Source organism: Pseudomonas putida (genome assembly GCF_028682475.1).
GTDB classification, from domain to species: Bacteria; Pseudomonadota; Gammaproteobacteria; order Pseudomonadales; family Pseudomonadaceae; genus Aquipseudomonas; species Aquipseudomonas putida_AG.
Genome location: NZ_JANHLE010000018.1, coordinates 1 through 115,343, shown reverse-complemented (window position 1 = coordinate 115,343; position 115,343 = coordinate 1). Strand labels below are relative to the sequence as shown.

Annotated in this window: 101 protein-coding genes, 1 other RNA gene and 2 pseudogenes (1 of these 104 running past the window's edge); 51 read left to right on the top strand and 53 right to left on the bottom strand. The window is 61.7% G+C overall.

The features are described from left to right. The 10 genes from murD to rsmI form a co-directional block, all read right to left on the bottom strand. Positions 1-877 carry the 5' portion of a UDP-N-acetylmuramoyl-L-alanine--D-glutamate ligase gene (murD, locus tag NPS47_RS16470; RefSeq protein WP_274295895.1) on the bottom strand. The gene continues 470 nt to the left of window position 1, outside the view, so only the first 877 of its 1,347 coding nucleotides appear in the window; the start codon lies at positions 875-877; the stop codon falls past the left edge of the window. 6 nt (positions 878-883) lie between these two features. After that, positions 884-1,966: a phospho-N-acetylmuramoyl-pentapeptide-transferase gene (mraY, locus tag NPS47_RS16465; protein WP_274295894.1), complete on the bottom strand. Its 1,083-nt coding sequence runs from the start codon at positions 1,964-1,966 to the stop codon at positions 884-886. Further along, positions 1,966-3,333 carry a UDP-N-acetylmuramoyl-tripeptide--D-alanyl-D-alanine ligase gene (locus NPS47_RS16460; protein ID WP_274295893.1) on the bottom strand — a complete coding sequence of 456 codons (1,368 nt, stop codon included), beginning with the start codon at positions 3,331-3,333 and terminating at the stop codon, positions 1,966-1,968. The genes mraY and NPS47_RS16460 overlap by 1 nt, the downstream gene beginning before the upstream one ends. Then, a complete protein-coding gene (locus tag NPS47_RS16455; RefSeq protein WP_274295892.1) occupies positions 3,326-4,789 on the bottom strand; it encodes a UDP-N-acetylmuramoyl-L-alanyl-D-glutamate--2,6-diaminopimelate ligase in 1,464 nt (487 codons plus the stop codon). The genes NPS47_RS16460 and NPS47_RS16455 overlap by 8 nt, the downstream gene beginning before the upstream one ends. Continuing rightward, positions 4,789-6,522 carry a peptidoglycan D,D-transpeptidase FtsI family protein gene (locus NPS47_RS16450; RefSeq protein WP_274295907.1) on the bottom strand — a complete coding sequence of 578 codons (1,734 nt, stop codon included), beginning with the start codon at positions 6,520-6,522 and terminating at the stop codon, positions 4,789-4,791. The genes NPS47_RS16455 and NPS47_RS16450 overlap by 1 nt, the downstream gene beginning before the upstream one ends. Then, positions 6,522-6,815, bottom strand: coding sequence for a cell division protein FtsL (gene ftsL, locus NPS47_RS16445; protein WP_028943284.1), 294 nt, complete (start codon positions 6,813-6,815; stop codon positions 6,522-6,524). The genes NPS47_RS16450 and ftsL overlap by 1 nt, the downstream gene beginning before the upstream one ends. Continuing rightward, positions 6,812-7,759, bottom strand: a complete 948-nt coding sequence (rsmH, locus tag NPS47_RS16440) for a 16S rRNA (cytosine(1402)-N(4))-methyltransferase RsmH (protein WP_425313516.1) — start codon at positions 7,757-7,759, stop codon at positions 6,812-6,814. The genes ftsL and rsmH overlap by 4 nt, the downstream gene beginning before the upstream one ends. Beyond that, a complete protein-coding gene (gene mraZ, locus NPS47_RS16435) occupies positions 7,756-8,211 on the bottom strand; it encodes a division/cell wall cluster transcriptional repressor MraZ (protein ID WP_010220775.1) in 456 nt (151 codons plus the stop codon). Before mraZ ends, rsmH begins: the two co-directional genes overlap by 4 nt. A 309-nt stretch (positions 8,212-8,520) precedes the next feature. Beyond that, positions 8,521-8,880, bottom strand: an RNA gene (gene rnpB / locus NPS47_RS16430) — RNase P RNA component class A. 67 nt (positions 8,881-8,947) lie between these two features. After that, entirely contained in the window at positions 8,948-9,823 is an 876-nt protein-coding gene (gene rsmI, locus NPS47_RS16425) for a 16S rRNA (cytidine(1402)-2'-O)-methyltransferase (RefSeq protein WP_274295891.1), read from the bottom strand. A 186-nt stretch (positions 9,824-10,009) separates the two neighbouring features. Here rsmI and NPS47_RS16420 point away from each other — a divergent pair, with 186 nt between their 5' ends. From NPS47_RS16420 to NPS47_RS16400, 5 genes are all read left to right on the top strand, one after another. Then, complete coding sequence (locus tag NPS47_RS16420; RefSeq protein WP_274295890.1) at positions 10,010-11,830, top strand: penicillin-binding protein activator; 1,821 nt, start codon at positions 10,010-10,012, stop codon at positions 11,828-11,830. Then, on the top strand, positions 11,830-12,201 hold the full coding sequence (locus NPS47_RS16415) for a YraN family protein (protein WP_038607209.1): 372 nt from the start codon (positions 11,830-11,832) through the stop codon (positions 12,199-12,201). The genes NPS47_RS16420 and NPS47_RS16415 overlap by 1 nt, the downstream gene beginning before the upstream one ends. A 134-nt stretch (positions 12,202-12,335) precedes the next feature. Beyond that, positions 12,336-12,929, top strand: coding sequence for a phosphoheptose isomerase (locus tag NPS47_RS16410; protein WP_026001179.1), 594 nt, complete (start codon positions 12,336-12,338; stop codon positions 12,927-12,929). Continuing rightward, on the top strand, positions 12,926-13,504 hold the full coding sequence (locus NPS47_RS16405; RefSeq protein WP_157191228.1) for a BON domain-containing protein: 579 nt from the start codon (positions 12,926-12,928) through the stop codon (positions 13,502-13,504). The genes NPS47_RS16410 and NPS47_RS16405 overlap by 4 nt, the downstream gene beginning before the upstream one ends. Before the next feature lie 88 nt (positions 13,505-13,592). After that, positions 13,593-13,811: a YgdI/YgdR family lipoprotein gene (locus NPS47_RS16400; RefSeq protein ID WP_274295889.1), complete on the top strand. Its 219-nt coding sequence runs from the start codon at positions 13,593-13,595 to the stop codon at positions 13,809-13,811. 49 nt (positions 13,812-13,860) lie between these two features. On the opposite strand, the gene NPS47_RS16395 is transcribed toward NPS47_RS16400, so the two are convergent. The 7 genes from NPS47_RS16395 to rplM all read right to left on the bottom strand — a co-directional run bounded on the left by NPS47_RS16395 (position 13,861) and on the right by rplM (position 18,726). Continuing rightward, entirely contained in the window at positions 13,861-14,292 is a 432-nt protein-coding gene (locus tag NPS47_RS16395) for a ClpXP protease specificity-enhancing factor (RefSeq protein ID WP_274295888.1), read from the bottom strand. Positions 14,293-14,309: 17 nt separating this feature from the next. After that, on the bottom strand, positions 14,310-14,927 hold the full coding sequence (locus NPS47_RS16390) for a glutathione S-transferase N-terminal domain-containing protein (RefSeq protein WP_038607195.1): 618 nt from the start codon (positions 14,925-14,927) through the stop codon (positions 14,310-14,312). Positions 14,928-15,044: 117 nt separating this feature from the next. Continuing rightward, a complete protein-coding gene (locus NPS47_RS16385) occupies positions 15,045-15,824 on the bottom strand; it encodes a cytochrome c1 (RefSeq protein ID WP_274295887.1) in 780 nt (259 codons plus the stop codon). Continuing rightward, positions 15,824-17,035 (bottom strand): cytochrome b, encoded by a 1,212-nt coding sequence (locus NPS47_RS16380; protein ID WP_274295886.1) that lies wholly within the window; start codon positions 17,033-17,035, stop codon positions 15,824-15,826. Before NPS47_RS16380 ends, NPS47_RS16385 begins: the two co-directional genes overlap by 1 nt. Next, positions 17,035-17,628: a ubiquinol-cytochrome c reductase iron-sulfur subunit gene (gene petA / locus NPS47_RS16375; RefSeq protein ID WP_107025092.1), complete on the bottom strand. Its 594-nt coding sequence runs from the start codon at positions 17,626-17,628 to the stop codon at positions 17,035-17,037. Before petA ends, NPS47_RS16380 begins: the two co-directional genes overlap by 1 nt. Before the next feature lie 262 nt (positions 17,629-17,890). Beyond that, entirely contained in the window at positions 17,891-18,283 is a 393-nt protein-coding gene (gene rpsI, locus NPS47_RS16370) for a 30S ribosomal protein S9 (RefSeq protein WP_038607185.1), read from the bottom strand. Between the two features lie 14 nt (positions 18,284-18,297). Further along, the gene (gene rplM / locus NPS47_RS16365; protein ID WP_038607182.1) at positions 18,298-18,726 is read right to left on the bottom strand and encodes a 50S ribosomal protein L13; all 429 of its coding nucleotides are present in this window, start codon (positions 18,724-18,726) and stop codon (positions 18,298-18,300) included. A gap of 250 nt (positions 18,727-18,976) precedes the next feature. Between rplM and NPS47_RS16360 the strand changes: the two genes are divergently transcribed. Both NPS47_RS16360 and NPS47_RS16355 read left to right on the top strand, forming a co-directional pair. Next, positions 18,977-20,017, top strand: a complete 1,041-nt coding sequence (locus NPS47_RS16360) for an NADP(H)-dependent aldo-keto reductase (RefSeq protein WP_274295885.1) — start codon at positions 18,977-18,979, stop codon at positions 20,015-20,017. Positions 20,018-20,296: 279 nt separating this feature from the next. Continuing rightward, the gene (locus NPS47_RS16355; RefSeq protein ID WP_167335136.1) at positions 20,297-21,193 is read left to right on the top strand and encodes a GlxA family transcriptional regulator; all 897 of its coding nucleotides are present in this window, start codon (positions 20,297-20,299) and stop codon (positions 21,191-21,193) included. A gap of 93 nt (positions 21,194-21,286) precedes the next feature. Here the strand turns inward: NPS47_RS16355 and zapE are convergent, their stop codons facing one another. The 3 genes from zapE to NPS47_RS16340 all read right to left on the bottom strand — a co-directional run bounded on the left by zapE (position 21,287) and on the right by NPS47_RS16340 (position 24,473). Further along, on the bottom strand, positions 21,287-22,381 hold the full coding sequence (zapE, locus tag NPS47_RS16350) for a cell division protein ZapE (protein WP_274295884.1): 1,095 nt from the start codon (positions 22,379-22,381) through the stop codon (positions 21,287-21,289). Positions 22,382-22,463: 82 nt separating this feature from the next. After that, positions 22,464-23,813, bottom strand: coding sequence for a tryptophan--tRNA ligase (locus NPS47_RS16345; protein WP_274295883.1), 1,350 nt, complete (start codon positions 23,811-23,813; stop codon positions 22,464-22,466). Positions 23,814-23,837: 24 nt separating this feature from the next. Next, a complete protein-coding gene (locus NPS47_RS16340) occupies positions 23,838-24,473 on the bottom strand; it encodes an alpha/beta hydrolase (protein WP_274295882.1) in 636 nt (211 codons plus the stop codon). A 138-nt stretch (positions 24,474-24,611) separates the two neighbouring features. Here NPS47_RS16340 and NPS47_RS16335 point away from each other — a divergent pair, with 138 nt between their 5' ends. Continuing rightward, positions 24,612-25,049: a YhcB family protein gene (locus NPS47_RS16335; RefSeq protein ID WP_038607167.1), complete on the top strand. Its 438-nt coding sequence runs from the start codon at positions 24,612-24,614 to the stop codon at positions 25,047-25,049. An 816-nt stretch (positions 25,050-25,865) separates the two neighbouring features. On the opposite strand, the gene mdeB is transcribed toward NPS47_RS16335, so the two are convergent. Together mdeB and NPS47_RS16325 are read right to left on the bottom strand one after the other, a co-directional pair. After that, positions 25,866-28,565 (bottom strand): alpha-ketoglutarate dehydrogenase, encoded by a 2,700-nt coding sequence (gene mdeB, locus NPS47_RS16330; RefSeq protein ID WP_274295881.1) that lies wholly within the window; start codon positions 28,563-28,565, stop codon positions 25,866-25,868. A 37-nt stretch (positions 28,566-28,602) separates the two neighbouring features. Then, positions 28,603-29,799, bottom strand: a complete 1,197-nt coding sequence (locus NPS47_RS16325; RefSeq protein ID WP_274295880.1) for a methionine gamma-lyase — start codon at positions 29,797-29,799, stop codon at positions 28,603-28,605. Positions 29,800-29,926: 127 nt separating this feature from the next. Here NPS47_RS16325 and NPS47_RS16320 point away from each other — a divergent pair, with 127 nt between their 5' ends. Further along, positions 29,927-30,406: an Lrp/AsnC family transcriptional regulator gene (locus tag NPS47_RS16320; protein ID WP_274295879.1), complete on the top strand. Its 480-nt coding sequence runs from the start codon at positions 29,927-29,929 to the stop codon at positions 30,404-30,406. A 375-nt stretch (positions 30,407-30,781) separates the two neighbouring features. On the opposite strand, the gene cysN is transcribed toward NPS47_RS16320, so the two are convergent. The 3 genes from cysN to NPS47_RS16305 all read right to left on the bottom strand — a co-directional run bounded on the left by cysN (position 30,782) and on the right by NPS47_RS16305 (position 34,509). After that, entirely contained in the window at positions 30,782-32,683 is a 1,902-nt protein-coding gene (gene cysN / locus NPS47_RS16315) for a sulfate adenylyltransferase subunit CysN (protein WP_274295878.1), read from the bottom strand. A gap of 14 nt (positions 32,684-32,697) precedes the next feature. After that, positions 32,698-33,615, bottom strand: coding sequence for a sulfate adenylyltransferase subunit CysD (gene cysD, locus NPS47_RS16310; protein WP_274295877.1), 918 nt, complete (start codon positions 33,613-33,615; stop codon positions 32,698-32,700). Positions 33,616-33,750: 135 nt separating this feature from the next. Next, positions 33,751-34,509: a Nif3-like dinuclear metal center hexameric protein gene (locus tag NPS47_RS16305; protein ID WP_274295876.1), complete on the bottom strand. Its 759-nt coding sequence runs from the start codon at positions 34,507-34,509 to the stop codon at positions 33,751-33,753. A gap of 235 nt (positions 34,510-34,744) precedes the next feature. On the opposite strand from NPS47_RS16305, the gene algW reads away from it, so the two are divergent. After that, positions 34,745-35,902, top strand: coding sequence for a Do family serine endopeptidase AlgW (gene algW, locus NPS47_RS16300; protein WP_038607151.1), 1,158 nt, complete (start codon positions 34,745-34,747; stop codon positions 35,900-35,902). 82 nt (positions 35,903-35,984) lie between these two features. Here the strand turns inward: algW and NPS47_RS16295 are convergent, their stop codons facing one another. The 4 genes from NPS47_RS16295 to NPS47_RS16280 all read right to left on the bottom strand — a co-directional run bounded on the left by NPS47_RS16295 (position 35,985) and on the right by NPS47_RS16280 (position 40,142). Further along, on the bottom strand, positions 35,985-36,749 hold the full coding sequence (locus NPS47_RS16295; RefSeq protein ID WP_274295875.1) for an amino acid ABC transporter ATP-binding protein: 765 nt from the start codon (positions 36,747-36,749) through the stop codon (positions 35,985-35,987). 10 nt (positions 36,750-36,759) lie between these two features. Further along, complete coding sequence (locus tag NPS47_RS16290; RefSeq protein ID WP_274295874.1) at positions 36,760-37,857, bottom strand: amino acid ABC transporter permease; 1,098 nt, start codon at positions 37,855-37,857, stop codon at positions 36,760-36,762. Between the two features lie 10 nt (positions 37,858-37,867). Further along, positions 37,868-39,046: an amino acid ABC transporter permease gene (locus tag NPS47_RS16285; RefSeq protein ID WP_274295873.1), complete on the bottom strand. Its 1,179-nt coding sequence runs from the start codon at positions 39,044-39,046 to the stop codon at positions 37,868-37,870. 67 nt (positions 39,047-39,113) lie between these two features. Further along, positions 39,114-40,142 carry an amino acid ABC transporter substrate-binding protein gene (locus NPS47_RS16280; RefSeq protein WP_274295872.1) on the bottom strand — a complete coding sequence of 343 codons (1,029 nt, stop codon included), beginning with the start codon at positions 40,140-40,142 and terminating at the stop codon, positions 39,114-39,116. Positions 40,143-40,478: 336 nt separating this feature from the next. Here NPS47_RS16280 and NPS47_RS16275 point away from each other — a divergent pair, with 336 nt between their 5' ends. The 5 genes from NPS47_RS16275 (at position 40,479) to NPS47_RS16255 (ending at position 45,619) form a co-directional block, all read left to right on the top strand. Continuing rightward, positions 40,479-41,135, top strand: coding sequence for an alpha/beta hydrolase (locus NPS47_RS16275; RefSeq protein WP_274295871.1), 657 nt, complete (start codon positions 40,479-40,481; stop codon positions 41,133-41,135). A 103-nt stretch (positions 41,136-41,238) separates the two neighbouring features. Beyond that, positions 41,239-42,672 (top strand): ATP-dependent RNA helicase RhlB, encoded by a 1,434-nt coding sequence (gene rhlB, locus NPS47_RS16270; protein ID WP_274295870.1) that lies wholly within the window; start codon positions 41,239-41,241, stop codon positions 42,670-42,672. A 154-nt stretch (positions 42,673-42,826) separates the two neighbouring features. Continuing rightward, positions 42,827-43,777 carry an ornithine cyclodeaminase family protein gene (locus NPS47_RS16265; protein WP_274295869.1) on the top strand — a complete coding sequence of 317 codons (951 nt, stop codon included), beginning with the start codon at positions 42,827-42,829 and terminating at the stop codon, positions 43,775-43,777. 10 nt (positions 43,778-43,787) lie between these two features. Next, the gene (locus tag NPS47_RS16260; RefSeq protein WP_274295868.1) at positions 43,788-44,918 is read left to right on the top strand and encodes an NAD(P)/FAD-dependent oxidoreductase; all 1,131 of its coding nucleotides are present in this window, start codon (positions 43,788-43,790) and stop codon (positions 44,916-44,918) included. Positions 44,919-44,992: 74 nt separating this feature from the next. Next, a complete protein-coding gene (locus NPS47_RS16255) occupies positions 44,993-45,619 on the top strand; it encodes a helix-turn-helix transcriptional regulator (protein ID WP_274295867.1) in 627 nt (208 codons plus the stop codon). A 26-nt stretch (positions 45,620-45,645) separates the two neighbouring features. Here the strand turns inward: NPS47_RS16255 and NPS47_RS16250 are convergent, their stop codons facing one another. The 6 genes from NPS47_RS16250 to NPS47_RS16225 form a co-directional block, all read right to left on the bottom strand. After that, entirely contained in the window at positions 45,646-46,419 is a 774-nt protein-coding gene (locus tag NPS47_RS16250; protein ID WP_274295866.1) for an ABC transporter substrate-binding protein, read from the bottom strand. 212 nt (positions 46,420-46,631) lie between these two features. After that, a complete protein-coding gene (moaE, locus tag NPS47_RS16245) occupies positions 46,632-47,078 on the bottom strand; it encodes a molybdopterin synthase catalytic subunit MoaE (RefSeq protein WP_274295865.1) in 447 nt (148 codons plus the stop codon). A gap of 1 nt (position 47,079) precedes the next feature. Beyond that, positions 47,080-47,325: a molybdopterin converting factor subunit 1 gene (gene moaD, locus NPS47_RS16240; RefSeq protein WP_274295864.1), complete on the bottom strand. Its 246-nt coding sequence runs from the start codon at positions 47,323-47,325 to the stop codon at positions 47,080-47,082. Next, positions 47,322-47,798 carry a cyclic pyranopterin monophosphate synthase MoaC gene (gene moaC / locus NPS47_RS16235; RefSeq protein ID WP_038607116.1) on the bottom strand — a complete coding sequence of 159 codons (477 nt, stop codon included), beginning with the start codon at positions 47,796-47,798 and terminating at the stop codon, positions 47,322-47,324. The genes moaD and moaC overlap by 4 nt, the downstream gene beginning before the upstream one ends. A gap of 97 nt (positions 47,799-47,895) precedes the next feature. Then, positions 47,896-49,290, bottom strand: coding sequence for a PhoH family protein (locus NPS47_RS16230; RefSeq protein ID WP_274295863.1), 1,395 nt, complete (start codon positions 49,288-49,290; stop codon positions 47,896-47,898). A 343-nt stretch (positions 49,291-49,633) separates the two neighbouring features. Further along, positions 49,634-50,761 (bottom strand): polysaccharide deacetylase family protein, encoded by a 1,128-nt coding sequence (locus tag NPS47_RS16225; protein ID WP_274295862.1) that lies wholly within the window; start codon positions 50,759-50,761, stop codon positions 49,634-49,636. 133 nt (positions 50,762-50,894) lie between these two features. Between NPS47_RS16225 and yaaA the strand changes: the two genes are divergently transcribed. The 17 genes from yaaA (at position 50,895) to NPS47_RS16140 (ending at position 73,351) form a co-directional block, all read left to right on the top strand. After that, positions 50,895-51,674 (top strand): peroxide stress protein YaaA, encoded by a 780-nt coding sequence (yaaA, locus tag NPS47_RS16220; RefSeq protein WP_274295861.1) that lies wholly within the window; start codon positions 50,895-50,897, stop codon positions 51,672-51,674. 669 nt (positions 51,675-52,343) lie between these two features. Further along, entirely contained in the window at positions 52,344-53,660 is a 1,317-nt protein-coding gene (gene algD / locus NPS47_RS16215; protein ID WP_274295860.1) for a GDP-mannose 6-dehydrogenase, read from the top strand. Positions 53,661-53,723: 63 nt separating this feature from the next. Further along, positions 53,724-55,214: a mannuronan synthase gene (gene alg8 / locus NPS47_RS16210; protein WP_274295859.1), complete on the top strand. Its 1,491-nt coding sequence runs from the start codon at positions 53,724-53,726 to the stop codon at positions 55,212-55,214. A 37-nt stretch (positions 55,215-55,251) separates the two neighbouring features. Next, positions 55,252-56,418: an alginate biosynthesis protein Alg44 gene (locus tag NPS47_RS16205; protein WP_274295858.1), complete on the top strand. Its 1,167-nt coding sequence runs from the start codon at positions 55,252-55,254 to the stop codon at positions 56,416-56,418. A gap of 12 nt (positions 56,419-56,430) precedes the next feature. Continuing rightward, positions 56,431-57,915 (top strand): alginate biosynthesis TPR repeat lipoprotein AlgK, encoded by a 1,485-nt coding sequence (gene algK / locus NPS47_RS16200; RefSeq protein ID WP_274295857.1) that lies wholly within the window; start codon positions 56,431-56,433, stop codon positions 57,913-57,915. Continuing rightward, a complete protein-coding gene (locus NPS47_RS16195) occupies positions 57,912-59,393 on the top strand; it encodes an alginate export family protein (protein WP_274295856.1) in 1,482 nt (493 codons plus the stop codon). The genes algK and NPS47_RS16195 overlap by 4 nt, the downstream gene beginning before the upstream one ends. Before the next feature lie 18 nt (positions 59,394-59,411). Further along, complete coding sequence (gene algG, locus NPS47_RS16190) at positions 59,412-60,977, top strand: mannuronan 5-epimerase AlgG (protein WP_274295855.1); 1,566 nt, start codon at positions 59,412-59,414, stop codon at positions 60,975-60,977. Positions 60,978-60,989: 12 nt separating this feature from the next. After that, positions 60,990-62,390, top strand: coding sequence for an alginate O-acetyltransferase (locus NPS47_RS16185; protein WP_274295854.1), 1,401 nt, complete (start codon positions 60,990-60,992; stop codon positions 62,388-62,390). A gap of 64 nt (positions 62,391-62,454) precedes the next feature. Continuing rightward, a complete protein-coding gene (locus tag NPS47_RS16180; protein WP_274295905.1) occupies positions 62,455-63,579 on the top strand; it encodes a mannuronate-specific alginate lyase in 1,125 nt (374 codons plus the stop codon). A 164-nt stretch (positions 63,580-63,743) separates the two neighbouring features. Beyond that, the gene (locus tag NPS47_RS16175) at positions 63,744-65,201 is read left to right on the top strand and encodes an MBOAT family O-acyltransferase (RefSeq protein WP_274295853.1); all 1,458 of its coding nucleotides are present in this window, start codon (positions 63,744-63,746) and stop codon (positions 65,199-65,201) included. Between the two features lie 11 nt (positions 65,202-65,212). Continuing rightward, positions 65,213-66,370 carry an alginate O-acetyltransferase gene (locus NPS47_RS16170; protein ID WP_274295852.1) on the top strand — a complete coding sequence of 386 codons (1,158 nt, stop codon included), beginning with the start codon at positions 65,213-65,215 and terminating at the stop codon, positions 66,368-66,370. Between the two features lie 12 nt (positions 66,371-66,382). Further along, a complete protein-coding gene (locus tag NPS47_RS16165) occupies positions 66,383-67,030 on the top strand; it encodes an alginate O-acetyltransferase AlgF (protein ID WP_274295851.1) in 648 nt (215 codons plus the stop codon). Positions 67,031-67,063: 33 nt separating this feature from the next. Further along, entirely contained in the window at positions 67,064-68,515 is a 1,452-nt protein-coding gene (locus NPS47_RS16160; protein ID WP_274295850.1) for a mannose-1-phosphate guanylyltransferase/mannose-6-phosphate isomerase, read from the top strand. 135 nt (positions 68,516-68,650) lie between these two features. Beyond that, complete coding sequence (locus NPS47_RS16155; protein WP_274295849.1) at positions 68,651-69,115, top strand: multidrug transporter; 465 nt, start codon at positions 68,651-68,653, stop codon at positions 69,113-69,115. 83 nt (positions 69,116-69,198) lie between these two features. Continuing rightward, on the top strand, positions 69,199-69,573 hold the full coding sequence (locus tag NPS47_RS16150; protein WP_274295848.1) for a hypothetical protein: 375 nt from the start codon (positions 69,199-69,201) through the stop codon (positions 69,571-69,573). A 13-nt stretch (positions 69,574-69,586) separates the two neighbouring features. Beyond that, entirely contained in the window at positions 69,587-70,411 is an 825-nt protein-coding gene (locus tag NPS47_RS16145) for an SDR family oxidoreductase (RefSeq protein WP_274295847.1), read from the top strand. 108 nt (positions 70,412-70,519) lie between these two features. Further along, the gene (locus NPS47_RS16140; protein WP_274295846.1) at positions 70,520-73,351 is read left to right on the top strand and encodes an RHS repeat-associated core domain-containing protein; all 2,832 of its coding nucleotides are present in this window, start codon (positions 70,520-70,522) and stop codon (positions 73,349-73,351) included. On the opposite strand, the gene NPS47_RS16135 is transcribed toward NPS47_RS16140, so the two are convergent. From NPS47_RS16135 to NPS47_RS16120, 4 genes are all read right to left on the bottom strand, one after another. Then, positions 73,322-74,785 carry an efflux transporter outer membrane subunit gene (locus NPS47_RS16135; RefSeq protein WP_274295845.1) on the bottom strand — a complete coding sequence of 488 codons (1,464 nt, stop codon included), beginning with the start codon at positions 74,783-74,785 and terminating at the stop codon, positions 73,322-73,324. The two genes, NPS47_RS16140 and NPS47_RS16135, sit on opposite strands and share 30 nt — an antisense overlap. After that, positions 74,782-75,843: an HlyD family secretion protein gene (locus NPS47_RS16130; RefSeq protein WP_274295904.1), complete on the bottom strand. Its 1,062-nt coding sequence runs from the start codon at positions 75,841-75,843 to the stop codon at positions 74,782-74,784. Before NPS47_RS16130 ends, NPS47_RS16135 begins: the two co-directional genes overlap by 4 nt. A 31-nt stretch (positions 75,844-75,874) precedes the next feature. After that, positions 75,875-77,413 (bottom strand): MFS transporter, encoded by a 1,539-nt coding sequence (locus NPS47_RS16125; protein ID WP_274295844.1) that lies wholly within the window; start codon positions 77,411-77,413, stop codon positions 75,875-75,877. A 111-nt stretch (positions 77,414-77,524) separates the two neighbouring features. Continuing rightward, the gene (locus NPS47_RS16120) at positions 77,525-78,430 is read right to left on the bottom strand and encodes a LysR family transcriptional regulator (RefSeq protein ID WP_274295843.1); all 906 of its coding nucleotides are present in this window, start codon (positions 78,428-78,430) and stop codon (positions 77,525-77,527) included. Between the two features lie 156 nt (positions 78,431-78,586). Here NPS47_RS16120 and NPS47_RS16115 point away from each other — a divergent pair, with 156 nt between their 5' ends. Further along, positions 78,587-79,027, top strand: a complete 441-nt coding sequence (locus NPS47_RS16115) for a universal stress protein (protein ID WP_274295842.1) — start codon at positions 78,587-78,589, stop codon at positions 79,025-79,027. Here the strand turns inward: NPS47_RS16115 and NPS47_RS16110 are convergent. The 4 genes from NPS47_RS16110 to NPS47_RS16095 are packed head-to-tail and all read right to left on the bottom strand — an operon-like array spanning position 79,024 to position 83,846. After that, the gene (locus NPS47_RS16110; protein ID WP_274295841.1) at positions 79,024-79,935 is read right to left on the bottom strand and encodes an efflux RND transporter periplasmic adaptor subunit; all 912 of its coding nucleotides are present in this window, start codon (positions 79,933-79,935) and stop codon (positions 79,024-79,026) included. The genes NPS47_RS16115 and NPS47_RS16110 overlap by 4 nt on opposite strands. A gap of 11 nt (positions 79,936-79,946) precedes the next feature. After that, positions 79,947-80,147 (bottom strand): DUF1656 domain-containing protein, encoded by a 201-nt coding sequence (locus NPS47_RS16105; RefSeq protein WP_274295840.1) that lies wholly within the window; start codon positions 80,145-80,147, stop codon positions 79,947-79,949. Next, positions 80,137-82,323, bottom strand: a complete 2,187-nt coding sequence (locus NPS47_RS16100; protein WP_274295839.1) for an FUSC family protein — start codon at positions 82,321-82,323, stop codon at positions 80,137-80,139. The genes NPS47_RS16105 and NPS47_RS16100 overlap by 11 nt, the downstream gene beginning before the upstream one ends. Then, positions 82,320-83,846 (bottom strand): efflux transporter outer membrane subunit, encoded by a 1,527-nt coding sequence (locus NPS47_RS16095; RefSeq protein ID WP_274295838.1) that lies wholly within the window; start codon positions 83,844-83,846, stop codon positions 82,320-82,322. Before NPS47_RS16095 ends, NPS47_RS16100 begins: the two co-directional genes overlap by 4 nt. Before the next feature lie 186 nt (positions 83,847-84,032). On the opposite strand from NPS47_RS16095, the gene NPS47_RS16090 reads away from it, so the two are divergent. Next, positions 84,033-84,980, top strand: coding sequence for a LysR family transcriptional regulator (locus NPS47_RS16090; protein ID WP_157191190.1), 948 nt, complete (start codon positions 84,033-84,035; stop codon positions 84,978-84,980). Positions 84,981-85,150: 170 nt separating this feature from the next. Next, positions 85,151-86,122: a 2-hydroxyacid dehydrogenase gene (locus NPS47_RS16085; protein WP_274295837.1), complete on the top strand. Its 972-nt coding sequence runs from the start codon at positions 85,151-85,153 to the stop codon at positions 86,120-86,122. A gap of 116 nt (positions 86,123-86,238) precedes the next feature. Here NPS47_RS16085 and NPS47_RS16080 read toward each other — a convergent pair whose 3' ends face one another. After that, positions 86,239-87,141: a DMT family transporter gene (locus NPS47_RS16080; protein ID WP_274295836.1), complete on the bottom strand. Its 903-nt coding sequence runs from the start codon at positions 87,139-87,141 to the stop codon at positions 86,239-86,241. Positions 87,142-87,278: 137 nt separating this feature from the next. On the opposite strand from NPS47_RS16080, the gene NPS47_RS16075 reads away from it, so the two are divergent. Further along, entirely contained in the window at positions 87,279-88,154 is an 876-nt protein-coding gene (locus tag NPS47_RS16075) for a helix-turn-helix domain-containing protein (RefSeq protein ID WP_274295835.1), read from the top strand. A gap of 1 nt (position 88,155) precedes the next feature. Here NPS47_RS16075 and NPS47_RS16070 read toward each other — a convergent pair whose 3' ends face one another. The 4 genes from NPS47_RS16070 to NPS47_RS16055 all read right to left on the bottom strand — a co-directional run bounded on the left by NPS47_RS16070 (position 88,156) and on the right by NPS47_RS16055 (position 92,412). Further along, on the bottom strand, positions 88,156-88,482 hold the full coding sequence (locus NPS47_RS16070) for a DUF3325 domain-containing protein (RefSeq protein WP_274295834.1): 327 nt from the start codon (positions 88,480-88,482) through the stop codon (positions 88,156-88,158). Continuing rightward, positions 88,482-90,065, bottom strand: a complete 1,584-nt coding sequence (locus NPS47_RS16065) for a PepSY-associated TM helix domain-containing protein (RefSeq protein ID WP_274295833.1) — start codon at positions 90,063-90,065, stop codon at positions 88,482-88,484. The genes NPS47_RS16070 and NPS47_RS16065 overlap by 1 nt, the downstream gene beginning before the upstream one ends. Further along, positions 90,065-90,367, bottom strand: coding sequence for a DUF3649 domain-containing protein (locus tag NPS47_RS16060; protein ID WP_274295832.1), 303 nt, complete (start codon positions 90,365-90,367; stop codon positions 90,065-90,067). The genes NPS47_RS16065 and NPS47_RS16060 overlap by 1 nt, the downstream gene beginning before the upstream one ends. A 74-nt stretch (positions 90,368-90,441) precedes the next feature. Beyond that, positions 90,442-92,412 (bottom strand): ligand-gated channel protein, encoded by a 1,971-nt coding sequence (locus NPS47_RS16055; protein WP_274295831.1) that lies wholly within the window; start codon positions 92,410-92,412, stop codon positions 90,442-90,444. 216 nt (positions 92,413-92,628) lie between these two features. Between NPS47_RS16055 and NPS47_RS16050 the strand changes: the two genes are divergently transcribed. From NPS47_RS16050 to NPS47_RS16035, 4 genes are all read left to right on the top strand, one after another. Beyond that, on the top strand, positions 92,629-93,123 hold the full coding sequence (locus NPS47_RS16050; protein WP_274295830.1) for a sigma-70 family RNA polymerase sigma factor: 495 nt from the start codon (positions 92,629-92,631) through the stop codon (positions 93,121-93,123). Continuing rightward, positions 93,120-94,055, top strand: coding sequence for a DUF4880 domain-containing protein (locus tag NPS47_RS16045; RefSeq protein ID WP_274295829.1), 936 nt, complete (start codon positions 93,120-93,122; stop codon positions 94,053-94,055). The genes NPS47_RS16050 and NPS47_RS16045 overlap by 4 nt, the downstream gene beginning before the upstream one ends. 89 nt (positions 94,056-94,144) lie before the next feature. Continuing rightward, positions 94,145-96,484: a TonB-dependent Fe(3+) dicitrate receptor FecA gene (fecA, locus tag NPS47_RS16040; RefSeq protein ID WP_274295828.1), complete on the top strand. Its 2,340-nt coding sequence runs from the start codon at positions 94,145-94,147 to the stop codon at positions 96,482-96,484. 178 nt (positions 96,485-96,662) lie between these two features. Then, positions 96,663-97,070 (top strand): HPF/RaiA family ribosome-associated protein, encoded by a 408-nt coding sequence (locus tag NPS47_RS16035; protein ID WP_274295827.1) that lies wholly within the window; start codon positions 96,663-96,665, stop codon positions 97,068-97,070. Positions 97,071-97,233: 163 nt separating this feature from the next. On the opposite strand, the gene NPS47_RS16030 is transcribed toward NPS47_RS16035, so the two are convergent. Both NPS47_RS16030 and hmpA read right to left on the bottom strand, forming a co-directional pair. Next, a complete protein-coding gene (locus NPS47_RS16030) occupies positions 97,234-97,704 on the bottom strand; it encodes a phosphate-starvation-inducible protein PsiE (RefSeq protein ID WP_157191180.1) in 471 nt (156 codons plus the stop codon). A gap of 171 nt (positions 97,705-97,875) precedes the next feature. Continuing rightward, positions 97,876-99,057, bottom strand: a complete 1,182-nt coding sequence (gene hmpA / locus NPS47_RS16025) for an NO-inducible flavohemoprotein (RefSeq protein WP_274295826.1) — start codon at positions 99,055-99,057, stop codon at positions 97,876-97,878. Positions 99,058-99,210: 153 nt separating this feature from the next. On the opposite strand from hmpA, the gene norR reads away from it, so the two are divergent. From norR to NPS47_RS16010, 3 genes are all read left to right on the top strand, one after another. After that, positions 99,211-100,764 carry a nitric oxide reductase transcriptional regulator NorR gene (norR, locus tag NPS47_RS16020; RefSeq protein WP_274295825.1) on the top strand — a complete coding sequence of 518 codons (1,554 nt, stop codon included), beginning with the start codon at positions 99,211-99,213 and terminating at the stop codon, positions 100,762-100,764. A gap of 80 nt (positions 100,765-100,844) precedes the next feature. Continuing rightward, positions 100,845-101,744 carry a chemotaxis protein gene (locus tag NPS47_RS16015; RefSeq protein ID WP_274295824.1) on the top strand — a complete coding sequence of 300 codons (900 nt, stop codon included), beginning with the start codon at positions 100,845-100,847 and terminating at the stop codon, positions 101,742-101,744. Between the two features lie 10 nt (positions 101,745-101,754). After that, positions 101,755-102,504 (top strand): YkgJ family cysteine cluster protein, encoded by a 750-nt coding sequence (locus NPS47_RS16010; protein WP_425313515.1) that lies wholly within the window; start codon positions 101,755-101,757, stop codon positions 102,502-102,504. Between the two features lie 6 nt (positions 102,505-102,510). On the opposite strand, the pseudogene NPS47_RS25770 reads toward NPS47_RS16010, so the two are convergent. Continuing rightward, positions 102,511-103,506 (bottom strand): annotated as a pseudogene (locus NPS47_RS25770) (methyl-accepting chemotaxis protein); the annotation flags it as partial. Positions 103,507-103,812: 306 nt separating this feature from the next. After that, a pseudogene (locus NPS47_RS25765) lies at positions 103,813-104,082 on the bottom strand (PAS domain-containing protein); the annotation flags it as partial. 212 nt (positions 104,083-104,294) lie between these two features. Between NPS47_RS25765 and NPS47_RS16000 the strand changes: the two are divergent. The 7 genes from NPS47_RS16000 to NPS47_RS15970 all read left to right on the top strand — a co-directional run bounded on the left by NPS47_RS16000 (position 104,295) and on the right by NPS47_RS15970 (position 114,204). Further along, positions 104,295-105,461, top strand: a complete 1,167-nt coding sequence (locus tag NPS47_RS16000) for an efflux RND transporter periplasmic adaptor subunit (RefSeq protein ID WP_274295822.1) — start codon at positions 104,295-104,297, stop codon at positions 105,459-105,461. After that, positions 105,458-108,559: a multidrug efflux RND transporter permease subunit gene (locus NPS47_RS15995; RefSeq protein ID WP_274295821.1), complete on the top strand. Its 3,102-nt coding sequence runs from the start codon at positions 105,458-105,460 to the stop codon at positions 108,557-108,559. Before NPS47_RS16000 ends, NPS47_RS15995 begins: the two co-directional genes overlap by 4 nt. Before the next feature lie 9 nt (positions 108,560-108,568). Next, a complete protein-coding gene (locus NPS47_RS15990; protein WP_274295820.1) occupies positions 108,569-109,243 on the top strand; it encodes a heavy metal response regulator transcription factor in 675 nt (224 codons plus the stop codon). After that, entirely contained in the window at positions 109,218-110,597 is a 1,380-nt protein-coding gene (locus NPS47_RS15985; RefSeq protein ID WP_274295819.1) for a heavy metal sensor histidine kinase, read from the top strand. The genes NPS47_RS15990 and NPS47_RS15985 overlap by 26 nt, the downstream gene beginning before the upstream one ends. Before the next feature lie 188 nt (positions 110,598-110,785). Next, positions 110,786-111,010: a hypothetical protein gene (locus NPS47_RS15980; RefSeq protein WP_274295818.1), complete on the top strand. Its 225-nt coding sequence runs from the start codon at positions 110,786-110,788 to the stop codon at positions 111,008-111,010. 206 nt (positions 111,011-111,216) lie between these two features. Beyond that, positions 111,217-112,554 (top strand): OprD family porin, encoded by a 1,338-nt coding sequence (locus NPS47_RS15975; protein WP_274295817.1) that lies wholly within the window; start codon positions 111,217-111,219, stop codon positions 112,552-112,554. Positions 112,555-112,710: 156 nt separating this feature from the next. Continuing rightward, complete coding sequence (locus tag NPS47_RS15970; RefSeq protein WP_274295902.1) at positions 112,711-114,204, top strand: sensor domain-containing diguanylate cyclase; 1,494 nt, start codon at positions 112,711-112,713, stop codon at positions 114,202-114,204. Here the strand turns inward: NPS47_RS15970 and NPS47_RS15965 are convergent. Further along, positions 114,201-114,677 carry a PA2169 family four-helix-bundle protein gene (locus tag NPS47_RS15965; protein ID WP_274295816.1) on the bottom strand — a complete coding sequence of 159 codons (477 nt, stop codon included), beginning with the start codon at positions 114,675-114,677 and terminating at the stop codon, positions 114,201-114,203. The two genes, NPS47_RS15970 and NPS47_RS15965, sit on opposite strands and share 4 nt — an antisense overlap. A 202-nt stretch (positions 114,678-114,879) precedes the next feature. On the opposite strand from NPS47_RS15965, the gene NPS47_RS15960 reads away from it, so the two are divergent. Next, positions 114,880-115,104, top strand: coding sequence for a DUF3820 family protein (locus tag NPS47_RS15960; RefSeq protein ID WP_274295815.1), 225 nt, complete (start codon positions 114,880-114,882; stop codon positions 115,102-115,104). Positions 115,105-115,343: the final 239 nt, after the last annotated feature.

The window sequence follows — 115,343 nt, the reverse complement described above, 5'->3', positions numbered from 1 at the left end:
TCGGCAGGCCCACCGCATGGCCCAGAGCCAAAGCCGCCAGGGCGTTGGACTGGTTGTGCGAACCACGGATTTTCAGCTCGCGTACTGGCATCAGGTTCTGGAACTCGAACGCCAGGTACTTTTCACCATTCTCTTCGCGCAAGCCAAAGGCCTTGAAGTCAGGCGTGTTCAGACCGAAGGTCCACACCGGCTGGTTCTCGGCCAGCAACGGGCGGCTCAGGGCGTCCTGACGGTTGACCACCACTTGCCGCGCGCCACGGAAAATCCGGTGCTTGGCCAGGTGATAGGCCGGCAGGCCACTGTAGCGGTCCATATGGTCTTCGCTGACATTGAGCACGGTGGCCACTTCAGCGTTGAGCTGGTCGGTGGTTTCCAGCTGGAAACTCGACAGTTCCATCACGTACAGCTCGACGTCGTCACTGAGCAGGTCCAGCGCCGGGGTACCGAGGTTGCCGCCGACAGCCACACGCTTGCCAGCGGCAGCCGCCATTTCGCCGACCAGGGTAGTCACGGTGCTTTTCGCGTTGGAACCGCTGATGGCGATGATCGGCGCCTTGGCGTTACGGGCAAACAGTTCGATATCGCCGGACAGCTTCACGCCACGGGCAGCGGCTTGCTGCAGCGCCGGTGTGGCCAGGGCCAGCCCGGGGCTGACATACAGCTCGTCGGCGCGGCAGAGAAACTCGACGTCCAGCTCGCCACAGCGCACTTCCACCTGCGGGTAATCGCGGCGCAGGGTTTCCAGTTCCGGCGGTTGTTCACGGGTGTCGGCGACCGCAAAGGCAACGCCCCGATTCGCCAGGAAGCGAACCAGGGACATGCCGCTCTTGCCGAGGCCGACAACGATGCGGAAGTGGTCAGAAGCGATCAGTGACACGCGTTTCTACCTCAGTTTCAGGGTGGCAAGGCCGATCAGCACCAGAATCACGGTGATAATCCAGAAACGGACGATCACCCGCGGCTCGGGCCAACCCTTGAGTTCAAAGTGGTGATGAATCGGAGCCATACGGAACACTCGCTTGCCGGTCAGCTTGAACGAGGCCACCTGGATCACTACCGACAGGGTCTCCATGACGAACACGCCGCCCATGATGAACAGGACGATTTCCTGGCGCACGATGACCGCGATGGTGCCCAGCGCCGCACCCAGTGCCAGGGCACCGACGTCGCCCATGAACACCTGGGCCGGATAGGTGTTGAACCACAGGAAGCCCAGACCGGCACCGATCAGCGCGCCGCAGAATACGATCAGCTCACCGGCGCCCGGCACGTACGGAATCAGCAGGTACTCAGCGAATTTCACGTTGCCCGACAGGTAGCAGAAGATCCCCAGGGCGCCGCCGACCATCACGGTTGGCATGATCGCCAGGCCATCGAGGCCGTCGGTCAGGTTCACCGCGTTGCTCGAACCGACGATGACGAAGTAGGTCAGCACCACGAATCCGATACCCAGCGGGATGGTGACATCCTTGAGCATCGGCACGATCAGCGAGGTTTCGACGCTGGTTGGTGCAGTCATGTACAGGAAGATCGCCGCCCCCAGGCCGAACACCGACTGCCAGAAATACTTCCAGCGGCTTGGCAGGCCACGCGAGTTCTTCTCGATCACCTTGCGGTAGTCATCGACCCAGCCGATGGCGCCGAACAGCAAGGTAACGATCAGGACTACCCAGACATAACGGTTGGTCAGGTCGGCCCAGAGCAAGGTGCTGATACCGATAGCCGAAAGAATCAGGGCACCACCCATGGTCGGCGTGCCGGATTTTGACAGGTGCGATTGCGGGCCGTCGTTACGAACCGCTTGACCGATCTGGCGAATCTGCAGGGTACGAATCATCCAGGGGCCCAACCACAGGGCCAGCGACAACGCGGTCAGTACACCCAGAATCCCGCGCAGGGACAGGTACTGAAAGACCGCGAAGCCTTTGTAGAACTGTTGCAGATACTCAGCCAGCAGCAGCAGCATTAATGTTTCTCCCCGCTGGAACCGCACAAAGCCGCCACGACGTTTTCCATCGCAGCGCTGCGCGAACCCTTGATCAAAATAGTGGTATTGGTGGCCTGCTCGCCGCGAACGGCATCGATCAGGTCAGCTTGATTAGCGAAATGTCGGGCATTGGCGCCAAACGCTGCCACTGCGTGAGCCATGTTCGGCCCCACCGCATACAGCGCCGATACTTTATCTTTGGCGTATTCGCCTACCTGCCGATGCCCTTCCTCAGCCCACTGGCCCAATTCGCCGATATCCCCGAGCACCAGGACGGTGCGTCCGGAAAAGCCGGCGAGTATATCAACGGCAGCGCACATGGAGGTGGGGTTTGCATTGTAAGTGTCGTCAATCACCCGTACGCCGTTCGGCGCCATCTGTACGACAGTGCGGCCTTTGACGGGTTGCACGGCATTCAAGCCCTGGACGATTCCGTCCAGCGTCAGACCAAAGGCATGCGCGGCGGCGGCGGCGGCCAGTGCGTTGGCAACGTTGTGGGTGCCGAGCAGGTTGAGCTGGACGCGCCCCACGCCCAACGGGCTGTGCAGGTCGAACGCTGGGCAACCGCGCGGGTCATGAGCGATGTTGCCAGCATGGAAATCCGCGCCAGTATTGTTCAAGGCGAAGGTCAGCAGCGGACGATGACCGGCGCGGTGCTTCCAGGGGCCGAAGGCTTTGTCATCAAGGTTCAATACAGCTACGCCATCCTGACCCAGACCTTCGAGGATCTCGCCCTTGGCTTCGACAATCTTCTCCGGACCACCGAACTCGCCGACATGCGCGGTACCGGCATTATTGATCAGCGCCACTTGTGGCTTGGTCAGGCCAACGGTGTAGGCAATCTCGCCGATGCGCGAAGCGCCCAGCTCGATGACCGCCGCGGTGTGTTCCGGAGCGATATCGAGCAGGGTCAGCGGTGCACCGAGGTCATTGTTCAGGTTGCCACGCGTGGCCAGGACCGGACCGCGGGTACGCAGAATGCTGGCAAGCATTTCCTTGACCGTGGTCTTGCCGCTGGAACCGGTGATGGCGGCAACAGGCTTGTCGAAGGCAGCACGGTTCAGCGCCCCCAACTGACCAAGGGCCAGGCGGCAATCGGCAACCAGCAACTGCGGCAAGCTGCTGCCTGGCACTTCGCGCTCGACCAGAGCAGCAACAGCACCCTTGGCCTGCACGTCGTCAAGGTAGTCGTGACCATCAAAACGTGGCCCGGCCAAGGCGACAAACAGTTGCCCGGCAACGATTGCGCGGCTGTCGATGCTGACGCCGTCGAAGGTTGCATCTGCACCCAGCAGGCGGCCTTGCAGCGGTGCGGTCAACTGGCTGAGGGTCAATGGCTTAAGCATGAGGGGCCTCCCAGACGGCGAGGGCTTTTTCGGCTTCCACCAGGTCGGAAAAGTCGTGACGCTGACCGTTGATTTCCTGATAGTCCTCGTGGCCTTTGCCAGCCAGGACGATGACATCGTCAACAGCGGCGCTGGCGATCAGCTGGGCGATGGCCGTGCCGCGCCCGGCGACGAACTCGACCGCATCGGCCTTGATAAAACCTGGACGGATATCAGCAAAGATCTGCTGCGGGTCTTCTGTACGCGGGTTGTCGTCGGTGACCAGCACACGGTCAGCCAGACGCTCGGCCACTTCGGCCATCAATGGACGCTTGCCGCGATCACGATCCCCGCCGCAGCCGAACAGGCACAGCAACCGGCCTTTGGCGTGCGGACGCAGGGCCTGAAGGACTTGCTCAAGCGCATCGGGGGTGTGGGCGTAATCGACTACCACCAAGGGTTTGCTGCCGCCACCCAGGCGCTGCATACGGCCGATCGGCCCTTCCAGCATCGGAGTGACCTTGAGAATTTCATCCAGCGCGTAGTCCAGCGCCAGCAGGGTGCCGACCGCAGCCAGCATGTTGCTCAGGTTGAAGCGGCCAAGCAGGCGGCTGCGCAGGGAATGCTCACCCTGGGCCGTGACAATCACGGCGCGCACGCCGTCGTCGTCAAAATGTGCTTCGCGGCAGTACAGCGAAGCGGCAGGATCCTTGAGGCTGTAGCTGATCAGACGTGACTCGCCCTTCTCGGCCGCCAGGCGACGACCGAAGTCATCATCGAGGTTGACCACCCGGCAACGCAGGTTTGGCCAGGCGAACAGACGCGCCTTGGCGTCTTCGTAAGCCTGCATGCTGCCGTGGTAATCCAGGTGATCGCGTGACAGGTTGGTCATCACTGCAATGTCGAACGCCAGCGCCGCAACCCGGCCCTGATCGAGGGCGTGGGAAGAAACCTCCATCGCCACGGCCTTGGCCCCGCCCTTCTTCAGGTCGTTCAAGGTCGCTTGCACGGCAATCGGATCCGGCGTGGTCAAGCGGCCGCTTTGCAGCTCGCCATAGAAACCCGTGCCCAGGGTGCCAATCAGGCCGCAGCGCTGACCTAGTTTGTCCAAGGCTTGGGCCACCAGTTGAGTGACGCTGGTCTTGCCGTTGGTGCCAGTGACGCCAACCAGATTCAGCTGACGGCTCGGCTCGCCATAAAAGCGCCCGGCAATATCCGACAACTGGGCAATCAGGCCCTTGACCGGAATCAGCGGTTTATCGGTGATCGGCAGCACCGTGGCGCCTTGCGCTTCATAGGCCACAGCTGCCGCGCCGCGTTTGAGCGCATCGGCAATGTGCTCGCGACCGTCAACCTGCGCACCAGGGACCGCCAGAAACAGGTCGCCCGGACGCACATTGCGGCTGTCCAGGGTCAACTCGCGGATCGACGGATCGCTGCTGGCCTGGGTGAAAAGCTTACTCAATGGCATTGTCATCAACCGCGCCCTCCTTTGGCGGGCGCAGCATCAACCTGCTGCTGTGGAGTCGCCGGCGGCAGGTTGTCCGGCGGAATGTTCATCAGGCGCAACGTGCCGGACATGACTTTGCTGAATACCGGTGCCGAGACCAGACCACCGAAGTAGCCACCTTTGCTCGGCTCGTCGATGACCACTACCACGGCATAACGCGGGTCGCTCATCGGGCCGAAGCCGGCGAACAGCGAGCGGTAGGAATTTTCGGTGTAACCCTTGGAACCGATCGTCGCCTTACGCGCCGTACCACTCTTGCCACCGACGTGATAGAACGGCACCTGGGCACGGAACACGCCGCGCGGCGCTTCGATAACCTGCTGGACCATGCCCTGGATGGTCTTGGCGACTTCGACCGGCACCACCTGGGTGGACTCTGGCGTCTTGTCGACTTTAAGGATGCTCAACGGCACCATCTTACCGTCGTTGGCCAGCGCAGCGTAGGCATGCACCAGCTGCAGCGCGGTCACCGACAGGCCGTAGCCGTAGGACAGGGTCGCGGTTTCGGCCTTGCGCCACTCACGGTGGTTCGGCAGGTTACCGACCCGCTCACCCGGGAAGCCCAGGCCGGTGTACTGCCCCAGACCGAGCTGGGACATGACGCGATAGATCGACTCACCACCGATATCGAAGGCGATCTTGCTCATGCCGACGTTACTGGAGTTGATCAGGATGCCGGTCAGGTCAAGGATCGGGCCTTCACTCTTGGATACGTCACGAATGGTGTAACGGCCCAGCTGCAAGGTACCCGGGTAGACTTCGACCTTGTCGGTCGGCTTCCAGCGCCCGCTCTGCAGCGCAGCACTCATCGACAGCGGTTTGACCGTGGAACCGGGCTCGAACACGTCGATGATCGCGCGGTTACGCATGGCCGCCGGGAACATGCTGCGACGGTTGTTGGGGTTGTAGGTGGGCTGGTTGACCATGGCCAGCACTTCACCGGTCTTCACATCGAGAATCACCAGGCTACCGGCCTTGGCTTCCTGCTCGGCAATCGCGTTGCGCAGCTCGCGGGTCGCCAGGTATTGCAGGCGCAGGTCGATGGACAACGCCAAGGTCTTTCCGGCCTTGGCGTTTTTGGTTACCTGGATGTCTTTGATCAGCCGGCCACGCCGGTCCTTGATGACCTGGCGCTTGCCGGGCACGCCGGCCAGCCACTCATCGTAGGCCAGCTCCACCCCTTCGCGACCGTGATCATCGAGGTCGGTAAAGCCGACCATGTGCGCGGCAACATCGCCGGCCGGGTAGAAACGCCGAAATTCCTCGATGCCGTAGACACCAGGAACCTTCAGATCAAGCACCACCTGCCCCTGCTCCGGGGTCAGGCCACGCACCAGATAAATGAATTCTTTGTTGGCCTGTTGTTCCAGGCGCTGGGTCAGCTGCTGCGGGCTTTGCTTGAGCGCGGCGGCCAGTGCCGGCCAGCGCTCCTTGTAAGCCTGCATTTCCTTGGGGTTGGCCCACAGGGTGGTGACCGGGGTACTGACGGCCAGTGGTTCACCATTACGGTCGGTGATAAGTCCGCGGTGTGCAGGAATCGGGATATGGCGCAAGCTGCGGGCATCGCCCTGACCTTTGAGGAAGTCACGGTCGACCACCTGCAGGTCGATGATGCGCCAGGCAATCGCACCGACCATGACGGCCAGCAAGGCGATGACCACGCGGAAGCGCCATGGGTAGAGTGCGCCTTCGAGTTTCATCATGGCGCCACCATCCGTACTTCGTCGGCGGCCGGAATACGCATCTTCAGTTGTTCACTGGCCAGGTTCTCGATCCGGCTGTGTGCTGTCCAGGTGCTCTGCTCAAGGATCAACCGGCCCCATTCGGCCTGCGCCTTGTCACGCTCGCTGAGCTCGCCGTAAAGGGTGTTGAGCAGCTGACGGTTCCAGTGCGCGCTGTACGACACCGCCACCGAAGAAACGAGCACGGCAATGAACAGCAGAAGCATCAGGAAGCTTCCGCCTGGCAAAGGCTTGGCGAACAAGCGGCTCACCGCAGTTTCTCGGCGACGCGCATAACGGCACTGCGCGAACGTGGGTTGGCCTTGAGCTCAGCTTCAGAGGCGAATTGCGCCTTGCCGATCAGCTTGATCTTCGGCTCGAAATGCTTGTGCTGCACCGGCAGGTTGCGCGGCAGGTTGTCGGCTTCGCCCTTGACCAGTTTGCGCATGAACAGTTTGACGATGCGGTCTTCCAGGGAATGGAAGCTGATCACCACCAGACGGCCGCCGACCTCCAGGGCCTCGAGCGCGGCGTCCAGACCGGCTTCCAGGTCACCCAGTTCGTTATTGACGTGAATACGCAGCCCCTGGAAGGCACGGGTCGCCGGGTTCTTGCCCTTTTCCCAGGCAGGGTTGGCCACCTTGAGCACTTCAGCCAGATCGGCCGTGCGTTCAAAAGGCTGGATTTCGCGACGCGCCACGACCGCATTGGCCATACGCTTGGCAAAACGCTCTTCGCCATATTCCTTGAATACCCGGGCGATCTCTTCGGCCGGGGCGGTGGCAATGAACTCGGCTGCGCTGATGCCGCGCGACGGGTCCATGCGCATATCCAGCGGACCGTCGTTGAGAAAGCTGAAGCCGCGTTCCGGGTCATCGAGCTGTGGCGAAGAAACGCCCAGATCCATCAGAATGCCGCTGACCTTGCCGGCCAGGCCGCGCTGCGCGACTTCATCACCCAGCTCGGCAAAACTGCGCTGTACAATGACAAAGCGGCCGTCTTCGGCCGCCAGCGCTTGCCCGGTGGCAATCGCTTGAGGATCTTTGTCAAAACCCAGCAACCGTCCTTGCGGCCCGAGCTTGCTGAGAATCAGACGACTGTGCCCGCCACGCCCGAAGGTGCCATCCAGATAGCAGCCATCGGCGCGTACGGCGAGAGCCTCGACGGCTTCGTCAAGCAGTACGGTGATGTGGTTAAAGCCGCTATCTATAGTCACAGGATCAAATCACGCAGTTCATCAGGCATGGCGCCCGGTTGTTGGATAGCTGCAAGGTCGGCTGCCGAAACTGCGTTCCAGGCGTCCTCGTCCCACAGCTGAAATTTGTTCAGTTGCCCCACCAGCATCGCCTTCTTGTCGAGCTTGGCGTATTCGCGCAAACGCGGAGGCACCAGGAAACGCCCACTGCCATCAAGCTCCAGATCCACCGCGTTGCCGATCAGCAAACGCTGCAGGCGACGGTTCTCTTCACGCAATGACGGCAAGGCGCGTAACTTGGCTTCAATCAGTTCCCACTCATCGAGCGGGTATACACACAAGCAAGGGTCTACTGCGTCGATAGTCACGATCAACTGCCCGGAACTACGCGAATCGAGCTCGTCACGGTACCGGCTCGGCATTGCGAGACGGCCCTTTGCGTCGAGGTTGATAGCGTTGGCTCCGCGGAACACGGCTGCGATTCCCCACTTGTTAGCTTTTTTGTGATCAGAAAACCCACTTCATGCCACTTTCTGCCACTTGCGCACACTATAGGAATCCGCCTACCACACCGTCAAGGCACGCTTATAAGGAAATCCCTTACAGATCGGAGATTTAGCGCATGGAGAGAAGAAGAAAGGACAAATCGGAGAGGTTTTTGACAAAAAAAATCAAACTCACTCAGGCAAATAGAGCCCAAAGTTAAAGTGATTTATTAAGAGTAAGATTTTTTTGGTATTACCAAGACACATCTGCTATCGAATCAAGCAGGAGGGGAAGAGGTGGAGAGTCGATCTGTAAGCCGGGTTTTGTCGAGGACAGTCATTCCTCTACGACGGCCATCACTGGACGCCTCTAGCAACCTACCCGGTTCCAACGCGGGCCGCGCCATATGGAACCCTATTTGGTCTTGCTCCGAGTGGGGTTTACCTAGCCACGAACTGTTGCCAGTCGTGCGGTGCGCTCTTACCGCACCTTTTCACCCTTACCGGCACCGAAGTGCTTAGGCGGTTGTTTTCTGTGGCACTTTCCGTAGGCTCGCGCCTCCCAGGCGTTACCTGGCACTCTGCCCTATGGAGCCCGGACTTTCCTCCCCCCTCTTTTGCGGAACAAAAGAAGGCAGCGACTGTCCGATCGACTCTCCGCCGCAAAGGTTAACGGCAGAGACGCTCAAGAACAAGCGATAAAACAAACCGTAGCACAAAGCCACTAGTTGTCTTTCTGTTTTTCCAGAGCCGCCTGATACAACAAATTCTTGCGCACGCCGGTAATTTCCGCCGCCAGCGCCGCAGCGCGCTTGAGCGGCATCTCTGCCAGCAGCAGGTCGAGCACGCGCATGGCTTCGCTGCTGACCGCCTGCTCATCTTCCGGCGCAGTCCAGCCGGCCACCAATACCACGCATTCGCCACGCTGCTGATTGCTGTCAGCCTCGACAAACGCACGCAACTCAGCCAACGGCAGGCCTTTGAGGGTTTCGAAGGTTTTGGTCAGCTCGCGCGCCAGCAAAGCGGGACGCTCGGGACCAAACACGGCCTCCATATCTTGCAGGCACTCGAGAATCCGGTGCGGCGCCTCATAGAAGATCAGGGTACGCGGCTCTTCCTTGACCTGGCTCAGACGCGCTTTGCGACCGACCGCCTTGGCCGGCAGAAAACCCTCAAAGATGAAGCGATCAGACGGTAGCCCGGCAGCCGACAGCGCGGCGATCAAGGCACAAGCACCAGGCACCGGCACCACTGCAACCCCAGCGGCACGCGCCTGACGTACCAGGTGGTAGCCGGGGTCCGAGATCAATGGCGTACCGGCATCGGAGATCAGCGCGACGTTATCGCCAGCCAGCAGACGCGTGAGAAAGCGACTGCCCTCTTCCCGCTCATTGTGCTCGTGACAAGCCGCCAAGGGGGTATTGATGCCGAAGTGTTGCAACAATCGAATGGAATGACGCGTGTCTTCCGCGGCGATCAGGGCCACATCGCTGAGTACCTTCAGCGCCCGCGCACTCATGTCATCCAGGTTGCCGATGGGCGTGGCCACCACGTAAAGCGTGCCAGCAGTGGAATGGGAAGCCCCTGGAACATCAGTCACAGCACACACCTGTCGTGTTGAACAAAGCGCCATTGTAGCCCGACTGACGGCAACAATGCGTAACCTGCACAGCCTGCACGCTGCGTTCCAGCACCTATATTGAAGGATTAACGCCAGCAACATCGCGCCCTGGCCAGTGCTTGGGTACAATTGCCAGTTAATTTGATCGAGTAACAGGACCTTTACATGATCGCTTGCCTGCGGCTGTTCACAGCCCTTTGCCTCGCCGCCCTGCTGGCAGCCTGCGCCAGCTCGCCTTCGTCGAGCCTCGGCGAACTGCCGCGCACCCCGGACGCCAGCATCGAGCAACTGCTTGAACAGGCCACCACCAGCAAGACAGCCGAAGACGCCGCCCTGCTGCGCTTGAGCGCTGCCGACCTGGCTCACAAGCAAAAGGATAATGTGCGCGCCGCGCGAATCCTCGAGCAGGTGCCGATGGATCAACTCAAACCGGCCCAACAGATCTTCGCCAGCACGCTGAGCGCCGAGCTGGCCATGAGCCGCAACCAGCCCAAAGCCGCACTGACCGCCCTGAGCCACCCGAGCCTGGCGCGCCTGGGTGAACTGCCGGACGAACAACAACGGCGCACCCGCAGCGTGCAGGCCAGCGTACTGGAAGCCAATGGCCAGACCCTGGCCGCCGCGCAAGCGCGTGTCGACCTGGCTCCCCTGCTCAGCGGCAACGCCGCCAGCGACAACCAGAACGCCATCTGGAACCTGGTTGCAGCCCTGCCCAGCGATCAACTGCAAAGCGCCAGCACCGGCAGCGACCCGCTCGCCGGCTGGGCCAGCCTGGCCCTGGCCGTCAAAAGCGCCGGCACCCTGGAACAGCAACAGGTAGCCATCGAGACCTGGCGCAGCCAGCACCCCGAGCACCCGGCTGCCCTGCAATTGCCACTGGCGCTGGTCAAGCTCAAGGAAATGGCCAGCCAGCCGCTGACCAAGATTGCCCTGCTGCTGCCACAGGAAGGTCAACTGGCCGGTGTTGCCCGCGCTCTGCGCGACGGCTTCATGGCTGCACACTTCCAGGCCCAGCAAGCCGGACAGAAGCCACCGGCAGTCGAAGTGTTCGACAGCTCGCGCATCACCTCGCTGGATGACTTCTACCGTCAGGCGCAGGCCGCTGGCGTGCAACTGGTCGTTGGCCCGCTGGAAAAGCCGCTGGTCAAACAACTGGCCGCGCGCCCGCAATTGCCAATCACCACCCTGGCCCTGAACTACAGCGATGCCGGCCAGACCGGCCCGGCTCAGTTGTTCCAGTTCGGCCTGGCCGCCGAAGACGAAGCCCGCGAAGTCTCGCGCCGCGCCCACGCCGATGGCATGGTTCGCGCCGTGGCCCTGGTTCCTCGCGGCGAATGGGGCGACCGCGTGCTCAAGGCCTTCCGCCAGGACTGGGAAGCCAAGGGCGGCACTCTGCTTGCCGCCGAGCACGTTGACCAGCCGGTAGCACTGGCCCAGCAGATCGCCGATCTGTTCCAGCTGCGCCAGAGTGAAGGCCGCGCCAAGAGCCTGCAGAATACCGTTGGCGGCAACGTCTCGGCGCAGCCGTCGCGTCGTCAGGACATCGACTTCATCTTCCTCGCCGCCACCCCGCAGCAAGGCCAGCAGATCAAACCGACCCTGAACTTCCAGTACGCCGGTGACGTCCCGGTCTATGCCACTTCGCACCTGTACAGCGCCAGCGGTGACGTCAACCAGTACAACGACATGAACGGCATCCGCTTCTGCGAAACACCGTGGTTGCTCGACACCAACAACGCCCTGCGCCAGCAAGTCGTCAGCCAGTGGCCACAAGCCAACGGCAGCCTCGGCCGCCTGTACGCCATGGGTATCGACGCCTACAGCCTGGCGCCACGCCTGGGCCAGCTCAAGGCTCTGCCGGATAGCCGTATCGAAGGCTTCTCCGGCAGCCTGAGCATGAACCCGAACCAGCGCATCGAGCGTCAGCTGCCATGGGCCGAGTTCTCTGGCGGCCAGATCGTACGCCTGCCCGACACCCCACGCTGATGCCCGACAGTTCACGCCAACACGCAGGCCAGGCCGCCGAGCGGCATGCCCTTGAGTACCTTCAAGGGCAAGGCCTGCGCCTGTTGGCGCAGAACTGGCGATGCAAAGGTGGCGAGCTTGATCTGGTCATGCTCGACAGCGATACAGTAGTATTCGTCGAAGTTCGCTATCGCTTGCATGCGGACTTTGGCGGCGCGCTCGGCAGTATCGACGGGCGCAAGCAGGACAAACTGGTGCTAGCCGCCGAGTCTTTTCTGCACAAGGAAACACGCTGGGCCAACCATCCCTGCCGTTTCGATGTGATCGCCGTGCAAGGCAGAGGCCACTCGGGCCAAGCGCTGCAATGGCTGAAAAACGCCTTTGGATGCTGAGCCCGCCCTGACCCTGCACGTTTACCCTTACAACTTTTTCGCTCTTTGCTTCGCGGGCTGCACAGTCATGTGCCGGGACCTTTTCTGTACACTCCCGACACGCCCGGCCAGCCGCCCTACTTAAGGTCTCACTGATGGACATGCAATCCCGAATTCGCCAGCTATTCCAGGCCAGCATCAACACCAAGCAACAGGCGATGGAAGTCCTTGCACCGCACATCGAGCAAGCCAGTCAGGTCATGGTCAACGCGCTGCTCAACGAGGGCAAGATGCTCGCCTGCGGCAACGGTGGCTCGGCCGGCGATGCCCAGCACTTCTCCTCCGAACTGCTCAACCGCTTCGAGCGTGAGCGCCCGAGCCTGCCAGCCATCGCCCTGACCACCGACAGCTCGACCATTACCTCGATTGCCAACGACTACAGCTACAACGAAATCTTCTCCAAGCAGATCCGCGCCCTGGGTCAACCCGGGGACGTTCTGCTGGCAATTTCGACCAGCGGTAACTCGGCAAACATAATTCAGGCGATCCAGGCCGCACATGATCGCGAAATGATTGTCGTAGCTCTGACCGGACGCGATGGCGGCGGCATGGCCTCGCTGCTGCTGCCCGAAGACGTCGAGATTCGCGTTCCGGCCAACGTCACCGCACGTATCCAGGAAGTCCACCTGCTGGCGATCCACTGCCTCTGCGACCTGATCGACAGCCAATTGTTCGGGAGTGAAGAATGACCCCTAAACGCATCGGCCTGATGGCCCTGACCCTGTGCCTGAGCCTTAGCGGCTGCAGCTCGGTTCTCACCGCCACCCGCGACAAGCCGATCGAAGACGACCGCGGCACCCGCACCTTCGGCAGCAAGATCGATGACTCGCTGATCGAGACCAAGGTAGCGGTCAACGTAGCCAAGGCCAGCCCTGATCTGGACAAGAATTCGCACATCGTTGTCAGCAGCTTCAACGGCATCGTCCTGCTCGCCGGGCAAACCCCGCGCGCCGACCTCAAGAGCATGGCCGAACAGGCTGCTGGACAGGTGCAGCGGGTGAAAAAGGTGCATAACGAGCTGCAGGTACTGCCGCCCTCCTCGATCCTGGCGCGCAACAACGACGCCTGGCTGACCACCAAGATCAAGGCGCAGATGCTCACCGACAGCAACATTCCCGGTTCACGCATCAAGGTGATCACCGAGAACGGTATCGTCTACATGCTCGGCCTGCTGACCCAACAGGAAGCCACCCGCGCCACCAATCTGGTGCAGGGCGTGTCGGGCGTACAGAAGATCGTCAAGCTGTTCGAATATATCGACTGATTTACAATCCATCGCGGGGCAAGCCCGCTCCCACAGAGAAATACAGTGGGAGCGGGCTTGCCCCGCGATAATTCCCAAGGAAATCCCCATGAAAAACGGCCTGCTGTCGACTCTTCTGATCGGCGCCTTCGCCACCCTGGCTGGCTGCTCCAGCCCTAGCCTGATCACCCTCAACGACGGCCGCGAATTCCAGGCAATCGACGCCCCTCGCTACGAGCGCAGCTCCGGCTTCTACGAATTCGAACAGCTGGATGGCAAAGTGACCCGCGTCAACAAGGACCAGGTCCGCACCATCACCGAGCTGTAACGCGAATCACGCTTACAAAAAAGGCGATCCACCAGGATCGCCTTTTTTGTTACTTAACGACCTTCAGGCTCGGACGCCCGCTTGGCCGCGGCGGCTGCCCGCCGGCTGGCGGACCGTCATCATCCGGCTCGACGCCCTCGTCGTCTTCATACTCATCGTCGTCGAGCAGCGGCGGCTCGAGTTCGAAGACCATGCCCTGACCATTTTCCCGGGCATAAATACCGAGAATCGCACCAGCAGGCACGAACAGGGTATGGGCAACCCCACCAAAGCGCCCCTCGAAGCTCACAGCGTCGTTATCCATGTGCAGATGACGTACGGCATTGGGTGAGATGTTCAAGACGATCTGGCCATCGCTGGCGAAGCCCTGGGGCACCTGCACCTTCGGGTACTCGGCGTTGACCAGCATATGCGGGGTGCAGTCGTTATCCACGATCCACTCATAGAGTGCACGTACCAGATAGGGGCGACTGGAGTTCATCGACAGCTCCTTAAAACCTAGCGCATTTCACGTTCAGCAGCGGACAGGCTTGCCTGGAAAGCTTCGCGGGCAAACTGTCGCTCCATGTAATCGAGCAACGGCTTGGCCGGCCGCGGCAGTTCAATACCCAACACCGGCAAGCGCCAGAGTATGGGCAGTAGACAACAATCAACCAGACTTTGCTCCTCACTGAGGAAACACGGCTTGTCGGCAAACAACGGCGACACGCCGGTCAGGCTTTCACGCAATTCCTTACGGGCCTGGACGCGGGCGGCTTCCTTGCTGCGCGGATCAAGAATCAGATCAACCAGGGCACACCAGTCACGCTGGATACGGTGAATCAACAGCCGGCTGTTGGCCCGCGCCACCGGATAAACCGGCAGCAATGGCGGGTGCGGGTAGCGTTCGTCGAGGTATTCCATCACCACCGTCGACTCGTACAGCGCCAGGTCACGATCGACCAGGGTCGGTACGCCGCCATAAGGGTTCACTTCGACCAGCTTGGGCGGCAGGCGTCCGGGATCGACATTGATGATCTCGACACTGACACCCTTCTCGGCGAGAACGATGCGCACCCGATGAGAATAATGGTCAGCGGGGTCGGAGTAGCAGGCTAACCGGTTGGTCACGCCCATAGTGGTCCTCCTCGCAGATGAAATTATAGAAGCTGCAAATGCAAACGCGCCCTGCGGGAACCTCCGTTATCCAGAGGCCCCCCAGGGCGCGCTCAACTACCAGAAACTACTGCGTGATCAGTGCACGTCCTTCCAGTATTCGCGCTTGAGCAGATAGGCGAATATGAAGAAGAAGGCCAGGTACAGCAGCACGTAGGTGCCGATGCGCTGGCTTTCCAGTTTGACCGGGTTAGCCGAGTAAGCCAGGAAGGTCACCAGGTTCTTGACCTTCTCGTCGAACTGCTCTGCGGTCAGGGTACCGGATTTCGGCTCCACGGTCAGCTGGTCACATGCTTCATGGGTCAACGGCGAGCCGGTCAGCGGGTCGAATTGCTTCTTGCCGTCGACGACAGTCTGCACCTGCTTGCAACCGATGACCTGGTTGCCTTGCAGGCCAACCAGCACGTTAGGCATGCCGACGTTCGGGAAAACCTTGTTGTTCACCCCGTACGGACGCGACTTGTCTTCGTAGAAGCTGCGCAGATAGCTGTACAGCCAGTCGGTGCCACGCACCCGGGCAACCAGGGTCAGGTCAGGCGGCGCAGCACCGAACCAGGTCTTGGCATCTTCAGGCTTCATGCCGATCTTCATGTGGTCGCCGATCTTGGCGCCAGTGAACACCAGCTTCTCGAGCATCAGCTCGTGAGGAATGCCCAGGTCGTCAGCCACCCGCTCATAACGCTGGAACTTGGCGCTGTGGCAACCCATGCAATAGTTGGCAAAGGTACGCGCGCCGTCCTGCATGGCGGCCTTGTCGGTCAGATCGATATCAACCTTGTCCAGTACCAGGCCAGTTTCGGCCGCAAAGGTCAACGAGGGCATCACTGCCAGAATCAATACTGCAAATAGCTTTTTCATCAGCCAGTCACCCTTTCCGGAACCGGTTTGGTCTTCTCGAGCCGGGTGTAGAACGGCATCAGAAGGAAGTAGGCGAAATACAGGAAGGTGCATACCTGCGACAGCAGCGTGCGGCCCGGGGTCGGTGCCAGTACGCCGAGCACACCGAGGATCACGAACGAGATGCAGAACACCAGCAGCCAGATCTTGCTCATCCAGCCCTTGTAGCGCATGGATTTGACCGGACTGCGGTCGAGCCAAGGCAGGACGAACAGCACGGCAATCGCAGCACCCATGGCGATAACGCCGAGGAGCTTGTCCGGAACCGCCCGCAAGATCGCGTAGAACGGCGTGAAGTACCAGACCGGGGCAATGTGCTCAGGGGTCTTGAAGGCGTTAGCCTGCTCGAAGTTCGGTTTTTCCAGGAAGTAACCACCCATTTCCGGGAAGAAGAACACCACGGCACAGAACACGAAGAGGAACACGACGACGCCGACGATATCCTTCACGGTGTAGTAAGGGTGGAAGGCGATACCATCGAGCGGCACACCGTTCTCGTCCTTGTGCTTCTTGATATCGACGCCATCCGGGTTGTTCGAACCGACTTCGTGCAGCGCCAGGATGTGCAGCACCACCAGACCGAGGATGACGATCGGCAGGGCCACCACGTGCAGGGCGAAGAAGCGGTTCAGGGTGATGCCGGAGATCAGGTAGTCACCACGGATCCACTGGGTCAGGTCATCGCCGATCACCGGAATCGCACCGAACAGCGAGATGATCACCTGGGCCCCCCAGTAGGACATCTGGCCCCAAGGCAGCAGGTAACCCATGAAGGCTTCGGCCATCAGCGCCAGGTAGATCAGCATGCCGAACACCCAGACCAGTTCGCGCGGCTTCTGGTACGAGCCGTACAGCAGACCGCGGAACATGTGCAGGTAGACGACAATGAAGAACGCCGACGCACCGGTGGAGTGCAGGTAGCGCAGGATCCAGCCGTACTCGACGTCACGCATGATGTACTCGACCGAGGCAAATGCCTCTTCGGCCGACGGCGTGAAGCTCATGGTCAGCCAGACACCAGTGACGATCTGGTTGACCAGCACCAGCAGTGCCAGGGAGCCGAAAAAGTAGAAGAAGTTGAAGTTCTTCGGTGCGTAATACTTGCTGAGATGGTCTTCCCACATCTTGGTCGCGGGGAAGCGGGCGTCAACCCAATCCATGAACTTACTCATCACGCGTTCTCCTGATCGACGCCGACGACAATGATGTCGTCCGACTCATAAGAGTGCGGCGGCACTGGCAGATTGAGCGGCGCCGGCTGGGACTTGTAGACGCGGCCAGCGAGATCGTAGTGGGAACCGTGGCACGGGCAGAAATAACCGCCGACCCACTTCGGCCCCAGGTCGACCGGGGCGACTTCAGGACGGAATGTTGGCGAGCAGCCCAGGTGGGTGCACAGACCGACCAGCACCAGGATTTCCGGCTTGATCGCACGGTTTTCCGGGTTGACGTAGGTGGGTTGAACCGATGCCTTGGATTCAGGGTCGGAGAGGTCGCCGGCGATCTTCTTGAGGTTGCCAAGAATCTCTTCGGTGCGGCGGACGATGAAGACCGGCTGGCCACGCCATTCAGCAATCATCTGCTGACCTGGCTCTACCTTGGCGATATTGACCTTCACCGGTGCACCTGCGGCTTTCGCCTTGGCACTGGGGAACCATGACCCCACGAACGGGACCGCAGCCCCCACCGCTCCTGCAGCACCCACCACGGATGTGGCTGCTACCAGGAAGCGACGCCGGCCTGCATTGACGCCGTCATTGCTCATTCAGTCCTCTCCCATCAGCTTTATGGCCTGTTACAACAGGCATCTACTAAGTAATTTCTGAACTGCTAAAAATTTGCCGCATGTTAATGAAAAGACCCTTCTCTGACAAGGTGATTAGCCCGCAAGCAAGGCGCAATCCCTTGTAGCTCTTGACTTGCGTCTATGCGGCAAGTTGTCACAGTAAACAACAGCATAGTTATTCAAGACATAAAAAAAGCCCGGTTCCACCAGGAACCGGGCTTTTTTTGACGCCGAAGCGAAATTAACGCTTGGAGTACTGAGGACGCTTACGTGCTTTACGCAGACCCACTTTCTTACGCTCAACTTCACGAGCGTCGCGGGTAACGAAGCCAGCTTTGCGCAGAGCGCTACGCAGGGTTTCGTCGTAGTCCATCAGTGCACGGGTGATACCGTGACGGATTGCACCGGCCTGGCCGCTGACACCACCACCGATAACGGTGACGTAGATGTCGAACTTCTCGGTGGTTTCGGTCAGTTCCAGCGGCTGGCGTACTACCATGCGCGCGGTTTCACGACCGAAGAACACGTCCAGAGAACGGTTGTTGATGGAGATGTTACCGGTACCTGGACGCAGGAAAACGCGAGCGGTTGCGGTCTTGCGACGGCCAGTGCCGTAATTTTGAGTCGCCGACATAATGAACTATTCCGTTAAATCTTCAGTTCTTGGGGCTGCTGAGCAGTATGAGGGTGAGTAGCGCCCGCATAGACTTTCAGCTTACGGTACATGTCGCGACCCAGCGGGTTCTTAGGCAGCATGCCTTTAACCGCGGTCTCGATCACGCGCTCTGGGGCCTTGGCGATCAACTTCTCGAAGTTGATTTCCTTGATACCGCCCGGGAAGCCGGAGTGGGAGTAGTACATTTTGTCCGAAGTCTTGGCACCAGTGACACGGATCTGCTCGGCATTGATAACGACGATGTAGTCGCCGGTGTCAACGTGAGGAGTGTATTCTGGTTTGTGCTTGCCACGCAGACGGCTAGCGATTTCGGTAGCCAGACGACCCAGGGTCTGACCAGCGGCGTCAACTACGAACCAGTCGCGCTTTACTGTTTCCGGTTTAGCAGTAAAAGTTTTCATTCTTTATAGCCTCAGGGGCCGCCCAAGCGAAAATAAGACGGCGGATCTTACTGGATAGTGCGCACCTTGACAAGTCAAGGACACAGCCGCACACGGACGCTATCGGGGGCTCGGGTCAGCGCGTCCAATATTCGGCAGGGTTCTTCTGTGAGCGGGGCATCACTCCCACCACACCGAGAGGGGCTGAATTATCCAGATTGCGAAAAAAAATTCAACCTGCTTTTATGCTTCTTTTGCCAGGGAGAAGCCGATGGACTATCGCCAGCTGGGCCGCACCGACCTCAATGTCAGCACGCTATGCCTGGGGACCATGACCTGGGGCGAGCAGAATGACCAGGCCGAGGCGTTCACCCAGATCGAACGCGCCAAGGCTGCCGGGATCAATTTCATCGATACCGCCGAGATGTATCCGGTGCCGCCACGCCCGGAAACCTACGCCGCTACCGAACGCATTATCGGCAACTGGTTCAAGGCCCGCGGTGATCGCGCCGAGTGGATCCTGGCCAGCAAGGTGGCCGGCCCGGGCAACGGCATCAGCCACATCCGCGACGGCCAGCTCAAGCACAACCGCCAGCACATCGTCGCCGCCCTGGACGCCAGCCTCAAGCGCCTGCAAACCGACTGGATCGACCTCTACCAGTTGCACTGGCCGGAACGCAGCACCAACTTCTTCGGCAAGCTGGGTTACCAGCACCTGCCCCAGGATCACTTCACGCCGCTGGAAGAAACCCTGGAAGTACTCGACGCGCAGGTCAAGGCTGGCAAGATCCGCCATATCGGCCTGTCCAACGAAACGCCGTGGGGCACCATGAAGTTCCTGCAACTGGCGGAAAGCCGGGGCTGGAGCCGCGCCGTGTCGATCCAGAACCCTTACAACCTGCTCAACCGCAGCTTCGAAGTCGGCCTGGCGGAAATTGCCATCCGTGAGCAATGCGGCTTGCTGGCCTACTCGCCACTGGCCTTCGGCATGCTCTCGGGCAAGTACGAGAACGGTGCGCGCCCGGCCAAGGGCCGCCTGAGCCTGTTTAGCCGTTTCTCGCGCTATTCCAATCCGCAGACCGTCGCCGCCTGCAGCCGCTATGTAAAACTGGCCCGCGAACACGGCCTGGACCCGGCGCAGATGGCCCTGGCGTTTGTCACCCGCCAGCCATTCGTGACCAGCAACATCATCGGCGCAACCACGCTGGAGCAGCTCGACAGCAACCTCGCCAGCCTCGATCTCAAGCTCTCTGACGAGCTGCTGGCTGCTATCGAAGCCATCCACCAGGACCAGCCCAACCCGGCGCCATAAGCCTTGTGGGAGGGTTTGTGGGAGCGGGCTTGCCCCGCGATTGCGGTGTGTCAGTCATATCGTATCGCGGGGCAAGCCCGCTCCCACTGCCCAGAAAATCCGAGGGTAGACACAACGGCCAAAAAATAAGACGATCCAGCCGGTGATTGACCACTCTACCCTATAAGAATAACGAAAATGATGTTTACCCAACCCACCGCGTCCTTGCGGCGCGTCAGCATCCTGGCCATCGATAACGTGTTCGCTTCGACGGTAATGCAGGCCAAGGATTTCTTCCACCTGGCCAGCCTGCGCTATGGCAAGCAGCTGGGCCTGGGCTTGCAACCGATGTTCGAGACCCGCCTGGTCAGCCCTGACGGGCAGCCTGTGCGCACCTTCAGCGATGTTCTGCTACCCGTGGACAGTGGCCTGGAACAGGCCGATGTGATCATCCTGCCGGCCTTCTGGGACGACTTCGACGCACTCTGCCAGCGCTACCCCCAGGTCCTGCCCTGGCTGCGTGAACAGCACGCGCGCGGTGCCGTACTTTGTGGTGAGGCCAGTGGTGTGTTCTGGCTGGCCGAGTCCGGCTTGCTCGATGGCAAGGAGGCGACTACCTACTGGCGCTTCTTCAACCAGTTCGCCGAACGCTTCCCCAAGGTCAGCCTGAATCAGGACAAGCACCTGACCGACGCCGACAACCTCTACTGCGCGGGCGGCACCACTTCGGCCTGCGACCTGTACATCTATCTGATCGAACGCTTCTGCGGCGCCAACGTCGCCCAGGCGGTTGCCCGCGACATCCTCTACGAGGTGCAGCGCAACTACACCCCTGGGCGCATGGGCTTTGGCGGGCAGAAGCTGCACCAGGACCTGATCATCCTGCAGATCCAGCAATGGCTCGAAGAGCACTTTGCCGACAAGTTCCGCTTCGAAGACGTGGCGCGCAACCACGGCATGAGCATCCGCAATTTCATGCGCCGCTTTCAGACGGCGACCGGGGACAAACCGCTGCACTACTTGCAACGGTTGCGGATCGAGACGGCCAAGGGTCTGTTGTCAGGCACGCGCAAGAGCATCAAGACCATCAGTTATGAGGTCGGTTATGACGATGCGAGTTTCTTTGCGCGGCTGTTCAGGCAGCACACGGAGTTGTCGCCGAACCAGTATCGGCAGCAGTTTATGCAGGAAGCCTGAAGGCCCCATCGCCGGCAATGCCGGCTCCCACAAGGGTATACACCCTGCAATCATTGTGGGAGCTGGCCTTGCCAGCGATGGCAGCGACGCGCTTTAAGGCTTGTGTGCGCGCGCGAGGAATTCGTGGGACTGCATTTCCAGCAAGCGGCTTAGCGTACGCTGGAATTCGAAGGTCAGACGACCACCGGTGTACAGGTCCTTGAGCTCAACCTCGGCCGAGATGATCAGCTTGACGTTGCGGTCATAGAACTCGTCGACCATGTTGATGAAGCGCCGGGCGATGTCATCGGTGGCCACACTCATCTGCTCGACGTCGCTGAGCAGCACGGCATGGAAAATCTTGCCCAGTTCGATGTAATCGTTCTGGCTGCGCGGGCCGTCGCACAATTCGCGGAAGTCGAACCAGGCCACGTCGTCACAGGTGCGCAAGGCACGAATCTCGCGGTTCTCGACGATCAACACGTCGTTCTCCACCGCCTGGGTGCACTCCGGCGTCAGCGCGCGGAAGCTCTTGCGCAGGCTTTCGTGCGCCGCCTCGTCCAGCGGGAAGTGGAACAGCTCGGCTTGTTCCAGATGACGCAAGCGATAGTCGACGCCGCTGTCGACGTTGACGATCTCGGTGTTCTGCTTGATCAGGGCGATGGCCGGCAGGAAACGCGCACGCTGCAGGCCGTCCTTGTACAAGCCGTCCGGGACGATGTTGGAAGTGGCCACCAGGGTTACGCCGTTCTTGAACAGCTCCTCCATCAGGGTGCCAAGAATCATCGCGTCGGTAATATCGGAGACGAAGAATTCGTCGAAGCAGATCACCCGCGCTTCTTCGGAAAAACGCTTGGCGATGAGGGTCAGCGGGTTCTTCTCGCCCTTGAGGGTTTTCATTTCCTCGTGCACGCGCTTCATGAAGCGGTGGAAGTGCGTACGCACCTTCTGCTTGAACGGCAGTGCCTCGAAGAACGTATCGACCAGGTAGGTCTTGCCGCGCCCTACCCCACCCCAGAAGTACAAGCCCTTGACCGGTGCCTGCTCCTTCTTGCCGAACAGCTTGCCGAACACACCCGGCTTGTTGTTCTGCGCCGCGATCAGATCGTCGTACAGGCGCTGCAGATGACGCACCGCAGTTTCCTGCGCCGCATCATGGAAGAATTCGGGACGTTTCAGATCTGCTTGATATCGTTCTAGGGGCGTCATAATTCGTTAGCAAGGTAACAAAAACGGGCCGTCACTGTAGCGACGGCCCTGGATAATGGCAATCAGACTTGCGTCAGACCGTTCAGTCCTGCTGCGGTTGCAAGGCAGCGCGCAGACTCTCGATAGCAGCATCGCGCGCCGCTTCGTCGGCCAGTTGCGGCCCGTCGGCAACGCACTCGCCTTCCAGCCACAGGCTGAAGCCCAGGCCTTCAGTGCGTACGTCCAATTCGCCGCCCTGCTGCAGTTGCTTGCTCACCGCGCCGGCGGTCTTGCCATCGGCGAAGTTGCGCGACAGCAGCAGTTGCTCACCGTCGGCCGCCAGCAGGCGGAAACGGAAGCTGCCGTCGTCTTCACGGAAGCTGACAAAGCGCGCGGCCTTCGCGGCCTTCTTTTTGACCTGGGCAGTGCCCTGCTCGATGCTGCGGAACGAGCGCAGACCAACTGCCTCACGCAGTTGCTCAAGGAATGGCGTGGCCACTTTGCGGGCTTTCTCGGCACCGGCCAGGAGGATGTCTTCCAGGTCGGCCGGGCGGCTGATCAGCTGGTGATAACGCTCGCGTGGCTCGCTCAACTGGCCGTCGAGCAGCTGGAACAGACGCTGCTTGGCTTCACCCCAACCCAGCCCCTGCAGCAGCTCGCTGCGGAACTCGTCGGCCTGTGCCGGGGTGGCGAAGGCCTGGAACAGGGTGAACAGGTGCGAATTGTCCGGGTCCTTGGCTTCGCCCGGGGCGCGCGAGTCGGTGACGATGCGCGAAATCGCATCCTTCATGTCCTTGGCGCTGGTGAACAACGGAATGGTGTTGTCATAGCTCTTGGACATCTTGCGGCCATCCAGGCCCGGCAAGGTGGCCACGCTTTCTTCGATCAGCGCTTCAGGCATGGCAAAGAATTCCTTGCCCTGACCGAACAGGTGGTTGAAACGCTGGCCGATATCACGGGCCATTTCCACGTGCTGGATCTGGTCGCGACCGACCGGCACCTTGTTGGCGTTGAACATCAGGATGTCGGCGGCCATCAGTACCGGGTAGCTGTACAGGCCCATGCTGATGCCGGCATCCGGGTCTTCACCGTTCTCCAGGTTCTTGTCCACCGAGGCCTTGTAGGCGTGCGCACGGTTGAGCAGGCCCTTGGCCGCCACGCAGGTCAGCAGCCAGGTCAACTCGGGGATTTCCGGAATATCGGACTGGCGGTAGAAGGTCACGCGCTCTGGGTCCAGGCCACCGGCCAGCCAGGTCGCGGCGATTTCCAGACGCGAGCGCTGGATGCGCTGCGGGTCATCGCATTTGATCAGGGCGTGGTAGTCGGCGAGGAAGTAGAACGAGTCGACACCTGGCTCACGGCTGGCGAGGATCGCCGGGCGGATGGCACCGGCATAGTTGCCCAGGTGAGGCGTGCCCGTGGTGGTGATACCGGTAAGGATGCGCGTAGTCATGGGTAATCGCTTATCAGGCTTGGATCAATTCGAAAGGCGCGGCAGCACCCGTTCCTTGAGGTCGGTGAGCTTGCCGTGGAAAAAGTGTCCGCATTCTGCCACTTTCAGCAGCTCATGGGGGCGTGCGAGTGTGTCGGACCAGTCGTAGACCAGCTGCGGATCGATCACTTCGTCGGTTTCCGGCTGGATCACGCTCAGTGCGCAGCCTTGTGGCAAGGTGTCGTGATCCTGCAGGCGCATCACCGCGGGTGCAACCATGAACAGGTGCTTCAGTTCGATACCCTTTGCTTCCAGGCGCCCGCCGAGGCTGGCCGCAACGAAGCCGCCGAATGAAAAGCCCATCAGGGTCAGAGGCAACTGTGGATGTTTTTCCAGCAGCCAGGTCGCTGCCGCCTGGGCATCGTCCACTTCGCCGCTGCCCATGTCATGGCTGCCGGCACTGGCGCCGACACCACGGTAGTTGAAACGCAAGGTAATGTAACCGGCATCGCGGGCGGTGCGCTGCAGCATCGACACCACCTTGTTGGTCATGGTCCCGCCCTGCACCGGGTTAGGGTGACACAGCAATACCACGCCACGGGCGTCGGCAACATCAAGGTACAAGGCTTCCAGTTGGCCGACCGGGCCATCGATGAATACGGGGGTTTCGCGGATAAGCAAGGATAAACTCCGTGACCTCGGAAAGGGTCGACTCGTCTAGCTGAATGATTCTGTCTGAGATATTTGCGATCGTTCGCGGTATACAGCGCAGGTCCGAGCCGTTAACGTAAAGCAAAGCCGTTTATAGAGGAAGGACTCGTGGAACTCTCGCTCTTAGTTTGGTTGTTGCCGACCCTGGCCCTCGTCGTGGGTGTCGTCGTTGGTTTCCTGGTCGCCCGCCTGCTGCCCAATGCCGCCCCGAGCAGCACTCAGCGCCAGCTGGATGATATCCAGGAACGTTTCGACAGCTACCAGAACGAGGTGGTTACTCACTTCAACAGTACGGCTGCGCTGGTCAAGAAACTGACCCAAAGTTACCAGGAAGTTCAGGACCACCTGGCCGATGGCGCCAACCGCCTGGCCCTGGACGAACTGACCCGCCAGCGCCTGCTGGCCTCCCTGCACTCGGAAGCCGTACAGGCCCCGCGTGATCGCCTGACACCACCGAAGGATACTGAAGTACCGCGTGACTACGCGCCGAAAGCGCCGAACGCACCGGGCATGCTCGATGAGCATTACGGGCTCAAGCGTAACTGACAAATAGCCCCGCCGATTGGCGGGGCTTTTTTTTGGCTCTTCACGGAATCCCGGGGGAGCTATGATTCTTGGGTTGGGTTGGGTTGCTGAGGCGCGAGCTTATCCATTCCATGTGGCGACGCTGCCGGCCCCTTCCGCCCTTACGGCGGCCTACTTTCCTCTTGGGGAAAGTAGGCAAAGCCGCTGGCTCCTGCATCCGGCCCTACGCTGCGCTCCGGGTCCCTTCGCTACGGCACCTTCTGGGGCCACGCGGCCTACGACTTGCTACGCCAAGTCGTAGGCTCGCGCTCTTCGGCTACGCCGAAGGTGCTACGCACTGGCCCCTACAGGTACCTCCGCTCAGCCTCCTGAAGTCGCAATCTGTGGCGCCTGAACTCCCGCACACGAAGGTCAAGATCAAAAGCGAGAGCGAGAGCGAGAGCGAGAGCGAGAGCGAGAGCGAGTCGATGCTTGCTTTGCAAGCGGGCTTGTCCCGCGTGAAATCAGCTTGGCTGCGCCAGTATCTGATTTCGAAGATGCGTAAGCGCAAGCGCCGCCCGTAACTTTGCGACTTCAGGAGGCACCGGAGCGAGGGGACCCGGAGCGCAGCGTAGGGCCGGATGCAGGAGCAGGCGGCTTTGCCTACTTTCCCCAAGAGGAAAGTAGGCCGCCGTAAAGGCGGAAGGGGCCGGCAGCGGCGCCACATCGAATGGATAAGCTCGCATTCGAAGCCCAGCCCAGCCCAGCCCAGCCCAGCCCAGCCCAGCCCAGCCCAGCCCAGCCCCAAGATCATGCTCCCCGGGATTCCGTAAAGAACCTATTTCCGCCCTGCTATTTTCAGCAATACCAGGGCGCAGTCTCCGCGCCGTGCCCATAGCGCTCAAGCGCCTGATCCAGCACCTGCCGCTCGACACACCCCTGCCTCACCAGGCTGTGCAAACTGGCCAGCACGATACTGAAGCGATCAACTTCGAAAAAGCGCCTCAGCTGCTGCCGTGTATCGCTGCGGCCAAAACCATCAGTCCCCAAGGTCACGTAGGGCGCCTGCACATACTCGGCAATCAGTTGCGGCCAGGCACGCACGTAGTCGCTGGCAGCGATCACCGGCTCACTGCCTTGCAGGCAACGCTGCAGGTGACTCACACCCGCGCCGTCCTGCCCCAGGCGACAGGCGCGATCCACATCCCGCGCCTCGCGCGCCAGCTCGCTAAAACTGGTGACACTGAACACTTCACTCTCAATCTGCCAATCGCGGGCCAGCAGTTCGCTGGCAGCGATGGCTTCACGCAGAATCGCCCCGGAACCCAGCAAGCGCACACGCCCCTGAGCCGCAGCTACGCGCTGTTCGACATAGCGGTACATGCCGCGCAAAACCTCTTCATGCACCTGCGCTGGCAGGGAAGGTTGTGGATAATTTTCGTTCATCACCGCCACGTAATGAAACTCGTCGTGTTGCTCGCTGAGCATGCGCCGCGCCGCATATTCGAGAATCACCGCCAGCTCACCGGCAAAGCAGGGCTCCCAGGCCCGGCAGTTGGGCACCATCGAGGCCATGACCAGACTCGAACCGTCCTGATGTTGCAAGCCTTCTCCCCCCAGGGTCGTACGTCCGGCAGTAGCCCCCAACAGCAGACCACGGGCACGTTGATCGGCGGCAGCCCAGATCAGATCGCCGACGCGCTGGAAACCGAACATCGAGTAGTAGATGTACACCGGCAGCATCGGCTCGCCATGCACCGCGTAAGACGTTGCCGCCGCCACCCAGGAGGAAATCGCCCCGGCTTCGGTGATCCCCTCCTCCAGCAATTGACCGTCACGAGCTTCCTTGTAAGACAGCAGTGACCCGGCATCCTCGGGCTCATAACACTGCCCTTGAGGTGAATAAATACCGATCTGGCGGAACAGACTTGCCATGCCGAAGGTTCGTGCCTCATCAGCGACGATCGGCACCACGCGCGGCCCCAGCTCCGGGGACTTGAGCCAGGCACTGAGCATGCGCACCGCCGCCATCGTGGTGGACATTTCCTTGCCATCGGCCTGCAAGGCAAAACCACCCATGGCCTCCAGCGCCGGCACCGGTACCGGGCGCACGTCACTGCGCCGAGCGGGTAATGGCCCGCCGAGCACGGCGCGGCGCTCACGCAGGTAGCGCATTTCAGCGCTGTCGTCGGCCGGGCGATAGAACTGCAACTGCTCGACCTGACTGTCGCTGAGCGGCAAATGAAAGCGATCGCGAAAAGCCAGCAAGGCCTGGACATCGAGTTTCTTCGCTTGATGCGCAGTCATGCGTGACTCGCCGGCCGCGCTCATCCCGTAGCCTTTCTTGGTTTTCGCCAGGATCACGCTTGGCCGCCCTTTGCAGGCCTTGGCCGAGGCAAAGGCGGCGTACAACTTGCGAAAATCGTGGCCGCCACGCTTGAGCGCGTTGATATCCTCGGAGCTCATGTGCTCGACCAGTTTCTGCAGGGCCGGCTGCTGGTTGAAGAAGTGTTCAAGGTTGTAGGTGCCGTCTTTGGCACCCAGGTTCTGGAACTGGCCATCCGGGGTTGCCGCCAGCTGGCGCAGCAAAACGTGCTCGCTGTCGCGCGCAAACAGCGCGTCCCACTCCGAACCCCAGAGCACCTTGATCACATTCCAGCCAGCGCCGTGGAACAGCGCCTCCAGCTCCTGAATGATCTGACCATTACCGCGTACCGGGCCGTCCAGACGCTGCAGGTTGCAGTTGACCACAAAAGTGAGGTTATCCAGCTGCTCGCGCGCGGCCAGGGTCAGGCCGGCGATGGATTCCGGCTCGTCCATCTCGCCATCGCCGAACACACCCCAGACGTGCCGGGCACTGGTGTCGAGCAACTGGCGGTTGTGCAGGTAGCGCATGAACCGTGCCTGGTAGACCGCATTGAGCGGGCCGATACCCATGGAGCCGGTAGGAAACTGCCAGAAGTCAGGCATCAGCCAGGGATGTGGATAAGAGCACAAACCATGGCCAGCGACTTCCTGACGGTAACTGGCCAGCTGCTCTTCACTCAACCGCCCTTCGAGAAAGGCTCGGGCATAAATGCCCGGCGCCGAATGCGGCTGGAAAAACACCAGGTCGGCGCTGCGTTGTTCAGCGCCGGCCTCGCCCCGAAAGAAGTGCTGGAAGCCCACTTCGAAGATTTCCGCTGCCGAAGCGTAACTGGCGATGTGTCCGCCCAGGTCGCCATAGGCATGGTTGGCCCGCATCACCATGGCCAGGGCGTTCCAGCGCAGCAGGCTGGTGATCCGCTCTTCCAGCTCCAGATCACCCGGATAGGCGCCCTGCTGCTCTACCGACAAGGTATTGCGGTAGGCCGAGAAGGCCTGGACACCTTGCTCCAGGCCCAGCTCACGTGCATGCGCCTGCAGTTGCTCAAGGAGAAACCGCGCACGCTCCGGCCCACAGTGCTGCAAGGTCGAATCCAGCGCGTCGAGCCACTCGGCGGTTTCGCCCGGATCGCTGTCGGCGTGTGGATCATCACCCAATCGGCGCGGCACACCTTCACCGGGCACAAGGCTCATCATTGCCACCATTGCATTGGCCTCATCCTTGATGGTTTCAGACGCAGGCCTGCATTGCCTGCTCGATATCGGCCAGCAGGTCGTCGATATCTTCAAGCCCGACCGACAGCCGCACCAATCCCTCAGAGATGCCGTACTGGGCACGCTCTTCAGGGGTATAGCTGGAATGGGTCATGCTTGCCGGGTGCTGGGCCAGGGACTCGGCATCGCCCAGACTGACGGCGCGGCAGAACAGTTGCAGGGCGTTCATGAAGCGTCGCCCGGCACTGATCCCGCCTTTGAGTTCAAAGGCGATCATGCCGCCGGGCAGGCGCATCTGCCGCTGGGCCAGTTCGTATTGCGCGAACCCGGGCAGGCCCGGATAGTTGATCAACTCCACGGCCGGATGCTGCTCGAGGTACTCGGCGATGGTCTGGGCGCTGCTGCAATGACGCTCCATGCGCAGGTTCAGGGTCTTTATACCGCGCATCAGCAAGGCGGCATCCTGGGGCGACATCACTGCACCGGTCATGTCCTTGAGGCCCTCGAGGCGAATCCGGTCCACCAGTGCCTTGCACCCGACCACCAGGCCGGCGGTGATATCACCATGGCCACTCAGGTACTTGGTCGCCGAATGCACCACCAGGTCCGCACCCAGCTCCAGCGGCCGTTGCAGGTAGGGTGTGCAGTAGGTGTTATCGACCACCACAGTGATGGCGTGCTTGTGCGCAAGTGCCGCCACGGCGGCGATATCGGCCATCTGCATGTTCGGGTTGGCCGGTGTTTCGAAGTAGATCACCTTGGTTTGCCCGGTGATCGCCGCTTCCAGCGCCTGCAGATCGGTCATGTCGACATGACGCACCTTGACCCCGAACTCACCGATACCATGGTGCAGAAAGGCAAAGGTGCAGCCGTACAAGGTTCGCCCTACCAATACTTCATCACCCGGCCGCAGCAGGGTCCACAAGGTCGCGGTGATCGCGCCCATCCCCGAAGCCAGGGCCAACCCGGCCTCACCGCCTTCAAGCGAAGCCATGCGCTCTTCCAGTAGCGCCAGGGTCGGGTTGGATATACGCGTGTAGAAATGTCCGCTCTGTTCCCCGGCAAAGCAGGCTGCGCCGTACTCAACCGTGGGAAAGGCAAAGGTGGCAGTCTGGTAGACCGGCGGCACCAGTGAGCCCTGGTGGCTCATTGGGTCGTAGCCGTGGTGGATGGCACGGGTAGCAAAACCTGAATCCTTGGTGGAGCCGCTCATGACAACAGCCTCTTGTGGTTTGTTATAAGCTTATGCCACTGAGGTGCTGATTTTTTTCCAAATATGACCACTACCAACGGTGGTTATTAACAAAAAAACTATGAATTCAGGCCACGGAGGGCAAATCATGCCTACCGCCATCGACCGAACCGACCGCGCTTTGTTGGCTGCCCTGCAGGACAACGCGCGACTGACCATTTCCGAACTTGCCGACAGTGTCGCGCTGACCACCTCGCCGTGCTGGCGGCGGGTCAAACTACTGGAAGAGAACGGCTACATCACCGGCTACCAGGCCGTCCTGTCACCCAAGGCCCTGGGCTTTGGCGTCACTGCTTTTGTCAGCATCATGATGGACTCGCACTCCAAGGAAATGGCCCGGGCCTTTGAGCAGCGGCTGATGGAGATTCCCGAGATCGTTGCCTGTCACAACATCTCCGGGCGCTATGACTTCCTGCTGGAGATTCTGGCGCGGGACCTGGAGTCGTTCGGCGAGTTCGCCCGGGAGGTGCTGCAACGTTTGCCGGGGGTGAAGGAGATTTACTCGAGCTTTTCGTTCAAGGCGGTGAAGGAGAAGCGAGTGATTCCGGTTTCGGAGAAGCATATTTGAGTAGTGTTCCTACTCACAGGGAGAGCTAAATCCTACCGCCGAACAGTTTTTGACCTACTGGACAATGGGAAGCGTTGGTATGTTCTCACCACCCGTGCGGGAAGATTATTGGATCATCCCGATACGAGGCAGTGGCGTCCCATGAAATTCATATTAATCCTTTGCGCAATGACGTTATCCGCTTGCGGCAATGGGGCGTTCACGCTAACGCAGCCACTTTATGAACGACAGTTCAAATGCGACATGGATCCTAATATGCAAATGTGCAACAGAAGGGCCAACTAAAAATAAACTGGCCGATTGCACTATGAAAAAGCTGTTCTGCGGACAACAAAAAACCCCACCGAAGTGGGGTTTCTTGTTCACAGGTAACGCTTAGATCGCACCACGCTTACGCAACAGCTCCAGCACCTGCTTGACGCCGTCTTCCAGGCTGACGTTCTGGGTATCGATCACCAGATCGGCATCCAGCGGCACGTCGTACGGGAAGCTTTCGCCCGGGATGTTGTCGCCACCGGCAGCGTACAGGCCTTGCGGGTCACGCTCGCGGCAGGCCATTGGCGAGGCCTGGACGTAAACGGTGAGCAAGCGCTCGTTGCCGATCAGTGCCTTGGCCTGTTCACGGCCTTCGGCATCCGGGGCAACGAAAGCGGCCAGGGTCAGCAGGCCAGCTTCGTTGAACTGACGCGCTACATGCGCAGCACGACGCCAGTTCTCGGTGCGCCCGGCGCGGTCCTGTGGCAGGCCTTTGTTCAGGTCGTGACGCAGGTTCTGGCCATCGAGCACATAGACCGCACGGCCCATGTCGAACAATTTACGCTCAACGGCGTAGGCCAGGGTGCTCTTGCCAGCGCCCGACAGGCCGCTGAACAACACCGTGGCTGGCTGCTGGCCAAAACGCAGGGCACGCTCTGCGGTATCGACGTGAGCCAGTTTGCCGTGCTGACCGATGGTGCCGTGCGGCACGACCGGCGGTGCGATGATCATGCCGGCGCCAACGGTGCCGTTGGTCAAACGGTCAATGACGATAAAGGCACCGGTGGTGCGGTTGCTGTCATAGCCGTCCAGCGCGATCGGGGCGTCGAGGCTGACCTTGACCTTGCCGATTTCATTGAGCTGCAACGCACTGGCTGCGCCCTGCTCCAGGGTGTTCACATCGACTTTGTGGGCGATGCTGGCAATCGAGCCCGGCACGTAGCTGGTGGCGCGCTTGATGTCGTATTTCTTGCCCGGCAGCATCGGCTCTTCGGCCATCCACACGAGCATGGCGTCGAACTGGTCGGTCACTGGCGGGACGTTGTCGGCATGCACCAGCAGGTCGCCACGGGAGATGTCGATCTCGTCTTCCATGGTCAGGGTCACGGCCTGGCCGGGGCCGGCGTTTTCCAGCTCACCTTCGAAGGTGACGATGGACTTGACCCGGCTGCTCTTGCCCGACGGCAGCACGACGATTTCATCGCCCTTGTGCACCACGCCGCTGGCCAGGGTGCCGGCAAAGCCACGGAAGTTCAGGTTCGGCCGGTTGACGTACTGCACCGGGAAACGCAGGTCGGTGAAGTTGCGGTCGGCCGCCACTTCCACGGTTTCAAGGATTTCCATCAACGCCGGGCCGGTGTACCACGGCGAACGCTCGCTGCGGTTGACCACGTTGTCGCCCTTGAGCGCCGACATCGGCACGAAATGCAGGCTGCTCGGGCTCATGTTGATGGCTTCGGCAAACTGCAGGTAGTCAGCCTTGATGCTTTCGAACACGCCCTGGTCGAAGCCTTTGAGGTCCATCTTGTTCACGGCAACGACGATGTGCTTGATGCCCAGCAAGGAGGCGATGTAGCTGTGGCGGCGGGTCTGGGTCTGCACGCCGTAACGGGCATCGACGAGGATGATCGCCAGGTCGCAGGTGGACGCACCGGTGGCCATGTTGCGGGTGTACTGCTCGTGGCCCGGGGTGTCGGCGATGATGAACTTGCGCTTGGCGGTGGAGAAGTAGCGGTAGGCGACATCGATGGTGATGCCCTGCTCGCGCTCGGCCTGCAGGCCGTCGACCAGCAACGCCAGGTCGATGTCGTCACCGGTGGTGCCGACTTTCTTCGAATCGCGGGTGATGGCTTCCAGATGGTCTTCGTAGATCATCTTCGAGTCGTGCAGCAGGCGCCCGATCAGGGTGCTCTTGCCGTCGTCGACGTTACCGCAGGTCAAAAAGCGCAGCAGTTCTTTACGTTCGTGCTGGGCCAGGTAAGCGAGGATGTCCTCGCTGATCAATTCGGATTGGTGCGACATGGTCTGACCCTAACTTAGAAATAGCCTTGACGTTTCTTGTCTTCCATCGAGCCTGCACCATCGTGGTCGATGACGCGGCCCTGGCGCTCGGAAGTGCGCGTCAGGAGCATTTCCTGAATGATGTCGGTCAGGGTTTCGGCCTCAGACTCGACAGCGCCCGTCAGCGGGTAGCAGCCAAGGGTACGGAAGCGCACTTTCTTTTTGACGATGCGGGCTTTCTCTTCATCCGAGAGGTGCTCGAGGATGCGCTCGTCATCGATCATGATCAGGGTGCCGTTCTTCTCGATCACATCGCGTTCGGCGGCGAAATACAGCGGCACGATCGGGATGCCTTCGAGGTAGATGTACTGCCAGATGTCCAGCTCGGTCCAGTTCGACAGCGGGAACACGCGAATCGATTCGCCTTTGTTGACCTTGCCGTTGTAGACGTTCCACAGCTCCGGACGCTGGTTCTTCGGATCCCAGCGGTGCTTGCTGTCACGGAACGAGTAGACGCGTTCCTTGGCCCGCGACTTCTCTTCGTCGCGGCGCGCACCACCGAAGGCGGCATCGAAGCCATGCTTGTCGAGTGCCTGCTTGAGGCCCTCGGTCTTCATGATGTCGGTGTGCTTGGCACTGCCGTGGGTGAACGGATTGATGCCCTGGGCGACGCCGTCCGGGTTCACGTGAGTGATCAGCTTCAGGCCCATTTCCTCGACCATCTTGTCGCGGAAACTGTACATCTCCTGGAATTTCCACTGGGTGTCGACATGCATCACCGGGAACGGCAATTTGCCCGGGAAAAAGGCTTTGCGCGCCAGATGCAGCATCACGGCCGAATCCTTGCCGATCGAGTACAGCATCACCGGGTTATCGAACTCGGCGGCCACCTCACGAATGATGTGGATGCTCTCCGCCTCCAACTGTTTCAAATGCGTCAGTTTGTCGACCATGGCTACTCACGGAAATACGATCTTATGGACGGCCAGCGGGCCGTGTTCGAGCGGGCCACTTTATCACAGCACTCGATTCTATTTAGGCGCCCTACTAGATCGAAACAGTATAAGAATATGCCCAGCCGTTTTACCCTAGATCGGGTTCGGGCAGTCGATGAACAGGTGCTCCAGGGCGAAGCGCCGCGCCAGATAATCACCCAGTGCCTGCACGCCGTAACGCTCGGTGGCATGGTGGCCGGCGGCAATGAAACTGATGCCGTTCTCGCGCGCGCTGTGGAAGGTCTGCTCCGACGCCTCGCCGCTGAGGAACAGGTCGACACCGGCGGCAATCGCCTGGTCGATGTAACCCTGGCCACCACCGGTACACCAGCCGACCCGGCGAATGATCTGCTCGCCTTCGATCAGCAGCGGCTCGCGGCCCATGACCTCTTGCACCTTGCGGGCAAAGTCGCGCGCCGACAGAGGCTCGGCCAACGACCCGACCAGACCGACCACTCGCGGGTTATCCGGGTCCAGCGGACCTTCGACGGTAATGTCGAGCTGACGGGCCAGTTGCACGTTGTTGCCAACCTCCGGGTGCAGGTCCAGCGGCAGGTGATAGGCCAGCAAGCTCAGGTCATGCTTCAGCAAGGTTTTCAGCCGGCGCTGCTTCATCCCGGTGATACACGGGTTCTCGCCTTTCCAGAAGTAACCGTGGTGCACCAGCACCAGGTCGGCGTCGGCCTCGACCGCCGCATCCAGCAACGCCTGGCTGGCGGTGACACCGCTGACGATGCGGGTCACCTGCGGGCGCCCTTCAACCTGCAGGCCGTTGGGGCAGTAATCGTGGATTTTTGCGCTGCCAAGGTAGCGTTCGGCTTCCTCGACCAGGGTGCTCAGGGCAACAGCCATGAAAAGACTCCTAAATTCAGCAGTTCAGCGCGGCGCAAGGCCCCGTATAATGACCGTCATTATGGGCCGTCGCCGGGTTTGGGGAAACCGACGGCGGTTGCCTGGGGGCCTGCACGCTGCATCCACGGCTCGGCTGCGATTTAACAGTTCCTGCACCGCTTCGGTGGCAGTATGATCGCGCGCGCTCGCTCCCATGCAGTCAAGCGGCCCTCTGCCCACTCCCAGGATTCGTTCAATGTTCAAGGCTTTGCGTTACTTTGCCTGGCCGCTGCTGGTCGGCGTGCTGATCGCCCTGCTGATCATCCAGCGTTTTCCACAATGGGTCGGCCTGCCCAGCCAGGACGTCAACCTGCAGCAGGCACCGCAAACCACGCGGATCATGCAGGGACCGGTGTCCTATGCCGACGCCGTGAGCATTGCCGCGCCTGCGGTGGCCAACCTGTACACCACCAAAGTGGTCAACAAGACCGCGCACCCGCTGTTCGAAGACCCGCAGTTCCGCCGTTTCTTCGGCGACAACCTGCCCAAACAGCGGCGCTGGGAGTCGAGCCTGGGCTCGGCGGTGATCATGAGCCCGGAAGGTTACCTGCTGACCAACAACCACGTGACCTCCGGTGCCGACCAGATCGTGGTGGCGCTCAAGGACGGCCGCGAAACCCTGGCACGGGTCATCGGCAGCGACCCGGAAACCGATCTGGCGGTGCTCAAGATCGACCTGAAGAACCTGCCGTCGATCACCATCGGCCGCTCCGACAGCATTCACATCGGCGACGTCGCCCTGGCCATCGGCAACCCCTTCGGTGTCGGCCAGACCGTCACCATGGGTATCATCAGTGCCACCGGCCGCAACCAGCTGGGCCTGAACAACTACGAAGACTTCATCCAGACTGACGCGGCAATCAACCCGGGCAACTCCGGTGGTGCGCTGGTCGACGCCAACGGCAACCTGACCGGCATCAACACGGCGATCTTCTCCAAATCCGGTGGTTCTCAAGGCATCGGCTTCGCCATCCCGACCAAGCTGGCGCTGGAGGTGATGAAGGCGATCATCGAGCACGGTCAGGTGATTCGTGGCTGGCTGGGTATCGAAGTGCAGCCGCTGAGCCAGGAGCTGGCGGAGTCGTTCGGCATGCAGGGGCGTCCGGGGATCGTGGTGGCGGGGATCTTCCGCGACGGTCCGGCGCAGAAGGCCGGCCTGCAACTGGGTGACGTGATTCTCAGCATCAACGGCGAACCGGCAGGTGACGGGCGGCGCTCGATGAACCAGGTGGCGCGGATCAAGCCCAACGACAAGGTGGCAATCCAGGTGATGCGTAACGGCAAGGAACTGAAGCTGACTGCTGAAATCGGCTTGCGTCCACCGCCAGCACCGGCAGCCAAAGAAGAAAACTGATGGGTTAACAGCATCGCGGGGCAAGCCCGCTCCCACAGGTCTTGTGGTTTACCTGTGGGAGCGGGCTTGCCCCGCGATGGGGTCAGTGCAGAATCTGGCTCAGGAACAGCTTGGTCCGCTCATTCTGCGGCCGGTCGAAAAAGTCGTCCGGTGCCGCCTGCTCGACGATCTCTCCCTTGTCCATGAAGATCACCCGGTTCGCCACCGTGCGCGCAAAGCCCATCTCGTGGGTCACGCAGAGCATGGTCATGCCGTCTTCCGCCAGGCTGACCATGGTGTCGAGCACTTCCTTGACCATCTCCGGATCGAGCGCCGAGGTCGGTTCGTCGAACAACATGATCTTCGGCTTCATGCACAGCGCACGGGCAATCGCCACCCGCTGCTGCTGACCACCGGACAATTGCCCTGGATACTTGTTGGCCTGTTCCGGAATCCGCACCCGCTCCAGATAGTGCATGGCGATTTCCTCGGCCTTGCGCTTGGGCATCTTGCGCACCCACATCGGCGCCAGGGTGCAGTTCTGCAGGATGGTCAGGTGCGGGAACAGGTTGAAATGCTGGAACACCATGCCGACTTCACGGCGGATCGCTTCGATCTGCTTGAGGTCGTTGGTCAGTTCCACGCCATCGACCACGATACGGCCCTGCTGGTGCTCTTCCAGGCGGTTGAGGCAGCGGATGGTGGTCGACTTGCCCGAGCCCGACGGCCCGCACAGGACGATACGCTCGCCCTGGCGCACATTCAGGTTGATGTCCTTGAGCACGTGGAACTGGCCGTACCACTTGTTCACGCCCTGCATCTGAATAATGCCTTCAGGGCTCACAGGCTGTTTGATCGCTTCACTCATGGGAACACTCCTAACGCTTGTGGCCTGTGTCCAGCTTGCGCTCCAGGTGCATGGAGTAGCGGGACATACCGAAACAGAAAATCCAGAAAACCAGGGCGGCGAACACATAGCCCTCGGTCGCCATGCCCAGCCAGGTCGGGTCGGCAGCGGCCTGCTTGACGCTGTTGAGCAGGTCGAACAGGCCAATGATGATCACAAGGCTGGTGTCCTTGAACAGGGCAATGAAGGTGTTGACGATGCCGGGAATCACCAGCTTCAGGGCTTGCGGCAGGATCACCAGGCCCATCGAGCGCCAGTAGCCCAGGCCCATCGCCGCAGCGGCTTCGTACTGGCCTTTGGGAATGGCCTGCAGGCCACCGCGCACCACTTCGGCGATATACGCCGACTGGAACAGGATGACCCCGATCATCGCCCGCAGCAGCTTGTCGAAGCTCATGCCCTCGGGCAGGAACAACGGCAGCATCACCGACGACATGAACAGCACGGTGATCAACGGCACGCCGCGCCAGAACTCGATGAAGGTCACGCACACCACCTTCACCGCCGGCATGTTCGAACGCCGCCCCAGTGCCAGCAGGATGCCCAGCGGCAAGGCGCCGACGATACCGACAGTGGCGATCACCAGGGTCAGCATCAGGCCGCCCCACTGGCTGGTCGGTACTGTGCTCAGACCAAGATAGCCACCGTGCAGCAAGGTGTAGGCAATGATCGGGTACAGCACCAAAAAGCTCAGACCGTAGATCACTTTGCGCGGGAAGCGTGCGATGAACAGCGGCGCTGCGCCGATCACCGCCAGCCACACGGTCAGGTCGACACGCCAGCGCAGTTCAGTCGGGTAATAACCGTACATGAACTGGCCAAAACGTTGCTGGATGAACACCCAGCAGGCGCCGTCCTTGGTGCAGTCGGCGCGCGTGGTGCCGACCCAGTTGGCGTCGAAGATCGACCACTGCAGCAGCGGCGGCACGATCAGCCACACCAGGTACAGGGCAAACAGCGTGAGCAGAGTGTTGAGCCAGCTGGAGAACAGGTTGGCGCGCATCCAGGCCAGCACGCCGACGGTTTTCACCGGTGGCGGCATATCGGGTTTGAAAACATGGGTAGTCATGCGCGTGTCCTCACCGTTCGATCAGCGCAATGCGCTTGTTGTACCAGTTCATCAGCAGGGAAATGCTGATGCTGATGGCCAGGTAGACGCTCATGGTGATGGCGATCACCTCGATGGCCTGGCCGGTCTGGTTGAGCACGGTGCCGGCGAACAACGAAACCATTTCCGGATAGCCGATACCGGCCGCCAGCGAAGAGTTCTTCGCCAGGTTCAGGTACTGGCTGGTCAGCGGTGGAATGATCACCCGCAGCGCCTGAGGAATGATCACCTTGCGCAGCGTCGGGCCTTCACGCAGGCCCAGCGAGCGGGCCGCTTCGGTCTGGCCATAGCTGACCGAACGAATGCCCGAACGCACGATCTCGGCGATGAACGCCGCGGTGTAGATGGTCAGCGCCAGGGTCAGGGCCAGCAGTTCGGGAATCAGCACCCAGCCGCCAACGAAGTTGAAACCCTTGAGCTGCGGCATTTCCCAGTGCAGCGGGCTGCCTGCCAGCATCACGCTGAGCGCCGGAATACCGAAGAACAGGAACAATCCGACCCAGAACTTGTGAAACGGCTCGCCAGTGGCTTCGAAGCGCCGGTTGGCCAGGCGCACCATCACCACAATGGCAACAATGGCCAGCACCAGGCTGACGACGAATGGCCAGAATCCTTCGGCCATGGAAGCACCGGGCATGTTCAGGCCCCGGTTGCTGATAAAGAAGGCGTCGCTGATATTGATACTGCCCCGCGGTCCCGGCAGGGTCAGGAACACCGCGAAGTACCAGAACAGGATCTGCAACAGCGGTGGAATGTTACGGAAAGTCTCGACATACACCGTGGCCAGCTTGTTGATCATCCAGTTCGGTGACAACCGCGCCACGCCGACGATGAACCCCAGCAGGGTCGCCAGGATGATGCCGATAAAGGTCACCAGCAGGGTGTTGAGCAAGCCGATGACGAATACCCGGGCATAACTGTCCTGCTCGGTGTAGGGGATCAGGTGCTGGGCGATGCCGAAACCGGCACTGCGTTCAAGAAAGTCGAAGCCTGAGGTGATTCCGCGGTGTTGCAGGTTGGTCTGGGTGTTGTGAAACAGGTACCAGCCCAGAGCCACCACCGCGACCACGGTGATGATCTGGAACAGCCACGCACGCACACGTGGATCGTTAAGGGACAGGCCCTTAGGTGCGCCGATTTGATTTTGCATGTAATGCCCCGCAAGGAAGGGATGCGAACAGCCTGCGGCGGCCATGTGCCGCCGCAGGCCGCAACCGTCAGCGCACTGGTGGCGCGTACTGGATGCCGCCGTTGTTCCACAGGGCGTTCAGGCCGCGGTCGATTTGCAGCGGGGTTTCCTTGCCCAGGTTCTTCTCGAACACTTCACCGTAGTTGCCGACCTGTTTGACGATCTGCACCACCCAGTCCTTCGGCAGTTTCAGGTCTTTGCCGTATTCGCCGTCGGCGCCGAGCATACGGGCCACGTCAGGGTTCTTGGTGGCTTTGGCTTCAGCTTCGACGTTCTTCGAGCTGATGCCCATTTCTTCGGCATTGAGCATGGCGAACAGGGTCCATTTGACGATGCTGAACCACTCTTCATCGCCTTTGCGTACCACTGGGCCCAGCGGTTCCTTGGAAATGGTTTCCGGCAGTACTACGTAATCGGCCGGGGCGGCCAGCTTGGAGCGCTGTGCGTAGAGCTGCGACTTGTCCGAGGTCAGCACGTCGCAACGGCCGGATTCCAGCGACTTGGCGCTTTCGTCGGAGGTGTCGAAGGTGATCGGGGTGTACTTCAGGCCATTGGCGCGGAAGTAGTCGGAGACGTTGAGTTCGGTGGTGGTACCGGCCTGGATGCAGATGGTTGCACCGTCCAGCTCCTTGGCACTGGAAACGCCGAGCTTCTTGTTGACCAGGAAACCGATGCCGTCGTAATAGGTAACACCGGCGAACACCAGGCCCATGCCGGCATCACGCGAGCTGGTCCAGGTGGTGTTGCGCGACAGCACGTCGACTTCGCCGGACTGCAGCGCGGTGAAGCGCTCCTTGGCGTTGAGCTGGCTGAACTTGACCTTGTTGGCATCGCCGAACACCGCTGCGGCCACTGCGCGGCAGACGTCTGCGTCGATACCGACGATGTTGCCCTTGGCATCCGGGACCGAGAAACCCGGCAAGCCGTCACTGACGCCACACTGAACGAAGCCCTTCTTCTGTACCGCGTCCAGGGTCGCACCTGCCTGTGCGATACCACTGATACCGAGTACGGTAGCAGCGGTAACCACTGCCAGGGTGGATTTCAGCATCTTCATTCAAACCTCCGGTTTTGCTCTTATTGTGTTGAGCCGGAATTGCACCGCACCCTTATGAGGCGCATCCGACCCGTGTTGGCTTGTTTTTGGGTCAATTGGCGCAATGCGCTGTTCTGTGACAGCCTTGGGGACCGCTAACGGGTGTTACCGTCCAAAACGTGTAACCTCGCATCAGGAGTTTCATAGCAAAGCGCGTACCACACTGAGCGGCTAAAGCGTTTCAGTTAACGTCAATAGGAAAACTTGCAACGTTGCGACAGGTTTTTCCCGGATTTACCCGACGCGCCTTCATTTCATGCACGCAAACAAGAGCGCGCGCACACTTTCGGAGCAGTCATGAGCCACCCGTTGATTCTCGAGCCACAAAAAACCGCAGACGCCTGTGTGATCTGGTTGCACGGCCTGGGGGCCGATCGTTACGACTTCATGCCGGTGGCCGAGGCCTTGCAGGAGGTTCTGCTGACCACCCGTTTCGTCATGCCCCAGGCGCCCACACGTGCGGTGACCATCAACGGTGGTTACGAAATGCCCAGCTGGTACGACATCAAGGCCATGACCCCGGCACGGGCCATCGATGAAGACCAACTGAAGGCCTCGGCCGAACAGGTGATCGCGCTGATCAAGGCCGAACAGGCCAAAGGCATCGACCTGGCCCGTATCGTTCTCGCCGGCTTCTCCCAGGGCGGCGCAGTGGTACTACACACTGCTTATATAAAGTGGCAAGAAGCCCTGGGCGGGGTAATCGCCCTGTCGACCTATGCACCGACCTTTACCCAGGAGCGCGAGCTGAGCGCCTGCCAGCAACGTACCCCGGCCCTGTGCCTGCACGGTGGCTACGATCCGGTGGTGCTCCCGGCCATGGGCCGCGCTGCGTATGAGCACCTCAAGCACTGGGGCATCAACGTTGAGTGGAAGGAATACCCCATGGAGCACGAAGTGCTGCCCGAGGAAATTCGCGATATCGGTGAATGGCTGATCAAGCGCCTGCGCTAAAAAGAACACTTCCCTGTAGTTGTCAGTGCAATCCACTACGCCGCGCCCGATTCTTGCATTACACTGGCCGGCGTATATTCCTTAACCAATTGATGAGATGACCGTGCTCAAAGCACTCAAGAAGATGTTCGGCAAGAGCGAGGTTGAGCAACTCGCCACCGAAAGCGCTGCCCCCGTGATGCAGCCGCCCGCAGCACCCCAGGCCCCTGCCCCGGCCGCCCCGCTCAAAACCGAAGCCGAGGCCGCCAAACCGGCACGTGCCGAAAAACCGGCCGAGCCCAAACCGCGCCGTGAGCGCAAGCCAAAACCTGCAGCCTCCACCTGGAAGCTGGAAGATTTCGTGGTCGAGCCGCAAGAAGGCAAGACCCGTTTCCATGATTTCAAGCTCTCGCCCGAGCTGATGCATGCGATCCACGACCTGGGCTTTCCTTATTGCACGCCGATCCAGGCACAAGTGCTGGGGCATACCCTGCGCGGCAAGGACGCCATTGGCCGCGCCCAGACCGGCACCGGCAAGACTGCAGCCTTCCTGATTTCGATCATTTCCCAGCTGCAGCAGACCCCGCCGCCGAAAGAGCGCTACATGGGCGAGCCACGGGCACTGATCATCGCCCCGACCCGCGAACTGGTGGTGCAGATCGCCAAAGACGCCGCCGCACTGACCAAGTACACCGGTCTGAACGTGATGACCTTCGTTGGCGGCATGGACTTCGACAAGCAGCTCAAGGCCCTCGAAGCGCGCCATTGCGACATTCTCGTGGCTACCCCCGGCCGTCTGCTGGACTTCAACCAGCGCGGTGAAGCCCACCTGGACATGGTCGAAGTGCTGGTCCTGGACGAAGCCGACCGCATGCTCGACATGGGCTTTATCCCGCAGGTACGGCAGATCATCCGCCAGACCCCGCCGAAGAGCGAACGCCAGACCCTGCTGTTCTCCGCGACCTTCACCGAAGACGTGATGAACCTGGCCAAGCAATGGACCACCGACCCGTCCATCGTCGAGATCGAGCCGGAGAACGTTGCCAGCGAAACCGTCGAGCAGCACGTGTATGCCGTGGCCGGTAGCGACAAGTACAAACTGCTGTACAACCTGGTGACCGAGAACAAGTGGGAACGGGTGATGGTCTTCGCCAACCGCAAGGATGAAGTGCGGCGCATCGAAGAACGTCTGGTGCGCGATGGCGTCAACGCCGCCCAGCTGTCGGGTGACGTGCCCCAGCACAAGCGCATCAAGACCTTGGAGAACTTCCGCGAAGGCCGCATTACCGTGCTGGTGGCGACCGACGTCGCCGGTCGTGGCATCCACATCGACGGTATCAGCCATGTGATCAACTTCACCCTGCCGGAAGATCCGGACGATTACGTGCACCGTATCGGTCGTACCGGTCGTGCCGGTACCAGCGGTGTGTCGATCAGCTTCGCCGGTGAAGATGACTCCTACCAGCTGCCGGCCATCGAAGAGCTGCTGGGTCGCAAGATCAGCTGCGAAATGCCGCCGACCGAACTGCTCAAGCCGGTGCCGCGCAAGCATCACTGATCAAGCTGTAATTTATCGCGGGGCAAGCCCGCTCCCACAGGGTGTGTTCAACCGGTGGGAGCGGGCTTGCCCCGCGATGCATTTTCAGACCAACGATATTGCCCAAATAAACAAAGAGTCCATAATAGACAAAATAGTTTATCTGGAGTCTCGTATGTCCGCGCCTCTCGTCATCGATCAACAGCTCGCTCGCCAACTGCTCAAGCAGGTGGATGTTCCGCAGATCCTGCGCAACCTGTTCCGTGACCTGGCGGCAGGGCAAGCCGTGCAGCCGCCGCAACAGCTGGTGGAGTTCCCTGCTGGCCAGGGTGACTTCATCAACTACGGTGGGGTACTGGCGCAAGAGCGCGTCTACGGGGTGAAAACCTCGCCTTACATCGTCCGCGAGCAAGGCCCGCTGGTCACCGCCTGGACCCTGCTGATGTCCATGGACAGCGGCCAGCCGCTACTGCTGTGCGATGCCGGCGAATTGACTACTGCGCGCACGGCTGCCACTACGGCCGTGGCAGTCGACGCCCTGGCGGCGGCCAGTGCCCGGCGCCTGACGGTGATCGGCAGCGGTCCGATCGCCCGCGCCCACCTGCACTATGTTCGCGGCCTGCGTCAGTGGCAGGACATTCGCCTGTACTCGCCAAGCCTGGCCGAACAAAGCGTGGAGCAGCGTCAGGCGCTGCTTGACCTCGATCCACGCCTGACGCTCAGCGACAGCCTCGGCCAGGCGCTGGAGGATGCCGATGTGATCATGCTGTGCACCTCCTCGGCCAGCCCGGTTATCGACCCGAGCACCTTGAGCAAACCGGCGCTGATCACCTCGATCAGCACCAATGCCGTGCGCGCCCATGAAGTGCCGCCCGCCAGCCTGGGCGCCATGGATGTGTATTGCGACTACCGGGTAACCACGCCTGGCAGCGCCGGCGAAATGCGTATCGCGGCGGAGCAACATGGTTGGCAACCGGAAGCCATCGTCGGCGATCTGGCACAGCTGTTGAGCAACCAGGCCCCTGCCCCGACTTACCAGCGCCACGCCTTCTTCCGTTCCATCGGTCTGGGCCTGGAAGACATCGCCCTGGCCAACGCCTTGTACCGCCTGCAGCGCGCCGGCTGAGGAGACTTCCATGCAACAGGCTGACTTCATCATCATTGGCGCCGGTATTGCCGGCGCCTCCACCGGCTTCTGGCTGGCCGCTCACGGCAAGGTGCTGCTGCTCGAACGCGAGTCGCAGCCGGGCTATCACTCCACCGGGCGCTCGGCTGCGCTGTATACCGCTGCTTATGGAACGCCGCAGGTGCGTGCCCTGACCCTGGCCAGTCGCGAGTTTTTCGATCATCCGCCGGCAGGCTTTGCCGAGCACCCGCTGCTCAGCCCGCGCGGGGAAATGACCGTCGACCTCAACGGCGACCCAGAAGAACTGCAGCGCCAGTATCAAAGTGCCAAGGCCTGCGTGCCGGAAGTCGAACTGCTCAGCGCCGACCAGGCTTGCGCCCGCCTGCCGGTGCTGCGCCGCGACAAAGTCCATGGCGCCCTCTACGACCCGAGCGCCAGCGATATCGACACCGATGCCCTGCACCAGGGCTATCTGCGCGGCATCCGCCGCCAACAGGGTGAAGTGCACAGCGATTGCGAGGTCCAGCAACTGAGCCGCGATGCCAAGGGTTTCTGGCAGGTGCAAACCAGCCGTGGCAGCTTCAGCGCGCCGGTGCTGATCAACGCCGCTGGCGCCTGGGCCGATCAGATCGGCGTACTGGCCGGCGCGCAGCCACTGGGCCTGCAGCCAAAACGCCGCGCCGCGTTCATCTTCGCCGCCCCCGAAGGCGTCGACAGCCACGCCTGGCCGATGCTGGTCAGCCTCGACGAATCGTTCTACATGAAGCCCGACGCCGGCATGCTGCTCGGCTCGCCGGCCAATGCCGACCCGGTCCAAGCGCATGACGTGCAGGCCGAAGAGCTGGACATCGCCATGGGCATCTACCAGATCGAAGAAGCCACCACCCTGAGCATTCGCCGCCCTACCCGCACCTGGGCCGGCCTGCGCAGCTTCGTTGCCGACGGTGATCTGGTCGCCGGTTTCGACCCGCAGGTGCCCGGCCTGTTCTGGGTAGCGGCACAAGGTGGTTATGGCATCCAGACCTCGCCCGCCATGGGCCAGGCCAGTGCCGCCCTGGTGCGCGGCGAAGACCTGCCCGAGGCGCTCAAGGGCTTTGGCCTGAACGCCGCGATGCTGTCCCCGCGCCGCCTGCAGGGATGACGCGCCGCCGCGATTGCGGCACACTCGCAGCGCCCTTGTGCCAAGGGCGCTGACACCGCCTGGAGCCTGCCTGAATGTCGACACCTCGCCCCGACCCTGTCCTGGACAACTACCGGGCCATCGCCGATGCCATTGCCACCCTGTTCTTCCCCCACGCCGAGGTGGTGCTGCACGACCTGCGCAGCCAGAAGATCGACTACATCGCCAACAACCTGTCGAAACGCGAAATTGGTGATGATGCCGCGCTCGAAGACATGCTCGAAACCGGCACAGAAGAAACCAACATCGGTCCCTACGAGAAGCTCAACTGGGACGGGCAGAAGATCCGCTCGCTGAGCACTGTACTGCGCAATGAAGACGGCACGCCGCTGGCGGTGCTGTGCATCAACCTGAACATTTCCCTGTTCGAAAGCGCCAGGGCGGCGCTGGACCTGTTCCTGTCGCCGAGCAAGCTGATTCCGCAGCCCGATGCGCTGTTTCGCGACGACTGGCAGGAGCGCATCAATACCTTCCTCAACAGCTGGCTGCGCCAGCGCCAGTTGAGCCTGAACCTGCTGACCCGCGAACATAAGCGCGAGCTGGTCCTGGCCCTGCACGCCGAAGGCGCATTCAAGGGCAAGAGTGCTGCCAACTACGTGGCCAATGTGCTGGGGATGGGACGGGCGACGGTGTACAAGCACCTGAAGGAACTCAAGGCCTGAAAGGCTTCAGGCCTTGAGCGCGGCGATCAATCGCCGTAGATGTCCGACTTGAAGTACTTCGACTGGATCTTTTGGTATTCGCCATTGGCGCGGATGTCGTCGATGGCTTTGTTGAGCTTGCTTACCAGCGCCTCATTGCCCTTGCGTACCGCGATCCCGGCGCCTTCACCGACGTATTTCGGGTCTTTCAGCTCAGGACCGACGAAGGCATAGTCAGCCCCGCGCGGCATCGACAGGAAGTCATCCAGGGGGATGGTATCGGCGAAAATCGCATCGACACGCCCGGACGCCAGGTCCATGTAGATTTCTTCGTTGTTGCTGTAGCGCTTGATGACGATGCCCTTGGGCTCCAGCACTTCGGTAGCGTAGCGATCGGTGGTGGTAGCACGCTGTACACCCACGGTCTTGCCTTTGAGGCTGGCGTACTGGTCATCGACCGTGGCGCCCTTCTTCATCACCAGGCGCGATGAGGTGAAGTAGTACTTGTGGGTAAAGTCGACCGACTTCTTGCGCTCGTCGGTGATGGTCATCGAAGACAGCGCGGCGTCGATCTTCTTCACTTTCAGCGAAGGAATCAGGCCGTCGAACTCCACCTCGTTCCACACGCATTTGACCTGCATCTGCGCGCACAAGGCATTGCCGATGTCGTAGTCGAAGCCGACGATCTCGCCTTTGTCGTTTTTCGAGGCAAAGGGTGGGTAAGCGGCTTCGATGCCGATGCGCAGGGTGTCTTCGGCGGCGAACAGGCTGCTGGCCATCAGGCTCAGGGCCAGACCACTGATCAGGGTGAAGTTCTTCATGCGGGGTCTCTCTCGCTCGTTATTGGAAGTGTGTTGCAAGACAGAGGGAAAGGGGGCAGGCACGCGACGGCCTGGAATTATTTTGTACTTATAATTCCATACTGGACTTTATTGTATGAAAACTCAACAGGCAAAAGCATCGCGGGGCAAGCCCGCTCCCACAGGATATTCACCATCCTTGTGGGAGCGGGCTTGCCCCGCGAAAAGATCAACTACCAACGCCCCGCCGCGTCTTCGTCACTCTGCTTGCCCTCGACCCAACGCGGGCCGTCACCGGTCTGTTCTTTCTTCCAGAACGGTGCACGGGTCTTGAGGTAGTCCATGATGAAGTTGCAGGCATCGAAGGCGGCCTGGCGATGAGCACTGGCCACGCCAACAAAGACAATCGGCTCACCCGGATCGAGCGCGCCAATGCGGTGCAGCACCTCGACCTTGAGCAGCGGCCAGCGCTGCTCGGCCTCAACCACGATCTTGGCCAGGGCCTTTTCGGTCATGCCCGGGTAGTGTTCCAGGAACATGCCCGCCACCTCCTGGCCGTCATTGAAGTCGCGCACGTAGCCCACAAAGCCGACCACCGCGCCAACACCGACATTGGCGGCATGCATGGCGTTGACTTCGACGCCCGGATCAAAGGCTTCGGTTTGGACACGAATGCTCATCTCAGCCTCCGGTCACGGGCGGGAAAAACGCTACTTCGTCGCCGTCTGTAACCGGCTCGTCGAGCTTGCACAGCTCTTCGTTACGCGCGCACATCAGGTTCTGTTCGCTCAGCACTTCATGCTTACCACCCTTGGCCACCAACGCCTGGCGCACGTCGTCCAGGGTTGCAAACGCACCTTCGAGTTTCTCGCTATCGACGCCCAGCGCTTCGCGGTAACGGGCGAAATACATCACCTTGATGCTCATTTCACGTCATCCGCCTGGTAATGGCCGCTTTTGCCGCCAAGCTTCTCCAGCACCCGCACACCGTCGATGATCATGCCGCGGTCAACCGCTTTGCACATGTCGTAGATGGTCAGTGCGGCGACGCTGGCGGCAGTCAGGGCTTCCATTTCCACGCCGGTCTGCCCGGCCAGTTTGCAGCGCGCGACGATATAGACCGTGTCGTTGCCTTCGGCGCTGAGTTCGACCTTGACGCTGGTCAGCATCAGCGGGTGACACAACGGGATCAGGTCGCTGGTCTTCTTCGCCGCCTGGATACCGGCAATGCGCGCCACGGCGAAGACATCACCCTTGGGGTGCTCGCCATCGACAATCATTTGCAGGGTTTGCGGGAGCATGCGCACCCGCGCTTCGGCCACAGCCTCACGCGAGGTCACGGCTTTATCGGTCACGTCGACCATAGTGGCCCGACCTTGGGAATCGAGATGAGTCAGCACAGCCTTCCTCCTGTTCAGGAGTCAAGAGTGTAAACCCTGGGGTGTGGATATCGCAGCGAAAAAAACCGGGCGGCAAGGCCGCCCGGCGGTTGCGAGGTTACAGGTGCGATTCGGCGTATTCGGCCAGAATCGAGCGCGGCACGCCCTGCAGGGTGATGTGCACGCCGTTGGGGAAGTCCTTGAAACGCTCGGTCAGGTAGGTCAGGCCCGAGCTGGTAGCGGACAGGTAAGGGGTGTCGATCTGCGCCAGGTTACCCAGGCAGATCACCTTGGAACCGGTACCGGCACGGGTGATGATGGTTTTCATCTGGTGCGGCGTAAGGTTCTGGCATTCGTCGATCAGGATCAGGCTCTGCTGGAAGCTGCGCCCGCGAATGTAGTTCAGCGATTTGAACTGCAGGGGCACCCGTTCAAGGATGTAGTCGACACTGCCATGGGTGTTTTCATCATCCATGTGCAGCGCTTCGAGGTTGTCGGTGATTGCCCCGAGCCAGGGCTCCATTTTCTCGGCTTCGGTACCCGGCAGAAAGCCGATCTCCTGATCCAGCCCCTGCACGCTGCGGGTGGCGATGATGCGCCGGTAACGCTTGCTGACCATGGTCTGCTCGATGGCGGCAGCCAGGGCCAGGATGGTCTTGCCGGAACCGGCAGCGCCGGTCAGGTTGACCAGGTGAATGTCCGGATCGAGCAGCGCGAACAACGCCAGGCTCTGATGGATGTCGCGCGGCTTCAGGCCCCAGGCTTCCTGGTGCAGCAGCGGTTCCTGGTGCAGGTCGAGCAACAGCAGCTCATCGTCCTTGATGCCTTTGATCCAGCCAACGAAGCCCTGCTCATCGATGATGAACTCGTTGATGTGCACCGCCGGCAGGTTGTCGATCATTTGCACCCGGTGCCAGGTACGGCCACGCTCCTGGCGGGTCTCGACCTTGCTGACCCGGTCCCAGAACGAGCCGGTGACACTGTGATAGCCCTTGGACAACAGGGACACGTCGTCAACCAGCTGGTCGGTGCTGTAGTCCTCGGCCGCGATCCCACAGGCGCGGGCCTTGAGGCGCATGTTGATGTCTTTGGTCACCAGCACCACATCCATGTCCTTGCGCCGGCTACGCAGCTCAAGCAACTGGTTGATGATGATGTTGTCGTTGAGGGTTTCCGGCAGCAGGCGATTAGGCTCGTTGCGCGGGCTCATCAGGATGGACAGGAAGCCCTTGGGCCCGCTCTTGCCACGCTGGATCGGCACGCCCTGTTCAACATCAGCTGGCGTGGCATCGCCCAGGGTCTGGTCGATCAGGCGGATGGCCTGGCGACATTCGGCGGCAATGGTGTGCTTTCCGGTCTTGAGTTTGTCGAGCTCCTCCAGCACCGTCATCGGTATGGCGACGTGGTGCTCCTCGAAATTGAGCAATGCGTTTGGATCGTGGATCAGTACATTGGTATCGAGCACATAAAGGATTGGCTGGTTGGAGGAAGTGGTGCGTCCTTGATCATCCATACTCGGTCACCTTTGTGGAAGCCATACAACGCAATACCTTGACGGTGCTGCGCCGTGAAGTGGCCGCCGGTGCTTCCCTGGTCCGCGTCGTTACGGGTGGGAAGCTGCCCTCACAGAAAATGGTGCCCAATGACGCCACCTGTGATGCAGGGTTCGGCGGTCTGTCTTCTTGATACCGCAAAACCCATGACCGGAAAAAGCATTTTTACGTATTTTTGAAGTTTATTTTTCGCGATGACACTTAGCCCTTGGCGCGCGGTCAAAGCACCGCTACAGTCATAAATCAGGCCCAGTGAATTGCGTGTCACATTTTATTGCTGGCCGTACTGTTCGCGCCCTGATTTCAGCTTTTTCCGGCAAAATGCCGGCAATCTTCCCAACCAATACCACTTCGCGCCGTCTGCTTGAGCAGCCAGGCCACGGCCTCCTGCGCCTTGGGCTGGACGTCGTGAAACTGGATCACGCCGCGGCGCCAGAGCAGCATCAGGGTCAGCACCCGTTGCGCCGACTGCTCGCCACTCAAGGCGCTCTGGTCCTGGGCATCGATGTTCCACAACAGCACCTGTAACCCCTGGCTGGCGAAGAAGTCATGGCTGTCAGCCCGGCGTTGACCGTAAGGCGGCCTGAACAGCGCTACATACTGATCGGGCAGGTCGGCCTGGACCCTGGCCTGACTGCGCAGCACCGATTGTTGCCAGTCCTGCCATTGCCCATGGGAGCGGTACTGCCAGCCTTGAATCCCCACGCACTGGCCCTGGTAGAGGGTGCGCAGATCCGTCAGCGAAGTCTTGTCACGGCGCGTCTGCAGGCTGTTGCCGAGCACAAAGAAGGTCGCGCCGAGTTTCTGCCGGCGCAGGTAGTCGGTCAGGCTATCGGTGCCACCGCCGACTGCGCCGGGGCCTGAGTCGAAGGTCAGCAGGAACAACCGGTCATTGAGTTCATCGCCGTTGCGCTCAAGGTCCGAATAACGCTCGATTTCGCTGGCGTTGTGCGGGAACAGCGCGGCTTTGCGCAACAACTCGTCCAGGTAGCGCTGATGGAACTCGCGGCTCGGCTCAGCCCAGCCGGCATAGAAGGAATCGCTGGCCACTGCGAACTTCGCCGCTTGCTGGCGCAGCTCGGCCTGTCCGTCGATGGCATAACAGAACGAGGCATCCTGTTCGCAGCTTTGCTGGGCCAGGTCGTAGTTGCGCCACAACTGCTGCCACAGGCGCGCGCGCACCTGGTTGATCGACAACAGATTGATCTGCTTGAGGCCCAGGCGTGCGGCCAACGCCGGTTCGTCGAGCGCTTCGCTGGCCGCAAGGGCCTGGGAAAAGCCAAGAATCTCGGCCCGCGAGGCGACATCGAACAGCGCCGGGCTGTCGAGCTGCTCTGGCCAGTGAGCGCGCTCGAAAGTAGTCGGCGGTACAGGCGCAGCGTGCACCGCGACACTCAACAGCCCGCTCAGTAGTAGAAAAGCAATGCGCACGATCGAACTCTCCGGTTTCCTCGCGCGCACTATAGCGTCAAGCGTCGGGATGGTCTGTGGCTATCAGCGTCATAGCTGGAGATCAGTGCCCCCGCCCCGTAGAATCGGCGCCACGATTTCAGGAGCCCGACCGATGCTGACGGTGATTTCCCCCGCCAAGACCCTCGATTACGACACCCCGCCGGTAACCCAGCGCTACACCCAGCCGCAATACCTGGACGACTCCCAGGAACTGATCGTGCAGCTGCGCGAGCTGTCGCCGGCGCAGATCAGCGAGCTGATGCACCTCTCCGACAAGCTTGCCGGCCTCAATGCCGCGCGCTTCGGTAGCTGGACCCCGGCCTTCACGCCGGAGAACGCCAAGCAGGCACTGCTGGCGTTCAAGGGTGACGTATACACCGGGCTGGATGCGCAAAGCCTGAGCGAAGACGACTTCAGCTACGCCCAGGAACACCTGCGCATGCTTTCGGGGCTGTACGGGCTGTTGCGCCCGCTCGACCTGATGCAGCCTTACCGCCTGGAAATGGGCACCAAGCTGGCCAACGCCCGCGGCAAGGACCTGTATGCCTTCTGGGGCACGCGCATCAGCGAATGGCTGAACCAGTCCCTGGCCGAGCAAGGGGACGACCTGCTGCTCAACCTGGCCAGCAACGAGTACTTCAGCGCGGTCAAACGCAATGCTCTCAAGGCGCGGATCATCAACACCGAGTTTCGCGACTTCAAGAACGGCCAGTACAAGATCATCAGCTTCTATGCCAAGAAAGCCCGCGGGATGATGAGCCGCTTTGTGATCCAGGAACGCATCAACGATCCCGAGCAGCTCAAGCAGTTCGATGTGCAGGGTTACTACTACAGTGCCGAGCAGTCGAAGCCGGACAATCTGGTGTTTCTGCGCGATCATCCAGACGAGTAAACAGCATCGCGGGGCAAGCCCGCTCCCACAGTGGCAATTTAATTGCAGTGGGAGCGGACTTGCCCCGCAATGACGCCAACATTGCAAAACGCCATTAAGGCCATCGGTAATTTTTTGCAAAATTTCAAAAAATAATTTCCGATACTGGCAATAAAACATCCCTCCTCGAGTTCGCCCTTTATATACAGGGACGAAACTGCCGAGTGCTATCAAAGTGAAAGTACTGGCACTTCAATAATTATTTAAAAATCTTTCACCTTCGCAGAACCTCTCCCGGAACTTATCCCCTCGCCCATCGCTCATACCACCGGTAACGATTCTCGAGAGTTGTGTAAGAGATGACCTACAGCGAACCCAGGAGATCCGCGCCCGATAAAATCGTCCTAGTGGTTGATTTCAAAGGACTTTATCCATTTGAAAGAGCAAGCACTGCAGTCTCTTAAAACAGAACTGCAATAAAGACGGCTGCATTTCAGGGCACGTCCATAACTATTGGCCATTGGCTGCCAACTTTGAGTGCAGATTAATTTGCACTCCATATTTATATGCCTGCGCACGGTGAAGTGACATCTTTTTGCCACAACTCCGTTCGCCCCGACATTGCTGGTTAATCAATCCGGTCTGGCTCTGCAAGTTGAGCCGGCATGATAAACACATGAGGTGATAGCGATGCGTATCAGCATCTTTGGTTTGGGTTATGTAGGTGCAGTCTGTGCAGGCTGCCTGTCCGCACGGGGTCATGAAGTGATTGGCGTGGATGTTTCCAGGACCAAGATCGACCTGATCAACCAGGGCAAATCGCCCATCGTCGAACCCGGGCTTGAAGCACTCTTGCAACAGGGTATCGACACCGGCCGCCTGCGTGGCACCACCGACTTTGCCGCGGCGATCCGCGACAGCGACCTGTCGATGATCTGCGTCGGTACGCCGAGCAAGAAGAACGGCGATCTGGGCCTGGAGTACATCGAGTCGGTGTGCCGCGAAATCGGTTTTGTGCTGCGCGAAAAAGCCAGCCGCCACACCATCGTGGTACGCAGTACCGTGCTGCCAGGCACGGTGAAGAACGTGGTGATCCCAATTCTCGAAGACTGCTCGGGGAAGAAAGCCGGCGTCGATTTCGGCGTGGCGGTCAACCCGGAGTTCCTGCGTGAAAGCACCGCGATCAAGGATTACGACCAGCCTCCGATGACCGTCATCGGCGAACTGGACAAGGCCAGCGGCGATGTCCTGCAGTCACTGTACGAGGAACTCGACGCACCGGTGATCCGCAAGGACATCGAAGTCGCCGAGATGATCAAGTACACCTGCAACGTCTGGCACGCGGCGAAAGTGACCTTCGCCAACGAGATCGGCAACATCGCCAAAGCGGTCGGGGTCGATGGCCGCGAAGTGATGGACGTGGTCTGCCAGGACAAAGCCCTGAACCTCTCGCAGTACTATATGCGCCCGGGCTTTGCCTTCGGCGGTTCGTGCCTGCCCAAGGACGTGCGTGCCCTGACCTACCGGGCCAGCAGCCTGGACGTGCGGGCGCCGCTGCTCAACTCGCTGATGACCAGCAACGAATCGCAGGTGCAGAACGCCTTCGACATCATCGAAAGCCACGACAAGCGCAAGGTCGCCCTGCTCGGTCTGAGCTTCAAGGCCGGCACCGACGACCTGCGTGAAAGCCCGCTGGTGGAACTGGCCGAGCGTCTGATCGGCAAGGGCTATGAGCTGAACATCTACGACAGCAACGTCGAGTACGCCCGTGTTCACGGCGCGAACAAGGACTACATCGAGTCGAAGATCCCCCACGTCTCCTCCTTGCTCAACGCCGACTTCGACCAGGTCATCCACCACGCCGACGTGATCGTGCTGGGTAACCGCGACGAGAAGTTCCGCGCCCTCGCCCAGCAAGCGCCGGAAGGCAAGCAGGTCATCGACCTGGTCGGGTTCATGAACAAAGCCAGCTCGCCGGCCACCCGCACCGAAGGTATCTGCTGGTAACCCGGCAGGCTGCGCAGGGCCTGCGGGCCCTGTGCAGCACCCTATTCCCCTCTCTGGATACGGATGCAGAACATGCAAAGGCTCAAGCACGGCCTGCTACAGGTCGCCGGTTGGCTGTTCTACGTGAGCCTGCTCATGTTGATCGCCCTGGCCTTGCCCAACTCCATTTTCGACCCCGACTCGAAGGATTTCATTTTCCTCGTCGGCGCCGTCGGTATCTGGCGCTATTCCATGGGTGCCACGCACTTTGTGCGCGGCATGCTGTTTCTCTATGTGGTCTACCCGCTGCTGCGGCGCAAAGTGCGCAAGCTGGGCAGCGCCGCTGATCCGTCGCATGTCTACCTGATGGTCACCAGCTTTCGCATCGACGCCCTGACCACCGCCCAGGTCTACAGCTCGGTGATCCGCGAAGCGATCGACTGCGGCTACCCGACCACGGTGGTCTGCTCGCTGGTGGAAATGTCCGACGAACTGCTGGTGAAAAGCCTCTGGGAAAAATTCAATCCACCAGACCGCGTCACCCTGGATTTCGTGCGCATCGCCGGGACCGGTAAACGTGACGGCCTGGCCTACGGCTTTCGCGCCATCTCCCGCCACCTGCCAGACGACAATGCCGTGGTCGCGGTGATCGACGGCGACACCGTGCTCGGTGAAGGCGTGGTGCGCAAGACCGTGCCGTGGTTCAAGTTGTTCGCCAATGTCGGCGGCCTGACCACCAACGAATTCTGCGAAGTGCGTGGCGGCTACATCATGAGCGAGTGGCACAAGCTGCGCTTCGCCCAACGCCACATCAACATGTGTTCGATGGCCCTGTCCAAGCGCGTGCTGACCATGACCGGGCGCATGTCGGTGTTCCGCGCTGCAGTGGTGACCAACCCCGAATTCATCGCCGACGTCGAGAACGACTCGCTGCAGCACTGGCGCCTGGGCCGCTTCAAGTTCCTCACCGGTGACGACAAGTCCAGCTGGTTCAGCCTCATGCGCCTGGGCTACGACACCTTCTACGTGCCGGACGCGGCGATCAACACGGTCGAGCACCCGCCGGAGAAGAGCTTCATCAAGGCCAGCCGCAAACTGATGTACCGCTGGTACGGCAACAACCTACGGCAGAACTCGCGGGCCCTGGGCCTGGGTATCCGCCGTCTGGGCCTGTTCACCAGTGTGGTGCTGTTCGATCAGCGCGTGTCGATGTGGACCAGCCTCCTGGGCCTCACCGTCGCCGTGATTGCCAGCCTGAAATTCGGCCCGGCATTCCTCCTGGTGTACCTGCTGTGGATCGGCATCACCCGCCTGATCCTGACCTTCATGCTGCTGTGCTCGGGCCACAAAATCGGTCCGGCCTACCCGCTGATCCTTTATTACAACCAGATCGTCGGCGCGATCATGAAGATCTACGTGTTCTTCCGCCTCGACAAACAGTCCTGGACGCGCCAGCCCACTGCCCTCAAACGCGATCTCGCCAGCTTTCAACAATGGTTCAACACCTGGTCCTCCCGGACCATGACCTTCTCGGCGGCCAGCATCTTCATCGCTGTGCTGTTCATGGTCGTGTGAGCCGGAAACCGATTGGATTAAACAGGAACAAATCGCCATGAATACCGCCGTGAACGTCAATGTCGTGCATGAGTCCGAAGCCCAGCGCCAGCACGCCCGGGTGCGCATCCCGGCCAAATTGCGTTACCTGGGGGCCGGCCGCGAAACCCTGGAAGTGAAGGTCGACGACCTGTCTGCCGGGGGCTTGAGCTTCCATGCCAAGCAGCCGTTGAAAGCCGGCGATGTGCTGCGCGGACGCTTGCAGTTCACCGTCGACAAGCTTGGCCTGGCCATGGACATCGAGTTCCAGGTGCGCTCCTTCGAGCCGTCCAGCGGCCGTACCGGCGTGCAGTTCCAGAACCTTGAACCGCGCGATATCGCCACCCTGCGGCACATCATCACCTCGCACCTGTCGGGCGAGCTGATCACCATGGGCGATGTGCTCAGCACCCTGCAGCGCGACAACTTCACCAAGGCGCGCAAACAGAAAGACGCCAACGGCGGCATGAGTGCCCTCGGCCGCCTGCGGGCGGTGACCTTCAGCCTCGGTGTATTCGTGGTCGGTGTGGCGGCGTTCGGCTTCATCGCCAAGTCGGTGTATGGCCTGTACTTCGTCAGCCATGCCCAGGCCGGCGTGGTCAGCGTGCCGACCACCAACGTCACCATGCCCCGCGACGGCACCGTACAAGGCCTGGTCGAAGGAGGTGGGCAGGTAGCCAAAGGCGCACCGCTGGCCTCGTTCAGCACCAGCATGCTGGACATGCTCAAAGGCCATCTGGACGACCAGCAGCTTGAGCCGAGCAAAGTCGAAGAGCTGTTTGGCAAGCAAATGAGCGGCACCCTGACCAGCCCTTGCGATTGCGTGGTCGCCCGCCAACTGGTGGATGACGGCCAGTACGCGAGCAAAGGCCAGGTGATCTTCCAGCTGATTCCGCGCACGGTCAATCCGACCGTCGAGGCGCGTTTCAGCTATCGCCAGTTCGACGACGTGCAGCCGGGTACCCGGGTCAACTTCCAGATCGCTGGCGAAGACGAATGGCGCACAGGCCAGATCGTCAGCAGCACCAGCCTCAACAGCGAAGACCTGTCTTCGGACATTCGCGTGCAGATCAAACCGGAAGGCGCATTGCCCGCCGAACTGGCTGGCCGCCCGGTAGCGGTGGACAGCAATCGTGGCCCGTCGTTGGACTGGCTGATCGACAAAGCCGTGGCCCGTGGGCTTTAAGAGGATCTGCCCATGAACCATGCCAATTACCCTGTGGGAGCGGGCTTGCCCCGCGATTGCTCTAGAAACTTCACTGCCTTTATCGCGGGGCAAGCCCGCTCCCACAGTTGTGCTGCCCTGGGTCTGGCTCTGGCCATCAGCCTGGCCGGTTGTGCCGGCCTGCCCGACCAGCGCCTGGCCAACGAAGCGCTCAAGCGCGGCGACACGGCCCTGGCTGAGCAAAACTACCGGCAACTGGCCGACCTCGGTTACAGCGAGGCCCAGGTGGGCCTTGCCGATATCCAGATGGAAACCCGCGACCCGGCCAAGCTCAAGCAAGCCGAAGCGACCTACCGCGCCGCCGCCGATATCTCGCCGCGCGCCCAGGCTCGCCTTGGTCGTCTGCTGGCCGCCAAGCCAGACGCCACTCAAGCCGAACGCCAGGAAGCTGAAACGCTGCTCAAAAAAGCCTTCGCCAATGGCGAGGGCAACACCCTGATCCCGTTGGCGATGCTCTACTTGCAATACACGCAGAGCTTCCCCGGCACCAACGCACAACAGCAGATCGATCAGTGGCGCGCCGCCGGCTATCCAGAAGCAGGCCTGGCCCAGATCCTTCTGTACCGCACCCAGAATACCTACGACCAGCACCTGGCCGAAGTCGAGCGAATCTGCAAAGCCGCGCTGACCAGCACCGACATCTGCTACGTCGAGCTGGCAACTGTCTACCAGAAACGCAGCCAGGCTGATCAACAAGCGGCGCTGATCGAGCAGCTGAAAAGCGCCTACCAGCGCGGCGCGATCCCGGCTACCCGGGTCGACAGCGTTGCCCGCGTCCTGGCCGACCGCAGCCTCGGGCAGACCGACGAGAAAACCGCCAAGGCCCTGCTCGAACAGGTTGCGCCGGTCAATCCCGGATCCTGGGTCAGCCTGGCGCAACTGCTCTATGACTTCCCCGAGCTTGGCGACACCGACAAGTTGCTGGAATACATCGACAAGGGCCGCGCGGCGGAACAACCCCGCGCCGAACTGTTGCTCGGTCGCCTGTACTACGAAGGCAAGACCGTACCGGCCGACGCGCAGAAGGCCGAAAACCATCTGCTCAGCGCCGCCAATGCCGGGGAAGTCAGCGCCCATTACTACCTCGGACAGCTCTATCGCCGCGGCTACCTGGGCAACGTCGATCCGCAGAACGCCGTCGACCACCTGCTCACTGCCGCCCGCGGCGGCCAGCTCAGCGCCGACTACGCCCTGGCGCAGTTGTTCAGCGAAGGCCACGGCATCCGCCAGGACCTGGTCAACGCCTGGGTCTTCAGCCAGCTGGCGCAAGCCAACCCCAGCGACCAATCGCGTGAGCTGGCCGCCCGGCTCGACCAGCAACTCAATCCAGCGCAGAAAGCTCAGGCCGAACGCCTGTTGCAACAAGAGCGCCAGGCCCGTGGCGCCATCGGTCAGGGCGCAGCTGCCTTGGCCATGCAGGCTGTGCAAGAACCCGTAGAAGGCGAGGACTCCCTATGACACTCAATCCGTGGATGAAAGCCGGTCTCGGCCTTGGCTTCGCCCTGCTCTGGTCGTGCCCGACCCTGGCGGCGATGACCGCTGAAAAGAACTTCGGCCTGGACGTGAAGATCACCGCCCAGTCCGAAGACGACCGCGACCTCGGCACCCGCTCCGGCGGCGACGTCAACGGCCTGGGTCTGGACCTGCGCCCGTGGGTCTATGGCGAGCGCGGCAACTGGAGCGCCTTCGCCATGGGCCAGGCGGTGGCGGCCACCGATATCATCGAGACCGATACCCTGCGCCAGTCCGGTGACGAAGCCGAATCTGACAACAGCAGTGCCGACGGCCGCGAAGCCGACAAGAGCTACCTGGCGATGCGTGAGTTCTGGGTCGGCTACAGCGGCCTGACCGCCTACCCCGGCGAGCAGCTGCGCTTCGGCCGCCAGCGCCTGCGCAACGACGACGGCATGTGGCGCGACACCAACATCGAAGCGCTGAACTGGACCTTCGACACCACCCTGCTACGCGCCAACCTCGGCGTTGCCGAACGCTTCAGCGAATACCGCACCGACCTCACCGAGCTGGCGCCGGAAGACAAGGACCGCCTGCACGTCTACGGCGACATCGCCACCCAGTGGACACCTGGCCACTGGGTCGGCCTGCGCGCCCACCACACCCATGACGACGGCAACCTGAAAAGCCCCGGCGAAAATGTCGATGCGCTGGACAAGACCCGCACCGGCGACCTCACCTGGCTGGGCCTTGAGGCCAACAGCGACGCCTACAACTGGCGCAACCAGAACCGCGTCAACTACTGGGGCAGCGTGACCTGGCTGAGCGGTGACCGCGACAGCCTCAACACCACCACGGTCAACGGCGAGCAAGTGGCCAGCGGCAAGCAGAGCGGTGACGTCAACGCCTGGGCCACCGACCTCGGTATCCGCCTGCGCCTTGATCCCAACTGGCAAGTCGGCGCCGCCTATGCCCGCGGCAGCGGCGGTGGTGGCAGCGACGGTTCGGGCAATTACGAGCAAACCGGCCTCGAGAGCAACCGCTCCAATTTCACCGGCACCCGCTCGCGCGTACACCGCTTCGGTGAAGCGTTCCGTGGCGAGCTCGGCAACCTCCAGGCGGCGACCCTGTTCACCTCCTGGCAACTGCGCGACGACTACGACGCCAGCCTGATCTACCACAAATTCTGGCGCGTCGATGGCGACCAGAACATCGGCAGCAGCGGCATCAACGCGGTGGTCGAAGACAACGGCATCAACCGTCCGCTGATCCAGGGCGAGAAAGACCTCGGCCAGGAAATGGACGTGGTGGTCACCAAGTACTTCAAGCAGGGCCTGCTGCCGGCTGGCTTGAGCCAGTCGATCGACGAGCCGTCGGCGCTGGTGCGCTTGCGCGCTGGCGTGTTCAAGCCGGGTGACGCCTATGGCAAGGAAGCGGACTCGTACATGCACCGCGCCTTTGTCGACGTGGTCTGGCGCTTCTGATGCCTGGAGTGCACTGATATGAGCCTTCAATCGAACACCCTGCAGCGCCTGCTGGCCGGCAGCCTGCTGCTGGCCAGCAGCATCGCCCTGGCCAACAGCCAGGCACCGGTGCCGGTGGCCAAAGGACTGCAACAGGCCAAGACCTACACCGTCAGCAGCGCGCCGATCGAGCCGCTGCAGATTCCCGCGCCGACCCTGCCCGACCTGTCCGGCTACAGCGCCGAGGCTGTGCAGAAAAAGATCCAGCGCACGCACAAGGGCAAGGTCTCGGTGCGGCGCATGCTGCAGGAAAATGCGCTCAAGGAATTCATCGGCGGCGACAACAAGATGGCCGAGTGGGTGGCGCGTCAGCACGGCATCCCGCAGGCGATCTTCATCGATGACGGCCATGTCGATTTCACTGAACTGAGCAAGCGCGTGCCCAAGCAGTATTTGAGCGAAACTTCGCCGGGCGTGTACCTGGCGCATCTGCCGATCGTGGTCGGCGCCAAGGGCGTGCTGGAGATCGACGCCAAGGTCAAGGAACTGCGCCTCTCCCAGGAAGGCGGCGCCTTCCTCGTCAACGACGGCAAACTGTTCGTCACCGACACCAAGGTGACCGGCTGGCGCGAAAAGGACAACGGCCCGGCGACGTTCCGTTCGCCCAACGAGTTCCGCCCGTTCCTGCTGTCCTGGGGCGGCACCGAGACCTATATCGTCAACAGCCAGATGGCCAGCTTCGGCTATGCCAAAAGCAAGTCCTACGGGGTGAGCATTTCCCAGTACACGCCGAACATGGCCAAGCAGATGGGTCGTGCCGAACCCACTGGCTGGATCATCGGCTCGGAATTCAGCGACATGTGGTACGGCTTCTACTGCTACGAAACCAGCGACTTCGTGGTCAAGGACAGCACCTACCGCGACAACATTGTCTACGGCATCGACCCGCACGACCGTTCGCACCGTCTGATCATCGCCGGCAACACCGTGTACGGCACCAAGAAAAAGCACGGGATCATCGTCTCCCGTGAGGTCAACGACAGCTGGATCATCAACAACAAGAGCTACGACAACAAACTCTCGGGCGTGGTGATCGACCGTAACAGCGTCAACAACCTGATCGCCTACAACGAGATCTACCGCAACCACACCGACGGCATCACCCTGTACGAGAGCGGCGACAACCTGATCTGGGGCAACAAGCTGATCAACAACCGCCGCCACGGCATTCGCGTGCGCAACAGCGTCAACATCCGCCTGTACGAAAACGTCGCCATGGCCAACGGCCTGGTCGGTGTCTACGGGCACATCAAGGACCTCTCCGACACCGACCGCGACATCGCCCTCGACCCGTTCGACACCAAGGTCTCGCTGATCGTCGTCGGCGGTGAGCTGGCGGCCAACGGCAGCGGCCCGCTGTCAATCGACTCGCCGTTGAGCGTGGAACTGTACCGGGTCTCGATACTGGCCCCGAGCAAGGCCAGCGGCATCAGCTTTTCCGGGGTGCTGGGTGAGCGTCAGGACGAGATCCTCGACCTGATGGTGCGCCAGCAGAAAGCGGTATTGATCGACCCGGTCGAGCGCCAGACCGAAATGGCGGATTAAGGAAGCCACGACATGACTCCACATATGATGAAACTGCTTGGTCTGAGCGCTGCCTTACTGGCGATCAGCAACAGCGCGCATGCCGACACCGTGCAGGCACCGACCTTCAGCGCCGAACCCTGCTGCCAGCTGTGCCCCGAAGCGCATGACGCCAGCCGCTACACCACGCGTTACCAGCAGAACTTCACCACCCTGGTGCAGGCCCAGGGTGACTGGCTGTTCCGTACCCGCGAGGACCTGCGCACCGAGTTCCAGACCACCCCCGCCGGCTACAAACGCCTGCAGCAGCTGCACGATGCGTTCAAGGCACGCGGCATTGAACTGGTGGTGGTTTATCAGCCAACCCGTGGCCTGGTGAACCGCAACATGCTCAAGCCGGCCGAGAAAGCCGCGTTCAACTACGAGAAAGCCCTGGGCAACTACCAGGCGATGCTCGCCCGCTTCAGCAAGATGGGCTACAACGTGCCCGACCTGTCGCCGCTGACCAACGAGCAGTTGGCCGCCGCTGACCAGGGCAAGGACTTCTACTTCCGTGGCGACCAGCACTGGACGCCCTATGGCGCCGAGCGTGCGGCGAAGATCGTCGCCGACACCGTGCACAAGATGCCGGCCTTCGCCGACATTCCGCGGCGCGAATTCGAAAGCCACAAATCCGGGCGCATGGGCAAGACCGGCACCCTGCACAACGTCGCCGGGCAACTGTGCGGCACCAGCTATGCAGTGCAGTACATGGACCAGTTCGTCACCGAGCCCAAGGGCGAAAGTGGCAGCGACGACCTGTTCGGCGATTCCGGTAATCCAGAAATCACCCTGGTCGGCACCAGCCACAGCGGCAAGAACTACAACTTCTCGGGCTTTCTCGAACAGTACATCGGCGCCGACGTGCTCAACGTTGCCTTTCCTGGCGGTGGCCTGGAAGGCTCGATGATCCAGTACCTGGGCAGCGACGACTTCAAGAACAACCCGCCGAAGATCCTCATCTGGGAATTCTCGCCGCTGTATCGCCTGGACCAGGAAACCATCTGGCGGCAGATGCTCGCCCTGCTCGACAACGGCTGCGAAGGCAAGCCGGCACAAATGCATGCCAATGCCACGCTCAAGCCGGGCAAGAACGAACTGATGGTCAATGGCAAAGGTGGCGTGATCAAGGACCTGACCAATGGCCGCCATCAGCTGGACATCAGGTTCGAAGACACCTCGGTCAAGGTGCTGCAGGCCACGCTCTGGTACCTCAATGGCCGTCATGAAGACGTGAAGATCGAAAAACCGGAAACCTCCGACACCGATGGCCGTTTCGCCTTCCAGCTGCGCGAGGATGAAGACTGGGCCAGCCAGACCCTGCTCGCGGTGGAAGTTCAGGGCCCGGAGAGCGGCACCCAGAAAGTCGAAGCCACGCTCTGCAAACGGAAGTGAGTCGTTTATGAAAAGCATCAACACATTCACGGTGGGAGCGGGCTTGCCCCGCGATGAGGCGGGTATGGCAATCGCGGGGCAAGCCCGCTCCCACAGGGGCGGCTTCAAGGTACTTGCACTTGCCCTGGCCCTGTTCGGCCCGGCCGTACAGGCTGCCGGGCTGGTCCCGCCCCCGGGTTACTACGCCGGGATCGAGAAACTCAAGACCGGTCCCAGCGACTACAAGTGCGAGGCGATCCCCAAGCCTTACACCGGCAAGCTGCAATTTCGCAGCAAGTACGAAGGTTCGGACAGCGCCCGCGCCACCTTGAACAAGGCCTCGGAAAAAGCCTTCCGCGACTCCACCGCGAGCATCACCACGCTTGAGCGCGGGGTCAGCAAACAGGTCATGCAGTACATGCGCGACGGCCGCCCGCAGCAGCTCGACTGCACCCTCGAATGGCTGGGCAGCTGGGCCCGTGCCGATGCGCTGATGTCCACCGACTACAACCACACCGGCAAGTCCATGCGCAAATGGGCGCTGGGCAGCCTGAGCTCGTCGTGGCTGCAGCTCAAATTCTCCAATTCCCAGCCCCTGGCTGCGCATCAGCAGGAAGCCGAACTGATCGAGAAATGGTTCGCGCGTCTGGCCGATCAGGTGGTCAAGGACTGGAGCGATCTGCCCCTGGAGAAGATCAACAACCACTCCTACTGGGCCGCCTGGTCGGTGATGGCCACTGCCGTGGCCACTGACCGCCGCGACCTGTTCGACTGGTCGCTGAAGGAATACCGGGTGGCCGCCAACCAGGTCGACGCCCAGGGCTTCCTGCCCAACGAGCTCAAGCGCAAGCAACGCGCCCTGGCCTACCACAATTATGCCCTGCCGCCGCTGGCGATGATTGCCAGTTTCGCCCAGGCCAATGGTGTCGATGTGCGCCCCGAGAACAATGGCGCACTCAAGCGCCTGGGCGACCGAGTGCTGTCCGGGGCGAAAGACCCGAGCCCGTTCAAGGCCAAGAGTGGCGAGAAGCAAGCCATGGGCGACCTCAAGGTCGACAGCAAATACGCCTGGCTCGAACCCTGGTGCAGCCTTTACCGCTGCAGTGCCGATGTGTTGAAGCAGAAGCACGACATGCAGCCGTTCAGGAATTTCCGTCTCGGCGGTGATCTGACCCGGGTCTACGACCCGCTGACCGCACAAAAGAAATGACGGTGGGAGCGGGCTTGCCCCGCGATTCGATGTAACTGACACACCGCAATCGCGGGGCAAGCCCGCTCCTACCGGTGTCAGTGCAAAGGTTTCCCCGGTGATTGTTCACGGGGGGTTTGGGGGGCTGCTGCCCCGATTGTGGATAACGACAAGGAGAGATCGGGATGGTGTTTTCGTCCAATGTGTTCCTGTTCCTGTTCCTGCCGATCTTTCTCGGCTTGTACTACCTGAGCGGACAACGCTATCGCAACGCGCTGTTGCTGCTGGCCAGCTATGTCTTCTATGCCTGGTGGCGAGTGGACTTCCTCGCGCTGTTTGCCGCCGTCACCCTGTGGAACTACTGGATCGGCCTGAAAGTCGGCGCCGCTGGCGTGCGCAGCAAACCAGCCCAGCGCTGGCTGCTGCTCGGGGTCGCCGTCGACCTGTGCATCCTCGGCTACTTCAAGTACGCCAACTTCGGCGTCGACAGCCTCAACGCGATCATGACCTCGTTCGGTCTCGAGCCGTTCATCCTTACCCACGTGCTGCTGCCGATCGGCATCTCGTTCTACATTTTCGAGTCGATCAGCTACATCATCGATGTGTACCGCGGCGACACCCCGGCCACCCGTAACCTGATCGACTTCGCCGCCTTCGTGGCGATCTTCCCGCACCTGATCGCCGGCCCCGTGCTGCGCTTCAAGGACCTGGCCGACCAGTTCAACCACCGCACCCACACCCTCGACAAGTTCTCCGAGGGCTGCACACGGTTCATGCAGGGTTTCATCAAGAAGGTGTTCATCGCCGACACCCTGGCGGTGGTCGCCGACCATTGCTTCGCCCTGCAGAACCCGACCACCGGTGACGCCTGGCTCGGCGCCCTGGCCTACACCGCGCAGCTGTACTTCGACTTCTCCGGCTACAGCGACATGGCCATCGGCCTGGGCCTGATGATGGGTTTCCGCTTCATGGAAAACTTCAAGCAGCCCTACATCAGCCAGTCGATCACCGAGTTCTGGCGGCGCTGGCACATCAGCCTGTCGACCTGGCTGCGCGACTACCTGTACATCACCCTCGGCGGCAACCGCGGCGGCACCGTCGCCACTTACCGCAACCTGTTCCTGACCATGCTGCTGGGCGGTCTGTGGCACGGCGCCAACTTCACTTACATCATCTGGGGCGCCTGGCACGGCATGTGGCTGGCCATCGAACGAGCGCTGGGCCTGGACACCAACCCGCAGCGTTTCAACCCGGTGAAATGGGCCTTCACTTTCCTTCTGGTGGTGGTCGGCTGGGTGATCTTCCGCGCCGAAAACCTCGAGGTGGCCGGACGTATGTACGGCGCCATGTTCAGCTTCGCTGACTGGCAGCTGTCCGAGCTCAACCGCGCCAACCTCACCGGCCTGCAGGTAGCCACCCTGCTGGTGGCCTACGCGACCCTGGCGTTCTTCGGCCTGCGCGACTTCTACCGCAACGCCAAGCCGGAGCCCAAGGCCAGCCCGGTAGCCGTGCACGCCGACGGCAGCCTGAGCCTGGACTGGGGCCTGTACGCCACCCGCGCGCTGGTGCTGATGCTGTTCGTTGCCTCGATCCTGAAACTCTCGGCGCAAAGCTACTCGCCGTTTCTCTACTTCCAGTTCTGAGTGAGCCGACCATGACCCGATCATTACGCAAACTCTATTCCGTGTTGTTCCTCGCCCTGCTGCTGGCCCTGGGTGTGTGGTCGCTGGGGGGCCTGGGCAGCTTCCAGCGCACTGCGCAGATGAGCGTGCTCGACGGCAAGCTGGCCAAGGCCGCCGAAACCCACTACGACGAGCAGTTCCCGCTCAAGCGCATCGGCACCAACCTGTGGGCGGCGCTGGACTTCAAACTGTTCAACGAAGGCCGCCCCGGTGTGGTGCTGGGCCGCGAGCAGTGGCTGTTCAGCGACGAGGAATTCAAACCGGTCGCCAACAGCGATCAGTTCGAACAGGAAAACCTCGCGCTGATCCGCGGCGTACGCGACACCCTGCAACAGCGCGGCGTGCAGCTGGTACTGGCGATCGTCCCGGCCAAGGCGCGGCTGTACAGCGAGTACCTCGGCGAACAGACTCCGGCCAGCCTGCACGACGACCTGTACAACGAGTTTCATGCCCAGGCCCGTCAGGCCGGGGTCTTCGCTCCCGACTTGCTGACCCCGCTGCAGAGCGCCAAGGCCCGTGGCCAGGTGTTCCTGCGCACCGACACGCACTGGACGCCACTGGGCGCAGAGGTGGCGGCCCAGCACCTGGCTGAAGCCGTCAGCCGTCAGAACCTGCTCAACGGTGAACCACAGCAATTCATCACTGAACAGCGCCAGAGCGCGCCGTACAAAGGCGACCTGACCAACTTCCTGCCGCTCGACCCATTGTTCAGCAACCTGCTGCCGCCGCCGGACACCCTGCAAAAGCGCAGTACCCGCCCGGCTGCAACTGAAGGTGGAAGTGGCGACGCCTTGTTCGCCGACAACGAAATCCCGGTAGCGCTGATCGGTACCAGCTACAGCGCCAACCCCAACTGGAACTTCCTCGGCGCCCTGCAGCAGGCACTGCGCAGTGACGTGGTCAATTACGCCGAAGACGGCCATGGCCCGCTGCTGCCGATGCTCAAGTACCTGCAGAGCGACGCCCTCAAGGACAGCGCCCCGCAAGTGCTGATCTGGGAGTTCCCGGAACGCTATCTGCCAATGAAAAACGACCTCAGCGACTTCGATCCGCAGTGGATCGCCCAGCTGAAGAAAACCCGTAATGCCAATCACGACCTGGCCCTGTCGTCCAATCGGACGCAACACTGAGAGGTAACGCACATGACCACCCAGCACCGTATTCCCAAAGCCTTTGCCCTGACCGCCGGCATCAGCCTGCTCTCGCTGCAGGCCTGGGCCGGCGCCGATGCCGCCCTGTACGGCCCGAGTGCGCCGAAAGGCTCGACCTTCGTGCGCATCTACAACGCCAGCAACCAGGCGGTGAGCGCCAGCGTCGGCAACACCCAGATCAACGACGTGGCGGCCCAGGCCAGCAGCGATTTCAGCTTCATGCCGCAGGGCGACTACAGCGCCAAACTCGGCAGCCAGAGCCTGCCGGTCAAGCTCGCCTCCGACCATTACTACACCCTGGTCAACAACGCCGCGGGCACACCGCAACTGGTCGAGGAGCCACCGTTCAAGAACAAGCAGAAATCCCTGGTACGCGTACAGAACCTCAGCGACCAGGCCCTGACTCTGAAGACCGCCGACGGCAAGACCGAAGTGGTCAAGCCGGTGGCCGCCAAGGCCCGTGGCGAGCGCGAGATCAACCCGGTCAAGGTCAGCCTGGCGCTGTATGAAGGCGACAAGAAAGTCAGCGACCTGAAGCCGGTGGCTCTGGAGCGCGGCGAAGCAGCGGTGCTTTACGTCACCGGATCCGGCAGCAAGCTGTCGCCGGTCTGGGTCAAGCGCCCGGTATCGACCCGTTAATCAACTGCCTATTTCAAATTTCGGAGAACACTCATGATTCCAGTCATTCTGTCCGGTGGTAGCGGTTCGCGTCTGTGGCCGCTGTCGCGCAAACAATTCCCCAAGCAGTTCCTGGCCCTGACCGGTGAACACACCTTGTTCCAGCAAACCCTGTCACGCCTGGTGTTCGAAGGCATGGATACGCCGATGGTGGTGTGCAACAAGGACCACAAGTTCATCGTCAACGAGCAGCTGAGCAACCTGAAGTTGCAAACCCAGGCGATCCTGCTCGAACCCTTCGGCCGCAACACCGCACCGGCCGTGGCGCTGGCGGCGATGAAACTGGTCAATGAAGGCCGTGACGAGCTGATGCTGGTGCTGCCGGCCGACCACGTGATCGACGACCAGAAAGCCCTGCAACGCGCCCTGGCCCTGGCCACCGTGGCTGCCGAGCGTGGCGAAATGGTGCTGTTCGGCGTGCCGGCGACCAAGCCGGAAACCGGCTATGGCTACATCAGATCGAGCCAGGATGCGCTGTTGCCCGAAGGTGTCAGCCGCGTCGCCCAGTTCGTCGAAAAACCGGATGAAAAACGCGCCAAGGAGTTCGTCCAGGCCGGCAGCTATTTCTGGAACAGCGGCATGTTCCTGTTCCGCGCCAGCCGCTTCCTCGAAGAACTGAAAAAGCATGACCCGGACATTTACGACACCTGCCTGCTGACCCTGGAACGTAGCCAGGAAGAGGGCGACGAACTGAGCATCGACGACGCCACGTTCGCCTGCTGCCCGGACAACTCCATCGACTACGCGGTGATGGAACAGACCCAGCGCGCTTGCGTGGTGCCGCTCAGTGCCGGCTGGAGCGATGTCGGTTGCTGGTCGTCGCTGTGGGACGTGCACGAGAAAGACAGCAACGGCAACGTCACCAAGGGCGACGTGGTGGTCCAGGACAGCCACAACTGCATGATCCACGGCAATGGCAAGCTGGTGTCGGTGATCGGCCTTGAGAACATCGTCGTGGTCGAGACCAAGGACGCGATGATGATTGCCCACAAGGACAAGGTCCAGGGCGTCAAACAGCTGGTCAACACCCTCAACGAACAGGGCCGCAGCGAAACCCAGAACCACTGTGAAGTGTACCGGCCGTGGGGCTCCTACGACTCGGTGGACATGGGCGGACGCTTCCAGGTCAAGCACATCACCGTCAAGCCGGGTGCCTGCCTGTCGCTGCAGATGCACCACCACCGCGCCGAACACTGGATCGTCGTGTCGGGCACGGCCGAGGTGACCTGCGACGAGAACGTCTTCCTGCTCACCGAGAACCAGTCCACCTACATCCCGATCGCCTCGGTGCACCGCCTGCGCAACCCGGGCAAGATCCCGCTGGAGATCATCGAGGTGCAGTCGGGCAGTTACCTGGGTGAGGACGATATCGAGCGGTTTGAAGATATCTATGGGCGCTCGACGCCGTTAGAACGCGGGATTTCGGTGAAGACCATCGCGCAGTAATACCCTCATCGCGGGGCAAGCCCGCTCCCACTGGTTGTGCACCACCGGTGGGAGCGGGCTTGCCCCGCGATGCTTTTTGAGGCCACCCCGGTTTGCGGTTAGGATAAAAGCACCTCCGCATCCAAGGCCTCGTCCATGATCATCGGCGCCCTGCTCGTCCTCACCTGGCTGGTCCTGCTGCTGCGCTACCCGGCCAAGGCCCTGCCGATTTCCCTGGCGGCGCTGTTCGGCCTCGGGCTGGTGGCGCTGTGGGTGGTCTGGCAGGACAACCGCGAAGCCAGCCAGCTGGCTCGCCTGCAACTGCGCCTGAGCTACGCGCCGAACGACTGCCCGGCCGACCGCCCCTTGCGCGTACAAATGAACAACGGCAACGACGTGCCCCTGCTGGAGCTGCGCTGGCGGACAGCGGCCTACGCCCCTGGCGACACCGTCAATCTTGCCGAAAACACCTATGCCGCACCGCGCTACCGTGGCCCGGGCGAACTGCAACCTGGCGCCGACTGGCAGGAGTGCCTGCCAATGCCACCCCTGCGCCCAGGCTACCGGCCACAGACTCTGGAGTTTCGTGCAGAACATCTGCAGGGCACTTTTTCGCGCTGAGCACCTGGCATTTTTGTCAGGTTACCCAGGACTCAAAGTCGCGTTGAATAAGCACTGACTTGACGACCTTGGGGAGCAACGACATGGTGGATACTTCAGCATCGGTCCAGGCCGAGTTCCTGGCCCTGGTCACGCGCATAAAAAACAAAGCGCCACTGGATCGCCCGGCAGTGGTCCTGGTCTATTCCGAAGTCTGCCCGGCCTGCACGATTGCCAAGACAGCACTCACAGCGCTGGCCGATGATGGGTTTCGCGCTCACGTCGATTTCTACCAGGTGCCCGGCGCAAGCTTTAAGGCATCGCAGCTGGACAGCGAAGTCGATCGCGTCCCGTCCTATCTCTTGTATGACCGCCAGAGCAATCGCAGCCTGTTTACCGGGGTAAATACCGACCTGCTGAAAAAATCCCTGGAGGCCTTGCTTCCTGACGTAGTATGCGTGCCGTCTCCCCCCGCTTAAGGACGGCACCTCCATGCCCAGCGTTCTGATCACCGGCTGCTCCAGTGGCATCGGCCTGGCCCTGGCCCAGGCCTTCAACACCGTGGGTTATGAGGTCTGGGCCACAGCACGCAAGGCCGAGGATGTGCAGCGTCTGAGCGCAGCGGGCTTCAACGCCCGGCAACTGGATGTCAACGATCAAGCGGCTCTGGCACAGCTGGCCGACGAGCTGGCCCAGCGTGGCCATGGTCTGGACGTGCTGATCAACAATGCCGGCTACGGCGCCATGGGCCCGCTGCTCGATGGCGGCGTCGAGGCCATGCAACGCCAGTTCGAAACCAATGTGTTCGCCCTGGTCGGTGTCACCCGCGCGCTGTTCCCGGCGTTGCGCCGCAACCAGGGGCTGGTGGTGAACATCGGCAGCGTCTCCGGTGTGCTGGTCACGCCCTTTGCCGGTGCCTACTGCGCCTCAAAAGCTGCCGTGCATGCCTTGAGCGATGCCTTGCGCATGGAACTTGCGCCCTTCGGCGTACGGGTGATGGAGGTACAGCCGGGCGCGATCGCCTCGCAGTTCGCCAGCAACGCCGGACGCGAAGCCGAGCAGTTGATTGCCGAGCACTCCCCGTGGTGGCCTCTGCGCGAAGGTATTCGTGCCCGTGCGCGCGCCTCCCAGGACAAGCCGACGCCTGCCAGCGATTTCGCCCAGGGCTTGCTCAAGGCCGCGCTACAACCGCAGCCACCGGCCTTGTTGCGCCTGGGCAATGGCAGCCGTGCCCTGCCGCTGCTGCAAGCCTGGCTGCCCCTGGGATTGCTGCAATGGGTGCTGAAAAAGCGCTTTGGCCTGGACCGCGCACTCTGAGCCGAGCCAGGCCCGGTCGACCTGGTATTTTTGTCAGTTTCACCCACCGCTTCGGCGTACTAGATTCAGCGTCATTATCTGAATGCTGTGCTGACCCGGCGGTGGGCCATGACCTTCTCAAGCCAATTGCATACCGCTACACCCACCTTGGGTGTTATCGATCCGCGTGGCTTGCACATCCGTACCGTTGCCTATTGCCGACGCGTAATCGCGCAGCCCGCCGAGCCGCGGGTCACCCGTCAGACATTCAGCCTCGCCGGCCATCTACTTGCCTGCTGGGACCCGCGTCTGTGGGCTCAAAACAGCCGGGCAAACCTGCTCAACGTTCATAGCCTCGCGGGTTTATCGCTGTTGTCCGACAGCGTCGACGCCGGTTGGCAACTGCGTTTGCTCGCCCAAACCGGCAACCCCGTGTGCAACTGGAATGGCCGAGGCATTTCGCAGCGTATTACCTATGACCTCCTGCAACGGCCTGTAGCAATGGGTGAAACCTCCTCGGGGGCTGTTGAACAGATTGTCGAACGCTTCGATTACGCGCATGCCGACACGCAATATGCCGCTAACAACCAGTGTGGTCAGCTGATTCGTCACGATGACCCGGCCGGGACCCTACTCCTGAACGCCTACGCCCTTACAGGGGCCATAACCTGGCAAACCCGGCACTTTCTGTCAGCGCTCGATTCACCGGACTGGCCGGCCGCGCACTTTGCGCGCAACGCGCTGCTGGAGAGCGGTGACGGCTTTAGTACAGGTACCGGTTACAACGCTGCGGGACAAGTGCTGAGCCAAACCGATGCGCGAGGAAACCTGCAACAATCCGCGTACACCCTGGCCGGTCAGTTGAAAAACCTCCGGCTGCAGAGTGCCGGTGTACCGCTGGCACAAACACTGGTCGATGCCATTCGCTACAACGCCTGGGGGCAGATCGAAAGCGAACTTGCTGGCAATGGGGTGATCAGCCAGGCCCGCTATGATCCCGAGAATGGGCAACTGATTGCGCTGGAGTCCAGCATTCCAGGCCAACGCGCACTGCAAGCCCTTGCCTACCGCTACGACCCGGGGGGCAACCTGTTGAGCATCGAAGACCGCACCCTGTCCACGCGCTACTTCAGAAACCAGCGCATCGAGCCGATCAACCACTACCACTATGACAGCCTCTACCAACTGATCGAGGCCCGCGGCTGGGAAGCCAGCAGTTCAACTTATGGTCCGGTATCGTCGCCAGATCAAACGCAATCAAGCAACTACCACCAGCACTATCGATATGATGCGGGCGGCAACCTGGTCGAGCTGTGCCACCAGGGCGCGCAAAACTACACCCGTACTTTCAGTGTCGCGCCGCAGAGCAATCGAACCTTGCCGGTGGAGAACTCATCCATTGCACCTGAGTTCGACAGCGCCTTCGATGCCAGTGGCAACCTCGCTCAGCTGCAGCCGGGTCAGTCACTGGCATGGAACCTGCGCAACCAGCTCAGCCTGGTTAATCCTGTGTCACGGGAAGAGGCGCCGGACGACAGCGAACGCTACCTCTACGACGCCAGCGGCAATCGCCTGCGCAAGCTCCGCCACAATCGGACCAGCAGCCGCAGCTTGTTGGCGGAGGTCCGTTATCTGCCAGGCCTGGAGCTGCGCAGCAACAGCGCCACCGGCGAGCGGCTACAGGTAATACGCTGCACAACCGGACGTAACAGTGTGCACATGCTGCACTGGGAGCAGGGCTTGCCAGGCGACATCGGCAACAACCAGATGCGCTACAACCTGGCCGATCATCTGGGCTCTGCAAGCGTGGAACTGGATGCCCAAGGGCAGCTGCTGAGCAAGGAGGTCTACTACCCCTACGGGGCCACCGCCTGGTGGCAAGACTCCAGCGCCAGCCAGGGCCGCTACAAGGTGCGCCGCTATGCCGGCAAGGAGCGTGATGCCACCGGCCTTTATTACTATGGTCAACGCTATTACGCGCCGTTCTTGCAACGCTGGATCAATCCAGACCCGGCGGGTTATGGCGATGGTCTGAACCTTTACTGCATGGTGGCTAACAGTCCGCTGAATTTTATCGACAAGCAAGGCACCAACAAGGAAGAACCCCTGAAACCTGCGGCCGATATGTTTGTGGAAGACATCGTTAATCAAATCGAAAGTGACAAAATACAACCCTACGGCCAGGGTGATTTCAAAGAGTTGGAGTGGAATCAGGAAAATCAGCGCTTCACTTCCACAGGCAAAACTTTCAAGCGAGGAATGGAAATAGTAAATCAGCATTCGGCCTGGCAACATGATACAAGGACGGAAATTGCAATATTTCGCGATACCAATAATAAGCTTCGGCTGTTTGCCACCACCTCCGGGTTGCATATGGAGATCCAGCCCGGCATGGGGCTACCTCTGTTTGCCGGGACGATCAAGCAAGGTATCGGCAAAATTATTTTTGATAATCAGTCAGGACATTACAAACCGACAACTACGGCCGAACAGGCACAGAAACTACTAGCCGAAATTGCACCCATGGCAAAAAACTTAAACTATATACCTGCGAAAGGCACAACCCACCTTAACGAAGTTGATAGACTGGAAAACATTTCATCACCGGAGGAGTACGTCGACAAAGTCAACGAATTCATCTACCACCCCGACCGCGCCATTACGTATTTAAAAGAAGAAAAAGATTGGAATGAAATACAAAAAACCAGTTACACGAAGGCGCTGACAAACATAGCTAATGGAGGCGAAATTTCCGGGATATCCAGCCTTGGTGCGGCTGCTCCGTACAACCCCAATCCTCAATTTAGTACAAAAAATGCTTTCAAGGCATTAGATCCTTTGTCGCAAAGGCTAATACTACAAAAGAGGATGGGTGTAACAGCGACCTCAGGATCACCTACTGCGGTCAGTCGCCCTGGTTTCATGAGTAGACTATTCGGCAGTTGCAAGGGACATCGTTAACGCCATCGACTCAAACGACTGCCAACCACCGCCCAGCGCCTTGTACAACCCAACCAGCGCCTGAGACACCTCCGCCGAGCTGTCGATCCACTGTTCCTGGCTGGCCAGCAAGGCCCCCTGCACGCTGAGCACATTGAGAAAGTCCACCGCGCCTTCAACGTACTGTTGCTGCGCGGTCTGCAAGGCAATACGGTTCTGGCGCACCGCTTCGGCGAGCAAATCGCGACGCAGCTGACTGGCGTTGTACAGCCGCAGTACATCGTCGATTTCATGCCAGGCGCGCAGCACCACCTGCTGGTAGTGCAAGGCGGCTTCCTGCTGCTGGGCCTCGCGTAACTCAAGCACGCCACGCAGGCGGCCACCGTCAAAGATCGGCAGGCTCAGTTGCGGACCAATACCAAAGCGGCGTGAGTCCCAACCACCGAAATCAGACAATTGCATCGCTTGAAAACCAACATTGCCCGACAGGCGGATGCTCGGGTAGAAATCGGCCTTGGCCACGCCAATACTGGCGGTGGCCGCATGCAACTGGGCGGAGGCCTGGAGGATGTCCGGACGGCGCTCTGCCAGCTCCGAAGGTACGCCGATCGCAAAGCGCTGGTGCGGCGTCGGCATCGCCCCGGGCGCCAGCAGTTCAGCCTGCAAGCTGCGCGGCGGTTCGGCCAGGAGCAGGCTCAGGGCGTTGATCAACTGCGCCTGGCGTTCCTCCAGGCTCGGCAGGCGCGCTTCGATCGAGGCTACCTGAGCGCTGGCCTGGGCGACGTCCAGAGTGGTGGCGACACCATCGCGCAAACGCATTTGCGACAGGCGCAGGCTATGGCGCGAGACTTCGAGGTTTTCCCGGGTCACAGCCAGGGTGCTTTGCACCGCACGCAACTGGATGTAATTGCCGGCCGTCTCGGCCAGCAGCGACAACAACACGCCACGGCGGTCGTTCTCGGCAACCTCGACCACCGCATCGGCCGTTTCCACCTGACGGCGTACCCGGCCCCACAGGTCCAGCTCCCAACTGGCGGTCAGATCGCCCTGCCAGAGATTGAAAGCCGACTTGCCGCCCTTGCCGGACGGATCATTGAGACCTTCAGCGCTATTGCGGGCACGGTTGTAGCCGGTGGCGAGATCGACTGCTGGGGTTTGCTCGGAGGCGATGCTGCTGCGCAATGCGCGGCTTTGCAGCAGCCGTGCGCTGGCGATCTGCAGGTCGAGGTTGTGTTGACTGGCGCGCTCGATCAGGGCGCTGAGCCTGGCGTCATCGAAGCTCTCCCACCAGCGTTGCTCTATCGGCTCAGCCAGGGCCTGGCTCGGCGCGGGGGTCTCCTGCAGCGGCGCCCAGCTTGCCGGTGCCTGGCTGGCGGGTTTGAGAAAATCCGGCCCCAGGGTGCAGCCAGCCAGCAGGCTCAGTAGCAGGGGGCATACAGCGAACGCAGGTTTCATCGGGCGCTGACCTCGTTACCGGAAGCGAGCCCGGCCTCGGTATCGATCTTCGCCACCACCGACATGCCAACCCGCAGCCGCTGCAGCAAGGGCTGGCCGGCATCGAAGACGATCTTGACCGGAATGCGCTGCACCACCTTGGTGAAGTTGCCCGTGGCGTTGTCCGGCTTGACCGCTGCAAAGGTGACTCCGGTCGCCGGCGCAATACTCTCGACCCGGCCATGCAGGTATTGATCGGCGAAGGTATCGACGCGTATCTGCACCGGTTGCCCGGGCTGGACATGGGTCAGCTGGGTTTCCTGAAAGTTGCCGACCACATAGGCGTGCTCCAGCGGCACCACCGACAGCAATCGCGCCCCCGGATTGACGTAGGCGCCGACGCGCAGCGCACGCTCGCCGACCATGCCGTCGATGGGCGCGACGATACGGGTATAGGACAGATCCAGCTGCGCCCGTTCAAGACTCGCCTGGGCATGCTTGAGGCCACCCTCGGCGCTGTCCACCTGCGCGCTGAGGATATCCACCTGCTTGCGCGCTGCGGCCAGCGCCGCTTGCGAGTTGGCCAGACGGGCACTGGCCTGATCGACCCGGCTGCGCGCCTGCTGGGCGTTCTGCACGGTCCCTGCGCCCTGCTCGGCCAGACGGCTGTGGCGCGTCAGTTCGTGATTGGCAAACGCCAGCTCGGCCTGGTCAGCGTTCACCGCAGCTTGCGCCTGGGCAATCAACGAAGCCTGACGTTCAAGCGTCGCCCGGGCATTGTGCTGCTGCGCGCTGGACACCAGCAGTTGCGCCTGCGCCGCCGCCAGGGCCGCCTGGTAATCGCGGTCGTCGATCAGCGCCAGCACCTGTCCGGCCTTGACCTGCTGGTTGTCTTCGACCTGCACTTGCTTGATAAAGCCCGCCACCTTGGGTGCGACGACGGTGTAGTCCGCTGCAACATAAGCATCGTTGGTGCTCTGTTCGCCGTCGCTACCCAGCAGCATCGGGCCAAAAACACCGGCCAGGCCGGCAAGCACCAAGGCGGCAACGATCAAGGCGGTTTTGCGGTGGGTCGTTATTGTCGTCATGTCTTTCTCTCAGAACAGGAACCTAAGCCACCGCACGCGGTGGATAGATCCGTGTAGGCACAAAAGGAATCAGCAGGATCAGCGCCGCAGCGAGCACCGCCATGCACAGGTAGAGGTCAGCCGAGGCCAACACCAGCGCCTGCTCGTGAATACGCTTGGCCAGGCCCGGTGCCTGGCTGTCGGCCAGCGGCGAGTTGCCCAGGTTGTCGACCAGGGTGTTGGAATGAAAATGCCGGCGCAGGGTGGTCAGCGCCTCCAGCACCCCGGTGGCGACCACCGAGGCCAGGCCCTTGACGGTGTTGAACCAGGCCGAGGCGAAGGGGCCGTCCTGCGGGGTCATGCCACCGGTGGCGAGCATCAGCAGCGGCAACACCGCCATGGGCTGAGCGAAGATATGCAACATCTGCAGCAGGTAGAAGTTGTCGCGAATCCACACGCTGGTCAGCTGGCTACCCAGCACGCAGGACAACGCCAGCATGCCCAGGCCGATAGCCAGGACCCAGCGGCAATCCACTGCGCGGATGTTGCACAGCGCCGCGGTAAGGGGAAGCGCGAGCAATTGCGGCAAGGCCACCAGCAGCAGTAACGGCGCGGTCTGCGCGGGGCGGTAACCCTGGATCTGGGCGAGGTAGCTGGAAGGGATGAGGATCGCCGCCGTCAGCACGATCAGCACGCCGAACAAGGTCACCAGCGCGTGGGTCAGGTTGCGGGTCTTGAGCATCTGCAGCTTGAAGAACGGCAACGGCTCGGACCACTCGTTGAGCAGAAACAGCACCAGCAATACCAGGCCACCGCCGAGCAACCAGCAGATCAATGGCGAGCTGAACCAGCCCATGCGATCACCCAGGGTCAGGCCGATCACCAGCGCACAGATCGCCGGCAAACCGAGCAGCAGGCCGCGCCAGTCGAACTGCTTGAAGCGCTCCAGACGCAGCGGATCCTGCGGCAGCCCCCAGGCCACACAGGCCATGGCCAGCAACGACGGCAGGATGATTTGCCAGAACGCCCACTGCCAGCCGACATACTCGGTCCACAAGCCCGCCAGCGGTGTGCCCATGTTCGGCCCGAAGGTCGCCGTCAGGGCGTAACCGGCAAGGCCATAGACCTTGATCCCCGGTGGCAGAAAGCGCAGCGCGACACTCATCAGCATCGGCGGCAAGGCACCCGATGCCAGCCCCTGCAACATACGCAACAACATCAGGCTGGCCAGGTTCGGGGCATAGGGTTGCAACAGCCCGAGCAGCGCGAAAACGCTGATGGCGCAGAGGGTAAAACGGCGCAGGGAAAAGGTCGCGGCCAGCCATGGCGAAAAGGCCATGGCGGAAACTGAAGCCGCCGCATACACGGCAATCAGCCAGGCGCCTTCATCGGCACCGATAAACATGCCGCCACGGATGTCCGCCAACGAGGTCTTGGTGACCATCTCGTTGAGGCCGGCGCAGAGTACCGCCAGTAACACGCCAAGCAGCCCGACAACGATGCGCGGGGCAAGCCCGCTCCCACCGGGGCTCGCCACAGGCTGGGGCGCGACAGCGGTGGGCAGCGCAGTCAACGAACTCATTAAAAGACATCTCCGGGGATGAACAACTACCGGCAGAAGTCTATGAAGCGGCAATGATGACGGAAACTGACATATTGGCAGTTTACTAGTGCAGCAAACGCATTCCGTGTATCACGGGCTCTCGCTGCAACACGCCTTGAGGGTCTGGCGCAGCCAGCGGTGGGCCGGATCGTTGTCGAAACGCGGGTGCCAGGCTTGCATCACCGTCACCCGCTCCATCGGCAGCGGAATGCGGAACGAGCGCAGTGGCAGACCGAGCTTGGTCACGCTGGAGAGGATATTGGCCGGCATCGGCAGCAGCAGGTCGGAGTCCGGCAGGGAGAACATCGCCGAGTGAAAACTCGGGGTAATCAGCGCGACCCGGCGCTGCACCTTGTAGTTGGCCAGCTCGACATCAATCGGCCCGTTGGCGCGGCCACGACGCGACACGCTGATCTGCGGGTAAGCGGCAAAGCGCGCGGGGGTGATCGGCGCGTCGAAGATCGGGTGATCCTGGCGAGCCAGGCCGACATAGATGGTGTTGAACAGACTCTGCACCTTGGTCTCGGGACCGAGGTCAATGGTCGAGCTGACCAGCAAGTCGGTACGCCCGTCGCGCAGCACCGCATCGTCATCGCCACCGCTTTCCGGGACGAAACGCAACACGGTACGCGGCGCCTGTTCATGCATGGTGCGCAGCAGCTGCGCGCCATACAGGGCGATGAACAGGTCATTGGTGCGAATGTTGAACGCCCGGTCCAGCGTGGCCAGATCGACCTCTTCACGGCTGCGGAACACCAGCCCGGCCTGCTCGACCAGCGCCCGCACCTGATCATGCAAGGCCAGCGCCCGCGGTGTCGGCACCAGACCGCGCCCGGCGCGGACCAGAATCGGATCGCCGATAGCCTCGCGGATGCGCCCCAGGGTCCGGCTCATGGCCGCAGGGCTCAGGTTCATGCGCCGTGCAGCGCCGACCACACTGCCCTCATCGAGCAACGCATCGAGGGCGACCAACAGGTTCATATCCGGAATCTGCATTGCCAGGTATCCATGGGGTAAAACGTTGATGTTAACAGCTCGGCGGCAAGCACCGGGTTGCGCCGCACACAACTACACAGTGCATGGCGGGCCATTTATCCGCGCCGGGCCTTGGCCAACAATAGCCGGCTCGATATTGGCCCAGTGGAGCCGCGTATGCTCAGTCCCGTGTTGATCGCCATCGATGGCTCCAGCGCCTCTCAGGGTTTGCTGCAGCTCGCGCAGCAGTACTGTCAGCCCGGCCGCCACCGCCTGCATGTGCTGCTGGCCATCGACGGTGCCTTTGCCTTGAGCACCATCAGCCTGTACGAACAGCAGGAGTACCCGGCTGCCACTGACGAGCAGCGCCATGCCGAGCACGCGGTGCAACAGTCACTGCAACGCTTGCGGGCATCGGGCTTTGACAGTGAAGGTGTGCTGGTTCAGGGCGACCCGGTGACAGCGATTGTCAGCCAGGCCCGGCAGCTCGATTGCGCGCTGATCATCATCGGGCATCGGCACCTGAACCGCCTGGGGCGCTTGCTCGATCCGTCGATCAGCAACAAGGTAATCGATCAGGTTGCCTGCCCGGTTTTAGTCGATTCGCGGAGCGCCTAAAGAGCTTCGCGGGGCAAGCCCGCTCCTACCGCCTCGGTGGGAGCGGGCTTGCCCCGCGAGGGCTTGACCACCACCGTACAGGTCGTCCCCGCCGCCAGCAAAAAGCCCTCCGGCACTTCATCGATATGAATCCGCACCGGCACCCGCTGCGCCAACCGTACCCAGTTGAAGGTCGGGTTGACGTCGGCAATCAGCTCGCGGCTTTCCGGGTTGTCGCGGTCGTAGATGCCGCGGGAAATACTCTCGACATGGCCCTTGAGCAGTTCACCGCTCATCATCTGCAGCTCGGCCTGATCACCCACCTTCACATGCGGCAGCTTGGTCTCCTCAAAGAAACCATAGACCCAGAACGAGTCTTTATCGACCACCGCCATCTTCGGTTCGCCGGTGCGCGCATAGTCGCCGCGGTGCACGTTGAGGTTGGTCACGTAGCCATCGACAGTGGCGAGGATCTTCGTCCGTTTCAGGTCCAGCTCCGCCGCCGCCAGTTGCGCCTGCGCCTGCTGATAGTCGGCCAGCGCCGAGTTGGCGATGTTGCTGGCGTCGTCACGGTTCTCGCGGGAGATCACCAGGTTGTCCATATCCGCACGCCGGTGGGCATTGACCTTGCGCATTTCCCAGGTGGCCTTGCGTGAAGCGACCAGGGCCTGGGCCTGCTTGACCGCGACTTCGTAATGCTCGGGGTCGATCTGCAACAGCAGATCGCCCTTCTTCACCAACTGGTTGTCGCGCACCGGCACATCGACGACATAGCCCGGCACATCGGCGGCAACGTTGATGATGTCGGCGCGCACCCGCCCGTCGCGGGTCCAGGGCGTGTTCATGTAGTGCACCCAGAGCTGGCGGCCGATCACCACGGCAGCAGCCAGCACGAGCAAGGTGGCGATCAGGCTGAAAAACTTTTTCATCAACAGGGGTCTCAACGGTAGAGAGTCAGGGCCATGGAACCGAACAAACAGATAAACAGGCACAGGCGCAGCAGCGCCGGGTGCCAGAAAAACCGGTAGCCGTCGTAACTTGCGATAAACCGGTCCAGGCCCCAGGCAAGCACGGCGGCAAACAGGAACATCAGGGTCATGGTCGGCATGTAGACGCCATGGAAGGCGATTTCACGGGGCATGGGGCAGTCCTTGGGCCGGGGCCAGTGCGGCCAGCGGCGACTGGGGGTCGAGCAGCGAAGTACGGATGAAGTGCAGGTAGCTCTGCACCCGGCGCAGGGCCGAGGTATCAAAGTGCCGGGCAAAGGGCTCGTCGGTGGCCTGCACGCGACTGATGGCGTGGTCCACGGCGACCAGGGCACGCTCGTGGTTGCTCGCGCTCGGTTGCAGGAACAAGCGCGCCAGGGCCCGGCCCATGACCCGGATCGCCTGACGCCAGGGTTGCGATTCGGCATAACACGGGTGCACCGGCAAGATTGCCTGCTCTTTGCGCAGCTCGATGATCGCGTGCCCGACCTCCAGCACCAGGAACATCCAGCGCAGCAGGTTGCTCTGCACCTGCGGTTTACCGGCAGCCAGGCCATAGGCCTGATGCAGCAGGTCGCGGGTGCGGCTTTCAAAACCCGAACCCAGGCCACGCAAGCGCCCGCTGATGGCGAACAGCACCTGGCTGCGCAAGTCCTGCTCCAGACGGCTCCACAACCAGCGGCTGTTCGGCGGCAGGATGATCGCCCCGGCCGCGGCACACACCAGCATGCCGATGACCATGGCGATGTAGTCGTTGATGAAGTTGTAGGGGTTGTAGACCGTCAGGTTGTCCGGCACGGAACCGGTGGCAAAGAAGATCAGCAGGCCCAGACCGACACCGGCATACGCCGGTCGCGATGCGAGGAACGCACCGAGCACGAACACCGGCGCCAGCACCAGGCAAAGCAAGGGGAAACCGTCGATCCAGGGGAACACGAAGAAGGTTTCGAAAAAGCCGATAAACGCCCCGATCAAGGTCCCGCAGGCCATCTGGAACGACATGCGTTTGGGGTTCGGCGAGGCCGCCGACAAGCCCACGGTGGCGGCAGCGATCAGGGTCATCATCGCCCCGCTCGGCCAGGCCGTGAGGATCCAGAAACTGCCCAGCACCAACAAGATGAACGAAGCCCGCAACCCCGCTGCCAGCGACACCATCCAGTTGGTCTGCGCCACGTAGGGCTCGTCCCACTGCTCGCGGGCATGGTTGTGCTCGGCCAGCGAGGCGTGCGTCAGGGCGTAGTTGTGCAGGTCGTCGACAAAGCGGTACAGCAATTCGTAAGCAGTATGGAAGTCGAGCAGATCGGCATCGCTCGGTCCGGTCTCGACATAGGCGGCGCGCAGGCTGCGTACGCGCTCCGGCAAGCCTTCCTTGTAGGCCGTCAGTTGCTCGGCCAGACGCGCGGCATCGGCACTGGTCAGCGCCCGCCCGGCGTAGGCATCGAGCAGCTCGGTCAAGGCCTTGAGCCCGGGTTCGATCGCCGTGACGATCTGCAATGGCCCGCGCAGACGCAGGCGCTCCAGCAACTGGTGCAAGGCGTTGAAGCGCGTGGTGATGGCCATGAACTCACTGTTCATGCGTCCCAGCCGACCATTGCGCCGACGCATGTGCGGGTCTTCGAAAGCGGTGACATTGCGCAGGCTTTCCAGGCCAACCGCTTCAGCGACAAAACGCACGTTGCTGCTCTCGAAGCGATCGCGCTGGCTGTCGCCGCGCAGGCCTTCGACGACAAAACCGGCGAACACCCCGAAGCGCTGGTACAGGGCGTTGCGCATCGCCGCCCCGGCCGACTGCGGCAGGATCGCGGCGCTGACCAGGGTCGATACGAGAATCCCCAGGGAGATTTCCAGTACCCGCCAGACCGCCGCCATGAACGCCCCGTCCGGGTGCTCCAGAGCGGGTAATCCGACCATCGCGGCGGTGTAGCCGGCGAGCACGAAACCGTAGGCCTGAAAGGTCCGATAGCGCATGGCACCGGCCGAGCACAGGCCGACCCAGATCGCCAGGCTCGGCAGGAACAGTTCGGTGTTCTGCGGAAACAGGGCAATCAAGGTCACCATCATCGACGAGCCGGCCAGGGTCCCGAGCAAGCGCCAGAAGCTCTTGGCAAACACGTGACCGCTCTGCGGCTGCATGACGATGAACACGGTGATCATCGCCGTGCGCGGCTGCGGCAACTCCAGGCGCATGGCCAGCCACAGGGTCAGGAACGCGGCGCTGAGGACCTTGAAGATGTAGACCCAGGTCACCCCGTCGGTGCGGGCCCACTCGAAGAAACCACGGCGCCATTCAAGGCTGGCCAACCAGCGAAACGGCAGGGTCAGTGCGCTCATTCGGCACGGTCCGCCTTGTCAAAGATGGCCAGGGTCGCCGGGGTTTTCGGTGCCTGCTGTTTATCTTCGTCCGGCACATCGCTACCGGCGCCGAGCCCGCCGCCCAGGGCGGTCACCAGCTCGGCATGCGCGGTCAGGCGGGCGGCCTGGACCTGCTGCTGGATCTGCTGCTGGCGAAACAGCAAGGTCTGCGCGTTGAGCACGTTGAGGTAGTCGGTCAGGCCCCGCTGGAAGGCGATCATGGCGATGTCGTAGGTCTTCTGCGCCGAGGCCACCGACTCGGCGGCAAAATGCTGCTGCTCGTTCATCGACTCACGGCGAATCAGTTGATCGGAAATGCCCTTGAGTGCCTCGACCACGGTCTGGTTGTAGTGCGCCACCGCAATGTCATAGCCGGCCGAGGCGACACCCAGCTGCGAGCGCAGGCGGCCGCCGTCGAACACCGGCAGGCTGATGGCAGGACCGACGTTGTAGTTGAACTTGCGTCCGGTCAGGAACTCCAGCGGCCCACCACCGGTGGCCATGAAACCGAGCCCGCCGACCAGATCGACGTTGGGGAAGAAACCGGCGTGGGCGACGTCGATACCGCGCGCCTGGGCCGCGACCTGCCAGCGGCTGGCAACCACATCCGGACGCTGGCCGACCAGCTCGGCGGGCAACGCCGATGGCAGCTTCAATGCGGCACCAAGGGCCAGTTGCGGACGCTGCAACTGCGCGCCCTCACCCGGGCCTTTACCGGCCAAAGCGGCCAGCTGGTTACGCGCCAAAGCGATTTCTTCATTCAGCGCATCAAGCTGACGATGGGTTTCCGGCAGCGGCGTCTGCGCCTGGCTGACTTCGAAATGGGTGCCGATACCTCCGGCCAGACGGCGTTCGGCCAGGGCGAGGATCTGCTCCTGTTGTTCGAGTTCGGCCTTGACGATATCGCGCTGGGCGAAGTGCAGGGACAGCTGGATGTACACCTTGACGATGTTGTTCTGCAGCTCCAGCTGCGCCTGACGCAACTGCGCCGCGCTCATGTGGGCCATGTCCACGGCCTGCTCGCTGGCATTGCGCTCACGGCCCCAGAGGTCGAGGGCATAACTGAAACCCAAGGCGGCGTTGTTGTCCCAGGTATTGGCCCCGGACAAGGCGCCCGGGCCGTAGAACTGGTCTTCCGGCCAGTTGTGGCGCTTGAGCGTCGACTCGCCGTTGACCTGCAGTTTCTCGGCAGACTCGACCACCCCGGCCATGGCTTTGGCCTCACGCACCCGCGCCGCGGCCATGGCCATGCTCGGACTGTCGTTGACCGCCAGGGCGATCCAGCGGTCCAGTTGTGGATCGCCATAGGCGCGCCACCACTGCTGGTCAGGCCAGTGGGCATCACGGGCGGCCTCGCGGATCGCCTCGTCGGTGGTCAGGGTATTGGCTTGCAGCGTCTTGCTTTGCGGGGCAATGCCCCAGGTTCCGATACAGCCGCTCAAGGTCAAGCTAAGGGCACAGACACTGAGCGCATTCAGCGCTCTGATGATGCGACGCGGCACAGCTGCGAATTCCCGACGTAGAAGGTGGATGACGCTTGGAGACGCAATTCTAGGGGGCCGCCGCACTGACGATAAGCGTGCATTACTGCGAATCTTTGTTACGAAAACAGCGATAATCCGGCTTTAGTCTGAAGACCGCCTCGGTTACTTCATGTCACAATTTGTCGTCTACTTTGAGAGCGACCCATGGACACCCTGCAAAACATGCGTGCTTTTAGTTGCGTAGCCCAGGTCGGCAGCTTTACTGCCGCGGCTGTGCACCTGGATACGACCACCGCCAACGTCTCGCGGGCGGTCTCCAATCTTGAAGCCCATCTGCAAACCCGCCTGCTCAACCGCACCACCCGGCGCATTGCCCTGACCGAGGCAGGCAAGCGTTACCTGATGCGTTGCGAACAGATCCTCACCTATGTCGAGGAAGCCGAAGCCGAGGCCAGTGACGCCCATGCCCGCCCGGCCGGGCAGCTGAAGGTGCATTCGATGACCGGTGTCGGCCAGCATTTCGTCATCGATGCCATCGCCCGCTACCGTGAAACCCACCCGGACGTGACCTTCGACCTGACCATGGCCAACCGCGTGCCGGACCTGCTCGACGAGGGCTACGACGTGTCCATCGTGCTGGCCAGCGAGCTGCCGGATTCGGGCTTCGTTTCCCAGCGCCTGGGCATCACCTACAGCATCGTCTGCGCCTCGCCCGACTACGTGAAACGCCACGGCATCGCGCACAAGCCCAGCGACCTGCTCAACCATGCCTGCCTGCGCATGGTCAGCCCGGTGATCCCCTTGGAAAAATGGCTGTTCGACGGCCCGGAAGGCCAGGAAGTGGTGAACATCACCCAGGCGCCGTTCCAGGTGAACTCGGCCGATGCGATGAAAACCGCGATCCGCAGCGGCATGGGCGTCGGTGTGCTGCCGATCTACTCGGCCATCGACGGCCTGCGTGACGGCTCGCTGGTACGGGTAATGCCTGACTACCGTTTGCAGGAGCTGAACCTGTACGCGATCTACCCGTCGCGCCAGTACCTGGATGCCAAGATCAAGACCTGGGTCGAGTACCTGCGCAACTCGTTGCCGGAAATCCTCGCCGCCCATGAAGCGGACCTCAAGACCCACGAGCTGCTGATCGCCAACTGAAAAAGCTGCTGCATTGGGGTGAGTGACAATGGTAGGTTGCTATCCATTGATTCCAGCGCCAGCCATCGCGGCACAAGGCCGCTCCCACAGGGACCCTGGCAATCCTGTGGGAGCGGCCTTGCGCTGCGAAAGGGCGACACTACCGTCACCGCCTTGCAGAGAAGTAGCCGATGAAAAAGACTGTCCTTGCCTTCAGCCGCATCACCCCGGCGATGGTCGAACGCCTGCAGCAAGATTTCAACGTGATCGTGCCGAACCCCAAGCTCGGCGATATCAGCGCCCAGTTCAACGAAGCGCTGCCCGAGGCTCACGGCCTGATCGGCGTGGGCCGCAAGCTCGGCGAAGCGCAGCTGGCCAACGCCGGCAAGCTGGAAGTGGTGTCGAGTGTGTCGGTGGGCTACGACAACTACGACCTGAACTACCTCAATGCGCGCGGCATTGCCCTGACCAACACCCCTGACGTGCTGACCGAAAGCACCGCCGACCTGGGCTTCGCCTTGCTCATGGGCTGCGCCCGCCGCGTCGCCGAACTCGATGCCTGGACCAAGGCCGGGCAATGGCAGGCCACTGTTGGCCCGGCGCAGTTCGGTAGCGATGTGCACGGCAAAACCCTGGGGATCGTCGGCCTGGGTAACATCGGCGCAGCCATTGCCCGCCGTGGGCGCTTCGGCTTCAACATGCCGGTTATCTACAGTGGCAACTCGCGCAAGACCGCGCTGGAACAGGAGCTCGGCGCCCAGTTCCGCAGCCTGGATGAGTTGCTGGCCGAAGCCGATTTCGTCTGCCTGGTGGTGCCGCTGGGCGCCCAGACCAAACACCTGATCAGCAGCCGTGAACTGCAGCTGATGAAACCCAGTGCCTTCCTGATCAACGTTTCGCGTGGGCCGGTGGTGGATGAAGCGGCGCTGGTGGAGGCCCTGCGCAACAACACCATTCGCGGTGCCGGGCTGGACGTGTATGAGAAGGAGCCGTTGGCCGAGTCGCCGTTGTTCCAGTTGCCCAACGCCCTGACCTTGCCGCATGTGGGTTCGGCCACCGCTGAAACCCGTGAGGCCATGGCCAACCGGGCGATTGATAACCTGCGCAGTGCGCTGCTGGGTGAGCGGCCGCGGGACCTGGTCAATCCGCACGTCTGGAAGTAACCATGCTGTTGCGACCGGCCTCATCGCCGGCAAGGCCGGCTCCCACAGGGTTTGCACCTGGCCCTGAACTTTGTGGGAGCCGGCCTTGCCGGCGATGAGGCCATAACAAACAACCGCTATCTCAGAACGACAGCCGGGGTGACAACCTCGGCCTTGGGCTTCCTGAACACCAGCACATTCCCCAGCATCACCAGCACCAGGCCGAACAGCGCTGGCGCTGTCCACTGATAACCCTCGTAAAACGCCGACACATTCAACGCCACCAGCGGGAACAACACCGTGCAATACGCCGCGCGCTCCGGCCCCATGCGCCCGACCAGGGTCAGGTAGGCGGTAAAGCCGATCACCGATCCCGGAATCACCAGGTACAGCAGCGAGCCGATGTAGCGCGTATTCCATTCCATATCGAAAGGAATGCCGCTGAACAGGCAGTACGCCGCAAGCATCCCGGCACCGTAAAGCATGCCCCAGGCGTTGGTAGTCATTGGCCGCAAGCCCACCTTCTGCTGCAAACTGGAGAGCATGTTGCCCGCGGAAAAGCTCAAGGTGCCCAGCAGCGCCAACGCCAGACCAATCACGGTTTCACGACTCGCCGCATGCCCCGACAGCTCCGGCCAGAACAGCAGGCCCAACCCGCACAAGCCCAGCGCACCGCCACCGAGGACATTGGCAGCGATCTTCTGGCCAAAGAACACCCGGGCATTGAGCGCGTTCCACAAGGTCGCGGTGGAAAACACCACGGCGATCAGCCCGCTGGGTATCCATTGGCTGGCCGTCAGAAAGCACATGAAGTTGACACAGAACAGGCAAAAACCCTGGGCCAGGCAGATGCCATGACCACGCCGGTTCATCGGTTGCAGGCGACGGCTGAGCAGCAGAATGGCGAACAGGATCAGTCCGGCCAGGGCAAAGCGATAAACAATCGACACTGGAATGGCGACCACGCCCAGCTGCAGTTTCAGGGCGATCCAGGTGGTGCCCCAGATCAATACGGTCAGCAGGTACAACGACAGGTTCATGGCAGCACTCCTCGCATCCAGGCTGTCAGTCTCCGCCTGAACGGGTTGCGTGCGCTTGCAGATTCTTGCGCTTTTGCTGCGTGCCCTGCTGTCAGGCGTTGGGCAGCGGAGTAGGATGACGGCCAGAGGTAGCGCACATGAACGCGTTGGACCAGCTGCAAGTTTTCAAAGCCATGCACGACTCACCCCACGCCCGTCTGGAACACAGCGCGCACCTGGGGGATGGCCTGGCCGCAGCCTTGTGGAACAACCGTCACGACGCCCGCGACTACGAAGCACCGACCCACCACACCCTGTCCTGCTACATCGCCGACGGTACCGGTACTTTTCGCCGTGACCAGCCCAGCCACAAAGGCGCGCCCGACAAGCTGTGCATCATGCCCGCCGGCTCGGCGTCGCATTGGGTAGTCAATGGCTCGATCCGCCTGGCGCACCTGTACATCAGCGAGGAACAGTTCGCCCTTGGCTGCATCCGCCTGCTCGACCGCGAACCCCGCGAACTGCAATTGCAGGAAGCGACCTTCCTTGACGACCCGGATCAGGCCCGGCGTTTTCGCCAACTGATCGCCCAGAACTGGGACGAACCGGGCGAGCGCCTGCTGACCAGCACCCTCGCCCACCAGATTCTCGACCATGCCGTACTCAACCAGGTCGGCCTGCGTCAGGGCTTGCGCCTCAAGGGTGGCCTGGCCGCGCACCAGCGCCGGCAACTGAGCGACTACATCGAAGGGCACCTGGACCAGCCGCTGAGCCTGGGTGAGCTGGCGGCACTGTGCAACCTGTCCGAATACCACTTTGCGCGGATGTTCCGCGAAAGCTTCGGCCTGCCGCCGCACCAATACCTGCTGACCCGGCGCCTGGCCATGGCGCGTCAGCTGCTGCGCTTTGGCGAACTGCCCTTGGGCGAGGTCGCGCTGCAGTGCGGATTTGCCAGCGCCAGCCACTTCAGCAACCGTTTTCGCCAGGCGTTGGGGGCAACGCCCGGTGCCTACCGGGCGGCCTTCAGGCGCTAGATCAGTCTGGCAGTATCGCCAACACCGGCCCAAGCACCAGGCTGAATCCGAGCAGCCCGAGCAACAGCCGCGGTTGATAAGGCAGCAGGAACACCCACAGGGTGACGCCCGCCATCAACACCGCAAACAGCTCAACCAGGCCCATGGCCCAACCGCTGTCATGCACCGCCAGAGACAACGCCACGAGCAGCAACAACCAGCCACCGATACGCAACACCCGCGAACGCGCTACGCTGGGCGCTGCGCCGAGCAGCTCCTTGTAGTGTTTCTCCATGGCCAGGCACAGGCAGGCGAAACCGGCAAAACCAAACAGGGCAACGGCCAGCATCAGCTCACCTCGCTTTCGATCAGGTTGGCGCTGGCCGCTTTTGCCGCCTTCGGCGCACGCTTGGCGACCACCACCGGCGGGCGCCACATCGTGCGCGCCCCCCAGGCGAAGAACAGGCCACAGCCCAGCGCCGTCAGGTCGAAGCCGGCCATGGCCCAGTCACCGGCCGTAATCGAATGGACAAGACCCTGACCCGTGGTCAACTGATTGAGCAGCGGCAAGCCGGCCCACAGCAGCGCCGCCAGCCCCAGCTGTTCGGCCCAGGCCCGGCGTCCCGGGCGCAGCATGGCGTGTACCAACGACAGTGCCCAGAGCAGGAAGAAACTGTTCACTTCCCACCCGGCACGCCCTTCCAGGCCCACCGGCAGCAAGCGGTTGGCCCAGAAGAACGCCGCGACGCCGAGGAGCAAACCGCTCATGCTGGCGATGTTCAACACCTCCACCAGACGCAGCTCGAAGGGTTGCGTACCGCTCTTGGCGTGCTTGAGCTGACGCTTGCCGAGCCATAGCACCAGGCCGGTGCCGATCACCGCCGTGCCGGCCACGCCGAAGAAAAAATACAGCCAGCGCAGCCACGGGCCGGCAAACATGCCCATGTGCAGGCCGTACATACCACCGGCAATCACCACCGGGGTTGCTTCGGTTCTGCTGTCGTTTTGCAGCGTGCCGTTGACGCCATCGAACACCCAGCCACCGCCACGCTGATAGGCAATGCGATCACCGCCATGCCGGGAGAAACGCACACGGGCATTCTGATCACCCGGGTTCTGTACTTCGATCCAGCCGTGGCGACTGCCCGGTGCCTGTTCCTGGAACGCCTGGTAAAGCGTCGGCAGCGGCAACAACGGCGCAGCTACGCCGGCCACCTTGACCGCTTCGGACCTACCGAACAGATCATTGAAATAGGCCCGGGTGTTGTCGCCGTAGCTGGCTATGATGCTGGCCGGCATCACCAGCGACATGAAGATCACCAGGCTGCTGTAGCTGATCATCAGATGAAACGGCAGCACCAGCACACCGATGGCATTGTGGCCGTCGAGCCAGGAGCGCTGGCCCTTGCCTGGGCGGAAGGTGAAGAACTCCTTGAAGATCTTCTTGTGGGTAATGATGCCGGTCACCAGCCCCAGGAGCATGATGAACGCGGCGAAGGTCGACAGCCAGCGGCCCCAGGGGTGAGGCATTTCCAGCTGGAAATGGAAGCGGTAGAAGAAGTCGCCGCCGCGGGTCTCGCGGGCCTGGACCTCTGCGCCCGTGGCCGGGTCGAGGTTTTTCTCAATGAAACCGCGGCGTCCGGCGCCCTCTGCCTGCCAGCCGACACTCAGGCCCGGCTCGCGTGCTTCAGGCAGGCGAATGAACCAGCTGCCGGCATTGGGTGCATGTGCCTGCAGGTAGTTCTGCGCCAGTGTCAGGCTGGCCAGCGGATCATGCGGTCGAACCGGTACCTCGGGCTGGGCCCAGTGATTGATCTCCTCCTTGAAGTACGACATCGTCCCGGTGAGGAAAATCGCGAACAACAGCCAGCCGAAGATCAGGCCGGTCCAGGTGTGCAGCCAGGCCATGGCCTGGCGAAAGCCCTCTTTCATCAGTTTTTCATCCAGTAAGCCAGAGCATTGATCGCGCCCAGCACCAGGCTCGGCAGCAACACACCCAGCCAGGCCTGCCAGGCGCTGCGACTGGCAAAGCACCAGAGAAACGCCACCAGGTAGAACAGGAACGACAGCATCATGCCGCTGACCACCGCTTCAGCCTTGGGCATCGGCGCCAGCAGGGTGATACAGACGCTGGCCAGCGCCGCCAGCAGGTAGCCACCGAACACGGCGGCCAGGCAACGTGAGGTCACGGCCAGGCGATAACTGAGGGGCAGCCCGGCGGCTTTGCTTTTCATGGCATCCATTCCTGATGAAGAACCACTAATACTAATGATTTATATTCTCATAGGCAAAGCCGCTGGCCTTACCCTCAGAACGACACGTCGACGCCAACGGTGTAGCGGCGGCCATCCAGCACAGTCTGGTAGTCCTGGTAATCGACTTCCTTGTTGAACACGTTGTAGACACCGGCCAGCAGTTTCACGTTTTTGCTCACCCGGTAGGTGCCGCCGAGGTCGACGAAGGTGTAGGACGGCGTGCCATCGGACATGGTGGTACGACCCAGGTAGTCAGAGGTCTTGCCGCGATAGTTCAGGCGCGCCCAGGTGCCCAGCTGATCGGTGGTCTGCCAGTCCAGGGTGGCGTTGACCATGTGCCGTGGCATCTGGTTCAGGGCCTTGCCCTTTTGCGGGCCGCTCTTCTGTTCGGAGTCGGTGAAGGTGTAGTTGCTGGCCAGCTTCAGGGCCTGGGTGATTTCCCAGTCCAGGGTCGCTTCAATACCACGCATCTGCGCTTCATCGACGTTCACCCGGTCGCTGATGAACTTGTACGAAGTGCCGCCGATCTGGCACTGGCCCGAGGCATTGCCGGTGCTGTCGGTGCAGCGGCGGGTTTCGGTGATCTTGTCTTTGAAGTCGGTGTTGAACACGGTCAGACCGGTGGAGAAGCCTTCCAGGTTGTCCCAGATCACGCCGATCTCCTGACTCAGGCTCTTCTCCGGCTTGAGGCTGGAGTTGCCGACGATGATTGCCGGGTCGCCACCGCCACCGGTGATCTGGCCCCAGTCATCCACCGCTGCACGGATATCCGGCGAACGATAACCGCTGGACACACCGCCCTTGACGGTCCAGTGCTCGGTCGGGTGATACACCCCGTACAAGCGTGGCGACCAATGCGTACCGTAGTTTTCGTCTTTGTCCATGCGAATGCCGCCGGTCAGGGCGAAGGCTTCGGTCAGGCGCCATTCGTCTTCGGCAAACAGCGCCCAGGACCAGCGCGTCAGCTGGTTGACGTCGGACGCTGCGGCCAGCTGGTTACCCTCGTCGCTCAGGTCTTCGTATTTGTACGAGCCGCCAAGGGTGGTGATGTGCGAGTCGCTGAAGAACGACACCTGCGAGTTGAGCACGGTGTTTTCCAGCTCCATGCGCCGCCCCGGGTTCTCGGTCTTCTCGCGCTGCAGGTAGCTGTCGGTGGTGACGCTTTCCCAGCGACCGGAGTGGCTGATGGCGAAGTTAGTGCGCTCGTAGTCGCTGAAGCTGTCGGACGAGCGTGCCGACTTGCCTTTGTGGGCATAGCGGTCCTGCTCGGATTTGCCCGCTTCGAAGGTGATGTCGTTGTGCTCGTCGGGGGTGAACGAAAGCTTGGCCGTACCGCTGTCGGTGCTCTGCTCGTTGAAGCCGTTGGTGATGTGGTCTTCGTCGCGACGCGAACGCTGGCCATACAGCTGCAAGCCGACCAGGTTCTCGATCAGCGGCCCGGAGACGAAGGCACTGGTGCTGTTGTAATCGCCGGAGTCGGAGCGGTCCTGGAAGGTCGCTTCGCTGCGCACGCCGCCATACCAGTTGGGGGTCACTTTGCGGGTGATGATGTTGATCACCCCGCCCATGGCGTCGGAGCCGTACAGCGACGACATTGGCCCACGTACCACCTCAATGCGCTCGATCGCCTCAAGCGGCGGCATCCAGCCTTGCTCGATCCCGGCACCGTCACTGTTCGGGCGGGTCGCCCGCGAATCCTGACGCTTGCCGTCAACCAGCATCAGCGTGTACTTGGAGGCCATGCCACGGATGCTGATGTCGCTGGAACTGGCGCCACCGGTGACCACTACCCCTGGCACATCCTTCAGGGCATCGGTCACATCACGGTAGGACTTGTTCTCGATCTGCTCGCGGGTAATCACCGAGATCGACGCCGGGGCATCCTTGATCTGCTGGGAGAAACCGGACGCGGTGACCACCACGTTGTCCAGCTCCATCGGCTTCTGGCCATCGGCGCTGGCCTGGGCGGAGTACAAGGAACAAAGGGTAATGGCGAGGCAGGAGCGAGTGAAAAGCGGGGACACGTAGAGCTCTCCCTGAGAAATGTAAAGGTTTGGTAAACCATCTGGGGAGCGAATGCTATTTATTCTCAAATGAGAGTACAGCTTATTTACGTTTTTTACATTTTCCGCCCGACGTTTTAGCCGCCAGTCAGCGGCTGATTGCCGAACAGGCCGCGAAAACACTACAATGAGAACAATTCTTATTCTGTTGCGCATCCTGGCGCCGGAGTGTTCACGGTGCCCAGTGCCTCTTCTTCCTCGCTCGAAGGCCTCTACCACGCCCATCACAACTGGTTGACCGGTTGGCTGCGGCGGCGCCTGGGCTGCCCGGACAACGCCGCCGACCTGGCCCAGGACACCTTCATGCGCCTGCTGCAGGCCCGCGAAACACCGGTACTCAACGAACCGCGAGCGTTCCTCACCACCGTGGCCAAGCGCGTGTTGTGCAACCACTACCGCCGTCAGGACCTGGAGCGCGCCTACTACCAGGCGCTGGCGCAATTGCCGGAAGAACTGGCGCCTTCGGAAGAGCAACGAGCGATCATCTTCGAAACCCTGCTGGAGCTTGACCGCCTGCTCGATGGCCTGACACCGTTGGTCAAGCGCGCGTTCCTGCTGGCTCAGGTCGACGGTTTGAGCCACGGCGAAATCGCCGCGCAACTGAACATTTCCCTGGCCACGGTCAAGCGCTACCTGAACAAGGCAGCCATGCGCTGTTACTTCGCCCTGTGAACGGCGCCCATCAGGAATTCTCGCCGCAGGTGGCCGAACAGGCCGTGCACTGGCTGATCGAACTGCAGGGCGGCGCGCTCGACCCGCGCCAGCAGCAGGCCATGCAGCAATGGCTGCAAGCCCATGAAGAGCATCGCCGGGCCTGGGAGCACATCCAGCGGGTCAACCAGCGTTTGCGCGGCTTGTCTTCGCCGCTGGCTCATGCGGCGTTGCAGGCACCGCGTTCGGCCAGTCGCCGACGGGCGCTGAAAGCCTTGCTGATTCTCGGCGTTGGCGGCGCAGCCGGCTTGAGCCTGCAACAGCACAACCCGCTGCCCAGCCTGCTGGCCGACTATCGCAGCCCGGTGGGCGAGCGGCGGCGTCAGCAATTGGACGATGGCAGCCAGCTGCACCTGAACACTCGCAGCGCCGCCGATGTGCGCTTCGATGCCGAGCAACGTCTGGTGCGTCTGCTTGAAGGGGAAATCCAGCTCACCGTTGCCGAGGATGCCCGGCCCCTGCATTTGTTCAGCGATTTCGGTCTGCTGCAGCTCGATGCCGGTCGTTACAACCTGCGTCAGTTCGAACACTACAGCCTGCTCAGCGTCCACCAGGGCAGCGCCAGCCTGGCCGGCAACTTCCTGGCCGCAGGCCTGCAGGCACGTTTCAACGGCCCGCAGTGGCAGCCCGCGCAGTTGCTCGACCGCAATGCCGGGGCCTGGGTCGATGGCATGCTGGTCGCCGCGCACATGCGCCTTGGCGACTTTCTCGGCGAGCTCGGCCGCTATCGCCGGGGGCAGCTCAACTGCGCTCCAGAGGTGACCGAGCTGCTGATTTCCGGCAGTTATCCACTGGCCGACAGCGAACGCATTCTCGACCTGCTGGAAGTTGCCTTGCCAGTGCGGGTCCGGCGCTTTACCCGCTACTGGGTGACGGTCGAAGCCCGCGCCTGAAAAATGTTCAAACCACCTGAGCCGTTTTTTCATCTCGCGTGACAGAGAAGGCAGAACCCTTTGCTTTGACCTTCTCAAGGACCCGTTGCATGCCCCTTCGCCCGAGCCCACTTGCTCATGCCCTTCGCGCCCTGCTGTTCGGTGCCGGCCTGAGCGTTGCCGCCGTCCCTGCCCTGGCTGACGAGCCTGCAGCACGCAGCTACCACATCGCCCCGATGTCGCTGGAAAGCGCCCTCAACCAGTTCGGTCGGGAAAGCGGCGTGCTGATCTCGTTCGGCTCCCAGCTCACCAGCGGCGTACAGACTCAGGGCCTGGACGGCGATTACAGCCCGCAACAGGCGCTCGATAGCCTCCTCCAGGACAGCGGCCTGCAAGCCCGCGCCGAAGGTGAAAACGCCTTCAGCCTGCAACCGGCAGCAACTGCCAATGCGCCTGTAGAGCTGGGCACTTCGACCGTGGTCGGCGACTGGCTGGGTGCGGCTGAGCAAGACAACGTCTTCGAGCATCCCGGTGCCCGCGATGTGATCCGCCGCGAAGAATTCGAACGCCAAGGCGCCACCACTGCGCGCGAAGTGCTCAACCGCATTCCCGGGGTCAACGCCCCGGAAAACAACGGCACCGGCAGCCATGACATGGCGCTGAACTTCGGCATCCGCGGTCTCAACCCGCGTCTGGCATCGCGCTCCACGGTACTGATGGACGGCATTCCGGTGCCTTTCGCCCCCTATGGCCAGCCACAGCTGTCGTTCGCCCCGATCAGCATGGGCAACATGGATGCGGTGGACGTTGTGCGCGGCGGCGGTGCGGTGCGCTACGGTCCGCAGAACGTCGGCGGCATCGTCAACTTCGTGACCCGCGCGATTCCTGATGAGCCGACGGTCAAAGCCGGCTTCCAGACCCAGACCAGCCCGTCGTCCAGCCATGACGGTTTCAAGACCAGCGCCAACCTGCTCGCCGGCGGTACCAACGACAACGGCCTGGGCGGCGCCCTGCTCTACTCCGGCACCCGCGGCGGCGACTGGCGCGAGCACAGCGACACGCAGATCGACGACCTGATCCTCAAGGGCAAGCTGCAGCTCGACGAAGCCAACAGCCTGCACGCCATGGCCCAGTACTACGAGGGTGAAGCGCAGATGCCCGGCGGCCTGAACGTCGCCGATTACGATGCCGATCCGTATCAGTCGACCCGCCTGCAGGACAAGTTCTGGGGCCGCCGGACGATGTTCAATTTCGGCTACGACTACAAGGAAGATGCACGCCAGTTCAGCGTCAACAGCTTCTTCACCAAGACCCTGCGCAGCGGCTATCTGGACCAGGGCAGCTTCGTCTCGCTGTCGCCTCGTGAATACTGGGTACGCGGGATCGAAACGCGTTTCTCCCAGGGCTTTGCCCTTGGTGAAAGCTGGCATGAAGTCGGCGTCGGCCACCGCTACATCAACGAAGCCGGCCACGAGCTGCGCTACCGCGAACCGATCAGCGCCAACCAGCTGCCGACCACCGCCAGCCGCAATGACCGCGACACCCGTGGCAGCACCGAAGCCCATGCCTTGTTCCTCGATGACCGCATCGACATCGGCCAGTGGACCATCACCCCGGGCATCCGCTACGAGATGATCGACTCCGAGCAGAGCAACAAGCTCACTGGCCAGCGCTACCAGGGCGACTACAACACCGCGCTGCCGGCGTTGAACGTGATGTACCACCTGAACGACAGCTGGAACCTGTATGCCAACACCGAAGGTTCCTTCGGCAGCGTGCAGTACAGCCAGATGCCCAACCGGGTCAGCAGTGGTGAAGTGAAACCGGAAAAGGCCCGCACCTGGGAGCTGGGTACGCGCTATGACGATGGCCTGTTGCAGGCCGAGATCGGCGCATTCCTGATCAACTTCGACAACCAGTACGAAAGCAACCAGACCAACGACTCGGTGATTGCCCGCGGCGAAACCCGCCACCAGGGTATGGAGACCAGCATCAAGTATGCCCTCGAGGGTCTGAACCCTGCCCTGGCCGGTTTCGACGTGTATGCGACCTACGCCTTTGTTGATGCGAAAATCCGCGAAGACGGGCCGAACAAGGGCAATCGCGTGCCCTTCTCCTCACGCCACAAAGGCACCCTCGGCGTCGGCTACAGTGAAGGCCCATGGCAGTTGAACCTGGACAGCACCTACCAGAGCGACCAGTTCGCCGACAACGCCAACACCTCCAGCGAAAGTGCCGATGGCAGCACCGGACGCATCCCTGGCTACATGCTGTTCAGCAGCCGCGCGGCCTATGATTTCGGCCCGCAACTGTCGAACCTGAACGTCGCCGTCGGGGTGAAGAACCTCTTCAATCACCGGTACTACACGCGCTCCTTTGATGACAACAACAAGGGCAAGTATGTCGGTGAACCTCGTACGGTATACCTGCAGACCTCCGTCGCGTTTTGATCCAGCGCATGCAAAAGCCCGGCCGAAGCCGGGCTTTTTGCAACAAGAAATTTATCTTTCAAAAGGACTTGAAATGTTGCGCCAAGTGCCTGACCTTGTAGTCAAGAGGCGATGGTTTCCACAGGCCGCAAAGGCCCCATCGATTCTCTTGCGAGCTAGCTGAATAAGGGATTGAACTATGCAAATCCAAGTCAATAGCGACAACCATATTCAAGGCAACATTCGACTGGAAGAGTGGGTCCGCAGCACCGTAGAAAGCACGCTCGAACGATTTGAAGAAGACCTCACCCGCGTCGAGGTCCACCTGCGCGACGAGAATGGCGACAAGCCAGGTCCGCACGACAAACGCTGCCAGATGGAGGCACGCCCAAAAGGCCATCAACCGATTTCCGTGAGCCACAAATCCGCGTCCCTCGACCAGGCTGTCGATGGCGCCGCGCTCAAGCTCAATCATGCCCTGGAGCACTTCTACGGCAAGCTGCGCAGCAAACGCGCGGTGACCCAGCAAAGCGTTGACGGCGCCCAGAACGACGGCCTGCTGCAGGAAGAATTTCTGGAGAACGAGCAAGCTCGCAGCATCAGCTGAATGACATAACGCAGACGGTAAAAAGGCGAGCCCGGTGGGCTCGCCTTTTTTATTGCCTTGAAACCAGACCCGGTGGGAGCGGGCTTGCCCCGCGATTGCTGTATGCCTGTCACATCGCATCGCGGGGCAAGCCCGCTCCCACAGACGGCCATCCCAGCGGATGTTATTTACTTTCCTCGATCTCTTTACCACTGGCATCAATAGCCTTGGTCGACGGGTATTGGTACGAGGCATAGCGCACCACCAGAATCGCGAACGCCAGCAACAGAATGCCGCCACACACATACAGCAAACCGACATCCGGCGCTTTATGGTGCGAGACATCGCCGATCAGCAAACGCGTCAGTGCCGTGATCGCCACATAGAGCAAAAAGCGGATCGGCATATGGTTGGTCTTGAAGTAGATCCCCACCATCGCCCCCAGCTCGAGGTAGATGAACAACAGCAGGATGTCATCGACGCTGACCCCGCCCTTGCCAAGCATGTCGATGAAGGTCGCCACCGCCGCATAGGCAGTAATCGCACCGATGCCGAACAGGGCCAGGTAATGAAAGGCTTCGACACAGAGGTTGCCCAGCGAATCCGCCGAGCCATGCAGGCCTTTGCGCAGTTTGTCTGCCCATTTGATGTTCACGATTTCGCTTTCCTTGATACGGCTGGGAGGATGATGCGCCACACGCATGACGCTTTTTCTGCATGCAGTAAAAAGGCCAGGGGCTGTGTTTGAGAAGGCGACCAAACGCCGCAAGACACAGCCATCACTGGCTGTGCCTTGCGCTTTCAACCGTAGGTTGGGAAAACCGCGTTATTCCAGCGCCGACGCCGGGCCGAAGAACTCGTAGCGGCTCTGCTTTTCAGGAACGCCCAGGCCCTTGAGGTGCCCCTTGACCGTGGCCATGAAGCCTTTCGGGCCAAGGAAATAGGCATCCAGGTCACGCTCTTGCGGCAGCCATTCGTTCAGCTGGTCGGCAGTCAGCAGGCCAACGGCATCGGCAGGTTCGCTGACACCATCGTCTTCGGCATAGCAGTAGAAGCGTTTGACCTGCGGGTAACGCGCCGCCAGGCCATCGACCCAGTCGCGGAACGCGTGCACCGCACCGTTGCGTGCGCAGTGGATGAAGTGCACCAGACGCCCGCTTTCCAGCGCCGCTTCGAGCATCGGCAGGGTCGGGGTGATGCCGACGCCGCCACTGATCAGCACCAGCGGCTTGTCGCTGGCGCTCAAGGTGAACTCGCCCGATGGCGGGAACAGTTTGATAGTGTCGCCCACCGCCATCTGCTCGTGCAGGTAGTTGGAAACCTTGCCACCAGCTTCGCGCTTGACGCTGATGCGGTACTGACCGGCATTGCTCAGAGCCGACAGCGAATAGTTGCGGCGCTGCTCCACACCGTCGATGAACAGCTGCAGGCCGATGTACTGACCGGGTTCGGCGCTGAGAATCGCACCACCATCGACCGGCGCGAAGTAGAAGGAAACGATCTCGCTGCTTTCGTCGACGCGCTGCACCAGTTTGAAGTCGCGCGCACCACGCCAGCCACCCGGAGCGGCTGCTTTCTGGGCATAGATGTCGGCTTCGGCACCGATGAGGATATCGGCCAGTTGCTGGTAAGCGGCGCCCCACGCAGCAATCACTTCAGGGGTGGCGATTTCCTTGCCGAGCACTTCTTCGATGGCGCGCAGCAGGCAGCTACCGACGATCGGGTAATGCTCCGGAAGGATCTGCAAGGCCACATGCTTGTTGATGATCTGGCCGACCAGACCACCGAGCTGTTCGAGCTGGTCGATGTGCCGGGCGTACATCAGCACACCGTTGGCCAAGGCGCGCGGTTGGTCGCCGCTGGCCTGGTGCGCCTGGTTGAACAGCGGGCGCACCTCTGGGTATTCGCTGAGCATCAGCTTGTAGAAGTGAGTGGTCAGCGCTTCACCGCCGCTTTCGAGCAGGGGAACAGTGGCTTTGACGATTGCACGATCCTGGGCATTAAGCATGGATGACTCCTGAGCCGATGGCTTCTTGATGATTGCCTATGACAATTCAGTTTTCATGCCAACCTTTAAATCCTTTAAAATCAATAACTTAAAAATTAAAGAGTCATAAAGACAACAACCAAGTTATAGTCATTAAGACCAACAGGAGTCTTTATGACCGCAAAATCCCTGCTCACCGCCCTACTGCCGCTGGTCAGCGACCTGGCCCGCGACCTGCCCGAGCGCGAACGTTACCGACGCCTGCTCGAAGCCATGCGCAGCCTGTTGACCTGCGACGCTGCCGCGCTGCTGCGCCTGGATGGCGACTGGCTGGTGCCGCTGGCGGTCGATGGCTTGAGTACCGACACCCTTGGCCGGCGTTTCAAGGTCAACGAACACCCGCGCTTCGCGGCCATTCTCGGCAACAGCGCCCCTACCCGCTTCGCTAGCGACAGTGAGCTGCCCGACCCTTACGACGGTCTGGTCGAAGGCCTGCACCAGCACCTGGAAGTCCACGACTGCATGGGCTGCCCGCTGTTCGTCGATGAACAGCCCTGGGGTCTGATCACCCTCGATGCCCTGGACCCGGAACAGTTCCAGCAGGTCGAACTCGATGCCCTGCAGGCTTTTGCCAGCCTCGCTGAAGCCACGGTCAACGTCGCCGAGCGTATCGAACGCCTGGCATTGCGTGCCGAAGATGAGCATGAACGCGCCGAGGTCTATCGTCAGGCCAGCGGCCAGCAACACAAGGAACTGATCGGCCAGAGCAAAGCGCACAAACGCCTGCTGGAGGAAATCCAGCTGGTCGGCAGCAGCGACCTGACCGTGCTGATCACCGGCGAAACCGGGGTCGGTAAAGAGCTCGTGGCCCAGGCCATCCACCAGCGCTCAAGCCGTGCCGACAAACCGATGATCAGCCTCAACTGCGCGGCCTTGCCCGACACCCTGGTGGAGAGCGAGCTGTTCGGCCATGTGCGCGGCGCCTTTACCGGTGCCGTCGGCGAACGCCGCGGCAAGTTCGAACTGGCCAACGGCGGTACGCTGTTTCTCGACGAGGTCGGCGAGCTGTCGCTGACCGTCCAGGCCAAACTGCTGCGCGTGCTGCAGAGCGGGCAATTGCAGCGCCTGGGCTCAGACCAGGAACACCGCGTCGATGTCCGTCTGATCGCCGCCACCAACCGCGACCTGGCCGATGAAGTCCGTACAGGCCGATATCGCGCCGATTTCTATCATCGCCTGAGTGTCTACCCCTTGCTGGTGCCGCCACTGCGCGAACGCGGGCGCGATGTGTTGCTGCTCAGCGGCTACTTTCTCGAACAGAATCGCTCGCGCATGGGCCTGGGCAGTCTGCGCCTGAGCGCTGAAGCCCAGGCCGCGCTGCTGGCCTACGACTGGCCGGGCAACGTGCGTGAACTGGAGCACCTGATCGGTCGCTCGGCGCTCAAGGCCCTGGGCCAGCACCGCCAGCGCCCGAAGATTCTGACCCTCGATGCCACAGACCTGGACCTGCGACCTGTCGAACCGGTGGCCAATGCCAGCCAGGCACAGCTACCTGCCGAACTGCCCCTGCCCGCTGGCGACCTGCGCCAGGCCCTCGATGATTACCAGCGCCAGCTGATTCAGGCCTGCCTTGAGCGTCATCAGCACAATTGGGCCAGCAGCGCCCGCGAACTGGGCCTGGACCGCGCCAATCTCGGTCGCCTGGCCAAGCGCCTGGGACTACGCTGATTTGAGCAAGCGATTAAAGCAAGGGACTGGCGGGTCGATAACCCGGCATCTCCCCCATTCAATCTGTCCTGAAGGTGCCTATGGCCTCGCAAAATGCCCGCGCGGACTCGCTGTCGTTGCTGCTGTTCACCCTGCGCAGCGGCAAGCTGATGGCGATCAACCTGCTCAAGGTCAGTGAAATCATTCCCTGCCCGCCGCTGACCAAACTGCCGGAGTCGCACCCCCACGTCAAAGGCGTGGCCACCCTGCGTGGCAACTCGCTGTCGGTGATCGACCTGTCCCGCGCCATTGGCGAACGTCCGCTGGAAGATCCGCAGGGCGGTTGCCTGATCGTCACCGACATCAGCCGCTCCAAGCAGGGCCTGCACGTGCAGGCGGTGAGCAAGATCGTGCATTGCCTGAGCACCGACATCAAACCGCCGCCCTATGGCTCGGGCAGCAAGTCGTTCATCACCGGCGTCACCCGGGTCGACAACACCCTGGTGCAGGTGCTGGACATCGAAAAAGTCATCCATGGCATCGCCCCGCCTGCTCACGCAGTGCTCACCAGCGAGTTGAGCGCCGATGATGCCGCGGTGCTTGCCGCCACCAATATCCTCGTGGTCGATGACAGCCAGGTCGCCCTGCAGCAATCGGTGCATACCTTGCGCGGGCTCGGGATCGAGTGCCACACCGCACGTAGCGCCAAGGATGCGATCAACACCCTGCTGGAACTGCAGGGCACCGAGCAGGAAATCAACGTGGTGGTCTCGGATATCGAAATGTCCGAAATGGACGGCTACGCCTTCACCCGTACCCTGCGCGACACCCCGGACTTCAAACATCTTTACGTTCTACTGCATACTTCCCTGGACAGCGCGATGAACAGCGAAAAAGCCAGGCTTGCCGGGGCCAATGCTGTACTGACCAAATTCTCCTCGCCGGAGCTTACCGACTGCCTGATTGTCGCGGCACGGGCCGTAGCCTTCGCAGAAACCTGACGCACAAACCTTGAATACTGCACACATCAGCGACATCCGTTTCAACTGCACCGGCTGCGGCAAGTGCTGCACTGGCCACCACGTCCCACTGACGCTGAGCGAAGCGCGTCAGTGGGCGGGCTCCGGCGGTCAGGTGGTCATTCTGGTCGAAGCCTTCCTGGCCAATGGCCTGGGCTTGCCTGCCGATCAACGCGAGCATGCCTTGCGCCGTTCCTGGCCGGTACCGTGCGGCAGCACCGAGGCGCATGTGGCGATCACCTTCGCCGCCTTCAACCCCGAACGCTGCCGTAATCTGGATGCTGACGACCGCTGCACCATCTACGAGATCCGGCCACTGGTGTGCCGCATCTATCCAATGGAAATCAACCCGCATATTCCTTTGCGTCCCGAAGCCAAGGACTGCCCCACCGACGCCTGGCAAAGCGGCCCGCCGTTGATTCACGGCGAGCACCTGGTCGACCGGCGCCTGGCCGAGCTGATCGAACGCTCACGTCAGGCCGACCGCGACGATATCCGTGGCAAAGTTGCGATCTGCCAGGCTCTGGGCATCGACACCAGCGCCCTCAAAGGTAACGGCTTCACCGCCTATTTACCGGACACCCAGGCCCTGGCCCAGGCACTGCAAGCAGTCCGCCCCGAGGGACAGATCGCCCCCTGGACCCTGCATGTGCTCGACCCGCAACTGTGCGAACAACTCAACGCCTGCGGTGCCCGGATCCGCAGCGAAGCGGCCGGGCACTACAGCTTCATCGGCTTTTGATCAGCCTCAGTGGCAGCGCCGCCAGAACTCGGCGGCCAGCCGCCGCAAATCTTCGGCAAGCGCAGCCACGTCGCTGGCGCTGAGGTGGCTCTGCTGACCGACCTGCACCGTTGACTCGCTGGCCTGGCGGATACTGATGATGTTGCAGTTGATGCTCTCACTGACCTGGCTCTGCTGTTCCACCGCCGCCGCGATCTGCACACTCATCTCGCTGATCTGCCGGACCCGCAGGCTGATGCCGTCCAGCGCACTGGCCGCGCGTCGGGCCTGATCGACACTGTGCCCAGCATGTTCGCTGCTCTGCTGCATCACCTGTACGGCATTACTTACCCCCACCTGCAACACGCTGATCATGCGTTGAATCTCGTGGGTGGATTGCGCCGTACGCTGCGCCAGGCTGCGCACTTCATCGGCGACCACGGCAAAACCGCGCCCCTGATCACCCGCGCGTGCGGCCTCGATGGCGGCATTGAGCGCCAGCAGGTTGGTCTGCTCGGCAATCCCGCGAATCACCTCCACCACCCCGGTAATCTCGCTGCTGTGCTGCTGCAGGTTGTGGATAACCTCGGTGGCGGCATCCAGGGCGCTGGCCAGGTCCTGGATCGCGCTGCGGTTGAGGTCGACCAACTCATGCCCGGCCCGGGTTTCCCCTTCGGCCTGATCGGCGGCCTGGGACGCTTGCTGGGCATTGCTGGCGACCTGGGCGACGCTGGCGGCCATCTGGTTGATCGCAGTGGCGATCTGGTCGGCCTCACCCTGCTGCTCGAGGCTGTTGCTGTGGCTGCTTTGCAGTGATTGCGCCAGCGAGCCGCTGTGTCCGGCCAGGCGCCGGGAAGTGTCGCCGATGCGCCCGACCACCGCCCCCAGTTGCCCCTTGAGCATGCGCAGGGCGAAATCGATCTGGCCGATGCCATCGCGTCGGCCGGTGTACAGCTGCTGGCTCAACGGGTTGTCGGCGATGGCCTGCGCTTCGCTGCACAAACGTTGAAACGGCTTGAGCAAGGCGACAATCGCCAAAGCACTCAGGCCACTTGCCAACAGCACCTCGAAGAAGCCTTGCCAGGGCAACACCGGCAACAGCTGCCGGCTAAGCACCGAGGCCAGCACACAACCCAGGGTCACCGCCGCCCACAGTCGCCAGCCCAGCCCGAGCACCGGTAAGCGCTGCCACCAGGCCTGGCGCCCGCTGCGCAGCTGTGCATAACAGCGCTCGGCAGCCTCGATCTGCTCGGCGCTGGGCTTGGTCCGTACCGATTGATACTCCACGGTATGGCCCTTGCTGGCGATGGGCGACACGAAGGCGCTGACCCAGTAGTGATCGCCATTCTTGCAACGGTTTTTCACCAGCCCCATCCACGACTGGCCGCGCTTGAGCGTCTGCCACATCTGCTCGAATGCCTGTGACGGCATATCCGGATGACGCACGATATGGTGTGCGCTGCCCATCAGTTCTTCACGACTGAAGCCGCTGATCTTGACGAAATCGTCATTGGCGTAGGTGATGACACTGGAGAGATCAGTGGTGGAAAGGATATTGGCGTCACCGGGATAATCCACATTGCGACCGGTCACAGGCATATTGCTCTTCATCGGAGGCACTCGTTGTTATTTGGGAGAATCGGCAGGGCGTACGACTCTAGTGACAAATTGGCCCGATTTATTGATCCAGCTCACAATAATTGGCAATTGGCCATTACCCTCCCCACAAGCTGTCAGCGCTGTCAGTTGGCCGTCACGCTGCTGACCTGATCGAACCGCTATAAACCGGGCATAGCCCTGAGACTTCACCTATGCGTATCCAGTCCCGCCCTGTTGTGATCTGCGCCGTTGTGTTGGCCTTGGCCGCTGCTGCCTTGTGGTTTTTCGGCCGCTCAGGTGAGGAAAAACCGGCACGGGTCGCCGCCATTCCGGTTCGGGTAGTCAGCGTCAAACAACAGGATGTGCCGCGCTTTGTCAGCGGTATCGGCTCGGTGCTGTCGCTGCACAGCGTGGTCATCCGCCCGCAGGTCGAAGGCGTGCTGACCCGCCTGCTGGTCAAGGAAGGGCAATGGGTCAAGCAAGGTGACCTGCTGGCGACCATCGACGACCGCGCCATCCGCGCCAGCCTCGAGCAGGCCAAGGCGCAGCTGGGGCAGAGTCAGGCGCAGTTGCAAGTCGCCGGTGTCGACCTCAAGCGTTACAAGCTGCTCAGTACCGACAATGGCGTGTCGCGCCAGACCCTGGACCAGCAGCAAGCGCTGTTCAATCAGTTGCAAGCCACGGTGCTGGGCAATCAGGCCGCGATTGCCGCCGCCCAGGTGCAGTTGTCCTATACCCAGATCCTCTCGCCAGTGACCGGCAGGGTCGGTATCCGCAACGTCGATGAAGGCAACTTCCTGCGCGTGGCCGATACCCAGGGGCTGTTCAGCGTCACCCAGATCGACCCGATCGGGGTCGAGTTTTCCTTGCCGCAACACATGTTGCCGACCTTGCAGGGGCTGCTCAAAGCGCAGCCTCCGGCGGTGGTCCAGGCCTACCTGGAGGGCGATGGCGACAGCAGCGGCACCTTGCTCGCCGAAGGTCATCTGACCCTGATCGACAATCAGGTGGCCGCCAACACCGGGACCATCCGGGTCAAGGCCGAGTTCGCCAACCCCGACGCGCGTCTCTGGCCTGGCCAGCTGGTGACCCTGAAGCTGCAGACCGCACTGGATCAGAACGCCCTGGTGGTCCCTCCCCAAGTGGTGCAGCGCGGCATTGACGGGCACTACGTTTACCGCCTGGCCGGCGACAAGGTCGAGAGTGTGCCGGTCAAGGTGCTGTATCAGGACAGCGCCCTGAACATCATCGCCGGGGTCGGCAGAGACGATAAACTGGTCTCCGACGGTCAGTCCCGGCTCAAGCCCGGGGCCACCGTCGAAGTGGCCGCTGAAACGGCCGCCCCTGAAGACGTCGCCGCCGGCCAGGTGCAGCCATGAACGCCCGCGGTGCGCTATCGCGCTGGTGTATCGACCGTCCGATCGCCACCCTGCTGCTGACCTTCGCGCTGCTGTTGCTCGGTATTATTGCCTTTCCCCGCCTGCCGGTCGCGCCCTTGCCCGAGGCCGATTTCCCGACCATCCAGGTCACCGCCCAGTTACCCGGCGCCAGCCCCGAGACCATGGCCTCGTCGGTGGCTACACCGCTGGAAGTACAGTTCAGTGCCATCCCCGGCATGACCCAGATGACCTCCAGCAGCGCCCTGGGTTCGACCAACCTGATCCTGCAGTTCAGCCTGGAAAAAAGCATCGACACCGCCGCCCAGGAAGTCCAGGCAGCGATCAACACCGCCACCGCGCGCCTGCCCCAGGACATGCCCAGCCCGCCGACCTGGCGCAAGGTCAACCCGGCGGACAGCCCGGTGCTGATCCTCACCGTCAGTTCGGCGCAGATGCCGGCCAACGAATTGAGCGACTACGCCGAGACCTTACTGGCCAGGCAACTGAGCCAAATCGAGGGCGTCGGCCTGATCAACATCACCGGCCAGTTGCGCCCGGCCATCCGCGTACAGGCCCAGCCGGAGAAACTCGCCGCCCTGGGGCTGACCCTCGCCGACCTGCGCCAGGTCATCCAGCAGACCAGCCTGAACCTGGCCAAAGGCGCGCTGTATGGCGACAGCAGCGTCTCGACCCTGGCCACCAACGACCAGCTGTTCCACCCCGAGGAATACGCCCAGCTGATCGTCTCCTACCGCGACGGCGCGCCAGTACACCTGAAGGATGTCGCCAAGGTCATCAATGGCGCCGAAAATGCCTACGTCAAAGCCTGGTCCGGCGAGCAGCAGGGCCTGAATCTGGTGGTGTTCCGCCAGCCCGGAGCGAACATCGTCGAGACCGTCGACGGGGTCATGGAGGCTTTGCCCCGGCTCGAACAGATGCTCCCGGCGTCGGTCCAGGTCTCGGTGCTCAACGACCGCACGCAGACCATCCGCGCCTCCCTGCACGAAGTGGAGATCACCCTGATGATCGCCGTTATCCTGGTGATCGGGGTGATGGCGCTGTTCCTGCGCCAATGGTCGGCGACCTTGATTGTTTCCAGCGTACTCGGCGTGTCGCTGACCGCCAGCTTTGCCCTGATGTACCTGTTCGGCTTCAGCCTGAACAACCTGACCCTGGTGGCCATCGTCATCGCCGTAGGCTTTGTGGTTGATGACGCGATCGTGGTGGTGGAGAACATCCACCGTCACCTGGAAGCCGGCGACAACAAGCGCGAGGCGGCGATCAAGGGCGCCGGAGAGATTGGCTTTACCGTGGTCTCGATCAGTTTTTCGCTGGTGGCGGCGTTTATTCCGTTACTGTTCATGGGCGGTGTGGTTGGCCGTTTATTCAAGGAATTCGCCCTCACCGCGACCTCGACCATCCTCATCTCGGTGGTGGTCTCGCTGACCCTGGCACCGACCTTATGCGCCCTGTTCATGGAACGCCCCGAGCACAAGAACCAGCACCAAGTCACCTTCGGTGAGCGCCTGCTGGCCTGGTACGAGCGCGTGCTGGTCAAGGCCCTGGCACATCAGCGGCTGATGATGGGGATCTTCGGCGTCACCCTGGCGCTGGCGGTGGCTGGCTATGTCGCCATTCCCAAGGGCTTCTTCCCGGTGCAGGACACCGGTTTCATCCTCGGCACCTCCGAGGGCGCTGCGGATATCTCCTACCCGGACATGATCAAAAAGCACCAGGCCCTGGCCAAGGTCATCGAAGCCGACCCGGCGGTACGCGCGTTCTCGCATGCGGTCGGGGTTACCGGCAGCAACCAGACCATCGCCAACGGCCGCTTCTGGATCGCCCTCAAGGACCGCGGCGATCGCGACGTGTCAGCCAGCGAGTTCATCGACCGCCTGCGGCCGAAACTAGCCAAGGTGCCCGGCGTGGTCCTCTACCTGCGCGCCGGCCAGGACATCAACCTCAGTTCCGGCCCCACCCGCAGCCAGTACCAGTACGTGCTCAAGAGCAACGATGGCGCGGCGCTGAACCTGTGGACCCAGCGCCTGACCGAACGCTTGAAGGCCAACCCGGCCTTTCGTGACCTGTCCAACGACCTGCAACTGGGCGCCAGCGTCACCCGCATCGACATCGACCGCCGCGCCGCGGCGCGCTTCGGCCTGACCACCACCGACATCGACCAGGCGCTGTATGACGCCTTCGGCCAGCGCCAGATCAGCGAGTTCCAGACCGAAACCAACCAGTACAAGGTGATCCTCGAACTCGACGCCCGCCAGCGCGGCAAGGCCGAAAGCCTGAACTACTTCTACCTGCGCTCGCCGCTGAGCGGCGAAATGGTGCCGCTGTCGGTGCTGGCCAAGGTCGCGCCGCCGAGCACCGGGCCGTTATCGATCAGCCATGACGGCCTGTTCCCGGCGGCCAACCTGTCGTTCAACCTGGCCTCCGGCGTGGCCTTGGGCGATGCGGTGCAGATCCTCGAACGCACCCAGCGTGAACTGGGCATGCCCGACTCGATCATCGGCAACTTCCAGGGTGCCGCACAGGCGTTCCAGAGTTCGCTGTCGAGCCAGCCGTGGCTGATCCTCGCCGCACTGGTGGCGGTGTACATCATCCTCGGGGTGCTCTACGAGAGCTTCGTCCATCCGTTGACCATCATTTCCACCCTGCCCTCCGCCGGGCTTGGCGCGCTGGCGCTGCTGTGGCTGTCGGGGCAGGACTTCAGCATCATGGGCCTGATCGGCATCGTGCTGCTGATCGGTATCGTCAAGAAAAACGGCATCCTGCTCATCGACTTTGCCCTGGATGCCCAGCGCAACCTGGGCCTGAGCCCCGAACAGGCGATCCACCAGGCCTGCCTGACGCGCTTTCGGCCGATCATGATGACCACCCTCGCTGCCCTGCTCGGTGCCGTGCCGCTGATGTTCGGCATGGGCGCCGGCGCCGAACTACGCCAGCCTCTGGGGATTGCCGTGGTCGGCGGGCTGCTGGTCAGCCAGGCGCTGACACTGTTCACCACGCCAATCATATACTTGGCCCTGGAACGCTTGTTCCATCGGCGTCAGGCGCCGCAAAGCGCGGCGCAGCCCAATGCCAGTTGAGAACCGATCATGCGTGTGCTGATTATCGAAGATGAAGAAAAGACCGCCGACTACCTGCACCGCGGCCTGACCGAGCAAGGCTTCACCGTCGACCTGGCCCGCGACGGCATCGACGGCTTGCACCTGGCCCTGGAAGGCGACTACGCGGTGATCGTCCTCGACGTCATGCTCCCCGGCCTGGACGGTTATGGCGTGCTGCGTGCCCTGCGCGCACGCAAGCAGACACCAGTGATCATGCTCACCGCCCGCGAGCGGGTCGAGGACCGTATTCATGGCCTGCGCGAAGGCGCCGACGATTACCTCGGCAAGCCGTTCTCGTTCCTCGAACTGGTCGCCCGCCTGCAGGCCCTGACCCGGCGCAGCAGCAGCCATGAACCGGTACAGATCCAGGTTGCCGACCTGTGGGTCGACCTGATCAGCCGCAAGGCCAGCCGCGCCGGGCAACGCCTGGACCTGACCGCCAAGGAGTTCTCGCTGCTCAGTGTGCTGGCCCGGCGCCAGGGCGAAATTCTGTCGAAAACCGCCATCGCCGAACTGGTCTGGGACATCAATTTCGACAGCGACGCCAACGTCGTCGAAGTGGCGATCAAGCGCCTGCGCGCCAAGCTCGACGGCCCCTTCGAAACCAAGCTGCTGCACACCATCCGAGGCATGGGCTATGTTCTGGAAAACCGTGCCGGCTAATTCCATTGCCCTGCGCCTGAGCGCACTGTTTACCCTGGTCGCACTGGTAGTGTTCCTGCTGATCGGCAGCGCCCTGTACAAGCAGGTGGACCGCAGCCTGGACCTGCTGCCAGCGGCAGAACTGGAAGCGCGCTTCAGTGTGCTGGAGTCGTCGCTGACCCGATACGACACCACCGAACACTGGGCGAAGATCACCAACAAACTCAACCTGCTCAGCGAAGAAGACCGCCGTATCCGCTTCTGGGTGGTCAGTGGCAACCGCACGTTCGAGTACGGCCATCCCGATGCCGGTATCCGCGCCTTCGCCCAGGGGGCGCCGGGCATGCGCGACCTGCGCCTGGCCGACAGTCCCTACCCGTACAAAGTGCTGGTCAGTGAATTGCCGGCCATGGGCGCGCGCCCAGCGTTGCGCTTTCTGATCGCCATCGACACCGAAACCTTCTGGCAGACCCAACACACCTTGCTGGTGGCGATTATCAGCCTGTCGGTGTTCGGGGTATTGCTTGCCTCGTTGCTCGGTTACTGGGTGGCTCGGGTCGGGCTCAAACCGCTGGGTAAGCTCTCGGCCGAAGCGCAGAAACTTGCGCCACCACGCTTAAGCGGTCGTTTGCAGCTGTCCGACCTGCCCCCGGAAGTGGCGCAGTTCGCCAGCGCCTTCAACTCCACCCTGGAGCGCGTCGACCAGGCCTACACCCGCCTTGAAGCCTTCAATGCCGACGTGGCCCATGAACTGCGCTCACCGCTGACCAACCTGATCGGCCAGACCCAGGTGGCGCTGACGCGGGGGCGCAGTGCCGAGCATTACTTCGAGGTGTTGCAATCGAACCTGGAAGAACTCGAGCGCCTGCGCACCATCATCAACGACATGCTGTTCCTGGCCAGCGCCGATCAGGGCAGCAAGGCCACGGCATTGACCTGCAGCTCGCTGGCCGAAGAAGTGGCAGCGACCCTCGACTACCTCGACTACATCCTCGAGGACGCCCAGGTGCGCGTGGAAGTCAGCGGCGATGCCCAGGCGCATATCGAAAAGGCCCAGTTGCGCCGGGCCCTGATCAACCTGCTGAACAACGCCGTGCAGCACACGGCGCCACAGCAGGTCATCCAGGTGCGTATCGAACAGGTTGATGGGCAGATCAGCATCGCGGTGAGCAATCCGGGGCCGGCGATTGATCAGGAACATCTGCCGATGCTGTTCGAGCGCTTTTACCGGGTCGATGCTGCGCGTACCCGTGGCGGTGGCAACCATGGCCTGGGGCTGGCCATCGTCAAGGCCATTGCCCTGATGCACGGTGGCAGCGTGTTTGTGCGCAGCCAGGCGGGGGCCAATACCTTCGGGATTTTGTTGCCGGCCTGAAACCCATCGCGGGGCAAGCCCGCTCCCACAGTGATGGGCCGGTGGGAGCGGGCTTGCCCCGCGATAAATCACGACTATTACCCTGGACGCAATAGTACTTCTCGAAAAAGTCACTGTTTCTTGCCGGTGATTCCGACTAATTTAGTCGGACCTACTTAACACTTGCACCGCAAGAAGGCTGTTTCAAAATGTCCAACAGTATGGGTGTTGCCAGCGTATTCGTCCTGTCTTCCCTGTTATTGTCCCCCCTGGCCATGGCCGAGGAATCCCAGGCGTTCGTCGCCCGCAATGCCGAACTGGGCGCAGTCCACGAACAGGCTCGCGAAGCCTTCGCCGTCCAGTCCGAGCAAGGCTCAAAGCCCGCAGAACAGACCGTTTCCAAGGTTGTTTCGAGTGACGCAGCCGAGAGCTGATCGACACACCGCTTCTCCCTTCGACTCCTTGGGTAATCGCACAGGTGACTTGAGCGCCTGTGCGGTTGTCTTTCAAAGCCGCTGATGATCAGCGGCTTTTTTTTCGTGTGTCGAAAAGTGCCAATCCACTGGCTCGTTTGCTCATAAAAAGATCATCTTTCGCACCCTGGAAATTGCCTTACTTTCACCTCAAGGAGTCCACCCCGGTGAACACTGCTTTACGCTTCACGCCCCTGTTCGTTGCACTGGCTGCAACGATCCCCTTCAACGCCCAGGCCAACGAGGAACAGGCCGAAGGCTTTATCGAAGGCTCCAGCCTCAACGTGCATGCGCGCAACTACTACCTCAACCGCAATCAGCTCGATCGCGGTGTGCATGACAATCGGGAATGGGGACAGGGTTTTCTCGGTAAGTTCGAATCGGGCTACACCCCGGGCACCGTCGGTTTCGGCCTGGATGTGCATGGCATGCTCGGCCTGAAACTCGATGGCGGCGCCGGCACCTCCGCCACCAGCATCCTGCCGATCAACACCCAGGGCGCTGAGGGCGAGCCGGGCAAGGCCCACGACTCGTTCTCGACCGCCGGCGCGGCGGTCAAACTCAAGGCCTTCGACACCGAACTCAAGGCGGGCGACCTGTTCCTCACCAACCCGGTGATCGCCGGTGGTGAGTCGCGCATGCTGCCGCAGACCTTCCGCGGCGTCAGCCTGACCAACAACAGCTTCGAAGGCCTGATGCTCGAAGCCGGCCAGGCCAGCTTCACCAAGCCCTACAACCAGAGTGGCCACCGCCGTATCGACACCTTCTACGGTGCCTTGCCGGACGATCGCGAGAGCCGTCACCTGAACTGGGCCGGCATGGCCTGGAGCGGCGTGCCGAACCTGACCTCGAGCCTGTACGCCGCCGAGCTCAAGGACATCTGGAACCAGTACTACTTCGACCTCGACTACACCTACAAGGTCAACGACCTGGTCAGCCTCAACCCGGGCCTGCACTACTACCACACCCAGGACACCGGCCAGGCGCTGCTCGGCAACATCGACAACAACACCTACAGCCTGCACTTCACCGTGAATGTCGGCTACAACAGCCTCACTGCGGTGTACCAGCGGGTCAATGGCAACACCCCGTTCGACTACATCAACCAGGGCGACAGCATTTTCCTCGACAACTCGCAGATCTATTCGGACTTCAACGGCCCGAACGAGCGCTCGTGGAAGCTCAAATACGCCTACGACTTCACCGGCCAGGGCATTCCCGGTCTGACCTCGATCGTTTCCTACTCACGCGGTGAACTGGACCTGACCAAGGTCGACCCCAACAGCGTCGGCTACGGTGATCACTGGTACAACCCGGAAGGCGACAACGCCCGGCACTGGGAGCGCGATGTCGACCTGCAGTACGTGTTCCAGCAAGGCACCCTCAAAGACCTCTCGGTCCTGCTGCGCTGGGCCAGCCACCGTGGCAGCCAGGGCTACTCGCAGATCGACAACGACGTCGACGAGTACCGGGTGATCATCGACTACCCGCTGAACATCTTCTGACCCCTGCGTGAAAGAGAGCTGGCGCGCTGGCCAGCTCTTTCCGTCGGCTCGCTGCCAAAGTTCTTGTTCGACAATCCTGTGGCCCCTAGAATACCGCGCCGTCGCGTAACCACGCCGCGACTCTTCTGACGGTCTTCGGCTACAGCGACCATGACTTTGCCCTCCCGATCCCAGCGATCCGCCCTGTACAAGTCTCATCCGGAGCTGATCCTGAACCTGGGCAGTTGCCTTGCGGTGCTCGCCATTGTGGCCATCGTCAGCTACCTGGTGCTGCGCGAGCGCATTAACGTCGAGCAGAGCGCCAGCCGTGCGGCGAGCAATATCGTCCAGCTGATCGACAGCGACATCCAGCGCAACGTCGAACTCTACGACCTGTCCCTGCGCGGCTTGATCTGGGCCGCACAACAGCCCGATCTGAAATCCCTGTCACCGGCCCTGCGGCAAAAGATCCTGTTCAATCAGGCGTTCGCCATGCCGGTACGCGGCGACATGCTCTGGCTCGATGCCCAAGGCAATGTCCTGGCCGACTCCACCAGCGTTCCGCCGCGCCAGGCCAATTTCGCCGACAGCAAAATATTCCAGGCCCATCGCCAGCATGCCGACCTGGGCATGGTCATCAGCCCGCCGTTCAAAGCGCGCCTGGGCGATCTGGACTGGTGCATCAGTTTCAGCCGGCGCATATCCGACGCCAACGGCGAGTTCGCCGGGGTGGCCGCCGGTGCCCTGCGCCTGTCGTACTTCACCGATCTGTTCAAACGCCTGGACATCGGCAGTGACAGCAGCATCAACCTGATGAACACCGACGGCGTTCTGCTCGCCCGGCAATCGAACATTGCCGAAGACGCGATGATTGGCGCCAACTTCGCCGACCGCCCCAACTTCAAACGCCTGATGGCCGACGGCAGCGGCAGTTTCGCCAGCTACTCCGGGCGCACCGGCAAAGCCAGGCTGTACACCTTCGCGCGGGTCGCCGACCTGCCGCTGATCGTCGTTGTGGCGCGCTCAAGCGACGAGGTGTTCGAGTCCTGGCGGCGCACGGCCTTGCTGGTCAGCTGCGCCACCGGCGTACTGTGCATCGGCATCCTCTGGCTGACGCTGCTGCTGGGCCGCGAGCTACGCCGCCGGCACTGTGCCGAACAGGACCTGGCGGAACTGGCCGCCACCGACAGCCTCACGGGCCTTGCCAACCGCCGTCAGCTCGATCAGGTGCTGCGCCGCGAATGGTCACGGGCGCAACGCAACCATCGTGCGCTGGCGGTGATGATGGTGGATGTCGATCACTTCAAAGCCTTCAACGAGCGTCACGGTCACCAGGGCGGTGACGAAGCCTTGCGCAAGGTCGCGGCGGCCATTGCCCGCAGCATTCGCCGCCCGGCAGATCTGGCGGCGCGCTACGGTGGCGAAGAGTTTCTGGTGGTATTGCCCGAGACCGAGCGTCATGGCGCCCAGGTGCTGGCCGAACGCATCCGCCGCAGCGTCGAAGCGCTGCCGCTGTTCGCTGATGACACGGCACCGGTGACGGTGAGTATCGGTATCGGCTGCTACACGCCAGACGCCCAGCACGATCTGGCGACCTTGCTGGGCAGTGCTGACGATGCGCTCTACAGTGCCAAGCGCAATGGCCGCAATCGCGTGGAAACCGCAGACTAGGAACGGGCGCGGGCAGCGTTGCGCAGCGCCTTGACCTGGTCATGGTTGCGTTGCACACCATGGTACTGACGCTCAACCAACGGAATGACCTCGCTTCTGGCGGCCATCGGCAGTTTGGCCAGTTTTTCCAGGGCGTCCTTGTAGGCTTTCAAGGCGTGGTCCTCGCCGCGTTCCACCTCATTGAGCACGGCCTCCTCATCCTTGCCGGTGAGCATCGATTTGAGGCTTACCCATTTACGATGCAAGTCGCCGCTGACACTGGTGGACGTCTCCGGATCACCGCCCAGCGCACGCACATGATGCTGCAGCTCGGACGCTGCGGTGCCACACTCACTGGCACGCTGCAGGAAGTAGGTTTTCAGCTCGGGGTTCTTCACATCCTCGGCAGAGGTATTGAAGCCTTTCTCGCCATCCTTGCTGAATTCGATCAGTTCATTGAGTACCGAAACAACTTCTTTGTTGGGACTGGTCATGACATGACTCCTTTGCATGAGTGAAGGATGCAAAGGTACGCAGCAGTGTTCGTGCCAGCCCGTAACACTAGAATATTTTCTTATTTATCAATCGTTTACGATTAATTGAACTCTCAACGGCCACGCATTGTGCATGAACTGTCCTTTGGCCTTCATGCAGATTGCATGTATGTTCGACGTATTACTTTCAGAATTGCACGGCATGAATCCCGAGACACTTGAACTGCTGGTCACCCGCCAAATGCCCTTCGGCAAGTACCAGGGGAGACTGATCGCCGACCTGCCCGGCCACTACCTGGCGTGGTTCGCTCGCCAGGGTTTTCCCAAAGGTGAGCTGGGTGGCTTGCTGGCGTTGATGCACGAGATCGACCACAACGGCCTGGGCGAACTGCTGGTGCCCCTGCGCAAGAAGCACCAACTGCCTTGACCTGGTGCTTTGAAAGCAGCCTCTATGGTGGGAGCTTACTGTGGGAGCGGGCTTGCCCCGCGATTGCGGTGTTTCAGTCACATCGCATCGCGGGGCAAGCCCGCTCCCACCGGGTACTTTGTGGGGCAATCAGGCCCGTTGACGCGCCATCAATGTAACCCCGCCGCTTTGCACGCCTCGACAAAGGTCGAGCCTTTCTTGTCCATCGCCTCTTTGACGATCTGATTGGCTTTTACCAA

Coding starts and splice junctions, on each gene's coding strand:
- NPS47_RS16390 (WP_038607195.1), bottom strand. CDS start 14,927: ATGGGCGTGACCAACCGGTTAGCCTGCTACTCCGACCCCGCTGACCAT.
- NPS47_RS16080 (WP_274295836.1), bottom strand. CDS start 87,141: ATGAACCTGTCGTTGTACCTGCTGACCGTATTGATCTGGGGCACCACC.
- NPS47_RS16305 (WP_274295876.1), bottom strand. CDS start 34,509: ATGGCTGTTGCCCTGAGCACCCTGGTCGAGGAAGCCGAACGCTACCTT.
- NPS47_RS16140 (WP_274295846.1), top strand. CDS start 70,520: ATGACCTTCTCAAGCCAATTGCATACCGCTACACCCACCTTGGGTGTT.
- algW (WP_038607151.1), top strand. CDS start 34,745: ATGTTCAAGGCTTTGCGTTACTTTGCCTGGCCGCTGCTGGTCGGCGTG.
- NPS47_RS16065 (WP_274295833.1), bottom strand. CDS start 90,065: ATGAAAGAGGGCTTTCGCCAGGCCATGGCCTGGCTGCACACCTGGACC.
- mraY (WP_274295894.1), bottom strand. CDS start 1,966: ATGCTGCTGCTGCTGGCTGAGTATCTGCAACAGTTCTACAAAGGCTTC.
- norR (WP_274295825.1), top strand. CDS start 99,211: ATGACCGCAAAATCCCTGCTCACCGCCCTACTGCCGCTGGTCAGCGAC.
- NPS47_RS15965 (WP_274295816.1), bottom strand. CDS start 114,677: ATGACCAGTCCCAACAAAGAAGTTGTTTCGGTACTCAATGAACTGATC.
- moaD (WP_274295864.1), bottom strand. CDS start 47,325: ATGAGCATCAAGGTGATGTATTTCGCCCGTTACCGCGAAGCGCTGGGC.
- NPS47_RS16460 (WP_274295893.1), bottom strand. CDS start 3,333: ATGCTTAAGCCATTGACCCTCAGCCAGTTGACCGCACCGCTGCAAGGC.
- alg8 (WP_274295859.1), top strand. CDS start 53,724: ATGCAGAACATGCAAAGGCTCAAGCACGGCCTGCTACAGGTCGCCGGT.
- NPS47_RS16125 (WP_274295844.1), bottom strand. CDS start 77,413: ATGAGTTCGTTGACTGCGCTGCCCACCGCTGTCGCGCCCCAGCCTGTG.
- NPS47_RS16410 (WP_026001179.1), top strand. CDS start 12,336: ATGGACATGCAATCCCGAATTCGCCAGCTATTCCAGGCCAGCATCAAC.
- NPS47_RS16155 (WP_274295849.1), top strand. CDS start 68,651: ATGATCATCGGCGCCCTGCTCGTCCTCACCTGGCTGGTCCTGCTGCTG.
- NPS47_RS16160 (WP_274295850.1), top strand. CDS start 67,064: ATGATTCCAGTCATTCTGTCCGGTGGTAGCGGTTCGCGTCTGTGGCCG.
- moaE (WP_274295865.1), bottom strand. CDS start 47,078: ATGAGCATTCGTGTCCAAACCGAAGCCTTTGATCCGGGCGTCGAAGTC.
- petA (WP_107025092.1), bottom strand. CDS start 17,628: ATGAGCAATGACGGCGTCAATGCAGGCCGGCGTCGCTTCCTGGTAGCA.
- NPS47_RS16165 (WP_274295851.1), top strand. CDS start 66,383: ATGACCACCCAGCACCGTATTCCCAAAGCCTTTGCCCTGACCGCCGGC.
- NPS47_RS16100 (WP_274295839.1), bottom strand. CDS start 82,323: ATGAGCGCACTGACCCTGCCGTTTCGCTGGTTGGCCAGCCTTGAATGG.
- NPS47_RS16285 (WP_274295873.1), bottom strand. CDS start 39,046: ATGCAAAATCAAATCGGCGCACCTAAGGGCCTGTCCCTTAACGATCCA.
- NPS47_RS16115 (WP_274295842.1), top strand. CDS start 78,587: ATGCTCAGTCCCGTGTTGATCGCCATCGATGGCTCCAGCGCCTCTCAG.
- NPS47_RS16230 (WP_274295863.1), bottom strand. CDS start 49,290: ATGGATGATCAAGGACGCACCACTTCCTCCAACCAGCCAATCCTTTAT.
- NPS47_RS16070 (WP_274295834.1), bottom strand. CDS start 88,482: ATGCTGGCCGTTGCCCTGTTTGGTTTTGCCGGTTTCGCCTGCCTGTGC.
- NPS47_RS16175 (WP_274295853.1), top strand. CDS start 63,744: ATGGTGTTTTCGTCCAATGTGTTCCTGTTCCTGTTCCTGCCGATCTTT.
- NPS47_RS16060 (WP_274295832.1), bottom strand. CDS start 90,367: ATGAAAAGCAAAGCCGCCGGGCTGCCCCTCAGTTATCGCCTGGCCGTG.
- NPS47_RS15960 (WP_274295815.1), top strand. CDS start 114,880: ATGAATCCCGAGACACTTGAACTGCTGGTCACCCGCCAAATGCCCTTC.
- NPS47_RS15990 (WP_274295820.1), top strand. CDS start 108,569: ATGCGTGTGCTGATTATCGAAGATGAAGAAAAGACCGCCGACTACCTG.
- NPS47_RS16255 (WP_274295867.1), top strand. CDS start 44,993: ATGTCGACACCTCGCCCCGACCCTGTCCTGGACAACTACCGGGCCATC.
- NPS47_RS15980 (WP_274295818.1), top strand. CDS start 110,786: ATGTCCAACAGTATGGGTGTTGCCAGCGTATTCGTCCTGTCTTCCCTG.
- NPS47_RS16250 (WP_274295866.1), bottom strand. CDS start 46,419: ATGAAGAACTTCACCCTGATCAGTGGTCTGGCCCTGAGCCTGATGGCC.
- NPS47_RS16385 (WP_274295887.1), bottom strand. CDS start 15,824: ATGAAAAAGCTATTTGCAGTATTGATTCTGGCAGTGATGCCCTCGTTG.
- NPS47_RS16110 (WP_274295841.1), bottom strand. CDS start 79,935: ATGAAAAAGTTTTTCAGCCTGATCGCCACCTTGCTCGTGCTGGCTGCT.
- yaaA (WP_274295861.1), top strand. CDS start 50,895: ATGCTGACGGTGATTTCCCCCGCCAAGACCCTCGATTACGACACCCCG.
- NPS47_RS16325 (WP_274295880.1), bottom strand. CDS start 29,799: ATGAGCGGCTCCACCAAGGATTCAGGTTTTGCTACCCGTGCCATCCAC.
- algG (WP_274295855.1), top strand. CDS start 59,412: ATGAGCCTTCAATCGAACACCCTGCAGCGCCTGCTGGCCGGCAGCCTG.
- NPS47_RS16090 (WP_157191190.1), top strand. CDS start 84,033: ATGGACACCCTGCAAAACATGCGTGCTTTTAGTTGCGTAGCCCAGGTC.
- hmpA (WP_274295826.1), bottom strand. CDS start 99,057: ATGCTTAATGCCCAGGATCGTGCAATCGTCAAAGCCACTGTTCCCCTG.
- NPS47_RS16075 (WP_274295835.1), top strand. CDS start 87,279: ATGAACGCGTTGGACCAGCTGCAAGTTTTCAAAGCCATGCACGACTCA.
- NPS47_RS16450 (WP_274295907.1), bottom strand. CDS start 6,522: ATGAAACTCGAAGGCGCACTCTACCCATGGCGCTTCCGCGTGGTCATC.
- NPS47_RS16455 (WP_274295892.1), bottom strand. CDS start 4,789: ATGACAATGCCATTGAGTAAGCTTTTCACCCAGGCCAGCAGCGATCCG.
- algD (WP_274295860.1), top strand. CDS start 52,344: ATGCGTATCAGCATCTTTGGTTTGGGTTATGTAGGTGCAGTCTGTGCA.
- NPS47_RS16195 (WP_274295856.1), top strand. CDS start 57,912: ATGACACTCAATCCGTGGATGAAAGCCGGTCTCGGCCTTGGCTTCGCC.
- NPS47_RS16295 (WP_274295875.1), bottom strand. CDS start 36,749: ATGAGTGAAGCGATCAAACAGCCTGTGAGCCCTGAAGGCATTATTCAG.
- NPS47_RS15985 (WP_274295819.1), top strand. CDS start 109,218: ATGTTCTGGAAAACCGTGCCGGCTAATTCCATTGCCCTGCGCCTGAGC.
- NPS47_RS16035 (WP_274295827.1), top strand. CDS start 96,663: ATGCAAATCCAAGTCAATAGCGACAACCATATTCAAGGCAACATTCGA.
- NPS47_RS16265 (WP_274295869.1), top strand. CDS start 42,827: ATGTCCGCGCCTCTCGTCATCGATCAACAGCTCGCTCGCCAACTGCTC.
- NPS47_RS16145 (WP_274295847.1), top strand. CDS start 69,587: ATGCCCAGCGTTCTGATCACCGGCTGCTCCAGTGGCATCGGCCTGGCC.
- rpsI (WP_038607185.1), bottom strand. CDS start 18,283: ATGTCGGCGACTCAAAATTACGGCACTGGCCGTCGCAAGACCGCAACC.
- fecA (WP_274295828.1), top strand. CDS start 94,145: ATGCCCCTTCGCCCGAGCCCACTTGCTCATGCCCTTCGCGCCCTGCTG.
- zapE (WP_274295884.1), bottom strand. CDS start 22,381: ATGACGCCCCTAGAACGATATCAAGCAGATCTGAAACGTCCCGAATTC.
- NPS47_RS16290 (WP_274295874.1), bottom strand. CDS start 37,857: ATGACTACCCATGTTTTCAAACCCGATATGCCGCCACCGGTGAAAACC.
- NPS47_RS16085 (WP_274295837.1), top strand. CDS start 85,151: ATGAAAAAGACTGTCCTTGCCTTCAGCCGCATCACCCCGGCGATGGTC.
- NPS47_RS16105 (WP_274295840.1), bottom strand. CDS start 80,147: ATGCCCCGTGAAATCGCCTTCCATGGCGTCTACATGCCGACCATGACC.
- NPS47_RS16120 (WP_274295843.1), bottom strand. CDS start 78,430: ATGCAGATTCCGGATATGAACCTGTTGGTCGCCCTCGATGCGTTGCTC.
- NPS47_RS16280 (WP_274295872.1), bottom strand. CDS start 40,142: ATGAAGATGCTGAAATCCACCCTGGCAGTGGTTACCGCTGCTACCGTA.
- NPS47_RS16015 (WP_274295824.1), top strand. CDS start 100,845: ATGGCCTCGCAAAATGCCCGCGCGGACTCGCTGTCGTTGCTGCTGTTC.
- NPS47_RS16405 (WP_157191228.1), top strand. CDS start 12,926: ATGACCCCTAAACGCATCGGCCTGATGGCCCTGACCCTGTGCCTGAGC.
- NPS47_RS16320 (WP_274295879.1), top strand. CDS start 29,927: ATGCCTACCGCCATCGACCGAACCGACCGCGCTTTGTTGGCTGCCCTG.
- rplM (WP_038607182.1), bottom strand. CDS start 18,726: ATGAAAACTTTTACTGCTAAACCGGAAACAGTAAAGCGCGACTGGTTC.
- NPS47_RS16415 (WP_038607209.1), top strand. CDS start 11,830: ATGCCCGACAGTTCACGCCAACACGCAGGCCAGGCCGCCGAGCGGCAT.
- NPS47_RS16345 (WP_274295883.1), bottom strand. CDS start 23,813: ATGACTACGCGCATCCTTACCGGTATCACCACCACGGGCACGCCTCAC.
- NPS47_RS16185 (WP_274295854.1), top strand. CDS start 60,990: ATGACTCCACATATGATGAAACTGCTTGGTCTGAGCGCTGCCTTACTG.
- NPS47_RS16420 (WP_274295890.1), top strand. CDS start 10,010: ATGATCGCTTGCCTGCGGCTGTTCACAGCCCTTTGCCTCGCCGCCCTG.
- cysD (WP_274295877.1), bottom strand. CDS start 33,615: ATGGTCGACAAACTGACGCATTTGAAACAGTTGGAGGCGGAGAGCATC.
- NPS47_RS16135 (WP_274295845.1), bottom strand. CDS start 74,785: ATGAAACCTGCGTTCGCTGTATGCCCCCTGCTACTGAGCCTGCTGGCT.
- NPS47_RS16205 (WP_274295858.1), top strand. CDS start 55,252: ATGAATACCGCCGTGAACGTCAATGTCGTGCATGAGTCCGAAGCCCAG.
- NPS47_RS16380 (WP_274295886.1), bottom strand. CDS start 17,035: ATGAGTAAGTTCATGGATTGGGTTGACGCCCGCTTCCCCGCGACCAAG.
- NPS47_RS15995 (WP_274295821.1), top strand. CDS start 105,458: ATGAACGCCCGCGGTGCGCTATCGCGCTGGTGTATCGACCGTCCGATC.
- NPS47_RS16400 (WP_274295889.1), top strand. CDS start 13,593: ATGAAAAACGGCCTGCTGTCGACTCTTCTGATCGGCGCCTTCGCCACC.
- NPS47_RS16395 (WP_274295888.1), bottom strand. CDS start 14,292: ATGAACTCCAGTCGCCCCTATCTGGTACGTGCACTCTATGAGTGGATC.
- NPS47_RS16180 (WP_274295905.1), top strand. CDS start 62,455: ATGGCAATCGCGGGGCAAGCCCGCTCCCACAGGGGCGGCTTCAAGGTA.
- mdeB (WP_274295881.1), bottom strand. CDS start 28,565: ATGAGCCTTGTGCCCGGTGAAGGTGTGCCGCGCCGATTGGGTGATGAT.
- NPS47_RS16000 (WP_274295822.1), top strand. CDS start 104,295: ATGCGTATCCAGTCCCGCCCTGTTGTGATCTGCGCCGTTGTGTTGGCC.
- algK (WP_274295857.1), top strand. CDS start 56,431: ATGAACCATGCCAATTACCCTGTGGGAGCGGGCTTGCCCCGCGATTGC.
- NPS47_RS16150 (WP_274295848.1), top strand. CDS start 69,199: ATGGTGGATACTTCAGCATCGGTCCAGGCCGAGTTCCTGGCCCTGGTC.
- cysN (WP_274295878.1), bottom strand. CDS start 32,683: ATGTCGCACCAATCCGAATTGATCAGCGAGGACATCCTCGCTTACCTG.
- NPS47_RS16260 (WP_274295868.1), top strand. CDS start 43,788: ATGCAACAGGCTGACTTCATCATCATTGGCGCCGGTATTGCCGGCGCC.
- NPS47_RS16275 (WP_274295871.1), top strand. CDS start 40,479: ATGAGCCACCCGTTGATTCTCGAGCCACAAAAAACCGCAGACGCCTGT.
- NPS47_RS16170 (WP_274295852.1), top strand. CDS start 65,213: ATGACCCGATCATTACGCAAACTCTATTCCGTGTTGTTCCTCGCCCTG.
- NPS47_RS16360 (WP_274295885.1), top strand. CDS start 18,977: ATGGACTATCGCCAGCTGGGCCGCACCGACCTCAATGTCAGCACGCTA.